Here is a 113,373-nt window from a genome sequence, read left to right as displayed (position 1 = left end):
CGACATCGACTTCCAGGTCAACCTGGAGTTCGAGAACATCAACTCGCCCGAGCTGGGCGTCTACGGCGTCGACCACGTCAAGGTCGCCGAGGGCCTGGGCTGCAAGGCGATCCGGGTGACCGACCCCGATGAGCTCGGAGCCGCCCTTGAGCAGGCCAAGAAGCTCGCCGCCGAGCACCGCGTGCCGGTCGTGGTCGAGGCGATCCTGGAGCGGGTCACCAACATCTCGATGTCGGGCACCAACGACATCGGCAACGTCGTCGAGTTCGAGGACCTCGCCACCGAGCCCGGCCACGCCCCGACCGCCGTCAGGGCCCTGAAGGTCTGACGCGCACACCGATCGAAGGGGGCGGCCCACCGGCAGGGGGCCGCCCTCTTCGCGCTGTTCCGGCGTACCTCGCCGGCGCCGTCACACGGAGGCGCAGCTGAAGCCGCCCGAGCCGCCGCCCCAGGACCGTGGCAGCTCCTGCTCGGTCGTCCCGCCCCGCCCGAGGAGCCCCGCCTCCCGCGCGAAGCGCGGCATGAGCCGGGTCAGCGCCCGGTCCCCGTACAGGGCCACGGCCAGCAGCCGGTCGTCGGCCGACAGGCCCCTTCCGGTCGTCGGCAGCGGATGCCGGTCCCGCAGGTCCCTCAGGGCCCGCCGGCCCGCCCGGGTGCGCCCGGGCGGGAAGACGCGCAGCAGCCCGGCGGCGGTGAGCTCGTGGCGCAGGTCGGTCAGCGCGCGGGCGACGGGCTCCCGGTCCAGCAGCTGCCGCATGCCCGCGGGGCGGTAGAGGGCGGCGTGCACGGTCTTCGTCAGGTGGGGCAGGGCGGGGAGGCCCGTTCCCGCGCCGCGGGCCGGTCCCGTGGTGTGCATCGTGCCGCCGCGTCCGGGTCCGACGGCGCCCCGCGTCCGCAGAGCGAGTACGGAGACGGTGACGGCGGCGCGGCGGCCGCCGCGCAGAAACGCGATCTCGTGCGGCGCGAGACGGTTCGTCGCGGCACTGTCCATGGCACCCCCAGCGGCCGGAGCACGGGGCCCGCCGCCCCCGTACCGGCGGGCCCCGTCGAGGGGAATGTGCCCGCTTTCGGGGGTGCCCGATGCCTGCCCGCCCCGCTTCAGAGCATGATTTGAGCATGCCGTAGCCGCGCTACGCCCGCTGCGGTAGACATCCCGGCCGCTCCGTTCCCCGACCGCGCCGTGGTCCCGCCGCTCAGGCGTCTTCGTGGTCCGGCACGTTCAGATGTCGTCGTGCTCCGGCAGGCCCGGCCAGTCGTCCGGGCCGCCGCCCTGCCACTCGATGAGGTCGCTCTCCTCCACCTCGACGCGGTCCAGGTCGGCCAGCCGGAGGATCTCGACCACGTCGTCCAGGTGGGAGGCGAGCCCGAGGGTCACGTCGCCCTCGGTCACCCGCCGGGAGCCGTCCAGGGCCGGCGCGTGCACCACGATGTGCGGATGCTGCGTGGGGTAGTCCATGTCCTCAAGCCTCCTGATCCTCAGCCTCCTGCCGCGGCTCCCGGTCCGCACGCCGAGAAGCGCCGGACCCGGGTGACGACCCGGGTCCGGCGCTCCTTGCGCCATCCGCTTGGTTGCCGTCCGACGGCGCGAGACTGGGCGCGACAGGACATTCGCGCCGCCGGACGGGATCAGGGGGCCTCGCGCCGGGACCGGCACGAGGCGGAGGGCCGGGACCGCGGCGGGTGCGACGGCTCCGGGACGGCCTCCCTCAGGTCGGGAGGACGGTCCCGTCGCTTTCACCACCGCACTGGCTCGCACGCCGCCGCGGTCCCTGGTCCCTGCCCGCCCGGCCGTCGGGCGGCTACCCCTCATCCGGGTCGCCCGACGGCCCGGGCGGGCCGTACGCGTACGGGGTCCGGGGCATGACCTCCCGGTGGACCCCGTACGCGGCTCTGTGTCAGTCCTCGCGCAGGGCGCGCACCGCCTCCTCCACGCGCCTGCCGTAGTCCGGGTCGGCGGCGTGGAAGCGCGCGAGGTTCTTCCTGACCACGTCGTCGCGGGAGACCTGCGCGAGGCCGCCGGCGATGTTCGCGACCAGACGCCGCTTCTCCTCCTCGGACATCAGCCGGTACAGCTCGCCGGCCTGGAAGAAGTCGTCGTCCTTGGTGTGGGCGGGCGCCGCGTGGGTGCCCGTGTGGCCGGTCACCGCGAGCGGGGCCGACAGCGGACGGCCGGTCTCGACGGGGCCGTCGTAGGAGTTCGGTTCGATGTTCTTGGCGTACCGGCCCTGGGAGTTGGACGCCATGAAGCCGTCGCGGCCGTAGTTGTCCGCGCCGCCGGGCACGGCCTTCGGGGCGTTCACCGGGAGCTGGGTGTGGTTGACGCCCAGGCGGTAGCGGTGGGCGTCGGCGTAGGCGAACAGCCGGCCCTGCAGCATCTTGTCCGGGGACGGGCCGATGCCCGGCACGAAGTTGTTCGGGGAGAACGCGGCCTGCTCGACCTCGGCGAACACGTTGTCCGGGTTGCGGTCCAGGACCAGCCGGCCCACCCGCCGCAGCGGGTAATCCCGGTGCGGCCAGACCTTGGTCAGGTCGAAGGGGTTGAAGCGGTAGCCGGCCGCCTCGGCCGTCGTCATGATCTGGACGTACAGCGTCCAGGACGGGCGCACCCCGCGCTCGATCGCCTGGAGCAGGTCCGTCTGGTGGGAGGCCGGGTCCGTGCCCGCGATCTCCTGGGCCTGCTCGGTGGACAGGACCCGTCAGCGCCGGAGCCGCGGGCGTGCACCACGCTCCCCCACTGCCTTAACGACGTGGGAGGTGCCCCCACCGGGATGCGCTCGCGGTTGAAGCGCGCCAGCTTCACCAGCAGGTGCTGGTCCTGGAGGAGGAGAGGGCCGCCGATGCCGGCGGAGGCGGAGTTCTGGTTGTCGGCGACCGGGGCGCCGGACTCGGTCGTGAGCACGCGCTTCGACATCGGGGACCTTCCGTGCAGAGTGTATGCGGAAACGTGTTTCCGCTTCGTGGAGTTTCCGCCGGCGTGGAGCCTAGGGGCGGCGCGATCGGCTCGTCAACAGTTTGTTGAACGAAGGGGGGTGGATATCCGGACGGCACCGCCGCCTGGGCGCGACATGACAGGTGTCGGCGGCGGCGCCGTCCGGAGGTCTGAGTGGTCCGGTCAGACCTGGGCGCCGGAGAGGCGCTCCACGGCCCGCAGCAGGGCCGAGTGGTCCAGGCCGCCGTCGCCCTGCGCGCGCAGGGAGGCCACCAGCTGGGCCACCACGGCGCCGACGGGCAGGGCCGCGCCCACGGTGCGGGCCGCGTCCGTCACGATGCCCATGTCCTTGTGGTGCAGGTCGATACGGAAGCCCGGCTTGAAGTCGCGCTGGAGGAAGTTGTCCTTCTTCCGCGTCAGCACGGTCGAGCCCGCCAGGCCGCCGTTCAGGACGTCCAGCGCCGCCTTCAGGTCCACGCCCGACTTCTCCAGGAAGACCACGGCCTCGGCGCACGCCTGGATGTTGACGGCGACGATGAGCTGGTTGGCGGCCTTCACGGTCTGGCCGGAGCCGTGCGGGCCGCACAGCACGATCGTCTTGCCCAGGGCGTCGAAGAGCGGCTTGGCCGTCTCGAAGTCGGCCTGCTCGCCGCCGACCATGATCGACAGCACCGCCTCGACGGCGCCCGCCTCACCGCCGGAGACGGGGGCGTCCAGGACCCGGATGCCCTTGTCCCCGGCGGCGGCGGCCAGGTCGATCGAGGTCTGCGGGGTGATCGAGGACATGTCGATCAGCAGCGCGCCGGAGCGCGCGTTCTCCAGGATGCCGTCCGGGCCGTACGCGATGGCCTCGACCTGCGGCGACGCGGGCACCATCGTGACGATCACGTCGGCGTCCCGGACCGCCTCGGCGATCGAGCCCGCCGTGGCGCCGCCCGCGGCGGCCAGCCGGTCCAGCTTCGCCTGCTCCAGCGTGTAGCCGGTGACGTCGTATCCCGCCTTGATCAGGTTCTCGGACATGGGGGAGCCCATGATGCCGAGGCCGATCCAGGCAACCTTGGGAAGGGTGGTGGTCATGTGCGGGTGCCTTTCTGACTTCTGTGCTGGTCTGGGAGCCGGGGCCCGGTGAAAGAGGTCCGGATGGGTCAGCGGGCCGCTCGGGCCCCGGCCGGCAGCCACCCGAAGGCCTCGGCGCTCGGCCGGTCGCCCGGCTTGTACTCCAGGCCGACCAAGCCGTCGTAACCGGCCTTCCCCAACTGGTCGAGGAGGTCCTCCAGCGGGAGCGAGCCCGTGCCGGGCGCGCCGCGGCCGGGGTTGTCCGCGATCTGGACGTGGCCGGTCCGTGCGGCGTACCGCTCGATCACCGACGGCAGGTCCTCGCCGTTCATGGACAGGTGGTACAGGTCCATCAGGAACCTGGCGTTGCCGAGGCCCGACGCCGCGTTCACCTTGTCCACCACCTCGACGGCGGCGGGCGCGCTCACCAGCGGGTACAGCGGCGACTCCGGCTTGTTGAGCGCCTCGACCAGCAGGATCGCGCCGATCCGGTCGGCGGCCCGGGCCGCGAGGACCAGGTTGTCCAGCGCGAGCGCGTCCTGCTCGGCCGGGTCCACGCCCTCGACCCGGTTGCCGTACAGGGCGTTGAGGGCCGTGCAGCCGAGGGACCGGGCGAGCTCCGCGGCCACGTCGATGTTGGCGCGGAACCGCTCCGACTCCTCACCGGGCACGGACAGCGCGCCGCGGTCGGGGCCCGGGAGCTTGCCGGCGTAGAAGTTCAGCCCGGTGAGCTGTACGCCCGCGTCCTCGATCGCCTTCTTCAGGGCGTCGGTCTCGGAACGCTCCGGGGTGGGGGAGTCGATCCACGGCCACCACAGCTCGACCGCGGTGAAGCCGGCCGCGGCGGCGGCCGCCGGCCGCTCCAGGAGCGGGAGTTCCGTGAAGAGGATCGACAGGTTGACGTTGAAGCGCTGGTCTGCGAATCCCATCAGGGCCGCGCTCCCTTCCGTTGTCGCCGTATTCCGTATTGCGGAAGTTCGTTTCTGCTTAATGGAAGACTGCCGGGGGGTGTCGCGGCTTGTCAAGGGGGTGCGGGCTCCGGTGTGGATCCCGGCCTGGGGGGCTGCCCGGAAACCGGCCCGCGCGTTAGGTTGTGCGCGTGCGATTGAGAGTGGAGTTCACGACCGAACCCTTCGATCTGGACGAGGCCCCCGAGCACGCGCTGGTGGCGCGGGAGGTCGTCGAGGCGGCCGAGCTGGACGCCGTGGACGTCGGCCCGTTCGGCAACACGGCCGAAGGGGGTGCCGACGTCGTCCTGGACGCCGTGGACGCCCTGCTGCGCAGGACCCTCGGGGCCGGCGCCACCCGCATCTCCCTTCAGGTCACCGTGCTCGGGGAGGGTGGGAGGTGATCGGGGAGGAGTCCTTCATCGCGGCGCTGAAGCCGCTGGTCGACGCGATCGGCGGCCGGATGCTCCCGCCCGACGAGGCCGGCCCCGACGACGTCGTGCTCTCCTGGGAGGGTGACGTGGCCGTCGCCGTACGCCTGCCGCAGCTCGCCGACTCGCTGGACCACATCCTGGCCGCGATGGAGCGCAGGAAGGGCATGCCGCTCGCGGAGCTGGACCGCAAGGCCAAGCAGGAGGTCGTGCGGGTACTGGAGGCGCGCGGCGCCTTCTCCGTCCGGCACGGGGTGGAGACCGTGGCGAGCGCCCTGGGCGTCAGCCGCTTCACCGTCTACAACTACCTCAACCGCGACAGGCAGAGCTGAGTCGCCGCCGGGCAGGGCGTCCCGGAATTTTCAACAAACTGTTGACGCGATGTTCGTCAGGGCGTTAGCTATCCGCAGCCCGTTCCACGCGAAGGCCGTCAACAGCCCACGGAGGCTCCCGTGACTTCGACCTCAACGCCACCGGGCCTCGCCCGATTCAACGTTCTCCCCGAAGACGCGGCCCGAGCCGCCCTTCTGGAGGCGTGCGCCAGCACGGCGTGGGCGGACCGGCTGCTGGCGGCCCGCCCCTGCGACACCCCCGACGACCTCGAAGCCGCGAGCGACGCCGCCATGGCGGAGCTGACCCCCGCGGACCTCGAGGAGGCGATGGCCGGCCACCCGCCGATCGGCCGTCCCAAGCCCGGCGACCCGGCCTCGGCCCGCGAACAGCGCGGAATGGCCGGCGCCTCCGAGGAACTCAAGGCCGAGATGCTCGACCTCAACCTGGCCTACCAGGACAAGTTCGGCCACGTCTTCCTCATCTGCGCCACCGGCCGGACCGGCGAGCAGATGCGCGACGCGCTCAAGGAGCGGATCGGCAACGCGCCGGAGCAGGAACGCGAGATCGTCCGCAGCGAACTGGGGAAGATCAACCGCATCCGGCTCGCCCGGCTGCTCGAAGACGCCTGAGAAGACGCCCGAAGAGGAAACCATGAGCACCGAGACCACCGCCTCAGTGTCCACGCACATCCTGGACACCTCCGCCGGCCGCCCCGCCCAGGGCGTCGCCGTCCGCCTTCTGGCCCGCTCGGGCCGGGAAGCCGGCTGGCAGGCGCTCGGCGGCTCCTCGACCGACGCCGACGGGCGGTGCAAGGACCTTCCGGCACCGCCGGAGGGCACCACCCACGTACGGCTCGAGTTCGACACCGAGACGTACTTCGCCAAGAAACAAGCCGCGGCCCAGCAGGACGCCCCCGCGCTCCGGGACAGCGAGAACGGCCGGCCCGTGTTCTTCCCCGAGGTCACCATCGCCTTCGCGGTGGTGCCCGGCGAGCACTACCACGTTCCGCTGCTGCTCAACCCGTTCGGCTACTCCGTTTACCGAGGGAGCTGACCGACACCATGACCCGTTTCGTCCTGGGACAGAACCAGTACGGCAAGGCCGAGAACCGAGTCGTCAAGATCACGCGTGACGGCGACACGCACCACATCAAGGACCTGAACGTCTCCGTCGCCCTCTCCGGCGACATGGAGGAGGTCCACCGCAGCGGCTCCAACGCGAACGTCCTGCCGACCGACACCACCAAGAACACGGTGTTCGCCTTCGCCAAGGAGCACGGGATCCAGAGCGCCGAGGACTTCGGCGTCAGGCTCGCCCGCCACTTCGTGGACAACAACGAGCCCATCCACCGGGCCCGCATCCGCGTCGAGGAGTACGCCTGGGAGCGCATCGAGACCTCGCAGTCCGGCGCGCGCTTCGTCGGCTCGGAAGAGATCGCCCACTCCTTCGTCCGCAAGGGCCAGGAGACCCGCGTCGCGCAGATCACCTACGACGGCCACGGAATCCAGGTGCTCTCCGGCTTCAAGGACCTCACCGTACTGAACTCGACCAACTCCGAGTTCTTCGGCTTCCTCAAGGACAAGTACACCTCCCTTCAGGAAGACCACGACCGCATCCTCGCCACCACCGTCTCCACCTGGTGGCGGCACAACTGGAACGGCATCGACTCGCACGCCCCCGACTGGGAGCGCTCGTACAACGGGGTACGCAAGCACGCGCTGCAGGCGTTCGCCGAGACCTACTCGTACTCGCTCCAGCAGACCCTCTTCGAGATGGGTGTGCGGGTGCTGAACTCCCGCGACGAGGTCGACGAGATCCGCTTCTCGATGCCCAACAAGCACCACTTCCGCTCGGACCTGTCGCCCTTCGGAATCGACAACGAGGCCAAGGACGGCGCCGTCTACTACGCCGCCGACCGCCCCTACGGCCTGATCGAGGCCACCATCCTGCGGGACGGCGCCGAGCAGCTCATCCCGGTCGACATGACAAACCTCTGACGCGGGACGCGCGCCACCGGACCCGCTTCGGCTCGATCGCCGTCAGCGGCATCCGCACCCTGTCCGAGGCCGGACTGGACGACAGCTCCAACATCATCCTGGTCGCCGTGGCCCTCGGCGCCGGCATCATCCCGCTGGCCGCCCCGACCTTCTACACCCGGTTCCCGGCCTGGGCCCAGACCGTCCTCGGCTCCGGGATCAGCGCCGGCGCCATCGTCGCCGTCCTGCTCAACCTGTTCTTCCACCACCTCGGCACCCGGAGCAGCACGGCTCCGGCACTCAAATCCTCCTAGGGTCCTGCCGTGCCCTCCCCGTGGACGCCCCCGCGTCCACGGGCCGCCACCAAAGACAAGGAAGCGCAATGGCCCCATCGGCAGCCCAGCGCATTGTCATCGAGAACTGCGCGATCGCGACCGTGGACGCGGACGACACCGAGTACGCCTCGGGACACCTCGTGCTCGCCGGCAACCGGATCGAGTCGGTCGGCGCGGGCAAGGCCCCCGAGGGGCTGAAGGACGTGGCGCGCCGGATCGACGCGAGCGGCCATCTGGCCACGCCCGGTCTGGTCAACACCCACCACCACTTCTACCAGTGGATCACCCGCGGCCTGGCCACCGACCACAACCTGTTCGACTGGCTCGTCGCGCTCTACCCGACCTGGGCGCGCATCGACGAGGAGATGGTCTCCGCGGCGGCCCGGGGCTCGCTGGCGATGATGGCCCGCGGCGGCGTCACCACCGCCATGGACCACCACTACGTCTTCCCCCGGGGCTCCGGAGACCTGTCCGGCGCGATCATCCGGGCAGCCCGTGAGATGGGCGTGCGGTTCACGCTGGCCCGCGGTTCGATGGACCGCGGCGAGAAGGACGGCGGACTGCCGCCGGACTTCGCCGTGGAGACGCTCCAGGACGCGCTCGCCGCCACCGAGGAGACCGTGGCACGCCACCACGACGCCTCCTTCGACGCCATGACGCAGGTCGCCGTCGCCCCCTGCTCCCCGTTCTCCGTCTCCACCGAGCTGCTGGGGCAGGCCGCGGAGCTGGCCCGCCGGCTCGGCGTGCGGCTGCACACCCACGGCTCGGAGACGGTCGAGGAGGAGAAGTTCTGCCACGAGCTGTTCGGCATGGGACCCACCGACTACTTCGAGTCCACGGGCTGGCTGGGCGAGGACGTGTGGATGGCGCACTGCGTCCACATGAACGACTCCGACATCGCCGCCTTCGCCCGCACGAGGACCGGCGTGGCGCACTGCCCCTCCTCCAACGCCCGCCTGGCGGCCGGGATCGCGCGCGTCCCCGACATGCTGGCGGCCGGCGTCCCGGTCGGCCTCGGCGTCGACGGCACCGCCTCCAACGAGTCCGGCGAACTCCACACCGAACTGCGCAACGCCCTGCTGATCAACCGCCTCGGCGCACACCGCGAGGCGGCCCTGAACGCCCGCCAGGTCCTGCGCCTGGGCACCTACGGCGGCGCCCGGGTGCTCGGCCGGGCCGGCCAGATCGGCTCACTGGAGCCGGGCAAGCTGGCCGACCTGGTGCTGTGGAGGATGGACACGCTCGCCCACGCCTCGATCGCCGACCCGGTGGCCGCCCTGGTCCTCGGCGCGGCGGCACCGGTCACCGCCTCCTTCGTGGACGGACGGCAGATCGTCGAGGACGGCCGGCTGCTGACCGCCGACGAGGACGCCATCGCCCGCGCCACGCGGGCCGAGGCACAGCGGCTGGCGCGGATCACCGCGCGAAGCTGACCGATTCAAGGAACTCCGGGCGGGAGGGACGGCTCCCGACCGGTAGCCGTGGACCCGAGCGGGGTCCGCGGCGGGCCGGCTCCGGGGCGCGCTTGGACACGCGCCCCGGAACGGTCCTCCGTCCCCCCGCGCGGGCCCCCGAGGGCCCGTCCCCGGTCCCGCACGACCACACATGCACCACCTCCTTGACACCCACGTCAAAACGACGTGTCAACCGACCGGAGGAGCAGCCGTGGCCGCTCACCCCACGTCCCGCGACGAGGCACGACAGTCAGCCGAGTCCACCACCCACCCCGTGGACGAGAAACTCCCCGTCCTGAAGATGGCGACCAGCGGCCTCCAGCATGTGGCCGCCATGTACGCGGGCGTCGTCGCCCCGCCCCTGATCGTCGGCGCGGCCGTCGGCCTGTCCGGCACCGAGCTGACCTTCCTCACCGGGGCCTGCCCTGGCCACCGCCGGTCTCGCCACGTTCCTCCAGACCCTCGGCATCTGGAAGATCGGCGCCCGGCTCCCCTTCGTCAACGGCGTCACCTTCGCCGGTGTCGCCCCCATGACGGCGATCGTCGCCTCCACCAAGGACAAGTCCGACGCCCTGCCGGTCATCTTCGGCGCGGTCATCGTGGCGGGTGTCCTCGGCTTCCTGGCCGCGCCGATCTTCTGCAAGGCGATCCGGTTCTTCCCGCCGGTGGTCACCGGCACCGTGATCACCCTCATCGGCGTCTCCCTGCTGCCCGTCTCCTTCGGCTGGGCCCAGGGCCCCAATCCGGCCGCGCACGATTACGGCTCGGCGACCAACCTCACCCTGGCCGGCATCACCCTGGTCATCGTGCTGCTGCTGCGCCGCTTCACCCGCGGCTTCGTCAAGCAGATCGCGGTCCTGCTCGGGCTGGTCGCCGGCACGATCACCGCGATCCCGTTCGGGGTCACGGACTTCGGCCCGGTGGCGGACGCGCGGGTGGTCGGCTTCCCGGCCCCGTTCCACTTCGGCGCACCGCAGTTCCAGGTCGCCGCGATCCTGTCGATGTGCGTGGTGATGGTGGTCTCGATGACCGAGTCCACCGCCGACATGCTGGCCCTCGGCGAGATCGTGGAACGCCCGGCCAACGAGAAGACGATCGCCGCCGGCCTGCGCGCGGACACCCTCGGCTCCGCCCTCAGTCCCCTGTTCAACGGCTTCATGTGCAGCGCCTTCGCGCAGAACATCGGCCTGGTGGCCATGACCCGGATCCGCAGCCGCTTCGTGGTGGCCTTCGGCGGCGGCTTCCTGGTCCTGATGGGCCTGTGCCCGATGGCCGCCTCGCTGATCGCCGTCGTACCGCGGCCGGTGCTCGGCGGCGCGGGCGTGGTCCTGTTCGGCTCGGTCGCCGCCAGCGGCATCCAGACCCTGGCCAGGGCCGGCCTCGACAAGGACAACAACGTCCTGATCGTCGCCGTCTCGATCGCCGTCGGCATCATCCCGATCACGGCGCCGAACTTCTACCACGCCTTCCCGGAGACCGCCCGGATCGTCCTCGACTCCGGCATCTCCACCGGTTGCGTGACGGCCGTCCTGCTCAACCTCGTCTTCAACCACCTGGGCAGGCCGAGGTCGGTGGGCGCCCAGGACGTCACTCATCCGATGGAGGCGGGGGAGGAGATAGCGGTGGCGCGCTGATCACCGGGAGGGGTACGGCGGTCCCGCCGTGCCCCTGCCTCCGCACCCGCGTCCCTCACACCCTGCGCGGCGAGGCCAGCAGGTAACGGGCCCTCGTGCGGGGCTCGGTGTACTCCCCGGCCTGCCAGCCCGCCCGCTCAAGGGCGGCCGCGCACGCCCGCAGCGCCGCGCCGTCGGGCCCGTACACCGCGACCGCCTCCGGCTGCGGGGTCGCCCGCACCCGGTAACCGTCGGCGTCCGGCCCCGCGGGCCGCTGCCCCGCCGCCTCCAGGGCGAGCGCGGCGGCCCGCACCAGATGCGCGCGCTCCCAGCCGCAGGGCCGCTCGACGGCACCGTCCGGATTGGTCATCCGGCGCAGCTCCAGCAGCCCCTGCCAGGCGCTGTGCACCTCGCGCACCCGCCCGGGAGCGTCGTACGGCTCCTCCTCCCCACCGACGCGGGCGGAGAAGACACCGGTACCGGCGGCAGCTTCCCCGGCAGGGGGCGACTTTTCCTCCTCTGCCTCTTCTTCCTCGCGTATTCGATGCCCGGCCGGAGTGAGGAAGTGGTCGTGCGGCGGGCGCGGGTGCCGGAACGCGAGCCCGCGCCTCACCAGCGCCGCGAGTTGCGCCTCCGTACCCCTGAGCCGACCGGTCACGGGGTCGGCGGCGTCGATGACGCGGCGCTGGGCGGCGGTGGGCGGTCGAGTCACGGCGCGGCCTCCCCGAGTCGTCGAACGGTCGTCGATCAGCTGCTACGAAGAGTAGGACCCGGGACTGACAATGCCCGCGGCCGCTACGCCGAAGGGGCCGCCTGGATGTTCCAGCCCGCGATCACCGGCCGCGCGTGTTCCGTGCCCAGCCGGCACACCGTGCCCGTGGCGAGCTGGAACAGCGCGCCCGCCGACGGCGCCAGCCCGAGCCGCCGGGCGGTGAGCACCCGCAGGAAGTGCCCGTGTGCCACCAGCACGACGGCCCCCTCGGTGCCGGCGAGCGCGGCGTCCACCTTGCCCAGCATCCGGTCGGCCCGCTCCCCGACCTGTGCCACGCTCTCCCCGGGATGCTCCGGCGGTCCCGGGGCGACTCCGTCCGTGAACAGGAACCAGCCGGGACGCGTCCGCTGGATCTCGTCGGTCGTGATGCCCTCGTAGCCGCCGTAGTCCCACTCCCGCAGATCGGCGTCGACCCGCGCGTCGTGGACCCCGATCAGCTCGGCCGTCTCCCGCGCCCGCCGCGAGGGGCTGACGAACGCCGCCCCGATCCGGTACGAGCGGATCAACGGCACCAGCCGCCGCGCCTCCTCCCGCCCGTGTTCGGTGAGCGGCACGTCCGTCCACCCGGTATGGCGCCCGGACCGCGACCACTCGGTCTCCCCGTGCCGTACGAGAAAGAGATCACCCATGCGTCCCAGGCTACGAGCCCGCGCCCCCGCACCCGCGGACGCACGCGCCCAGGGCGGGGCAGTGCGGCCCGGGCACTTTCGGATAGCGGGGCGAGCGTGCTGGGAACTGGCGCTCGTGGCGTAGACCGCCCTGGTGGCCGGATACGGCGACGGACGAGCCGATCCGCCCTTGCGCCTGGCTGCCGGGCCCGCGATCAGATCCCGACGGTCAGGTGCGGCGTCGGGTCTGGATGCGCTCCCTGGTACGGCGGACACCGGCGGCGTAAAGAGGCGCGGCGGGCGAAGGACATCAACCACAAGATCGCGAAGCATGCCGTGGCCGAGGCAGAACGCACCGCTCGCGGAATCGCCCTGGAGCATCTGACGGGCATCCGCGAGCGGGTACGGCTCCGCAAGCCCCAACGGGCCACCCTGCACTCCTGGGCGTTCCACCAGCTCGGGCAGTTCATCGCGTACAAGGCCCGGAAGGTCGGGGTACCGGTGGTGTACGTCGATCCGGCGTACACCACCCGCACCTGCGCCGAGTGCGGACACATCGACAGTTGACAGGCAGTTTCCGGAAGTCGCACCGAAGTCCCGCGGCCGGCCTCCGGACCGTAACACAGCGCAGGGCGCGGGCTCGAAGGAGATTCCGCACGGCGCCGGACCTTACTGCCGGTACCCGCCGAGGAACCGGCCGATCCTGCTGATCGCCGTGTCCAGGACGTCCGCGTGGGGGAGCGTGAGGATGCGGAAGTGGTCGGGGGCGGGCCAGTTGAAGCCGGTTCCCTGCACCACCTGGATCTTCTCGCGCAGCAGGAGGTCCAGGACGAACCTCTCGTCGTCGTGGATCGGATGGACCTTGGGGTCCAGGCGGGCGAACGCGTACAGCGCGCCCCTGGGCTTCACGCACGTCACGCCCGGGATCTCGTTCAGCTTCTGCCAGGCCACGTCGCGCTGTTCGCGCAGCCGGCCGCCCGGCGCGGTCAGCTCGCGGATGGACTGGCGGCCGCCGAGAGCGGCCTGGATGGCGTACTGGGCGGGGGCGTTGGCGCACAGGCGCATGGAGGCCAGCATGGTCAGGCCCTCCAGGTAGTCCTTCGCGTGCTGCCTGGGGCCGGAGACCACCAGCCAGCCGGAACGGAAGCCCGCCACGCGGTACGTCTTGGACAGGCCGCAGAAGGTGAGGACGACCAGGTCGGGGGCGAGCGCCGCGGTGGAGTGGTGGACGGCGTCGTCGTAGAGGATCTGGTCGTAGATCTCGTCGGCGAAGACCATCAGGCCGTGGCGGCGGGCGAGGTCGAGGATGCTTTCGAGGATCTCCTTCGGGTAGACCGCGCCCGTCGGGTTGTTGGGGTTGATGATCACGACGGCCTTCGTGCGGTCGGTGATCTTCGCGGCCATGTCGTCCAGGTCCGGGTACCAGTCGGCCTGTTCGTCGCACAGGTAGTGGACCGCCTTGCCGCCCGCCAGGGTCGTCACCGCCGTCCACAGGGGGAAGTCCGGTGCGGGGATGAGGATTTCGTCGCCGTCCTCGACCAGTGCCTGGACGGCCATCGAGACCAGTTCCGAGACGCCGTTGCCCAGGAGGACGTCGTCGACGTCCACCTCCAGGCCGAGGGTCTGATAGCGCTGGGCGACGGCCCTGCGGGCGGAGAGTACGCCACGTGAGTCGGTGTACCCGTGCGCCCGCGGCAGCATCCGGATCATGTCCTGGAGGATCTCCTCCGGCGCCTCGAAACCGAAGAGCGCCGGATTGCCGGTGTTCAGCCGCAGCACGCTGTGGCCGGCCTCCTCCAGTGCGTCCGCGTGCTCGATCACCGGGCCGCGGATCTCGTAACAGACCTCGCTGAGCTTGCTCGACTGCCGGAACTCCATGCGCCGCATCCCTCCGGTGACTGATCCTGCTTGGTTTTACCAAGTGGGAGCTTGGAAAGTCCAACAACGCGTCTACACTGCCTCGCATGTCGCCTCGCCGTAGCTACGACCAGTTCTGCTCCGCCGCCCGCGCGCTCGATGCCGTCGGGGACCGCTGGACCCTGCTGATCGTCCGGGAGCTGCTGGCCGGCCCGCGCCGCTACACCGATCTGCACGCCGACCTGCCGGGCGTGAGCACGGACATGCTCGCCTCACGGCTGAAGGACATGGAACGGGACGGGCTGACGACCCGGCGCCGGCTCCCGCCGCCCGGAGCCGTCCAGGTCTACGAACTCACCTCACGGGGGCGGGCGTTGCTGCCCGTACTGCAAGCACTCGGGGAGTGGGGGCAGGACGGGCTGGGGGAGCGGCGGCCCACCGACGCACTGCGCGCGCACTGGTTCGCACTGCCCCTGCTGCGGGCCCTGGAAGAGGCCGGGATCGAGGCGGGCGTCGTCGAAGTCGGGCTGGACGAGGGCGACTTCCATCTGTATGTGGGAGCGGAGGAGGGTCCGCTCTACGGGTACGGCCCCGCGCCGGAGGAGCCGGACGCCCGGCTGGCTCTGGACTCCGCCACGTGCACGGCCGTCAGCCGCGGGGAGCTGGGCCTGGCGGCCGCGGTACGGGACGGACGCGTCGAGGTGACCGGAGACGGCGCCCCCGCCAAGGCCCTGCGCGAGAACGGGACATGAGCGAGAACGGGACATGAGCGAAGGCCCGCCCCTGGGGGCGGGCCTTCACAGACGGTGTCGGGCGAAGGTGTACGTCAGACCCCCGGCGGCACCCGCGAGGGGCGCCCCGATCCGCGCGTCAGCGCGTACCCGCCGATGCCCGCGAGCGCGGCCAGCACGCCGCCGATACCGGTCCACACCCAGCGGTCGGACCACCAGCCGGAGGACCAGCCGCCGTCGGGCTCAATGCTCGACAGCACGGCCGGCTTCTTCTTGCCGCCGTCGTCATTCGAACCGCCGCCTTCCTGCTCGGACTTGACGGCGATGCCCGGGGTCAGCGGCTGCGCGAGCGAGCCGTCGACCGCCGCGGCGCCGCCGATGTCCTTGGAGTCGGCCCGCACTTCGGCGTTGACCGGCAGACCCAGGTCGGAGGCGGGCAGCCCGGTCACCGTGAGCCGGACGTAGTACGTGCCCGGCAGCGGGTCGTTGGCCCACGGCTCGGCCCAGGCCCGCACCGTGCGCAGCACACAGGCGAGTTCGACCGATCCGGTGCCCTGGGCGGCGGTGCGGGTCTGGGCGCCGTACTGGCAGGACTGGCGGCGCCGCAGACCGTCGTAGACGTCGATCTGCCACGTCTGCGAGGCGTGCGAGTCGGGCAGCTTCACCGTCGCCTTGACGGTGGGGCGCTGCCCGGCGTCCGCGGCGAACGACCAGTACATGTAGTCGCCCGTGGAGCCGCCGGCGGTCGCCTGCTGCCCCTGCTCGATCTCGGTCGCGGTACGGAACGAGGTGCCGGCCTGGGTGGGCGCCCCGCTGTCGCCGGACGGGTCCGCCGAGGGCGACGAGTCGGCGGCCGCGGGGCCCGCGGCCAGCCCGAGCGCCAGCAGTGCGGCGCTCAGCACACGGGTGATACGCATCAGTTCGTCCTCCAGATCGCGACGCGCCAACGCGACACCCAGCCCCACAGCAGGCCCGCGACGAAGCCGGTCAGCACCAGCGCGCCGAGCAGCCACCAGCCGCGGCCGAGACCGAAGGAGGCCACGTCGCTCGACTTGCCCGGACCGTCCACCACGTCCACGGTCAGCTCCAGCGGCATGCCCGGCGCGGTCTTCACCCCGGAGGCCGCCGAGAAGGCGTTGGTGATCTGCAGGCACACGGTCTCGGCCGGGGCGCTCTCGTCGTCGCTCTCCGGCTTCGGGTAGCGCAGACCCGTGGAGATCACGTCCGTACGGCCGTTGCCCGCCGCCTCACCGCGTACGATCTCCCGGCCGCGCTCCGTCACGGCGCGCACCAGCAGGCCGTAGTCCGGGTCGACGGCACGGTCGGCGGCGACGCTCACCGACGCCCGCAGCTCCTGCCCGGGGTTGACGTCCACCCGGTACCAGCGCTGCTGCCCGAACTCCTCACGGTCGGTGTAGAGGCCGGACTTGAGCGTCGGTGCCTTCGCGCACTCGGTGGCACCCTCCGCGGCCACCGGCGTCACCACCGGGTCGGCCGCCCGGTCGACCAACTGGCCGACCCGGTCGCTGAGTTCCTCCTTGTGCTGTACGGAGGTGTAGGTGCCGCCGGTCGCCTCCGCGATGCAGATGAGCTGGTCGCGGGTCTTGGCGTCGGGCACCAGGCCGAGGGTGTCGATGGTCAGACCGATGCCCTTGGCCGCGATCTCGCGGGCCACCTCGCACGGGTCCAGCGGCTGGCAGGTGTCCTCTCCGTCGGTGATCAGGACGATCCGGCGCATGCCGTTGCCGCCGTCGAGGTCCGTGGCCGCCTTCAGCAGCGCCGGACCGATCGGGGTCCAGCCGGTCGGCACCAGCGTCGCCACCGCCGTCTTGGCCTCGGTGCGGTTCAGCGGGCCCACCGGGTACAGCTGGGCGGTGTCCTTGCAGCCCGTCTGCCGGTCGTTGCCGGGGTAGTTGGCACCGAGGGTGCGGATTCCGAGCTGGACCTCCTCCGGGGTCGCGTCGAGCACCTCGTTGAACGCCTGCTTGGCCGCGGCCATCCGCGACCCGCCGTCCATGTCCCGGGTCCGCATGGACCCGCTGACGTCCAGGACGAGTTCGACCTTCGGGGCGTCCTGCCCCTCCGTCTCGTCGGCTACCGCACCGGCGGGAAAGGCCATCCCCACCGTCAGGGCGGCGAGCAGAGCACAGACTCCCGCCGCCAGCCGTTGTCTTGTGATCATCGGCGGATCTTATTGATCCGACGCGCCGGGGACCAAAACGAGCGGGTTGGGCAGCCTGGTCCACTGGTCGCCGGGCGTGCCGGGAGACAACCGCATCAGCGTCAACGCCTTTGCCGGAACGGGCTGTTCGCGCAGCGCAACGACGTCCGGGGTGCGCGGCAGGTCCCGTACGGCCGGCTCCAGCGCGGCCCGCAGCGCCGCCGCCGATCCGGCCGTTCCCGCCAGCGCGCCCGCCACCAGCGAGCCGAACAGCTTGCGGCGCAGGGCGGTCGGGTCGTCGGTGAGGTTCCGGGTCGGCAACTCCGGTACGGCGAAGCCGTGCTGGGAGAGACGGGCGGGACTGATCCGGATGTCGGCGAGGTCGCGGTAGACCAGCCGCAGCGGGGCGCCGGACCCGGACAGCACCACGAGCAGGTTCTGGCCGTGCGCCTCCAGGGCCACCCCCGACTCCAGCAGGCCCAAACCGACGGTCAGCGCCAGACGCGTGAACTCCTCCGTCCAGGCGGGCGACTCGGGCAGTCCCGTGGTGGGCAGCGCCGCCACCGGCACGACATGCTCCCCGGGCGCCGCGTACGTCCGCGGCGACTCCCGCAACAGGGCGGCCAGTCCGGGGGAGCCCGCGGTGGCCGCGCCCAGGGTGCGGGTGATGTGCAGCAGGCCGTCCGTGCGGGCCGCCAGGTCCACGGCGAATGCCGACAGGGCGGCGGAGGCGGTCACCGAGCCGACCGAGATGTCCCGGACCGAGGACGTCAGCCGGGCGCTGAGCGAGGTCTTTACATGCGGTCCGCCGGGCACGGCGAGCGTCCTCAGCGACATCAGCGGATGCGCCGCGAGGACACGCGCCCCACGGGGCTGCTCGAGCACGTGCGCCGCCTGCCAGGGGTGCACGGGGATCAGCAGCCGTCCGCCGTCCCGCAGGTCCTCCGGCCACGCCCCGCTCACCAGGCACTCCCGCTCCGGCACCGGCAGCAGCCCCAGCTCGACCACCGGCCGGTGCTCGGGCCCGTACGCGAGCTGCTCGGCGACCGAGAAACCCGGCCGGGAACGGCAGTTGGGATGGAAGGGGTGACCGTCGACCACCCGCTGCTCCCACTGCCAGTCCGTCACCGGCCACTCCCGCGGGGCAGCCTCGTCCTCGGGCGGCTGATCGGCCCGCGACAGCGCCAGCGAGGCGGCACTGTGCCCCAGTTCGGCGGCGAGAAAGTCGCCGTGCGGCACGGCGAGGTCGCGCATCAGACGCGCCGGATCCTCGTGGACCGTCCCGGCCAGACGTACGGCCGTGACGTACCCGGAGGTGGCGTACGGGTCCGACGGCGGACCCTCCAGCCGGCGGCCGTCGCGCAGCCGCAGGACGAGCGCGTCCCGTGTGCGCTCCCGGCCCGCGATCCACGGCAGCGGTTCATGGGCGAGCGCCCGCCACAGCCGGGTCAGCACAGCGGCCCGCGCGCCGCGCAGCTGCGCCGCGTACCGTGGGGCCAGGTCGGGCCGCACGGCGGCCAGCTCCTCGGCGACCTCGGTCTCGGTGGCTGGGGGACGGTGCACGGTCGGACTCCTCCGATACGGGCGGGCGTCAGGTCGGCGCGCGCCGGGCAGACATACTGATCACCTTCGCACCGTGTGGACTTATGGACCGAACGGACCGAGTAAAGCGCATGGAGCTCACGCCCCCCACCGGCGACGTCGCGCCCGCCACCACCGGCATCGCGGAGCGCGCCGACGCGTACGCGGCCGCGCCCCTGCTGAACTGCCTGCTCCGCGAGGTCGCGCGGCCGTGCCCGGACCCGGGCGGGTTCCGCACGTACCGGCTGCCGGGCGGGGGCCGGCTGCTGCGGGTGCGCGACGGGCGCCGGCCCACCGCGCCGGAGGTGTACGCGGCGGACGGCTGGCAGCGGATCGGCCACCCGGAACTGGTCAAACTCGTGACCGAGGAGCTGCGCCGGTACACGGGCCTGTCCAACGACGAGCTGCCCGCCGAGATGATCGACAGCCGGGAGGCGGTGGCGGCGCTGCTCGCCGCCCGCGACCGCGCGCCGGTGCCCGAGGACCCGTACGTCCGCTCCGAGCAGGCGCTCGTCACCGGCCACCCGTACCACCCGGCGCCCAAGGCGCGCGGGGGCGGCCCGGTCGCCTCCTGGCTGCCGTACGCGCCCGAGGCGCACGCCCGCTTCCCGCTGGTGCTGCTCGGGGTGCGCGAGGACGTGGCCGTCGAGGAGGGTGACACCTCGGCGCTCGACGCGCTGGGCCAGGCCCCGTCCGGCTACCGGCTGCTGCCCGCCCACCCCTGGCAGCTCGACCTGGTCGGCCGCGACCTGGCCGGGGCCTTCGCCGACGGGCGGCTGCTGCGGCTGGGCACGACGGCCCGCGCCGTGTGGCCCACGGCGGCGGTCCGCACCGTCCACGTTCCCGACGCGGACCTCTTCCTGAAGTTCAGCCTGGACGTGCGGATCACCAACGACGTACGGCGGCTGTGGCGGCACGACCTGCGTGAGCTGCGCCGCACCGACACGGCCGTCGCGACCGCGTTCGGCCGGCTGCCAGGCCCGGCGGCCTGGCTGTCCGACCGCGCCTACCGCACCGCCGCCTTCGCCTTCGAGGAACTCGCCGTCGTCGTCCGCGACGGACTCGGCGGACATCTGGTGCCCGGCGCGACCCCGCTGCTCGCCGCCGCCCTGGCCGAGGGCTTCGACGGCAACCCGCTGGACGGCCCCACGGACCCGGCGCTGTGGTGGGAGGCGTATCTGCGCCAGGTCGTACCCCCCGCCCTCGGGGCCTTCGCCCGGCACGGCGTCGTCCTGGAGGCCCACCTGCAGAACTCGCTGATCGCCGTGGACGCCGGCGGTATGCCCGTGCAGGCGCTCTTCCGGGACGCGGAGGGCGTCAAGCTGCTGCCGGACGTCTCCCGGGCCGCCGGATGGGAGCGGCTGGTGTACTGCCTGGTCGTCAACCATCTCGGTGAGATCGCCGCCGCCCTCGCCGAACGCCACCCGGGCCTCGATCCCTGGCCCGCCGCCCGTCGTGAACTCGCCCGCCACGACCTGCCGGAGGCCGCCGCCCTGCTCACCTCGCCCACCGTGCCCGGCAAGACGAACCTGCTGCTGCGCTGGACCGGCGCCGACGGCGCGGCGGCCCGTTACCAGCCGCTGCCGAACCCGCTGGTGACCACCCGGATCCCGCGCTGACCCCAAAGGGTGCGACGAACGCGTTCCGGTGGGTGCGTGACGGCCGCCAGTGGGTCAACGCGTGGTGCGCCGCGTAACCCTGACGCACTTTCATCCCGCCGTCCCGGTTTTGGAGAGATCGAGACAATCAGTTCACCCAACGTTCGGACAACGGCCCGGAGTCCCCGTTTTACTCGCTTCGCCTTGGTCGGTCGTACTCGGGTTCCAGTTGCCCGTGCCGCCGTTCTCCAATTTCAGGAGCGACTTCATGTCTCGTCCTCTCCCGAGGAACTCCCGGTCCCGCCGGACTCTGGTCCGGACCACCGGCATCGTGCTTGCCGTGACCGGTCTGAGCAGCTTCCTCGCCGGGCCTGCCGACGCCAACCCGGCCGGTACCGGACTGGTGATCAACGAGGTGTACGGCGGGGGCGGCAACTCCGGCTCCACCTACACCAATGACTACATAGAGCTCTTCAACCCGACCGACGCGGCCGTCAGCGTGAGCGGCTGGTCGGTGTCGTACTTCAGCGCCAAGGGCAACCTCGGCGGGACGACGGCGCTGTCGGGCAGCGTGCCGGCCCACGGCTACTACCTGGTCCAGGAGGCGAAGGGCACCGGCGGCACCACGCCGCTGCCCACCCCCGACGCGAGCGGTCAGCTGGCGATGTCGGCGACCGACGGCTCGGTGACGCTGAACGACGCGACCAGCGCCGTCATCGACACGGTCGGCTTCGGCACCGCGTCGATCGTCGAGGGCGCCGCCGCTCCCGCGCCGAGCAACACCACGGCCGCCACCCGCGTGACCCCCGGTGTGGACACGGACGACAACAGCGTCGACTTCACCACGCGTCAGCCCGCCCCCAAGAACTCGGGCAACGGACCCGGCAACGGCGACGGCGGCTCGGGCGGTGACGCCGGCAAGGTGACGATCGCCGAGATCCAGGGCACCGGCACGGACACCTCGCCGTTGGCGGGCAAGACGGTCACCACCGAGGGTGTCGTCACGGCCGTGTACGCGACCGGCGGATTCAACGGTTTCTACATCGAGACGGGAGGAGCCGGCGGTACCGTTGCCGACGACAGGACCCCCGGAGCCTCGGACGCCGTGTTCGTCTACGGGTCGCAGTCGGCCGGCACCGTGACCATCGGCGAGAGCGTCCAGGTGCGCGGCACGGTCCAGGAGTTCGCCGGCACCACCGAGATCACCTTCCCGACCGTCACGAAGCTGTCCACCCCGCTGCCGCCCGTCACCCCCCTCAGGATCGCGTGGAGCGACCTGGAGACCGACGCCCAGAAGAGAGCGCACGAGGGCGAACTCATCGCTCCTCAGGGCGACTTCACGGTGACGGACAACTACAACACCAACTTCTACGGCCAGATCGGGCTGGCCGCCGGCGACAGGATGCTGCGCCAGCCCACGGACGCGGGCCCCGCCGGCAGCGACGTCGCACAGCGGACCGCCGACTACAACGCCTCCCACGCCATCACGCTCGATGACGGGGCCGGTGTCAGCTACACCGCCACCGGCGCCGCCGCCAACGACCCGCTGCCCTGGCTCACCGCCGACAACCCGGTCAGCGTGGGTGCCAAGGTGACATTCCACAAGCCCGTTGTCCTGGAGTACCGCAACTCGCTGTGGAACTTCCAGCCCACCGGCCAGGTCAACGGTGCCGGAACGGACATCGTCTCGTTCTCCGACATGCGCGCCCAGAAGGCGAAGCCGGCGGCCGTGGGCGGCAAGGTCCGCCTCGCGACCTTCAACGTGCAGAACTACTTCCCCATGACCGGCGACCAGTACATCGCCAAGGGCCTGGGGAAGTGCTCGTTCTACAACGACCACCAGGGCAACCACATCGCGGTCAACGACTGCGGGGCCAACGGCCCGCGCGGCGCTGCCGACGAGGTCAGCTTCCAGCGCCAGCAGAGCAAGATCGTCACCGGCATCAACGGCCTCGGCGCCAGCGTGGTCTCGCTGGAGGAGGTCGAGAACTCGGCCAAGTTCGGGGAGGACCGCGACAAGGCGCTCGCGGGCCTGGTCGACGCGCTCAACGCCAAGGCGGGCGCCGGCACCTGGGCCTTCGCGCCGTCGCCGGCGGCTGCGGACCGGCCGGCGGTGGCCGCCGAGGACGTCATCCGGACCGCGTTCATCTACAAGCCGGCCGACGTCTCCCCGGTGGGGGCCTCGCACATCCTGAAGGACCTCTCCGGTCCCGGTCAGGACTTCTCCATCGCGCGCGAGCCGCTGGCCCAGGGCTTCAAGGCCGTCGGCACCAATGACTCGGACGCCTTCCTGGTCGTGGCCAATCACCTGAAGTCGAAGGGCGGAACCGGCGCCGGTCTCTACCCCGGCGACAAGGAGGACACCCGCCCCGCCTACAACCAGGGCGCCTACAACGAGACCCGCACGCACCAGGCCTCCGCCATGCTCGGTTTCGCGAAGGAGCAGGCGCTGGCGCTGAAGACGGACAAGGTGTTCCTCGTCGGCGACTTCAACGCCTACAACCACGAGGACCCGATGGAGTACCTGTACAGCCAGGGCTACAGCGACCTCGGGTCGACGTACGACCCGGACCACCACTCCTACTCCTTCCACGGCCTCCAGGGCACCCTTGACCACATCGTCGCCAGCCCGGCCGCGCAGTCGATGGTCACCGGCGCGACGGTCTGGCAGATCAACGCCCAGGAGTCGGTCGCCTACAACTACAGCCGCTACAACTACAACGCCACCCAGTTCTTCAACGCCGACGACCCCTTCTCGGCCTCCGACCACGACCCTGTCGTCGTCGGCCTCAACACAGGGTCGGAGTCCGGGAAGGTCGCTTCCAAGGTCGACCTCAAGGTCACCCCGAACAAGGTCGTGGTGAACAAGACCGAGGTCATGGCGCACGTGACGGTCACGGCCGCCGGTGCCAGGCCGACCGGCACCGTCACGGTGACCGTCGACGGCCGGACCTGCGGCGCCAAGCTCAGCGGCGGCGTGGCGAACGTCAAGCTGCCGGTGTTCCACAAGGCGGGCACGCACACCGTGACCGTGCACTACTCCGGGGACGCCAAGGTGCTCGCCGGGACGGCTGAAACCTCGGTGACGGTCACCACCAAGTAGGCCGAGAGGGCGCGCACGCACGGACGCGCGGCACGCACGACGGGAGCCCGCCCTTCGGGGCAGGCTCCCGTTTTCAGCACTCCCGGGCAGCGGCCCGCCCCGCCGCGAGGCCGTGTTGTCGTATTCGCGCCGCGTGCCCGCGCCGCGGCCCGACTTCTCGATTCCCGCTCGATCGGCGCCCGGCAGGTGGTTGTGCGTGCACCTGCGGGGCCGTGCGGATGGGTGTAGTCCGGAAGTGTGAGCTGGCGGCAGCGATATGCGCACTGGCATCGCCCACGGCAGGCCGGTGATGTCCTGCTGGCGCTTCCGCTCACCCTGATCGTGGCCATCGTGCTGGCCGATGTACTGACCCCGTCGCACCATCTGCCGACGGGGCCGTCGCTGTTGATCGTGGCACCCGCGCTCGCCGCGTCCTTCGCCTCGACCTTCGTCACCGGGGCGATCGCCGCTGTCGCGGTGGTGGGCATGCTGGTCATCGGGCTGGAAAACCACATGCTGGGCAAGATGGACTTCGAGTCGCAGATCATCGCCCTCGTGATGGTTTCGGTGCTCGTGACGGTCTTCCGCTTTCTGCGGGAGCGGCATGCCCGTGAGCTGGCGGCGGTGCGAACGGTGTCGGAGGCCACACAGCGGGTGGTGCTGCGGCCGCTGCCACGGCGGTTCGGCCCGCTGCGGGTGGCATCGATGTATCTGGCGGCGCAGGCACAGTCCCTGATCGGCGGCGACCTGTACGCGGCCATCCGCACGCCCACGGGCACCCGGCTGATCATCGGGGATGTGATGGGCAAGGGCCTGACCGCGATCAGTGACGCCGCCCTGCTGCTGGGCGCCTTCCGCGAGGCCGCACACCGCCAGGCCGGCCTGCCCGAGCTCGCGGCCTACCTGGACCACAGCGTGTGCTGGCACCTGGCCGAACCCACCGAGGTCGAGACAGCCGGGGAGTGCTTCATCACCGCCGCCGTCCTCGACATCCCCGACGAGCACCCCCTGGTCCAGATGGTCACCTGCGGGCACCCCCCACCCCTGCTGTTGCGCGACTGGCAGGCCATCACGCTGCGCGCCACCCATCCCGCGCCGCCGCTGGGTCTGGGTGAGCTGACCCGCCCCGACTACCGTGTCGACACCTTCGCCCTGGAGCCCGGGGATGTGCTGCTGCTGCACACCGACGGCGTGCTCGAGGCCCGTAACGCCCGGGGCGCCTTCTACCCACTGGCCGAACGGGCCGCCTCGTGGGCACACCACAGACCCTCGGCACTGCTCCGCCACCTGCGCGCCGACCTGCTCGCCCACGTCGGCGGACACCTGACCGACGACGTCGCCGTGGTCGCCGTCCAACGCACCCTCGAGCCGGCACCCACCGCCGCGGCTCCCGCCCACGACAGCGCCGGTCGGCCCGCGCCCCGCCCCGCCTCCCACGGCTGACGTGAGAGCCCAGGGCGGACGGAAAGGTCACCGACCGGCCGCTCCCCCGGTCCGACAGCGGGGGGCGGCACTTGCGGTGGCGGAGACATCCCCGGCCCCGCCCGGGAATGTCAGGCCTTGTGCTGCATGCCGCGCCGCGCGGGGCTTCCTTGCTCAGCGGCCTTCGGGTCCTTCTCGTCGGCCTTGGAGCGCACGCCGTCGGCAATGCGCTTGCCGATCGTCTCGTCGATGTTCGACCAGTACGTGAAGGCCCGCTCCAGGACCGGTTCGCTGACCCCGTTGAGGAGGTGTCCGACGACGTTGTCGACCAGACGGTCCCGGGCGGCGTCGTCCAGGACCTGGCGGACCAGTGTGCCGGGCTGCCCCCAGTCGTCGTCCTCGGCATGGGAGGTGTACGCGGCGCGGACGATCTCGCCGTCGGCCGTCCAGCTGGGCGGGGGGCCGAAGTGGGCGGGGTCGGCGGCAGGACCGCCCTTGGAGTTCGGGGCGTACACCGGATCAGTGGTCTTCCGGTACGCCATCGCCCCGTCCTTCGAGTAGGAGTGGACGTCGACGATGGGCGCGTTCACGGGAAGCTGCTGGTAGTTGGCGCCGATGCGGTGCCGGTGGGCGTCCGCGTAGGAGAACAGCCGGGCCAGCAGCATGCGGTCAGGGCTCGGCCCGATCCCGGGAATGAAGTTGTTGGGCTGGAACGCCGCCTGCTCGATCTCCGCGTGGTTGTCGGTCGGATTGCGGTCCAGGGTCATCCGGCCGACCGGAATGAGCGGGTAGTCGCCGTGCGGCCACACCTTGGTGAGGTCGAACGGGTTGAAGCGGTAGTGCGCGGCCTCCGCGTAGGGCATGACCTGCACGTACAGGGTCCAGCTGGGGAAGTCGCCGTCACGGATGTGCTCGAAGAGATCGCGCATGTGGTAGTCCGTGTCGGCGGCGGCCATCTGGTCGCCCTCGTGCTGGGTGAAGAACTCGATCCCCTGGTCGGTCTTGAAGTGGTATTTCACCCAGAACCGGTCACCCTTGGCGTTGATCCACATGTAGGTGTGGGAGGTGTAGCCGTTCATGTGGCGCCAGGTGCGGGGGATGCCGCGGTCTCCCATCAGCCAGGTCACCTGGTGCGCGGACTCCGGCGAGAGCGTCCAGAAGTCCCACTGCATGTCGTGGTCGCGCAGGTTGTTGTCCGCGCGGCGCTTCTGGGAACGGATGAAGTGCTGGAACTTCATCGGGTCCTTCACGAAGAACACCGGCGTGTTGTTGCCGACCATGTCGTAGTTGCCGTCGGTGGTGTAGAACTTCACCGCGAAGCCGCGAGGGTCGCGCCAGGTGTCGGGGCTGCCCCGCTCGCCGGCGACCGTCGAGAAGCGAATGACCAGGTCGGTGCGGGTGCCCGGCTGGAAAACGGTTGCCATGGTGTAGGCGCTGACGTCCTCGGTCACCTCGAAGTGGCCGAAGGCGCCGCTCCCCTTGGCGTGAGGCTGGCGTTCGGGAATCCGCTCCCGGTTGAACTGGGCCATCTGCTCGATCAGGTAGGCGTCCTGCAGCAGGACCGGCCCGCCCGGTCCGAGGGTGAGAGAGTGCTCATCACTCTCCACCGGAGCGCCGGAGTCCGTCGTGGTGGCGGGATGGAACTCCGTCATGAGTCTGACCTTTCGTCGTGCCGGTCCTCCATGAACCTCACACTCGCGTGACCGCTGGAACCGGCCCTAAACACGACGCCGTCGAATGTGGTGCCAGGTTGTTTTCGGTCCCGGCTGTCACGCTTGGTTACCATTGAGGTTTCCCGGCTTGCGCCGCATCGGAGCTGACCGTGGAATGTAGGGCAAGCGACGCCGGGGGCATTGGAAGATGATGAGAGAGGTCACTGCAACCCACTACATCGAGCCCCTGCGGTCCGGCGGCTCCGTGCCGGGAGTCGTCGAGGCCGACGACCTGGGGACGTACGTGGTCAAGTTCACCGGCTCCGCGCAGGGGCACAAGGCGCTGGTCGCCGAGGTCATCGTGGGTGAGCTGGCGCGCGCCCTCGGACTGCGCTTTCCCGAACTGGTCCTCGTGCACTTCGACCCCGCGCTCGCCGCGCACGAACCGCACCAGGAGGTGCGCGACCTGCTCGACGCGAGCCCGGGCGTGAACCTCGGCATGGACTATCTGCCGGGTGCCGCGGACTTCACCCCCGAGGTCGCCGAGCACTTCCCGGTGGACCCCGTGGAGGCGGGCCGGATCGTCTGGCTGGACGCGCTGACCGTGAACGTGGACCGCACCGTCCACAGCTCCAACCTGATGGTGTGGCCGACCCTCGGCACCGCGCCGCCGCGCCTGTGGCTCATCGACCACGGCGCGGCCCTGGTCTTCCACCACCGCTGGGACGCCTCGGATCCGGGGAAGGCGTCGGATCCGGCGAAGGCCTACGACTTCCGCCATCACGCCCTCGGCCGGTACGCGCCGGACGTGCGGGCCGCCGACGCCGAACTGGCCCCCAGGGTGACCCGCGAGCTGCTGCGGTCCGTCCTCGCCGAGGTGCCGGACGCCTGGCTCGCCGACGAGCCCGGCTTCGCCACCGCGGACGAGGCCCGGCAGGCCTACGTCGACTACCTGGCCGCCCGAGTCGGGGCGTCCCCGGCCTGGCTGCCCACCGACTTCCCCACCCGCGAGGAGCTGGCGGCGGAGGAGTCCCGGCGGGCGGCGCGGACCCGGGCGGGCCGCCCGGACTGGCTCAGGACCGTCCCCGACCTGCACGGCAGGCCGGCCGCCGCACAGGACTGGTCCGTGCACCTGGGATGAGCCGGAGCGCGGACCGGTCCTGTGCGGCGGCCCCGGAGAGTTCCGGGGCCACGTGGCGCGGTGCGGGGGTCAGCCCTTGAGCTGCTGGTACGCCGGCAGGGTCAGGAAGTCGGCGTAGTCCTCGTCGAGGGAGACCTGGAGCAGCAGGTCGTGGGCCTGCTGCCAGTGGCCGGCGGCGAAGGCCTCGTCGCCGATCTCCTCGCGGATGTTCCGCAGTTCCTCGTCGGCGACCTTGCGGGCCAGTTCCGGCGTGACCTTCTCGCCGTTCTCGAACTCGACACCGGCGTTGATCCACTGCCAGATCTGCGAGCGGGAGATCTCCGCGGTGGCCGCGTCCTCCATCAGGTTGAAGATCGCCACCGCGCCCAGACCGCGCAGCCAGGCCTCGATGTAGCGGATGCCGACCTGGACGGCGTTGACCAGGCCCGCGTACGTCGGCCTCGCGTCGAGGGAGTCGATCGCGATCAGGTCGGCCGCCTCGACGTGCACGTCCTCGCGCAGCCGGTCCTTCTGGTTCGGCTTGTCGCCGAGGACCTTGTCGAAGGACTCCGCGCAGATCGGCACCAGGTCGGGGTGGGCCACCCAGGAGCCGTCGAAGCCGTCGCCGGCCTCGCGGTCCTTGTCGGCGCGGACCTTCTCGAAGGCCACCTTGTTGACCTCGGCGTCCCGGCGGGAGGGGATGAAGGCCGCCATGCCGCCGATGGCGTGCGCGCCGCGCTTGTGGCAGGTGCGCACGAGGAGTTCGGTGTAGGCGCGCATGAACGGCGCCGTCATCGTGACCGCGTTGCGGTCCGGCAGGACGAACCTGGCCCCGCCGTCACGGAAGTTCTTGACGATGGAGAACAGGTAGTCCCAGCGGCCCGCGTTCAGCCCGGCCGCGTGGTCGCGCAGTTCGTAGAGGATCTCCTCCATCTCGTACGCGGCCGTGATCGTCTCGATCAGGACGGTGGCGCGGACGGTGCCCTGCGGGATGCCGACGTAGTCCTGGGCGAAGACGAACACGTCGTTCCACAGCCGCGCCTCCAGGTGCGACTCCGTCTTCGGCAGGTAGAAGTACGGGCCCTTGCCGAGGTCGAGCAGACGCTTGGCGTTGTGGAAGAAGTACAGGCCGAAGTCGACGAGGCCGCCGGGCACCTGGGTGCCGTCCGCGTCCACGAGGTGACGTTCGTTCAGGTGCCAGCCGCGCGGGCGCATGACGACCGTGGCGAGTTCCCCGTTCGGGCGCAGCGCGTAGGACTTGCCGGAGCCGGGGTCCGTGAAGTCGATGTTCCGGGTGTAGGCGTCGATCAGGTTGAGCTGGCCGAGGACGACGTTCTCCCAGGTGGGGGCGGAGGCGTCCTCGAAGTCGGCGAGCCAGACCTTCGCGCCCGAGTTGAGCGCGTTGATGGTCATCTTGCGGTCGGTGGGGCCGGTGATCTCGACCCGGCGGTCGTTGAGGGCCGCGGGGGCGGGGGCCACCCGCCAGGAGTCGTCCGCGCGGATCGCGGCCGTCTCCGGGAGGAAGTCGAGCGTGGAGGTGCGGGCGATCTCGGCGCGGCGCTCCGCACGGCGGGCGAGGAGTTCGTCGCGGCGCGGTGTGAATCGCCGGTGCAACTCGGCCACGAAGGCGAGCGCCGCGTCGGAGAGGACCTCATCCTGCCGGGGCAGGGGCTCGGCGTCGACGATGGCCAGCGGGGACGGCGCTGGTGCGGACATGAGCTGTCACTTCCTTCGGGGGAGCTTCTTCAGCGAACCACGTTCAGTGCCACCTTGCCGTGGCACCGGATGCCCATGGCCATGAAAGCGGCATACCGCACCCGGGGAGCGACGGGTGCTTCTGAAATGTGGATAGTAGTTTCCTCATGGTGGAAGTTCAAGATGTGTTGATGTCGAGAATCTTCGGGTCGAGCGAAGGTGGCGCTCGGTGCCGTACCGCTCACTCAAGGTGGCCCAGGTCGGCCTCGGTGTCGATGTCGTACGCCCGTGCCACGTCCCCGCACTCGACGAGGGTGATCGATCCCTCGTGCGCCCTCAGATAGGCGCGTGCCCCCCGGTCGCCGGTCGCACTCTCCGCCACGCCGCCCCAGTGGGCCGCCCCGAGCAGCACCGGATGGCCGCGCACGCCGTCGTACGCGGCCGAGACCAGCGAGCTCTCGTCCCGGTACGCGGCCCGCACCCGGGCCACCGCCTCCGCGCTCACGCCGGGCTGGTCCACGAGCAGGACCAGGGCGGCCCGCGCCCTCGTGCCGGCGAGGGAGTCCAGCCCGGCCCGCAGTGAGGAGCCCATGCCCCGCTCCCAGTGCGGGTTGTCCACGAGCACGCAGCCGGGCAGCTCCGCGCGCTGCCGGACCTCGGCCGACCGTGCGCCCAGGACCACGTGGACGCGCTCGCATCCGGCCGCCCGCAGGGCCGCGACCGCGTGCTCCACCAGCGGCCGGCCCCGGTGCGCGAGCAGGGCCTTGGGCCGCCCGCCGAGCCGGCGCCCGCCGCCGGCCGCCAGCACCAGTCCCGCGATCTCGCCCTCTGTGCGTGTCATGGGTCCTGCATACCGCGCACCGGCCGCTGTCGAGCCGGTGTGCGGGGGCTGAATTTCGGTCCCCGCGGTGGCGCCTCCCGGTCCGGGTGGCGTTTACTGATCTGCGTCCCCCGGCGCCCGACCCGCTCCACAGGGATGTCCGACGGGACCACGGAGGGGACGGCGCACGACGGCGTGCGAGGGGGAGGGGCTGTGTTGCGGAGCTTGGACCGGCGGCCGGCGACCGGCGGCAAAGAGGATCCCAGGGTGACGGAACTGCGCACCGCGGTGGCCCGGCTGCGCCGCGAACTCGCCTCATATCCGGCGGAGTTCACCGACCGGGTCATCGCCGAGGACGAACTGGCCGCACTCGCCGCGATGACCACCCACGGAACCCCCGAACTCCCGCGCCTGCGCCGCTCGCTGCTCCTGATCGCCGGCTCCATCGGCTCGGTCAGCGCCCTGGCGTCCGGACTGTCCCAGGTGCGCACGGCGGTGGACCTGTTCGGCGAGCAGCCGCGAGGCTGACGAGCCGACGGCGACCGGGCACCTGCTCACGCCGGTGCCCGTGCCCGGAGAGCCGGGTTCCGCGCCGGCGGTCCCGTCCGAGGCCGTGTCCCTCACGGTCTCCGGCGCCGGATGAGGCCCCGCTCGGTCGCCGCCGCCACCGCCGCGGTGCGCGACTCCACGCCCAGCTTGGCGTAGACGTGCACCAGATGGGATTTCACCGTGGCCTGGCTCAGGAACAGGTGCTTGCTGATCTGAAGGTTCGACAGGCCGTCGCGGACCAGTTCCAGCACCTCCAGCTCGCGGCGGCTGAGCGCGGCCGCGGGCGTGCGCATGCGGTCCATCAGCCGGTGGGCGACCAGGGGCGCGAGGGCCGAGCGGCCGGAGGCGGCGGTGCGTACCGCGGCGGCCAGCTCCTGCGGCGGCGCGTCTTTCAGGAGGTAGCCGGCCGCGCCGGCCTCGACCGCGGCGAGGATGTCCGCGTCGGTGTCGTACGTGGTGAGCACCAGGACGCGCGGGGCGCCGGGCCGTGCGGTGATCGCCGCCGTCGCCTCCGCGCCGTGCGCTCCGCCCGGACCGAACTGCAGATCCATCAGCACCACGTCCACCCCGCCCGCCGCGGCCAGCTCCACGGCGCGTTCCGCCGTCGGCGCCTCCCCGGCGATCTCGAAGTCGGGCTCGGCGGACAGCACCGCCTTCAGGCCCGCGCGGACCACGGGATGGTCGTCCGCGAGCAGCAGCCGGATCGTCATGCGCCGCCCCCGGAGTCCGGATACGGCAGGGTGACCGCCACCGCGGTGCCCTGGCCGGGCGACGACTCCACGGTGAACGTCCCGCCCAGCGCCTCCGCCCGCGCGCGCATCGCGGGCAGCCCGAAACCGCCGTCCGCCGCCCGGCCGGGCCGTGCGGAGGCGTGCTCGGCACCGGGGTCGAAACCGGCACCGTCGTCGACGACGTCCAGCGCCACCGCCGTGTCCATGAAGCTCAGGGTGATCTCCGCGCGCTGGGCGCGGGCATGCCGCAGGGTGTTGCCGAGCGCCGACTGGGCGATCCTGAGCAGTGCCACCTCGTAGGGGGTGGGCAGCCCGGCCGGGGCGCCGCTCACCGTGAAGCGGACCTCGGGCGGGGCGGCCGGGCCCGAGCACAGCCGTTCCAGCGCTCCGGCCAGCGAGCCGCGTTCCAGGTCCGGAGGGATCAGCGCGTGCACGAAGCGGCGTGCCTCGGCGAGGTGTCCTGTGCGGTCGCGCGGGCCTGCTCGATGTGCGCGGCGGCCGGGGAGCCGTCGGGCAGCGCGCGCTGGGCGGCGCGCAGCAGGAGCTGGATGCTGGACAGGCCCTGGGCCAGCGTGTCGTGGATCTCCCGGGCCAGCCGCTCCCGTTCGGCGAGCGTGCCGGCGGCGCGCTCGGCGTCGGCCAGTTCGGCGCGGGTGGCCACCAGTTCCTCGATCAGCTCACGGCGCCGCTCGCTCTCCCGGTACAGCGCCTCGTAGCCGAGGACCGTGGCGACGGCCACCCCGGCGCCGAGCAGCGGGCCGATGAAGGCGCCCGCGCTCAGCCGTTCCCCGTGCCCGGTGAAACCGGCGATGGCCGCGCCCGCGGTCGCGGTGACCGCGGGCAGGCTCCAGCGCACGGGCAGCAGATGGAGCTGGAGGAAGTACAACGGGAAGGCCGCCCACACCGCTTCGGGCGAGAACGAGAGCAGCACCAGCCAGGCCGCGCAGAGCGCCGCCAGCCACACCGCGGCCACGCGCTGGGAGCGGTGGGTGGCCGGGCTCAGCGCGCCCCAGGCGAACACCGCTCCGGTCCCCAGCGCTGCCGCCACGGTGGCCGGGTCGTGCGCGCGGGCGGCGGCGAGCACGAGCAGGCCGGCGAACAGTGCGTACAGGCACAGGCGCAGGGTGACGACGACGGGGGAGCGGGGGCGGATGTCCATGACGGGTCCAGGGTAGGCGGGCGGGGCGGTGCGCCGGTCAACCGAAAGTTCGAAAGAGGGGTGCTTCCTTCGATCCGCGACGGCCGTGCCCCGGCGCGATGCCTGGCGGGGGCGGTGCGGCGCAGGGTGGACGGCATGTTCGTCGCATGGAGAGACCTGCGGTTCGCCAAGGGGCGGTTCGCCCTGATGGGAGCCGTCGTCACACTGATCACCCTGCTCGTGGGGCTGCTGTCCGGGCTCACCGCCGGGCTCGCCGAGGAGAACGTCTCGGCGGTGAGGGGCCTGCCCGCCGACCACCTCGCCTTCGCCGCGCCGCCCGGCGGCCGGCCGGTGTCGTTCACCGGTTCCTCGCTGCCGCCCGAGGCCGTCCGGCGGTGGGCGGAGCGCGTTCCGTACGCGGAGCCGGTCGCGATCCGCACGCTCGACGCGGCCGCCGGGAGCCGCACGGCGGCGGTGTCCGAGTTCGCCGTGCGTCCGTCGGCCGGCATCGCACCGGAAGGGGTGGCGCCCGGGCGGGCCGTGCTCTCCGCGAAGGCGGCTTCCGAGCTCGGCGTCGCCACCGGGGACCGGATCCGGCTCGGCTCCGCCACCTGGACCGTGGCGGCCGTGGCGGGCGGTGCCTCCTACAGTCACACACCCGTGGTGTGGACGGCGTGGGACGGCGGCCGGGCGACCGTGATCGCGCTGCGCACACGGGGCGCCGACGTCCCCGCCGGGGACCGGACCGCCGGCACGAAGACCCTCGCCAGAAACGACGCGCTGACCGCGATCGGCTCCTACCAGGCCGAGAACGGCTCGCTGCGACTGATGCGCGGCTTCCTGTTCGCCATCTCCGCGCTGGTCGTCGGGGCGTTCTTCACGGTGTGGACGATCCAGCGGTCCCCCGACATCGCCGTGCTCAAGGCGCTCGGCGCCTCCACCCGCCACCTGCTGCGCGACGCGCTGGGACAGGCCGCGGTGCTGCTCGCCGCCGGGACGCTGCTCGGCACCGGGCTCGCGGCCCTGACCGGTGCCCTGGTGCGGGGCGGCGCGATTCCCTTCGTACTCGATCCGCCGACCGTCCTGGTGCCCGCCGCGGTGATGGCCGCACTGGGTGTGCTGGGGGCCGGCCTGTCCGTCCGGCGGATCACCGCCGTCGACCCGCTGACCGCGCTGGGAGGCGTGCGATGAGCCTGTTCCTCGACGACATCACCCTGACCTATCCCGACGGCGACGGCCGGCTCACCGCCCTGGACCGGGTACGCCTGGAGGTGCCCGCGGGCACGGTCACGGCGGTGGCCGGGCCGTCCGGCTCGGGCAAGTCCAGCCTGCTCGCGGTCGCGGCCACGCTGATCACGCCGGACAGCGGACGCGTGTGCGTGGACGGTACGCCGACGGGGGAGCTGAGCGCCGGGGAGCGGGCGGTGCTGCGACGCCGCAGCATCGGGATCGTCTTCCAGCAGCCGAACCTGCTGCCGTCCCTGACGGCGGCGGAGCAGCTGGAGGTGATGGCCCGCCTCGACGGCCGCCGGCCGGCGGCGGGCCGGATCCGCGAACTCCTGGCCGCGGTGGGCCTCGCCGACCATGCGCACCGGCGCCCGCACCAGCTCTCCGGCGGCCAGCGCCAGCGCGTCAACATCGCGCGAGCGCTGATGAACGATCCTTCCGTCCTCCTGGTGGACGAGCCCACCAGCGCCCTCGACCACGAACGCGGCGCCGCCGTCATCGACCTGCTGGCCCGCCTCGCCCGTGCCCGCGGCACGGCGACCGTCCTCGTCACCCACGACCGCGCCCACCTGAGTGCGGCGGACGCGGTACGGGAGATGAGAGACGGCCGTCTGGAGCCGGTCGGCCGGGCGACGTGAGCCGGTCGGCCCGGGCGGGAGCCGGCCGGGCCGGGCCCGTTCCCCCCGGCCGGTCGGCCGGGGGTCAGGCCGCCGGGCCCGAGCTGGCCAGGGCCTTGGAGAGGTCTTGTGCCACCTGCTGGAGGACCGGGACGATGCGCTCCGTCGCGATGTCCGTGACACGGCCCGCCGGGCCGGAGATGGAGATCGCCGCGGCCGTGGGGCTGTCGGGGACGGTGACCGCGAGGCAGCGGACGCCGATCTCCTGCTCGTTGTCGTCGACCGCGTAGCCGAGCCGGCGGACCTCCGCCAGTGCCGCCAGGAAGCCTTCCGGGGTGGTTATGGTCTTGTCCGTGGCGGCCGGCATCCCCGTGCGGGCCAGCAGCGCGCGCACCTCGCTGTCGGACGTGTTGGCGAGCAGCGCCTTGCCGACACCCGTGGAGTGCGGCAGCACCCGGCGCCCGACCTCGGTGAACATCCGCATGGAGTGCTTGGACGGCACCTGCGCCACGTAGACGATCTCGTCACCGTCCAGCAGCGCCATGTTCGCCGTCTCGCCCGTCTCGTCCACCAGCCGGGCCAGGTACGGCCGCGCCCAGGTGCCGAGCAGCCGCGCGGCGGACTCGCCGAGGCGGATGAGGCGGGGCCCGAGCGAGTACCGGCGGTTCGGCTGCTGCCGTACGTAACCGCAGGCGACCAGGGTCCGCATCAGCCGGTGGATGGTGGGCAGGGGCAGACCGCTCGCGGCGGAGAGCTCGCTCAGACCCACCTCGCCTCCGGCGTCCGCCATCCGCTCGAGCAGATCGAAGGCACGCTCGAGGGACTGGACCCCACCGGTGGCGGCGGGGCCGGCGGAGGCGGAGGACTTGCGCTCGTCTGAGGGCGGCACGTCGCATTCCTTTCTGCGGGTGTGGCCGCATGCTACCGGCCTGGTCGGATGCCCACCCAGGCCTGTCATGGACCGTTCCTACCGATCAGCAAGGGTTTGTCCATATCCTTGTCTGGAATGCGGGCTGACCCTTGACGCTGCTCTCGGTGAAAACTACGTTCTGGCCACCGGAAGTTTACTTCCGTTCTGTGGAAAACCTCGAACGTTCCCCCACCTTCCCCTCCCCGGGAGCCCGTATGCCTCCTGCTGTGGATGACCGATCATCCGTGGACACCGGCAACACCGCGAGTTCTGGCCTGTACACGTACGACCTCGCCCCCACGAAGAGAGAAGGGCGCCGCTGGGGCGCCTACAACGTCTTCACGCTCTGGGCCAACGATGTGCACAGCCTCGGCAACTACGCCTTCGCGATCGGACTGTTCGCGCTCGGCCTGAACGTGTGGGGCATCCTGGCCGCCTTCGCACTCGCCTCTCTCCTGCTCTTCCTGCTGCTCACCCTGTCCGGGTTCATGGGACACAAGACGGGCGTCCCGTTCCCCGTCATGAGCCGTATCGCGTTCGGCATCAAGGGCGCGAAGATACCCGCCGGCGTCCGCGGCGGCGTCGCCATCGCCTGGTTCGGCATCCAGACCTACCTCGCCGCCTCCGTGCTGAGCGCGCTGCTCGTGGCCATGTTCCCCGGCCTGGGCAGCCTCGAGAAGCACTCCGTGCTCGGTCAGTCCCTGCTCGGCTGGATCACCTTCATGGCCCTGTGGCTGCTCCAGGTCCTCATCGTGAGCTACGGCATGCAGATGATCCGGCGCTACATGGCCTTCGCCGCGCCCACCACCCTGATCACCATGAGCGCCCTGGCCGCGTGGATGTTCTTCCGGGCGGGCGGATCGATCTCCCTGTCCGACGGCCACCCGCTCCCGGGCGGCACGATGTGGCTGCACGTCCTGCAGGCCGCCGCGCTGTGGGTGGTCATCTACGGCACGTTCGTACTCAACTTCTGCGACTTCACCCGTTCGGCCAGGAGCCGCGCCTCGATCGTCCGCGGCAACGTGATCGGCATCCCGGTGAACATGCTCTTCTTCGCCGTCATCGTGGCGGTCCTGTGCGGCGCGCAGTTCAAGCTCGACGGGCAGATCATCACCAGCCCCACGGACATCGTCCGCACCATCCCGAACATGATCCTGCTGGCCGCGGCCTCGATCGCCCTCATCGCCCTGACCGTCGCGGTGAACCTGCTGGCCAACTTCGTGGCACCGATCTACGCGCTGGTCAACCTCTTCCCGCGCCGGCTGAACTTCCGCCGCGCCGGCCTGGTGAGCGCGTGCGTCGGCCTGGTGATCACGCCGTGGAACCTCTACAACAACCCGATCGCGGTGGAGTACTTCCTCGGCGGCCTCGGCGCCCTGCTCGGACCGCTCTTCGGCGTGATCATGGCCGACTACTGGCTGCTGCGCAGGGCCCGGGTCAACGTCCCCGACCTCTACACCGAGGACGCGCGGGGCGAGTACCACTACCGCCGCGGCTACAACCCGCGGGCCGTCTGGGCCTTCGTGCCCTCCGCGGCCATCGCCGTCGTCCTCGCCCTGATGCCCGCCTTCCACGTCGTGGCCGGCTTCTCCTGGTTCGTCGGCGCCATCCTCGGGGCCGTCCTCTACTCGGTCATCGCCGACCGCGACGTCCTGATCCAGGACGTGGACGGCGAGGCCATCGCGGTCGCCGCCGAATGAGCCGCGCACGCATCGCGCACTGAACCAGCCGTCCAGCAGAATCACCCAGAAAGCCGACCATGCGCATCCTCGTCGTGAACGTCAACACCACGCAGTCCATCACCGACTCGATCGGTGAGCAGGCGGCGGCCGCGGCGTCACCCGGCACCGAGATCGTCCCGCTGACCCCCTCCTTCGGAGCGGAGTCCGTGGAGGGCAACTACGAGAGCTACCTCGCCGCCATCGCCGTGATGGAGGCCGTACGCGCCCACCCCGGGCCCTTCGACGCCGTGATCCAGGCCGGCTACGGCGAGCACGGCCGCGAGGGCCTCCAGGAACTCCTCGACGTCCCCGTCGTCGACATCACCGAGGCCGCCGCGAGCACCGCCCAGTTCCTCGGCCGCACCTACTCCGTCGTCACCAGCCTGGACCGCACGGTCCCGCTGATCGAGGAGCGCCTCCACGTCGCCGGGCTGAGCGCCCGCTGCGCCTCCGTGCGCGCCAGCGGGCTCGCCGTGCTCGATCTGGAGCGGGACGAGAAGGCCGCCGTCGCGGCGATCGCCGACCAGGCCGCCCGCGCCGTGGAGGAGGACCGGGCGGAGGTGATCTGCCTCGGCTGCGGGGGCATGTCCGGGCTCACCGAGCGTGTCGCCGAACGCACCGGGGTCCCCGTCGTCGACGGCGTGACCGCCGCCGTGACGATCGCCGAGTCCCTCGTCCGGCTCGGTCTGTCGACCTCCAAGGTGCGCACATACGCCCGGCCGCGGCCCAAACGGATGGTCAACTGGCCCCCGAGCGCGCGTTGACGCGGATCATGCGTCGCCCGCGCAGGCCGCCGCGACGAGGTCCCGCTCCGCCAGGAAGGTCTTGACTCATGAGGCCCGGCCATGAAGACTCCGTCTACAGGAAACTTGTTTCCGCTCTCCGGAATATTGCTTGTTTCGCGGGTGAGCGACAGTGAACGAAGGAACCGCACCAGAGGAGGGGCGTCCGTTGCCCGACGTACAGCTCGTACTGCGCTCCACGCGCGTCGTGACCCCCGGCGGCGTGCGCCCCGCGTCCGTCACCGTCGCCGACGGCCGGATCGTGGCCGTACTGCCGCATGACGCCGAGGTGCCGGCGGGCGCGCGGCTGGAGGACGTCGGCGACGACGCTCTGCTGCCGGGACTCGTCGACACCCACGTCCACGTGAACGACCCCGGGCGCAGCGACTGGGAGGGCTTCTGGACCGCCACCCGGGCGGCGGCCGCCGGAGGCATCACCACCCTCGTCGACATGCCCCTCAACTCGCTGCCGCCGACGACGACCGTCGACAACCTCCGCGTCAAGCAGGAGGTGGCCCGCGGCAAGGCCCACATCGACGTCGGATTCTGGGGCGGCGCGCTCCCCGACAACGTCAAGGACCTGCGGCCCCTGCACGACGCGGGCGTCTTCGGCTTCAAGTGCTTCCTGTCCCCGTCCGGGGTCGACGAGTTCCCCGAGCTGAACCACGACCAGCTGACCGCCTCCATGGCGGAGATCGCGGGCTTCGGCGGGCTGCTCATCGTGCACGCGGAGGACCCGCACGAGCTCGGGCTCGCCCCCCGGCTGAGCGGTCCGAAGTACGCCGACTTCCTGCGGACCCGCCCGCAGGTCTCCGAGGACAGCGCGATCGAGGGCCTCATCGCGCTGGCCCGCCGGCTCGGCGCGCGGGTCCACATCCTGCACCTGTCCTCCTCCGGCGCGCTGCCGCTGATCGCCGCCGCCAAGCGCGAGGGCGTCCGTCTCAGCGTCGAGACCTGTCCGCACTACCTCACCCTCACCGCCGAGGAAGTGCCCGACGGGGCCAGCGAGTTCAAGTGCTGCCCGCCGATCCGCGAGGCCGCCAACCAGGACCTGCTCTGGGCCGCGCTCGCCGACGGCACCATCGACTGCGTCGTCACCGACCACTCGCCGTCCACCGTGGACCTCAAGACGTCCGACTTCGCCACCGCCTGGGGCGGCATATCCTCGCTCCAGCTCAGCCTGTCGGCCATCTGGACGGAGGCGGCCCGGCGCGGCCACGGCATCGAGGACGTGGTCCGCTGGATGTCCGAGCGCACCGCGAACCTCGCCGGTCTCGACCGCAAGGGCGCCGTCGCACCCGGCCGGGACGCGGACTTCGCGGTCCTGGCCACCGACGAGACCTTCACCGTCGACCCGGCCGCGCTCCAGCACCGCAACCGCATCACCGCGTACGCGGGCAAGACCCTGCGCGGCGTCGTGAAATCCACCTGGCTGCGCGGCGAGCGTATCTACGACCCCGCGCTCGACGACCGCTTCACCGAACCCACCGGCCAGCTTCTGGAAAGGACGAACTGATCACTGTGACGGCGACCCTGCACTTCACCGGCGACGCGAACCCCTACGGCGGCGGCGACCCCTACGCCGACTACCGTACGGCCGAACTCCCCTTCACCAGGCACGCCAACCTGGCCGACCGCCGGCTCGGCGCGGGCGTCGTCGCCGCCAACGACGAGTTCTTCGCCCAGCGCGAGAACCTGCTGGTGCCCGAGCGGGCCGACTTCGACCCCGAGGACTTCGGGCACAAGGGCAAGGTCATGGACGGCTGGGAGACCCGCCGCCGGCGCGGCGTCTCGGCCGAGCACCCCTGGCCCACGGAGGACGACCACGACTGGGCGCTGATCCGGCTCGGTGCGCCCGGCGTAGTCCGCGGCATCGTCGTGGACACCGCCCACTTCCGCGGCAACTACCCGCAGGCCGTCTCCGTCGAGGGCACCTCGGTCGACGGTGCCCCCACGCCCGAGGAACTCCTCGGTGACGACGTCAAGTGGACGACCCTCGTCCCGCGCACCGCGGTCGGCGGCCACGCGGCCAACGGTTTCGAGGTGAACGCCGAGCAGCGCTTCACGCACCTGCGTCTCAAGCAGCACCCCGACGGCGGCATCGCCCGCCTGCGGGTGTACGGCGAGGTCGTGCCCGACCCGGCGTGGCTGGCCGCGCTCGGCACCTTCGACGTGGTGGCGCTGGAGAACGGCGGCAGCGTCGAGGACGCCTCCGACCTCTTCTACTCGCCGGCCACCAACACCATCCAGCCGGGCCGTTCCCGCAAGATGGACGACGGCTGGGAGACCCGCCGCCGCCGCGACCAGGGCAACGACTGGATCAGCTACCGCCTGGCCGGGCACACCGAGATCCGCGCCCTGGAGATCGACACCGCCTACCTCAAGGGCAACAGCGCCGGCTGGGCGTCGGTCTCCGTCAAGGACGGCGAGACCGGCGAGTGGACGCAGATCCTGCCGCGCACCCGTCTCCAGCCCGACACCAACCACCGCTTCGTGCTGCCCGCGGCGGCCGTGGGCACGCACGCGCGCGTGGACATCTACCCGGACGGCGGCATCTCCCGGCTCCGCCTGTTCGGCGCGCTGACCGGGCAGGGCGCGGCCGCCCTGGCGGCCCGTCACCAGGAACTGGGTGGCTGACCCGTCCGTGCCCGCGGGGCGTTCCGTCCGCACGGACCGGCACGCCCCGCCCGCCGGGTCCGGCGGGGCCGATGAGTTTCGGGGGACGGTGGGGTCTGTACCGGTGACGGAGTACCGCACCGGAAGATCCACCGAAGAGAAGACCCACCGAAAGAGAGGCACCCGCGATGGGCAAGCTCGTCGTCACCGGTTTCGTGAGCATCGACGGCGTCCACCAGGCGCCCGGCGGTCCCCAGGAGGACGACCGCGACGGCTTCACGCAGGGCGGCTGGAGCGTTCCGTACGGCGACGAGGACTTCGGCCGGTTCATGACCGAGGTCTTCGACCGCGCCGGAGCCTTCCTCCTCGGCCGCCGCACCTACGACATCTTCGCCGCGTACTGGCCACAGGTGACCGACCCCGCGAACCCGGTGGCCGCCCGCCTCAACGGCCTGCCGAAGTACGTGGTCTCCACGACCTTGACGGACCCCGCCTGGCAGGGCACCACGGTGATCTCCAAGGACCTGGCCGCGCAGGTCGCCGCGGCCAAGGAGCGCACCGAGGGCGAACTCCAGGTCCACGGCAGCGGCGCCCTCGTGCGCTCCCTGCTGGCGCTGGACCTCGTCGACACGGTGCACCTGCTGACGTTCCCGGTCGTACTCGGCGCCGGACACCGCCTGTTCGAGGAGGGCACCGTCCCGACCGCCTTCGCGCACACCGGTGGCCGTGTCACCGGGGCGGGCGTGTCCATCCAGTCGTACGACGTCGTGGGACGCCCACGATACGGCTCCTATCAGGATTAACTTCCCGCGAATTCAACGAACTTGACGGTGAACTCCTGAGCTTGTCATTGACATGCCACTATCTACGCGCGTCATGATGAGCCCATGACATTCCCCCCGCGTACCACCCGGATCGGCGCCGCGGGCGCCCTCCTGTCCGCTCTCCTCGTCGGCGGCACCGTCGCCGCCGCCCCGGCCGACGCCGCCGCGACGGCGGTCGGCAGCATCTGCTACAGCGCGCTGCCCTCGCAGGCGTACGACACGCTGCGACTGATCGACAAGGGCGGTCCGTTCCCGTACTCCCAGGACGGCGCCGTCTTCCAGAACCGCGAAGGCGTCCTGCCCGCGCAGGCGAGCGGGTACTACCACGAGTACACGGTCGTCACCCCGGGCTCCTCCGACCGCGGCGCCCGGCGCATAGTCACCGGCAAGAAGACGCGGGAGGACTACTACACCGCGGACCACTACGTCACGTTCAAGCTCGTCAACTTCGGCTGCTGAACCACGAGTCGACCGCACGTCCCTCGCCCCGCGGACCCTCCACGCACACCGGCCGCGGGGCCGGGCAGCCGTACGCGGGCGCCGTGGGTGCTGCCCGGCGACGGGGCCGGTCAGGGCCGCGGAGCGCTCAGCGCCCACAGCGCGGTGAGCAGGGTGGCCCCGCACAGCGACATCCCCACGGCGGCCACCAGGCTCCCGCCGATGAGGAGCGCCCCCGCCACGGTGCCCAGGACGAGCCCGAACGCGGCCACCCGGGCGCCCGGCCACCACCAGGGCCGCGTGCGGCGCGCCGTGGCGTCGACCGGGGTGAAGGAGTCCGCCAGGGCCGTGCGGACCGCGGCGTGCTCGTCGAGAAGCACACCGCGTGGGGCGACCTGCCGCCGCCGCCCGAGGGGGACCAGACGGGTGCCGTCCGTCAGCCGTACCACCACCGCGTCGCGCGAGCCGGTGCTGTGATGGGCGCTCACCTCGACCGGGCCCCGGAGGCCGTCGACGACGGGATGCCACATGATCCGCTGCCAGACGGCCGGCCGGTCGCTCGCGCCCGTCTCGGTGAGCCTGAGCCACAGGCTCTCCGAGAGTGCATGCGGGGAGGCGGACCCGGTACCGCAGTGCACCGTCGCGGTCATCGGTCGGGACGGCTGCCGCGCCGCCCGCAGGAACCGCAGACCTCGCCGGACCCACACCAGGCACAGCCCGAGGGCCGTGACCCCGGCGAGCAGGACCGGGACGAACAGGTCGTCTTCGGTGGCCGTCTCCTCCGGGTCACCGGGGAAGCCCCGCGGGTCCGTCTCGTCCGGGTCGTAGGCGACGGGGAACCGACGGCCCTTGGTGTAGCGGTCGGTGTCGTAGATCTCGAAGCGCTGTACGTGCTCACGGCCCGTGCCGTCCTTCCAGCGCACCCGGATGTCCTCGGTGTCCCCGAGGTCGTCCTCGACGACCACGCCGGTGGCGCGGGCCGTGGCCCGGTCGCGGGCCTGTTCATGGGTGTACGCGTGGAAACCCAGCCAGCCCGCGAACAGCGCGAATCCGGTCAGGGTGGCCGTCACGCCCAGCAGGGCGACGCGCAGGGCGGGGCCGGGGCGTCTCATGCTCTCTCCGCCTTATCGGTCCCGGCCTTCTCCAGCAGGGCGTGGACGGGCGCCGGGTCGCCGCCGTCCACGGCCGTTATGAGCACCTCGTACAGGTCGACGACCGTGCCGTCCGGCGCCGTGAGTACGGTGCCGATCCAGCGGGAGGTGCACGACCAGCCGGCTTCCAGCAGCAGCGGCGTCAGGGCCGCGCCCATGGCACCGGCGAGTACCTGGCTGCCGACCGTCCGGCGCACGGCGGCCGGCAGCCAGCGCAGTTGAGGGCGCATCCGGCGGGCGAGGCCGTACCAGTCGCCGTCGGCGACGGCGTCCAGTGCCGCGCGCAGCGCCCCGGTGGGGGAGGGCTGCCCGGTCGCGGCCGCCAGCGCCTCCGCGCGGGGGCCGCCGTCGCCGGGGAGGCGGAACCTGTCGGGGTCGAGCTGGAGGAGGCGCACCGGCTTCAGGTCCTCGGGCCGGAGGGCACCGTCCCCGCCGCCCGCCTGGAGCGTCCCACCAAGTCCGTCCGCGCAGGCCAGACGCTGGACGCACCACTCGGCGGCCACCTCGGCGTCACGCAGCACCAGCGGAGCCGAGCCGTACGCCGCACGGGTGCCGGTGCCGGTGTCGCTGCCGGTGTCGGTGTCGGTGTCGCTGCCGGTGTGCGGCAGCGCGGCCGTCCGCACGGCCGTCGGCGGATGGGTGGCCGTCGCGTAGACGTCCAGAGCCTCCTCCTCGGCGTCCTCGCGGGCGGCCCGGTCCCGCACCAGCGGGTCCTGGAGGGCGAGGTCGAACGCCTCGTAGAGGTCGACCGGGTACATGCCGTCCTCGACCAGGTCCTCCACCCAGTCCCGCGCGAGCCCGTCGAAAGCCGACTCGATCACCGCGACCCGCTCGACGGCCTCGCGTACCGCGGCACCGCCAACTACCCGGGCGGCCTCCGCGTCGGCCGCCAACTCCTCCTGCCAGGACCACGGTTGGGTTGCGCGCAGCAGGGGAGCGGCCAGTGGGGCCAGTGGCCGCAGGCGCCCCTCGAGCCGTTCGGCGAGCGCCACGCGAGCCGCCAGCAGGGCACGTGTGCGACGGTCGTCGAAGTGACGCTCGTGGGCCAGCTCGTGCGCGATCACCGCGGCCAGTTGCGTGGCCGGGAGCGCCCGCACCAGCGGCAGCCCGAGCAGCAGCGCGTAGGCGCGTCCGCCCCCGATCCTCACCCGGTACGTGAGTACTGCCGGCTCCGGCACGATCCGCACCAGCAGCGGAGCGCCGAAACCGGTCCGCTCGGCCATGTCCCTCACCAGCGCCGCGAGTTCCGGTTCATCGTCCGGCCGCACCGCCCGGCCCGGCAGGGCCTCGGGGAGGACGCCCCTCGTGTACAGGGCCGGAAGCAGCCACAGCATCGGCAGCGCGGCCGCCTGCCAGACTCCCCAGATCAGCCCCACGGCCGCGATCAGCACAAAGAAGCCGATCAGTGGCAGCCAGGCGACGGCTGCCATGGCCGCGGTCGACGACCACGCACGGACCGCCGAGACCTGCGGTCCTCCGGATATGCGACCGTCCATCACACTCCTGTCGTGCCATGAGGTGTCGGCGGATTCTGTCATAACCAGGTCAAGCCTGCGGACGGTTGAGCGGCGCGTACGGTGCCGACCCGCGAGCGGCGGTCGGGCACCGACCACCGCCGGCCCGGTCGGGCGCGCCCGGCGCCGGCGGGTCGTCGGTCTTGTGGGCCTGTCGGTGGGGGCCGTCCGGTCAGCGTCCTGTGGCGGGTCAGTCAGTCGTCCGGGCCCTGCGGCTGGGGCTGTCTGGTCGGGTGTGCCGGGCGGTGGTGGGCCGTCGGTCTTGTGGGCCTGTCGGTGGGGGCCGTCCGGTCAGCGTCCTGTGGCGGGTCAGTCAGTCGTCCGGGCCCTGCGGCTGGGGCTGTCCGGCCGGGCGCGCCCGGCGCCGGCGGGCCGTCGGTCTTGTGCGCCGGGCGGTGGGGCCGTCCGGTCAGCCCCTGGCGGCGCGGGCCTCCCCGTCGTACGCGCCCGGCCGGGGGCCGTCCGGGCGAGCGTGCCGACGGGAACGGACGCCGAGGACGGGGAGGTTGTGGCCGGAGCCGGGCGGGAGGAGGTTCCAGCGGGAGCCCGGAGCCCGGAGCCCGGAGCCCGGAGCCCGGAGCCCGGAGCCCGGAGCCCGGAGCCCGGAGCCGGGGTGGGGCTGTGCCACACGCGGCTCGGCTCAGGGGCGCAGCACCACGCGTCGGCCGTGGAGTTCGCCGCGCTCCATGCGCCGGTGGACCTCCGCCGTGGCGCTGAGGGGCTGGTACTCGACCGAGCGGGGCCGCAGACCGCCCGAGGCCAGGAGGTCGTTGACGGTGGACGCCGCCTCGGCCAGTTCCGCGGCCGTGGCGTTGGAGATGGCGAAGCCGTGCAGGGAGCCGTCCTTCATGTAGAGCGGACCGACCGGCAGGGTCGGCTCGTCGCGGGCGCCGGACAGAACGACGATGCGTCCGCGGTGGGCGAGGAGGCCGACCGCGGTCGTCAGGTCGTTGCGTCCCGAGGTGTCGACGTGGACGTCGACACCTGACGGGGCGAGCCGCGCCAGCCGCGCCGCGAGATCGAGGGCGTGGTGGTCCACGACCTCCGCCGCGCCCAGGCAGCGGACGTGCTCGTGGTCGCGCGGGGCGGCCGTGGCGAGGACGCGTGCGTGCGCCCGGTACGCGAACTCCACCAGCGCGCTGCCCACGTTCCCGGCCGCGCCGCCGACCAGCACCGTCTCTCCGGGGCGCAGCCCGCCGTGGGTGAAGAGCGCGAGACAGGCGGTCGCGGCGGGATGGAACACGGCCACCGCCCTCCTCAGCGCGTACGCCCGCAGGCAGCCGGTAGAGGCGGTCGGCCGGCACCACGGCCCGTTCGGCGGCGGCGCCCTGCCGGCCGTCGTGGCCCAGGCTGTTGCACCACACCGTCTCACCGACGGCGAAACCGGACCCCGCGGACGCCACCGTGCCCACGAGGTCCCGCCCGACCACGAACGGAAACGGCAGCGGCGTCCGGAACAGTCCCGACCGGACGAAGGTGTCCACCGGATCGACCACGGTGGCCACCACATCCACCAGCACCTCACCCGGCCCCGGCACGGGATCGGGCAGCTCGCCGAAGCGAATGACGTCGGGCGACCCGAGCTGTTCGACATAGGCGGCACGCATGACCACCGATTCTCCCACCGCGAGACCCGCGCGGCGCGGATGACGCCCGCGGCCGGCCCGAAAGCCGATTCGGGAATCCGGGCGGCCCGACCGCGATGGCCGTGGGCGTCGGCCCCTCAGCGGAAGACGGCCCTGTCCGCGCCCGCGATCTCGGCCAGGCTCACCGGACGGTGTTCGCGGCGGGAGACCTCGCAGGCCTCGGCGACGCGCAGGGCCTGGAGGGCCTCGCGGCCGTCGCACGGGTTGGGGCGTTCACCATGCAACACCCCTACGAACGCCTCCAGTTCGGCCTCGTAGGCGGGGCCGAAGCGTTCCAGGAAGTCGGGATAGGGCTTGTCCGCGGCCGGCGGGCCGGTCGGCTCGGTGGACGCGATCGGCGTCCGGTCGTCGAGGCCGACCACGATCTGGTCCAGTTCACCGGCCAGTTCCATGCGCACGTCGTACCCGGCGCCGTTGAGGCGGGTCGCGGTGGCCGTGGCGAGCGTGCCGTCGTCAAGGGTGAGCAGCGCAGCGCCGGTGTCGACGTCGCCCGCCGCGCGGAACATCGCGGGACCGGCGTCGGACCCGGTCGCGTACACGCTGACGACCTCACGGCCCGTTATCCATCGCAGCATGTCGAAGTCGTGAATGAGTGCGTCCCGGAACAGCCCGCCGGACAGCGGAAGCCACTCGGGCGGCGGCGGTGCCTGGTCGGAGGTGAGCGCGCGCACCGTGTGCAGACGCCCGAGGCGACCCGAGCGCACGGCCTCGCGGGCGCCCGCGTAACCCGTGTCGAAGCGGCGCATGAACCCCATCTGAAGCACCGTGCCCGCGGCTTCGACCTCGGCGAGCGCCTGTAATGTCCCCGGCAGGTCCAGGGCGATGGGTTTCTCGCAGAACACCGGCAGTCCCGACCGTGCCGCCCGGCCGATCAGTTCGGCGTGGGCGGAGGTCGCGGTGGTGATCACCACCGCGTCCACCCCCCAGGTGAATATCTCGTCCACCCCCGGTGCCGCTGTCTCACCCAGCCGCAGGGCGAGGGCCTGTGCCCGCGCCGGATCGGCGTCCGTGAGGATCAAGGATCCGACCTCTCGATGGCGGCTGAGCGTGTTCGCGTGGATGGTGCCGATGCGGCCCGTACCGATGACCCCGATGCGCATGGAAACAAAGTGATGGCGGACCCCTGACCCTGTCAATCGGCATGTCCGGACAATCGGACTTCACTACTTCCCGTCATCCGGCCGCGGAGCTACGCTCGGCCCGTGCCGAAACCAGAAGTGGACCCCACCGTCTCACTCGAGCTCCGTGTGGACCGGAGTTCCCCGGTACCGCTGTACTTCCAGCTGTCCCAGCAACTGGAGGCCGCGATCGAGCACGGCAGGCTCACCCCCGGCAGCCTGCTCGGCAACGAGATCGAGCTGGCCGCCCGGCTCGGCCTGTCCCGGCCCACCGTCCGCCAGGCCATCCAGTCGCTGGTGGACAAGGGCCTCCTGGTGCGCCGCCGCGGTGTCGGCACCCAGGTCGTGCACAGCCGGGTCAAGCGCCCGCTGGAACTGAGCAGCCTCTACGACGATCTGGAGGCGGCCGGGCAGCGCCCGTCGACGACGGTCCTGGTCAACACGGTGGTCCCGGCCTCAGCCGAGGTCGCCGCCGCCCTGGCGGTCGCCGAGGGTGAGGAGGTCCACCGCATCGAACGGCTGCGCCTGGCCCACGGCGAGCCGATGGCGTACCTGACCAACTACCTGCCGTCCGGACTGCTCGACCTGGACACCGCCCAGCTGGAGGCCACCGGCCTGTACCGGCTGATGCGCGCCGCCGGGATCACCCTGCACAGCGCCCGCCAGTGCATCGGCGCCCGCGCCGCCGGTCCCGCCGAGGCCGAGCGGCTCGCCGAGGCCGAGGGCGCACCCCTGCTCACCATGCAGCGCACCACCTTCGACGACACCGGCCGCGCGGTGGAGTACGGCACGCACACCTACCGCCCCTCCCGCTACTCCTTCGAGTTCCAGCTCCTCGTACGGTCCTGACGGCCTCACGCGCCTCCGACCTCACCTCCTTATGTCCGGACAATATGACCGGTCATGGCTCCCCGGCCGCGGAACCGGGCATTCCGGTGTCCGATAATGGAACGTTCGGGGCCGGTGGGATCACTGTCGGCCCCTTGCGTACGTTCGGGCACAGCAAGAAGGGCACGGCCTCGTGGCACGCTTTCCAACCTGGGTAGTCATCGCGCTGACAGGGGCCCTGTCCCTGTCCCTCGCGGGGTGCAGCAGCACCGGCGGCAAGCGGGCGGAGGACGCCCGCAAGGCCGCGGCGGCCCAGGGCAGGGCCGCGGTGAACACCCCCCGCTGGACCTTCGCGATGATCACGCACTCCGGGGACGGCGACACGTTCTGGGACATCGTGCAGAGCGGCGCCAAGCAGGCCGCCGTCAAGGACAACATCAACTTCCTGTACTCGCACGACGCCCAGGCCCAGCAGCAGGCCCAGCTCGTGGACGCCGCGGTGGACAAGAAGGTCGACGGCATCATCGTCACCCTCGCCAAGCCCGAGGCGCTCAAGGCCGCCGTGGCCCGCGCCGGGAGAGCCGGCATCCCGGTGATCACGGTCAACTCCGGATCGGCGCAGTCCAAGGCGTACGGCGCCCTCGCGCACATCGGCCAGGACGAGTCCGTCGCCGGTGAGGCCGTCGGGCAGGAGCTGAACGGGCGCGGGAGGAAGAAGGTGCTCTGCGTCCTGCACGAACAGGGCAACGTCGGCCACGAGCAGCGCTGCGCCGGGGTGGCGAAGACCTTCTCCGGCACGGTCGAGAACCTCTACGTCAACGGCACCAACATGCCCGACGTGCAGGCCGCGATCGGCGCCCGGCTCCAGGCGGACAGGTCCGTCGACGCCGTCGTCACGCTCGGCGCCCCGTACGCGGACACCGCCGTCAAGGCGAAGGCCGACGCCGGCAGCCGCGCCGAGGTCGACACCTTCGACCTGAACGCCAAGGTCGCCGCCGAACTGAGGGACGGCACGCTCGGCTTCGCCGTCGACCAGCAGCCCTACCTCCAGGGCTACCAGGCCGTCGACCTGCTCTGGCTCCACAAGTACAACGGCGATGTCCTCGGCGGCGGCCGGCCGGTGCTCACCGGCCCGCAGATCGTCACCAAGGACCAGGCGGCCACGCTGGAGGAGTACACGAAGCGGGGCACCCGATGAGCGGCACCACCACCGGCCGGCCCGCGGCCCCCGCAGGAACCTCCGCCGCTGAAACGTTTCCGCGGACCTCCGCGCTGCGCGGGCTGCTCACCCGACCCGAGCTGGGCTCGGTCGTCGGCGCGATCGCCGTCTTCGTCTTCTTCGCCTGCGCCGCGGACGGCTTCCTGCGCGCCTCCAGCCTCAGCACCGTCCTGTACGCGTCCTCGGTGATCGGCATCATGGCGGTTCCGGTCGCGCTGCTGATGATCGGCGGCGAGTTCGACCTGTCGGCGGGCGTCATGGTGACGTCCTCCGCGCTGGTCTCCTCGATGTTCAGCTACCGGATGACCGCGAACGTCTGGGTCGGGGTCGGTGTATCACTGCTGGTCACCCTGGCGATCGGCGCATTCAACGGCTTCATGCTGACCCGTACGGGACTGCCCAGCTTCATCGTCACCCTGGGCACCTTCCTGATGCTGACCGGGATGAACCTTGGCTTCACCAAGCTGATCGGCGGCACGGTCTCCACCAAGACGATCGGCGACATGGAGGGCTTCCCCAGCGCCCGCGCGGTGTTCGCCTCGACGCTCACCCTCGGCGGCGTCGACGTCAAGGTCACCATCCTGTGGTGGCTCGGCCTGGTCGCCGTCGCCTCCTGGATCCTGCTGCGCACCCGCACCGGCAACTGGATCTTCGCGGCCGGCGGCAACAAGGACGCCGCCCGCGCGGTCGGCGTACCGGTCACCCGGACCAAGACCGGCCTCTACATGGGCGTGGCCCTCGGCGCCTGGATCTGCGGGCAGCACCTGCTGTTCTCCTTCGACGCGGTGCAGTCCGGCGAGGGCGTCGGCAACGAACTGATCTACATCATCGCCGCCGTCATCGGCGGCTGCCTGATCACCGGTGGACACGGCAGCGCCGTCGGCTCGGCGGTCGGTGCCCTCCTGTTCGGCATGACCAGCAAGGGCATCGTCTTCGCCGAGTGGAACCCCGACTGGTTCAAGTTCTTCCTCGGAGCGATGCTGCTCCTCGCGACCCTGCTCAACACCTGGGTCCGCAGGCGGGCGGAGGCCACCAAGTGACGCAGAGCGAAGGACGTACCAGCACGCGGGCCGAAGCCCGCACGGCACTCGTGGAGCTGTCCGGCGTCAGTAAGCACTACGGCGGTGTCCGCGCCCTGGAGGACGTCGGCCTGGAGGTCCACGCCGGGGAGATCACCTGCGTCCTGGGCGACAACGGCGCAGGCAAGTCGACCCTGATCAAGATCATCGCGGGGCTGCACCAGCACGACGGCGGCATCCTGCGCGTCGAGGGCGAGGAGACCCGGCTCACCTCCCCGCGCGACGCCCTGGACCGGGGCATCGCCACGGTGTACCAGGACCTGGCGGTCGTGGGCCTCATGCCGGTCTGGCGGAACTTCTTCCTCGGTTCCGAGCCCCGCAAGGGGTCCGGCCCCTTCAAGCGCCTGGACGTCGGCCTCATGCGCAGGACGGCACGGGCCGAACTGCTGCGGATGGGCATCGACCTGCGCGACGTCGACCAGCCCATCGGCACCCTGTCGGGCGGCGAACGCCAGTGCGTCGCCATCGCGCGCGCGGTGCACCTCGGCGCCAAGGTGCTCGTCCTGGACGAGCCGACCGCGGCGCTCGGCGTGAAGCAGTCGGGCGTGGTACTGAAGTATGTGGCGGCGGCCCGCGACCAGGGCCTGGGCGTTGTGTTGATCACCCATAACCCGCATCACGCGTACCTCGTAGGTGACCGGTTCGTCCTGCTGAGGCGGGGCGCCATGGCCGGCCACCACACCCGGGACGGGATCACCCTGGACGAGCTGACCCGGCAGATGGCCGGCGGCAGCGACCTGGACGATCTGCGCCATGAACTGCAAGGGTCCTGAGGGCCCGGGAGGTTGTGACATCATGCGGCTCCGCAGGGCGGGCGCGACGGCACCCGTGCCTCCGTACCCGGTACAAGTACCGGTACAAACCGGGCGCCGCCCCCTCGGTGCCCCGTACGGAACCCTTACCCGCCGTGCGGCAGAATCGGGCCCGATGAGCACCTACCGCGACCTCACCGCCCCCATCGGCTCCCGACGCGCCCCCGTGCTGCGCACGGTCGGTACCCGGGAGCGGCGCTCCCACCTGACCGCGCCCCGCGTCCCCACGGTGGGCATCGACATCGGCGGCACCAAGGTGATGGCGGGCGTCGTCGACGCCGACGGGAACATCCTGGAGCGGCTCCGCACGGAGACCCCGGACAAGTCCAAGAGCCCGCGGGTCGTCGAGGACACCATCGTCGAACTGGTCCTGGACCTGTCCGACCGGCACGACGTCCACGCGGTCGGCATCGGCGCGGCCGGCTGGGTCGACGCCGACCGCAACCGCGTGCTGTTCGCCCCCCACCTGTCCTGGCGCAACGAACCCCTGCGCGACCGCCTCTCCGAGCGCCTGTCCGTGCCGGTCCTGGTCGACAACGACGCCAACGCCGCCGCCTGGGCCGAGTGGCGCTTCGGCGCGGGCCGGGGCGAGGACCACCTCGTCATGATCACGCTCGGCACCGGTATCGGCGGCGCGATCCTGGAGGACGGCCAGGTCAAGCGGGGCAAGTTCGGGGTCGCCGGCGAGTTCGGGCACATGCAGGTCGTGCCCGGCGGTCACCGCTGCCCGTGCGGCAACCGCGGCTGCTGGGAGCAGTACAGCTCGGGCAACGCCCTGGTGCGGGAGGCGCGTGAGCTGGCCGCGGCCGACTCCCCGGTCGCCTACGGGATCATCGAGCACGTCAAGGGCAGCATCCCCGACATCACCGGGCCGATGATCACCGAGCTGGCCCGCGAGGGCGACGCCATGTGCATCGAGCTCCTCGAGGACATCGGCCAATGGCTCGGCGTCGGCATCGCCAACCTGGCCGCCGCCCTCGACCCGTCCTGCTTCGTCATCGGCGGCGGGGTCTCCGCGGCCGACGACCTGCTGATCGGCCCCGCGCGCGACGCGTTCCGGCGGCACCTCACCGGCCGCGGCTACCGCCCCGAGGCGCGTATCACCCGCGCCCAGCTCGGCCCCGAGGCCGGCATGGTCGGCGCCGCCGACCTCGCCCGGCTGGTCGCCCGCCGCTTCCGGCGCGCCAAGCGGCGCCGGGTCGAGCGGTACGAGCGCTACGAGCGGTACGCGCAGGCACGGCGCGAGGCCCGGGAGGCGCTGTGACGATGTCGCTGCCACGCCAGGCGGCGCCTCCGGACGGCCGGCCACCGCGCGTCGAGGACCGCCGGCGCCGCAACCGCCGCAGGGCCCTCACCCTGCTGATCATCGTGCTGCTCATCGGCGTCCCGGCCGGCTACCTGGTGATCTCCGCCAACCAGAGCCGTGACAGCGGCAAGGACAAGGAGGCCCGGTACGCGGTGAGGGGCCTCGCGCCCGGCTACCCGTCCAAGGTCCAGCGCCGCCTCTACCAGGTCCCGATACCGCACCCGGCCGACATGGTCTCCTACTACGAGACCAACAACTGGAAGACCAGCCGCCTCTACGTCCAGTTCCGGACCACCGAACCGGGCCTCACCTCCTTCCTCGAGGCCATGGGCGTCAACCGCGACGACCTGAAGGAGGGCGCCGTCACCGTCGGAGCCCGGGACAAGACGACCACCGGCTGGACCTTCACGAGCCCCGGCCCCTGGTGGGGCCTCAGCCACAGCCAGAAGAACCCCGCCCCCACGCAGGACGTGGTCGTGAACCTGTCCAACCCGGTCCTGCCGATGGTCTACGTCGTCTCCCGCACCGTCCCCTGACACCGGCCGGCACCGACCGGGGCCCGTCCCGGGCCGCCGGAGCCGATTGTCAGACCCCGCCCGTAGAGTCGAAGACGACTGGACCGGACGGCGAGCGGGAGGTGACAGAACGTATGAGCGACATGGTGGCCGGCGCGACGGCCCACGCGACGAACACGGCCTCCCTGTCCCCCCGCCTCGCCGCGCTCTTCCTCCCGGCCCCTCTTCCCCGCGACAGCCGTATCGCCTTCTGGGACCCGACCGGAGACGTATGGCCGGGGAACGGAGCGGCCGATCCCGCCGCCGACCCGGCGCACACGGAGCTCACGGTCGTGCGGCGGCATGGGCAGGGGGCCCGGCGCAGGAGCGCGCCCGCGTTGGCGCTGCCGATCGAGGACGCGCTGCCGCACCTCGTCCGGGCACGGCACGATCCGGCGGCGCACCCCGCCACGGCGTGCTGGGGCGCCGCCGCCCTGCACGCGCTGCGGCTCGTCGCCCGTGGACGGCTGCTGCCCGGCCTGACCGCCACCGGGCACGACGCCTGGCGCGCGGGTCCCCTCGACCCGGACGACATCGCCCACCTGCGCGCGATCGCCGCCGCCCTGCCCCACGAGGGCCACGCCGTCCCGCTGCCCGGTCCTGGCCCGCTGCGGCTGCCCGAACCGGAGGCGCTGCTGCGCGCCTTCCTCGACGCGGTGGCCGACACCCTGCCCCGTACCCCGGCCGCACCCCGCACCTGCGGGAAACCCTTCGCCGCCCGCGGCCCGCAGCGCCTGCCGCACGCCCACGACTGGGCGGCCGAGGTCGCCGCCGGCATGGACGCGGGCGTACGTGTGTCGCTCCGCCTGGACCTGTCCCCGCACGACCTGTTCGACGGCGCCGACGACGGCGCCGCACGGGGCGCCGGCGCGGCGATCGTCCAGGTGCACAGCCTCGCCGACCCCACCCTCGTCACCGACGCGGCGGCCCTGTGGGCGGGCGAGGCGGACCCGGCTTTCGGCCCACGCGCACGCGTGGACGCCGCCCTCGCCGTACGGCGCGCGGCCCGCGTCTGGACCCCGCTGGACCGGCTCTCCGAGCAGGAGGTGCCCGACGTCCTCGCCCTCTGCGAAGCCGAGGTGAGCGAGCTGCTCGGCGTGGCCGCGACGCGGCTCGCCGCGGCCGGCGTCGCCGTGCACTGGCCGCGCGACCTGGCCCAGGACCTCACGGCGACCGCGGTGGTACGCCCCGCGCCGGGCTCCGCCAAGGACGGCACCGGCTTCTTCGAGAGCGAGGAACTGCTCCAGTTCCGCTGGCAGCTGGCACTCGGCGGCGATCCGCTCAGCGACGCCGAGATGGACGCGCTCGCCGAGGCCCACCGCCCGGTGGTGCGGCTGCGGGACCGCTGGGTGCTCGTGGACCCGGCCCTCGTCCGCAAGGCCCGCAGGCGCGACCTCGGCCTGCTCGACCCGGTCGACGCGCTGTCCGTCGCCCTCACCGGCACCGCGGACGTGGACGGCGAGACGGTCGAGGCGGTGCCCGTCGGCGCGCTGGCGGCCCTGCGGGACCGGCTCATGGCCGGCGTACGGCCCGCCGAACCGCCGCCCGGCCTCGACGCCACCCTGCGCGACTACCAGCTGCGCGGCCTGGGCTGGCTCGATCTCATGACCTCTCTCGGCCTCGGAGGCTGCCTCGCCGACGACATGGGCCTCGGCAAGACGGTCACCGTCATCGCCCTGCACCTCAAGCGGGCGCACCATGAACCCACCCTGGTGGTGTGCCCGGCCTCCCTGCTGGGGAACTGGCAGCGGGAGATCACCCGGTTCGCGCCCGGCGTCCCCGTCCGCCGCTTCCACGGCCCGGACCGCTCCCTGGACGGCCTCGGCGGCGGCTTCGTGCTCACCACGTACGGCACGATGCGTTCAGCGGCGCCGCTGCTGGCCGGGCAGCCCTGGGGCATGGTCGTCGCCGACGAGGCCCAGCACGTCAAGAACCCCTACTCGGCGACCGCGAAGGCGCTGCGAACGATCCCGTCCCCCGCGCGCGTGGCCCTCACCGGCACGCCCGTGGAGAACAACCTCTCCGAACTGTGGGCCCTGCTCGACTGGACCACCCCGGGGCTCCTCGGCCCGCTGAAGTCCTTCCGTGCCCGGCACGCCCGCGCGGTGGAGAGCGGCGGGGCCGAGGACAACGGCGAGGCCGTGCGGCGACTGGGCCGCCTGGTACGCCCCTTCCTGCTGCGCCGCAGGAAGTCCGACCCCGGAATCGTCCCCGAGCTCCCGCCCAAGACGGAGACGGACCACCCCGTCCCGCTCACCCGCGAACAGGCCGCGCTGTACGAGGCCGTGGTGCGCGAGTCGATGCTCGCCATCGAGACCGCCGAGGGCATGGCCCGGCGCGGGCTGGTCCTGAAACTGCTGACCTCGCTCAAGCAGATCTGCGACCACCCGGCGCTCTACCTCAAGGACGAACACGCCCGCGGCGGCGACCGGCCGGCGGCGCGCTCCGGAAAACTGGCGCTCCTGGACGAGCTGCTGGACACCCTGCTCGCCGAGGACGGTTCGGCGCTGGTCTTCACCCAGTACGTCGGCATGGCCCGCCTGATCACCTCGCACCTCACCAGCCGCGCGGTCCCCGTGGACCTGCTTCACGGCGGTACGCCGGTCCCGGAGCGCGAGCGCATGGTGGACCGCTTCCAGAGCGGCGAGACCCCGGTCCTCGTACTGTCCCTGAAAGCGGCGGGCACGGGCCTGAACCTCACCCGCGCGGGCCACGTCGTCCACTTCGACCGCTGGTGGAACCCGGCGGTCGAGGAGCAGGCCACCGACCGCGCCTACCGCATCGGCCAGACCCAGCCGGTGCAGGTGCACCGCCTGATCACCGAAGGCACCGTGGAGGACCGCATCGCCGAGATGCTCGCCGCGAAGCGCGCCCTGGCCGACGCGATCCTCGGCGGGGGCGAGTCGGCGCTCACGGAGCTGACCGACCGCGAGCTGTCCGATCTGGTCTCGCTGCGCAGGGAGGGCTGATGGACGAGCGCCCCGCCGACGTGGCACGCCGGGCCCTGCGTGCCGCCCGGGAACAGCGGTCCCGGACCCCCGACAGACCCGCGGACCGGCGCACGCCCGCGCCGGACGAACCGGCCGGTTCGGTGAGCCGCCCCGGGGACGCCGCCCGGGACGCACTGCGGCGCGCGGTGTCGGCCCGGCACGGCGACGGCACCGCAGACGACGGCGCCGGGCACGGGCCGTCGACGGCCGTGGAGGTCGAGGAGGTCGAGGAGGTAGAGGAGGCCGAGGAGGCCGAGGAGGCCGCGGAAGCCGCGGAGGGCACGGAGGCCGCGAAGGCCGCGAAGGCTGAGGAGGCCGCGGAGGAGTCGGCATCCCGGCCGGCGGCGCCCTCCGGTGCCCCGGCGGATGACGCCCCCGCGGACGACGCCCCACCACCGCGGCCCGCGGGGGCGCGTCCCTCGGAGGCCGCGCGCGAGGCGCTGCGCGGCGCCCTGGCCCGGCGTGCGGCCTGTGCGGAGCGGTCCCGTGAGGACGCCGCGCAGGCGGGGACCAGGGCCGCTCGCGGTCCGACCCCGCCTGCGCGCCGGGCACCCCGGCCGGCGCCCGCCGACCCCACCCCGGCCGGAACCACCGTCGAATACGGCTGCGCGGACACCCACGCCCACGCGCCCACCGGCGCCTTCCGGATGCCCCCGGCAAAGCCCGACCACGACCCGGAGCCCGGCGACGACGGCCCTCTCGCCTCCCACGCGGACGCGTCGCCCAGCCCGTCCGCCGGCCCTCCGCACCACACGCCGCAGGAGGCCATCCCCGGCGTCCCCTCCGGGATGCCGCGCACCATGGCCTCCCCCCGCCGGGACGGCGAACTCCGGCGTACGTTCCCGGCCTTCCCGGCACGGGAGGTCGAAGGAGAGCGGTTCGCCGAGACCTGGTGGGGCGACGCGTGGATCGACGCGCTGGAGAAGGGCGCGCTGGACGCGGCGCGGCTGGCGCGCGGGCGCCGGTACGCGCGGACGGGGCACGTGGACGCCGTCACGGTCACCCCGGGACTGGTCCTCGCGTACGTGCAGGGGAGCCGGCCGCGCCCGTACCGGGTCCAGGTGCGGCTGCGGACGCTCGACGACGCCGACTGGGACCGGTTCCTGGACGCCGTCGCCGAACGCCCCGGGCACATCGCCGCACTCCTCGACAAGGAGATGCCCCAGTCCCTCGCCGACTGCGGCGTCCCGCTGCTCCCCGGCCCGGGCGACCTGGAGCCGCACTGCAGCTGCCCGGACCGCGGCCACCCCTGCAAGCACGCCGCCGCCCTCTGCTACCAGACCGCACGCCTGCTGGACGCGGACCCCTTCGTCCTGCTGCTGCTCCGCGGCCGGGGCGAGCGCGAACTGCTCGACGCCCTGTCCCGGCTGAACGCCACCCGCGCGGCCCGCGCCGCGCAGGAGCGGGAACCGGCGCCGTTCCCGGGCGTACGCGCGGCCGACGCGCTCGCCGAGAGCCACCGCCCGCCGCTGCCCGCGCCGTTGCCCGCACCCCCGCACCCGGAACAGCCCCCCGTGTACCCGGCGGCACCGGGCGGCCCCGACCCGTTCGCCCTTGACCAACTGGCCACCGACGCCGCCGCCCGCGCCCACGCCCTGCTCACCACCGGCCGCGACCCGGTCGGCGGCCTCACCCTGTGGCAGGACGCGGTACGCCTCGCCGCCGCCCGCCCCGGCTCCGGACTGACCGCGGCCACCCGCTCCCTGTACGCCTCGCTCGCCTCGGCCACCGGCCGCACCACGGCCGAGCTGGCGCGCGCGGTGGCGGCCTGGCGCCAGGGCGGCGAAGAGGGGCTCGCCGTCCTGGAGGAGCCCTGGGACCCGCCCGCCGGCCGATTCGACCGGGCCCGGCCGCTGCTGCTCGCCGCCGACCTGCCAGCCTTCCGGCCCTGGCGTAACCGGCTCACCCACCCCCGCGGCCATCTCCAGCTCCGCCTGGGCCGGGACGGCCTGTGGTACGCGTACGAATCGGAGCAGGACCGCGACGACTGGTGGCCCCGCGGCACCCCCGACCTCGACCCGGTCGGCGCCCTGACCGGCCTGGGCGCACCGGGCGCCCTCTGACAGATCCGTGTTTCGCGAACAAGGGGAGGCAACGGACCACTGGCGCTGAAGGCGCGGGCTCGACCAGGGGCTCCGGTGACGATCAGTAAGAGCCGGCGGTGCGTTGCAGGGCGACCACGGCGGCGTCGTCGGACAGGCGGCCGCCGACGTGGTTCAGCAGGTCGGCCCGCAGATGGTGCACCAGAGCCACGGGGCTGTCCTGCGCCCAGGAGACGGCCCGCGCGGCGAGCGGGTAGAAGAGGCCCCGGGGGTCGCGTGCTTCGACCACACCGTCGGTGTACAGCAGCAGCAGGTCCCCCGGCTCCAGCAGGAAGGTGTCCACCCGGTACTCCGGCGTGCTCAGCTCGCCCAGCCCCAGCGGCGGAGCGGGAGCGCTGGCGTGCAGCGTGACGACCTTCCGTTCGCGCAGCAGCAGGGGCGGAGGGTGCCCGCAGGACACCATCTGCGCCTGCGGCGCCGCGTCGGGGATGTCGATGATCGCGGCCGTGATGAAGCATTCCCCCTCGTCCGCCGACTCGGTGGGCTCGGCCAGGTTCCAGCACACACTGCGCTCGAGGTAGGTCATCAGCTCGGGCAGGGCCGCCTTCCGGCGCGCGGCCTCCCGGAACGCGCCCAGCAGCAGCGAGGCGTCGCCCATCGCTGTCAGGCCCTTGCCCATCACATCGCCGATGATGAGCCTCGTGCCGAAGGAGGTGCGGACGGCCGCGTACAGGTCGCCGCCGATCAGCGCCTCCTCCTGGGCCGCCATGTACACCGACGCCACCCGCAGCGGCCCGATGCGCCGGGGCAGGGGTCTGAGCACCACCCGCTGCGCGGCCTCCGAGACTCTTCGTACCTGCTCCAGCTCACGGTTGTGCCGCTCGCGCAGATATCGGAACACCGTCACGACCACCGAGACCACGATCAGGGAGATGATCTGCGCGCCGACGCTCTCCGTGGTCAGGAGGTGGGCCACCGCACCGACGCCGAGCAGGGCGGCCACGGCGATGACACCGACCAGGGCGGTGAGGAAGGGGCTGGCGAAGGAGGCGGTGATCGCGGGAGCCACGATCAGCAGTGGCCCCAGCGGCACGTGGGGCCCGGTCAGAACGTCGGCGACGATGATGGCGGCGATCAAAGCGAGCGGCACCGCGAGCAGGGCGTCGCTGGCCTGCCACGAGTGAATGCCCTGCGAGATCCGCCGCCGAAGACGCATGCTTCCTGCTTACACCCACCGCTGGGGCACGGCAGCCCGGAAGGCTCGTCTCAGCGGGGCGCGAGACGGGTGGCCAGGACAAGCGGCGGCTCATCTGTCCAGATGAAGCGCTGGGTTCGACTTCGTGCTCCTCGATCGGTCCGTCGGTGGAGCACATGATCCGGACTCCGCGGTCGAGGGCCGCTTCGGCGGTCGTGAGGCCGAGTCAGCGCAGCGGTCCGAAGCTGTTGCGGTTCCCGGTCCCCGGCCGTGAACCCCTTCAAACCTGGTTGGTGAGTCAGCCGGTTGGCGTGGAGGGGGGACTGGTGACAGCCGGCACCTCCTGACGGGCTGCTCAGGCACGTAAGTGACTTCGGGTCCGGGCAGGAGCGCTATACGTGGAACGGCACGGTGGTGATGACGAGGGGTGAGGCTCATGTGCAGGGCGAGCACGGGCTGGCGGAGGGAGGCCGCGTAGGCGAGGGCCCGCGAGGTCGAGCGTCGCGAGGGCGACGACGGTGAGGTGGCGGATCTCCCCGGGCAGTTCCTCGTTCTCGCCGTTCGTCTCCGGGTGTCGTCTTCCAGGCCGACTGTGCCGGACAGAGCCATGGCCGCCACTTTCAGGGCGGCCCGCCCGTTTTCCCGGCGGTGCCGAAAGGGGCCGGCCGTCCCAAGGGTGCCCGCGGTCGCCGGTAGTACGCTGGAAACACCGAGGGCATTCCGTACGTCAGCGGCCATGTTGGCGTCGTCGTCGGGAGCAGGAGAACGGGTGCCCGCACATCGCACCTGGATGAAGGTTTACGCCATGAACGACCTTTTCCATACGCCCGGACGGCGTGTGGCGTCATGCGGGATATCCGGTCCGTGAAACACGGCCGCTGACCGCCGTGCAGGACCGTACGAAATCCTGGGAGTGCGAGGGCAGTGCGGGCCCTGACCTGCAACGCGGGCGGCCGGGGCGCAGGAGGGACCGGATGACCGACCGAGAAGACGACGAAGACCAGAGCCCTGTGGGGGCGATCGGCCGTGTGACCGTGTCCATCCCTCCGGGCGGCCCGGGGGAAGTGCTCGTGGCGGTACGCGGCGGGACCGAGGCATTCGCCGCGTGGTCGCGGCATCCCATACCCAAGCACGAGCGCGTCATTGTCGTGGACCGCACCTCGGCCCGCTCCGTGGTCGTGGAGCACTTTCCCGACCCGTGAATCACGATTTCCGTGAATCACGACCCCGACAGGAGAATTCCATGCTGTTCTGGCATGTTCCCGCCCCCGACCAGGCAATGCTCATTTCCGGGTCGAAACGCCGGGCGGAGGACACACAATTCCGGATCGTCACCGGACACGGAAGCTTCGTCTTCCCCGTCAAACAAAAGGCCCGCTTGCTGTCCCTCGCGCTGCGCGAGGCCGAGATCACCGAGGACTGCGTGACGCAGCAGGGCATCCGCCTCAGGGCCCGAGCCGTCGCGGTGTTCAAAGTGGGTGACGACCCCGCTTCCATAGCCAACGCGGCCCGCCGCTTCCTGGCGGAACAGAACGCCATGGAGGAACTCGTGGGCCGGATCTTCGCCGGACACCTGCGCTCCATCATCGGCGGGCTGACGGTCGAACAGATCATCCGCGAACGTGATCGCGTCGCGCAGGAGGTCAAGGAAGCGAGCCACACAGAGATGGAGAAGCTGGGCATCGTCGTCGACGCCTTGCAGATACAGGAGATCGAGGACGTCTCCGGGTACATCGACAACCTGGCCGCCCCGCACGCCGCCGCCGTCGCCAGCCAGGCACGCATCGCGCAGGCCAAGGCCGACCAGGAAGCCGCCGAACGCGAACAGCAGGCCGCGGCGCTGAAAGCCGAGTACGAACGGGACACCGCCATCAAGCGTGCGGGGTTCCTCGCCGAGACCGAGCAGTCCAACGCCCGCGCCGCGCAAGCCGGTCCGCTCGCCCAGGCGAGGGCCACCCAGGAGGTCACGGAGGAGCAGACCGCCCTGGCCAGGCGCCAGGCAGGGCTGGCTGCGCAGCGGCTGGAAGCGGAGGTGCGGCGCCCCGCCGACGCGGAGGCCTACCGCCAGCGCACCCTTGCCGAAGCCCACCGCGATCAGGCCAAGTTCGAAGCGGACGGCGCCGCCTACACCGAGCGGACCATCGCGCAGGCACAGGCCGACGCCAACAACGCCCGTGCCGCCTCTCTCAGGGACGGCAACCAGGAACTGATCGCGGCCAACCGTGTCGTGGAAAATCTGCCCGCCCTCGCAGACGCCGCGGCCCGCGGTCTCGCGGGCGCCACCCTCACCGTCCTCAATGGCGCGACAGGGGTCAGCGAGGTGGCATCGGGGATCGTCGGCCAGGGCATGGCGATCCTCGACGCGCTCAAGAGGTCGACGACGATTCCACCTGGCGTGAACGGCGACCGGCCCCGGCCCGCCGAGAAGGCATGAACGGCAAGCGGGCGATCCGCGGCTCGCGCCGCTCCACCGCGGCGGCGCGCTGGGCGAGTCCCTCCTGGGGGCTTTGCGGTGCTTTCCGCCTGGTCGACGAGGCGAAGTGCCTGCTCCCGCCGGCGGTGGAGGTGGTCGCCGGGCGGGGAGGAACGGCGATACCGAGGACGAAGTCGCCTTCGTCCAGAGCGGGGCAGTCTGCTCCTCGGGAACCGGCGCCTCTTCGGCCTGCGGTGTGAGCGCGGCCAGTGACTCGTCCAGCAGGCCGAGCTTGAGCAGATCGTCCGCGGACTGCGCTCGCAGCGGGATCAAGCCGACGGCCCGGTCTACCTGACCGGGCCCTCGTTTTCTCCTGGCTGTTCGTCAGGCATGTCCAGGATGGCCTCCCGGGTGTACCGAGGGCTCCCTGGGGGTTTGGACAGAGCCAGGCCCAGGGTCTGCACGATGCGCAGAGCGCAGTCCCGGATGGACTGATCGTCCTTCTCGGGCGCCGCCGTGCTCCTGATCTCGTCACACACTCGGCTGAACTGCTCAGCGCTGATCGTTTGCCGACTTACCGGTTGCGCCATGGTGCGCTCCTCCTGGAAGGGCGGGCCGTTCCACCCGCTCTTCCAGAAAGCGCTTAGCACACGACAACGGCAACCGGAGAGAGCCAGACCGGGCGCGCAGGCAGTTGCGCCGCGCATCCCGTGTCGTCTCCGGGCGCCAGGGCCCCGACCGGCGGACCGGACAGCAGCCTTCCCGCCGATGGGAGAAGGCCAACGCCGCCCGCAACCGGGTGCGAGCCGAAGCCCTCACGGTTTGGTGATGTGACGGATCTTCCGGGCCGAAATACCCGGAATGCTGAGAGCCGCTGAGGCTCTGAGCAACGGTCACCAGTAGTGGCGTCGCCCTGCGACGGCGTGTCCCATCGCGCCGAGGACCCACAGGATGGCTCCGACGACCGCCAGGATGATCCCGATGGTCCACAGGATGGATATCCCGGTGACGAAGCCGACGACGAGCAGAATGACGCCCAGGATGATCATGATTTCTCCTTTGGGGAGTAGTTGCCGGTTCCCCTGTGAACTGCGATGGGCCACGAGGGCGTGGACACGGGAATGTCGTCCCCTCCTCACTCCGCGCGGTGTGGTTTGTGGCGGGCGACCTGCAGGCGGACCTCGGTGGGCATGTCAGGGAAGCCGGTGGACCGGCGGGCGGTTCGGAGCGGGCCTTCGCAGAGGGCAGCGAGGGCGGCGCCCGGTGCCCTCTGAGGGGTGAGGGTGAGCCTGACACGGGTGCGGGGGTGGGCGGGCCGGCCGGTGATGCGTACGGCCGCGTGCTCGACTCCCGGCAGGGCACCGGCTTCGGCGGCGATCGCGTCGCTGAGTGCTCGGTCGCGCAGTTCGACGCCTTCCTGCGGAGGTGTGCCGCCGACGGACAGTCCTCCGGGGCGGCGCCGGCGCAGTTGGGCGAGCAGCCACCACAGGGCGACCAGGGCGACGAGGGCGAGGGCGGCGATGACGGCGGGCCACCACCACCAGCCCTGGCTGCTCCAGCGAGCCCGGTCGGCGGAGCCGAGCAGGACGTCGTCCGGGGTGGTCAGGGGCCAGCCGGCGGGCGGGACCAGATCGTGTCGCCGGTACACGCCGAACCCGGCGAAGAGGATCAGCAGGCCGCCGCCGAGCAGGACCAGTCCGGCGAGGGCCAGCAAGCTGCGGTTGAGTACGGGTCGCGGCGTCATGGTGCGGACTCCGGGTCTGGGGTTCTCCGGTCAGTTGGTGCGCTGCCGCATCCGTACGACGATGCGGGGAGGGCGGGCGAGGGCGAGCCGGTCGCGTTCCTCGTCGAGGGCGGCGGTGAGGTCGTCCTTCACCTGTTGAGGGTCGCGGAAGCGGACGTCCGCGCGCGTTTTGACGCGGTGGCGGCGCACCCGGATGCGGGCTTTGCCGACCCCGGGTACCCGCATGGCGGCGTCGCGCAGTAGAGCGGCGGTGCCATTGCGGTCCAGGGAGACGCGCAGCCGGGGCGAGGGGGAGCGCAGGGGCAGCCAGTGACGTAGGCCGGGGGTGAGAGCCAGGACGATCAGCCAGACGCCGACGGCGGCGGCCACGGCGGCTCCCGTGAGCATCCACACGTCATCCACGGGGCGGGTGGCCAGTGCGTCGGTCAGGTGCCGTCGCCAGGCTGCCGCGGGGCGTCCCGCCCGCACGGCGACGACGTCGACCAGCGCGGCGACCGCCGCCACGAGGATCACCGAGGCGACCAGCGTGGCCGGAAGGCGACGCGCGGACCACGGGCGGTGGGTCCGGTGCCCTCTGTCGCCTTCGCCGGCCGTCGGGTTCGGCGGGGGCGCGTGGTCTTCGGGCGGACCGGGCTCTGCGGGCTCCCTCGGCTCCTCGGGCTCCTTCGTCAGCGGCACCGCGGCACGGCGCGGGGGTGGCGCGGAGTCGCGGGCGGGAGGGTCCGGGTCGGGTGTCATTCCGGTCCTCCTTCCTGCGTGGTGGGCCCGGCGGTGCGGGCCGGGTGGCTGGTCACAGGACCCGCCCGCGGTTCGCGCCGGAGGCGGTCACCAGCCGTCGGACGGTGAGGGTGACCTCTCCCACCCGCAAGCCGGTCAGCTGAGCCACCCGTTCGGCGACGTCCTGCTGGATCCGCTCGCAGACATGGGGGATGTCGGTGGGGTAGGGCAGTTCCATGGTCAGGTGCAGGCGCACCGATCCGCTCCGGACGGTGGCCGAGGCGCTGGGTGCAGCCGGTCCGCTCGGGTCGGGCGGGAGGGCGGCCCGCCGGGACTGGGCCGTGCGTGCGGCCTGGGTGGCGATACGGGCGACCACCCTGTCCGGGATGACGGTGGCACCCCGCTCGGCCGGCGGCGGCAGGCCGACGGCCCGCGCCGACGGGCCGGACCCTTGGCCCGGAGGCGGGGAGCCGGGCCGGGTCCTCACCGCCGCCTCCGTGCACGGAGGTCGAGGTCGCCCTGCAGGACGAGGCCGACGATCAGCCCCGCCGCCCCCAGGACAAGAACCAGAAGGAATGCCCAGAAGCCGCCGAAGTAACCGGCGAAGCCCAGGGCCATCCCGGCCGCGAGGCCTGTGGTCGCTGTGTTCATGATGCACTCACCCGTCTCGCGAGCGTCGTCCGCGTGATCAGCCGCTTACGCCGGGACGCGGCGGTGGCGGTGGTCGCGGCGGATCACCTCACGCGGCCCTCGTCCTGTTCGGACCCTTCCTCCTCGTCGGGAAGGTGGACGTCGTCGACGGCGATGTTCACCTCGACGACCTCCAGTCCCGTCATCCGCTCCACCGCGCTGATCACGTTGGAGCGCACGTCGCCGGCGACGTCGACGATGGAGACGCCGTACTCGACGACGACGTCCAGGTCCACGGCAGCCTGCCGCTCGCCGACCTCGACCTTCACCCCTTGTGCGACGCTGCCGCCTCCGCCGGGCACGCGCTCCCGCACAGCGCCGAAGGCACGGGCCATGCCCGCCCCGAGGTTGTGGATGCCCGGTACCTCGCGGGCGGCCATGCCGGCGATCTTGGCCACCACGCCGTCCGCGATGGTGGTCCTCCCCCGGGTCTCGGCCGGAGCTCCGGCTCCGGTACGGCCCTTCAGCGCGCTCACGCCCGCATCGGGTCGGCTGCCCCCGCCGACGCTGGTGATGTTGTCCGTCATGGCGGTCGCCTCGATCGGTCGGTCGGTCGGACACCGGCGTGGTGCCCCTCGAAACGTTGGACATGCGGGGCGGCGGATTCCTCACACACATGGTGTGTGATGTGCATCACATGCAAGGTGGTGGGTACCCGATCGTCCTGAACATGATGAGCAGGAGCGGCATGATCGAACGGACCGGCTCTTCCCTTCTGGGAGGCGACCTGCCGGATGGGCTGCTGGCTGTGTGGGCTGCCGAGGGGGACGAGGACGCCTTCGCTGTTCTCGTAAGGCGGCACAGCCGCCCTCTCCTCGGCCTGGCCCACTGCATGCTCGGTGACGCCCAGGACGCCGAGGAGGCCGTTCAGGACGCCTTCGTCAGCGCTTGGCGGCGACTGCCGGAATACCGCCACGATGCGGAGTTCCCCACCTGGATGTACCGCATCACCGTCAATCGCTGCCTGAACTCGCGACGCCACCGACCGCCACCCCTTCGACTGGACGCCGTCGCCGAACCCGCCACGGGCGACGCGTGGGGCCAGCCGGCCCGAGCCGCTGAGGAGGACGCGGAGACGGCCGCCCTGACGTGCGCGCTCGGCGAGCTGGACACCGGACAGCGTGTCTGCTGGATCCTGCGGGAACTGCAGGGCCTGCCCTACAAGGAGATCGCCGTCGTGACACAGACCAGTGAGCAAACGGTGCGCGGCAGACTGTTCAGGGCACGCCGGTCCCTGAAGGAGGCGATGGCCCCATGGCGCTAGACGACCCGCACGCGCAGCCTTCCGAACCGCCCGGAGGGGACGGGCCTCCCGACCGCTCGGCCATCGACGACGCGGCTCCGCTCGCAGGTGACGAGGTACTGACCTGCGGCCGCCTGCTCAGCCAGGTCTGGGAACAGGTACAGGACGCGACGCCGACCGCGGATCCGCACACCATGTCGTGTCCCCAGTGCCGCGAGGCCGTCGAGGGGCTGGCCAGGCTGAACGCGGCCACGCGGGCGCTGCGTGCCAAGGACCCTTCCGGCCTGCACGCACTGGTTGACCGCGTCATGAGCATCGTCAGGGCCGAGGTCCGGCTCGGACGGCTGCTGCCACTGGCCGACACGATGCTGGATCTGCTGATCGCCGAGAGCGCCGCGGTGAAAGTGCTGCGGCATGCCGCGGATACGGTCCCCGGGGCGAGGGCCGAAACCTGCCGGCTCGTGCCCGTGGGCGGCACCGGCGTGCAGGTGACCATGACCCTGGCCGCCGCCCTCGACCGCCCGCTGCCCGACAGGGTCGATCAGGTACGCGGGTCGATCACCAACGCCGCCGTACAAGCCCTGGGCATGGACGTGTCGGCTGTCGACATCATCGTGGTCGACGTACTGGAGCCACCCTCGTCCCTCGGCCCGGTGGGCTCGGGTCAGAACACGGGCGGTGGCCTCTGATGGCTGCCACCGGAACGCCGCCTCCCCTCAGCGTCGCGGCCTCGGCGGCCCTCGCGGTTCCCGGTGTGGCCGGCCTGCAACCCCGTCTCGCCCACCGCCTCACGGCAGCCGCCTCGCCCGCAGGACCGGAGACAACAGCTCAACGCGCCCCCGAGGCCGGCGTCCGCGTCGACCGGGTGCCCGACGGCCCGGGATGGCACGTCGAGGTGCGCTGCGTCCTGACCGAAGGCCACCGAGCGGTGGACACCGCCCGCAATGTCCATGACCAGGTACGGGCCGCTGTCCTCTCCTACCTCGCCGCACACGACGCCCCGGTGGCGGTCACCGTGACAGTCAGGGTCACGGTCACCCGCATCGCCGCCCGGGACCACACAGTCTGAGCGCCGCACACGACGGCCGGCGACGTCCTCGATGTACAGTGTTGGGTTTCAGCTGCCGTACCCTCTCTGCCGCCCCCCCCCGCACACCTTGTAGCGACGGGCCGGTGAGCCGAGTCCGTCCACGATGCTGAGCAGGGCCCGCCGGTCTTGAGCGATCTCATCGGCGATGTGCTCCAGACGGGAGCCGTGGACAGTGCGGCGATGTCGGTGGGCCACGTGCCGCGCGAGGCCGTCGCCGAGGGTGGCTCCGGCCAAGGGCTGCCCTGGGGCACCCCCTTCTCCAGCTCGCCCGCAGCGGTCGGGCGTCCGGTTGCTGCCGGCGGGCGGCCCATTCGTCGGCAGTGGACGTACTCGATCGGGGCCTGGGCGAGTGGTTCCCGGGAGCGGTGCACGAACGCCTGCCCGAGCAGCCGACCCGCCCCAGGAAGACACCCCACGGTGCGAAATACTCTCCCGATGAGTTCACGCACTTCCCCGATCAGCCGGCCGATCACGATACGGAGGGCCGTCGCGCGGGATGCCAAACGGCTCACGCGGCTCGTGCGTGGCTCAGGCGCCTACGAGGGCAAGTACGCAGCCGCAGTGGCGGGCTACCGGGTCGGTCCTGATTACATCGAAGCCCACCGCGCCTTCGTGGCCGTCGGCGCCGACGAGCACGGAGGACGGGTCCTCGGGTTCTACTCGCTCGTCCTCGCTCCGCCGGAGCTCGACCTGTTGTTCGTTGCCGACGACGTGCAGGGACGGGGTATTGGACGACTGCTCGTCGCGCACATGCAGTCCGAGGCCCGTGCCGCCGGGCTCGACCGTGTCAAGGTCGTCTCGCATCTTCCCGCCGGGGACTTCTACCACCGCGTCGGTGCGGTGCGGACCGGGACCGCGCTCGCGAACCCGCCCGCCGTGCCGTGGGACCGTCCCGAATTCGAGTTTCGCATTCCTTCGGAATGACGCGGTGTGCCGGTTGGCGGGGCACCGGCTTCGCCTGCATGGTGGCCGGCTTGCGGGAGCCGCTGGACGCCACGCACTCCGTGTGTGCCGTCGGAGCCGCTCTTCCTGAAACGTAGCACTCGGAGCGGATCAATATCTGTGCTCGCGAAGTGAGGCTTTGACGGACCGCGTAGTGAGAGTTTTTGCTGCACTGAGCAGAGTGGAATTGCGTAATGTGCACGGGCCGTTCCAGTGTGCTACTGTCGATCTCAGTTGCAGTTGTGGTTCCCGAAACTTCGAGTGCCCCACCCGGTTCTTTCGGTTGGGAGCGCTTGTGTATTTCCGGTCATTTCCGGGCGGGGTAATCATCGCGGCGACATGGCGTCCGCGCAGTGCGGATTCCGATGTACTGCCCCGAAGGAGATATGACATGGCTACTGGTACCGTGAAGTGGTTCAATGCGGAAAAGGGCTTCGGCTTCATCGAGCAGGACGGTGGCGGCGCTGACGTGTTCGCGCACTACTCGAACATTGCGGCGCAGGGCTTCCGTGAGCTGCTCGAAGGCCAGAAGGTAGCCTTCGACATCGCACAGGGCCAGAAGGGCCCGACGGCCGAGAACATCGTTCCGGCCTGACGCTGACGCACATTTTGTAGCTGGGGCCCGCGTCCTTCGGGGTGCGGGACCCAGCTGCACGCGTCCCCCGCGGCGGTTCCACCTGCGGGACGACTCGGCGGAATCCGCAGTCTCACCACGCGCGGCTCCTCCTTCAGTGATGCAGGAGCGTCCTGAAGAGCTGCGCCGCAGCCGACGCCCGGATCTTACGTCCCCATTGCGTCACCCATTTCGGCGCCTGTGCCCCGGATATTTCCGCCGGCCCGAGTCTGTTTTCTTTTGCCGCCGGTTCATACCTGTAATTCTCCATGCCGCTCATTGCTGCGGGAATTCCTTGATATGTGCCACATCGAGGAAGGTTCCGCATGAACCGCACACGCACGAACGACCGCTTCGACCGCTCCCGTCACGGCAGTGCCGACGCCGAAAAGGGCGGCAGTCGCATGGGCTCGCAGGCACCGCGCCGTTCCGGCGGCCCTGCCCGTTCCGGCGGCTACGGCCGTCGGCCGGCCGCAGTGCGAGGTGAGTTCGCGCTCCCCAGGACGATCACCCCCGCGCTGCCCCCCGTTGAGGGCTTCGCCGATCTCGGCATGCCCGAGCACCTGCTGACCGAACTCGGCAAGCAGGGTGTGACCGCACCGTTTCCGATCCAGGGAGCGACGCTGCCGAACTCCCTGGCGGGCCGTGACGTACTGGGCCGCGGGCGCACCGGTTCCGGCAAGACCCTCGCCTTCGGCCTCGCTCTGCTCGCCCGTACCGCTGGACAGCGTGCTGAGCCCCGTCAGCCGCTGGGGCTGATCCTCGTACCGACGCGTGAGTTGGCGCAGCAGGTGACCGACGCGCTCACACCGTACGCCCGTTCCGTCAGGCTGCGGCTGGCCACGGTGGTGGGCGGGATGTCGATCGGCCGGCAGGCCGGCGCGCTGCGCGGCGGGGCCGAGGTCGTCGTCGCGACGCCCGGACGGCTCAAGGACCTCATCGACCGTGGCGACTGCAGGCTGAACCAGGTGGCCATCACGGTGCTGGACGAGGCCGACCAGATGGCCGACATGGGGTTCATGCCGCAGGTCACCGCGTTGCTCGACCAGGTGCGTCCGGAGGGGCAGCGGATGCTGTTCTCCGCCACCTTGGACCGTAACGTCGACCTGCTGGTTCGCCGCTATCTGACCGACCCTGTCGTGCATTCGGTCGACCCGTCGGCCGGTGCGGTCACGACGATGGAGCACCACGTCCTGTACGTCCATGGCGCCGACAAGCACGCCGCCACGACCGAGATCGCCGCCCGCGACGGCCGCGTGATCATGTTCCTGGACACCAAGCACGCCGTCGACCGGCTGACCCAGGACCTGCTCAACAGCGGGGTACGCGCCGCCGCGCTGCACGGCGGCAAGTCGCAGCAGCAACGCACCCGCACGCTGGCGCAGTTCAAGACGGGGCACGTCACCGTGCTGGTGGCAACCAATGTCGCGGCGCGCGGCATCCACGTCGACAACCTCGACCTGGTCGTCAACGTCGATCCGCCGACCGACCACAAGGACTACCTCCACCGCGGCGGCCGTACCGCCCGCGCCGGCGAGTCCGGCAGCGTCGTCACGCTCGTCACACCGAACCAGCGCCGCGGCATGGTCCGCCTCATGTCGGACGCCGGAATCCGGCCGCAGACCACCCAGATCCGCTCGGGAGACGAGGCCCTGAGCCGGATCACCGGCGCCCAGGCCCCGTCCGGCATCCCGGTCGTCATCACCGCACCGGTGGTCGAACGCCCCAAGCGCAGCGCCTCCTACCGAGGCCGACGCCGCCCTTCTTCGGCGACCCGGCGCGCCCCCGTACGCCGGCCCGTCCTCGACGCGGCGGCCTAGAACCTTCGTGATCAGGAAGTTGACCCACCTCTGCAGGAGGCACCTTTTGACGCTGATTCAGATGCAGCCCCGATCGGCGGACGCCAACCCCGTGCACAGGACGGCGGTGGAGGTCATGGACGCGGCCGGACCGCAGGTCTGTGACGACATGAGCGTCGAGGTGGCGCTGGCCGTCATGACCGCCGCGCGCACGGGCCGACTGGTCGTCTGCGATCAGGACGACCAGCGCATCGGCCTGGTGACCCGAGCCGACCTCACCGCCGTCCGCGACAGCGGCGCTCACACGGACCGCGTCCGCCTGCGCGACATCCTCGGCGACCACGGCTCGTCCACCTCACCCGTGACCACGAGCACGCGATGCGCTCCCGTCGGCCCGGTGCTCTGCGAGTCGTAGACGAGCAAGGCAGCGCCCCGGGCATCCTCGCCCTCTCCTTCCGAAACGCCTCGCCCCTGGTCGGACCGTTCTTCCCTTCTCCCTGTGAGGCCACATGCGCTGCGTCATCGCCCGCTTCCCCTTCGAGCTCACCAAGGACGGAGTGCTGGAATCGATGAAGGGCATCAAGCCCGAACCGGTCACCGGAGAATCGGTGATCATCGGCCGCCGGCACTACCCCGTCAAGCAAGTCGGCCAAGTCCTCACCCGCCAGGACCGCCGTGACTTCAGCGCCGCCGAAGTCCTCCGGGCCATGACTCGACTCGGCTTCACCTGCCGCGCCCTCCCCAAGGCCGCGCCTTCGGACATCCCCGGCTCGCTAGAGCACGCCTCCGCGATGCTCGGCACCCCCGTGACGGTCTGACCGGGTAAACAGGCACGAGCCGACATCTGAACAGCAGTGTGGGCCCGACCGGTACGCCGGTCGGGCCCACACTGCGTGCAACGGGTTCCCGTCGCAGTCGCTGCCGTGAGCCCGTGCTTCCACCGCGGCACCCGCGTGCACACTTCCACGAGCTGCTCGACCACCCCGGGATCGTCGAGGGCGGCGCAGACCCTCGTGCCGCGCCCGTCAACGGCCGACCTGCTGGGCGTCACGGCTGGAGGCGTCCGGCCCGGTCGGTGGTGGTCTTCGCGAGACGCAGTGTTGGCCGGATGCCCGCCGACGGTAGCCGCGGCGCAGTCGGCGACGTCACCGCTCAGTCCGACGTGCTGCGCTTGAACCACCCATGGACCGGCCGAGGCGGATTACCTCATCTTCGAGCGCGCGGAAATCTATGTCGGCCAGAGTAGACATTGGGTGGCGGTGTGGTTATGGTTTCTCTCGTAGCCGAGATCAAGCGAGGCCCGGCAGAGATGAACTGCCGGGCAGCAACAGTTGGAGTTCGCAGAACGGTGCGGTGGTGGAGTTCCGAAGCCAGAGCGGTTGCAGGACGGTGACGGGACTGACGACCGGACCGGGTGGCCCGCAGTGATCAGGGGCCGCCATGAGCAGTACCGCAGTGGCAGTACCCGCAAGTGAAGGTTCGCAGTACCCAGCAGTGAGTAGTTGATCAAGAGGGAAGAACGGAGGAGCCGAACGCCATCAGGATCGCCCGGGTGGAAGTCTTGGGCCCGGGTACCGCAGGACATCGATAGTGAGGTGGTCTCCGGTCAAGCAACCGCGATCCCCGCGCCCCCGACAGCGACTCGGTCGGGTCCGCGGAAACAGAGGGCCGGTGCAGAATCAGGGCCGGCAGATGGTGTAGTAGTTCCTTCGGGGCCCTGGTGCCAGTACGGCACCAGGGCCCCTCCACGCGTTCCACAGAGAGGTGCAATGACAGCAGACGACGCGTTCGGCCGTATCGACGACGACGATTACCCCGCCTACACCATGGGCCGGGCCGCCGAGATGCTCGGCACCACACAGGGCTTCCTTCGCGCCATCGGCGAAGCCCGCCTCATCACCCCACTCCGCTCCGCAGGCGGCCACCGCCGCTACTCCCGCTACCAACTGCGTATCGCCGCCCGTGCCCGGGAACTCGTCGACCAGGGCACCCCCATCGAGGCCGCCTGCCGGATCGTCATTCTCGAAGACCAGCTCGAGGAAGCCCAGCGCCTCAACGCCGAATATCGCCGCGCCGCCGAAGCAGCGAACCCAACCACAGAAGCATGAGATGAGCGTGCCCGTCAGCGCCGGCGGGCACCGCGCGCGCCCGGTCTCGGTGTGCGGCGTGATGATTTCCTATGGTGACACGGTGTGTGGACGTGTAGCGTCTGCGTCAGCTGTCGTGGTTCGGAATTCCCTCCTGCCCGCGCCTTTGGTGTGGGCGTTTTGCTGTGCTGTGCCGCAGGGACCAGGGCGATCACCTCCGCCTGCCACAGGTAGTGGAAGGCTTCATCGGCTGGAAGGCATAAGACATGGCAACGGGAACTGTGAAGTGGTTCAACGCGGAGAAGGGCTTCGGCTTCATCGCCCAGGACGGCGGCGGCCCGGACGTCTTCGCGCACTACTCCGCGATCAACTCCACGGGCTTTCGTGAGCTCCAGGAGGGCCAGGCCGTGACGTTCGACGTCACCCAGGGCCAGAAGGGTCCGCAGGCCGAGAACATCAACCTGGCCTGACCTCGCGCCCTGCGCGAGGGATCGCGCGCACCGCGTCCGGTGGCCGCCGCCCGTGCGAGTCGGGCCGCCCACCCGGACGAAGGCGCCTGCTCTCGTGCCGGGGCTGCACAGGATCAGGGGCCGCACAGCAATGGCTGTGCGGCCCCTGATCTGTGGAGGGCCGTGCTGTCGGGCTGCGGCTCAGGCGTCGATGATGACGGGGATGATGAGGGGCTTGCGGCGGTGGGTGCGGAACGCCCAGTTCGCCACGGCGCGGGCGACGAGTTGCTCGAGTTGGCGCGCGTCCCCGACGCCTTCCTCGGCCGCGGTGGCCAGGGTCTTCTCGATGACGGGGATGACCGGCTCGAAGGTGGCGTCGTCGTGGACGAAGCCGCGGGCCAGGAAGTCGGGGGCCTCGGCGAGGGCGCCGGTGTCCGCGTCGACGATCGCCACCACCGTGACCACGCCTTCGGCGGCGAGGGTGAGGCGGTCCTTGAGGGACGCCTCGGTGGCGCCGCCGACTTCCATGCCGTCCACGTAGACGTTGCCGGCGGGGACCTTGCCGGTGATGGACGCGCGCCCGTCGACCAGGTCGACGACGACGCCGTCCTCGGCGATGACGACCCGGTCGGGGTCGACACCGGTACGGATGGCGAGGTCGCCGTTGGCCCGCAGGTGGCGCCATTCGCCGTGCACGGGCATGACGTTGCGGGGCTTGACGATGTTGTAGCAGTAGACGAGTTCGCCGGCGCTGGCATGCCCGGAGACGTGCACCTTGGCGTTGCCCTTGTGGACCACGTGGGCGCCCCACCGGGTGAGTCCGTTGATCACCCGGTAGATGGCGTTCTCGTTGCCGGGGATGAGGGAGCTGGCGAGCAGGACGGTGTCGTCCTTGCCGATGCGGATCATGTGGTCGCGGTTGGCCATCCGTGACAGCGCGGCCATCGGTTCGCCCTGAGAGCCGGTGCACACCAGAGTGATCTTGTGGTCCGGGAGCTTCTCCAGCTCCTTCGTGCTCACGAGCAGACCGGAGGGGACCTTCAGATAGCCCAGGTCACGGGCGATGCCCATGTTGCGGACCATCGACCGGCCGACGAAGGCGACCTTCCGGCCGTGCTGGTGGGCGGCGTCCAGAACCTGCTGGATGCGGTGCACGTGGCTGGCGAAGCTGGAGACGATGACCCGGCGCGGCGCGGTGCGCATCACCTGCTCGATCGCCGGGTTCAGCTCTCGCTCGGAGGTGGTGAAGCCGGGTACCTCGGCGTTGGTGGAGTCGGTGAGGAACAGGTCCACGCCCTCCTCGCCGAGGCGGGCGAAGGCGCGCAGATCGGTGATGCGGTCGTCGAGGGGGAACTGGTCCATCTTGAAGTCGCCGGTGTGCAGCACCATCCCGGCCCGGGTGCGGATCGCGACCGCGAGGCTGTCGGGGATGGAGTGGTTGACCGCCACGAACTCGCAGTCGAAGGGGCCGAAGCCGCGCCGGTCGCCCTCCCGCACCCGCACCGTGCGCGGCCGGATGCCGTGTTCCTTGAGCTTGGCCTCCAGGAACGCCAGCGTCAGCTTGGAGCCGACGACGGGAATGTCGGACCGCTCACGCAGCAGGTACGGCATGCCGCCGATGTGGTCCTCGTGGCCGTGGGTGAGGACCACGGCCACGACGTCGTCCAGCCGGTCCCGGATCGAGGTGAAGTCCGGCAGGATCACGTCCACGCCGGGCTGGGTCTCCTCGGGGAAGAGCACGCCGCAGTCGACGATGAGCAGCTTGCCCGCGTGCTCGAAGACGGTCATGTTGCGGCCGATCTCACCCAGGCCGCCAAGGGCGATGACCCGCAGCCCTCCTTCGGGAAGAGGCGGGGCGGCTTTCAGCTCGGGGTGCGGATGACTCATACCCTGACGGTACCTGGAGAGCGGGGCGGGGTGATCCATTGCCTGTGTGCTCCAACGAGCACAGGGTGCTGCGGGTGACCCGCGGCACCGCTCGCAGGTGCGGGCACTGACGAGGACGGTCTTGGCCTGCCGGCCCAGCGAATCGGACAGCTCACCGAGCAGATCCAGGACTTTGACAGCCGCCCCGCCCGGTTCGTGGAACGCCACGCCCCGCAGCTGCTCACGGTGGTGGGTATCGGTCCGGACACGGCCGTCATCGCCTCGAACGCTACGCTGCCCAGGGAGGTCTTCCACCTGGTCGGGACCACACAGTCATGACCCCGACACAGGGGAAGTCGTGAGAGATGAGAGGGTCTGACGGGTGAGCGAGACACCACCGAACACCCTGCAATACCGCTTCGACGGGCGAGAAGACGCCCCAGTCCTGATCCTGGGTCCCTCACTGGGCACGACCTGGCACATGTGGGACCGGCAGGTCCCCGAGTTGGTGAAGCAGTGGCGTGTGTTCCGGTTCGATCTGCCGGGACACGGGGGAGCGCCCGCGCACCCCGCCGACTCGGTCTCCGACCTGGTCACCCGGCTGCTGGCCACCCTGGACGGACTGGGGGTGCAGCGCTTCGGCTACGCCGGGTGCGCGCTCGGCGGCGCGATCGGCGTCGAACTGGCGCTGCGCCACCCGGAGCGCCTCGCCTCCCTCGCGCTGATCGCCACCTCGCCGCGGTTCGGCACCGCCGACGAGTTCCGGCAGCGCGGGGTGATCGTCCGGACGAACGGGCTCGACCCCATCGCGCGCACCTCCCCGGAACGGTGGTTCACCACCGGTTTCGCCGCCGCGCAGCCCGCGATCACCGAGTGGGCCGTGCAGATGGTGCGCACCACCGACCCCGGCTGCTACATCGCCGCCTGCGAGGCCCTGGCCGTGTTCGACGCCCGCGCCGACCTCGGCCGCATCGGCGTTCCCACGCTGGTCCTGGTCGGCTCCGACGACCAGGTCACCGGCCCCGCCGAGGCGCGCACCCTGGTCGCCGGCATACGCGACGCCCGCCTGGCCGTCGTGCCCGGCGCCTCCCACCTGGTACCGGTGGAGCAGCCCGTCGCCGTGACCGACCTGCTGGTGCGTCACTTCTCCAGCGCCTGGCACCCCGGTTTCGAATCGACGACCGGACACATGGCGGTCGTCGGCCCTCCGGTCAAGCCAGTGCTCGCCCCGCCTCCGCAGAACGCGCCCATCGCCGAGATCGCCCCGGCGCCGGTGCCGGCCCAGGCGACGGGCGGGGCGGACCGGTACGACTCCGGTCTGAAGATCCGCCGCGAGGTGCTGGGCGACGCGCACGTGGACGGGGAGCTCGCCGAGGCGGAGGACTTCTCCGGTGACTTCCAGGAGTTCCTGACCCGCTACGCCTGGGGCGAGATCTGGGACCGGCCCGGCCTCGACCGGCGCACCCGAAGCTGTGTCGCCCTCACCGCCCTGGTCGCGGGCGGCCAGCTCCAGGACGTCGCCGCCCACATCCGGGCCGCCCTGCGCACCGGCCTGACCCCGGACGAGATCAAGGAAGTGCTGCTGCAGACCGCGGTGTACTGCGGGATTCCGGCTGCGGGCGCCGCCTTCCGGGTCGCCCAGCAGGTCATACGCGAGGAGACCACGCTCACGGAGTGACCCGTCGCCCGGACCACCCGCGCGTCCGGCGCACGGGTGGTCCAGGCTGGGTGCATGAGACTCACGAAGATGTCGCACGCCTGCGTACGCCTGGAGAAGGACGGGCGGACGCTCGTCATCGACCCCGGCGGTTTCAGCGAGCAGGACGCCGCGTCCGGCGCGGACGCGATCCTGGTCACCCACGAGCACGCCGACCATTTCGACGAGGGCCGGCTGCGCACCGCCCTGGAGTCCCGTCCCGGAGCCGAGATCTGGACCCTGAAGTCCGTCGCGGGGCAGATCGCCGCCGCCTTCCCGGGCCGCGTCCACACCATCGGCCACGGCGACGCCTTCACCGCCGCGGGCTTCGACGTGCAGGTTCACGGCGAGCTGCACGCGGTGATCCACCCGGACATTCCCCGGATCACCAATGTCGGCTACCTCGTCGACGGCGGCCGCGTCTTCCACCCGGGCGACGCGCTCACCGTGCCCGAGGTCCCGGTCGAGACGCTGATGCTGCCGGTGATGGCGCCCTGGAACAAGATCTCCGAGGTGATCGACTACGTCCGCGAGGTCGGCCCGCAGCGCACCTACGACATCCACGACGCCCTCCTGACCGACCTGGCCCGCCCGATCTACGACCGCCAGATCGGCGCCCTGGGCGGCGCGGAGCACCTGCGGCTGACCCCGGGAGCAACAGCAGAGGTCTGAGCCGTCTCCCACCCCGGCTCCCTGGCCGCGGGCCCTGACCCCGGGCCCCGCCCGCCGGCCCCAGGCTCCTGGCCCCGGACCCCTGCCCTCGACCTCGGGACCCCCGCTCCCGGCTCCCGACCCCGGCCGCTGGCCCGGGTCCTGACCTGGCTCCTGGCCCCGGCCCCGGCCCGGGTCCCCGGCCCCCGGCCTCCGGCTCCTAGCCGCCGCCCCCGCCCCCGCTCCCGGCCCCGGGGGTGTTGTCAGTGGGGCCCGGTAGGTTGTGAGGCATGCGCATCGCGACCTGGAACGTGAACTCGATCACTGCCCGACTGCCCAGGCTGCTGGCCTGGCTGGAGAGCAGCGGCACGGACGTGCTGTGCCTCCAGGAGGCCAAGGTCGCCGAGGACCAGTTCCCGTTCGAGCAGCTCCGCGAACTGGGCTACGAGGCGGCGGTCCACGCCACCGGCCGGTGGAACGGCGTGGCGGTGCTCTCCCGCGTAGGCCTCGACGACGTGGTCCGGGGCCTGCCCGGCGACCCCGGCTACGAGGGCGTGGAGGAGCCCCGGGCCATCTCGGCGACCTGCGGCCCGATCCGCGTCTGGTCGGTGTACGTGCCCAACGGCCGTGAGGTGGAACACCCGCACTACGCCTACAAGATCCAGTGGTTCGAGGCCCTCAGGGCGGCCGTCGCCGGCGACGCGGGCGGCAGCCGCCCCTTCGCCGTCCTCGGCGACTACAACGTCGCGCCGACGGACGACGACGTCTACGACCGTGCCGCCTTCGAGGGCTCCACCCACGTCACCCCGGCCGAGCGCGCCGCCCTGACCGCCCTGCGCGAGGTCGGCCTCTCGGACGTCGTCCCCCGGCCGCTGAAGTACGACCAGCCGTTCACGTACTGGGACTACCGCCAGCTCTGCTTCCCCAAGAACCGCGGCATGCGCATCGACCTGGTGTACGGCAACGAGCCCTTCGCGAAGGCAGTCACCGACGCCTACGTCGACCGCGAGGAGCGCAAGGGCAAGGGCGCGTCCGACCACGCCCCCGTGGTGGTGGACCTCGACGTCTAGGGACTCTCAGGCCGCGACCGGCCGCGACCGGCCGCGACCGGCCCCGGCCGGTCCGCGCGCCTGTGGTGCGAACGGGGGTGCGGATGTCACCCTGGGGCCATGGACATCCCCTTCCTGGACAGGTGGCGCAAAAGGCGGGACTCGTCCTTCGGTGCCGTGGTGTTCTCCGAGGGATCCGAGGGATCCGAGGGATCCGAGAGCCGGGCGGGCCTCGCCCAACTCCTCTCCGAGTGCGAGCTGTTGCGTTCCCAGGTGTCCGGCACGGGCCTGCGGCTCGACGACTCGGCCGCCTCCCTGGAGGCGCTGGACCAGTTGCTGCCGCGCTGGCGCGACGACGAGGAGACCCTGACCTGGCTCGGCAACGACGTCGGTCTGTACCTGGGCACGGTCGTCGTACGGACCGTCCCCGGCGCCGGCTGGGAGATCGGCCCCGGCGGCCGTCCGGTCGTCCGGCTTGCCTCCGGACGCGAGATCGACGTGGTGACCGCCGGGCACGACTGGGCCAGCGCCGGTGCGCCCGAACTCTCCCAGCTCTACGCGGAGATCGCGGAGGTCTGAGCGCCCGGACGGCCGGGGCGGCGGGGCCGCCGAAGGGCGTTTCCGCACACCGCCGGGACCGGCGGGCCGGACCTCGACTACGATGTTCCGCTCGTCCTAGTGATGATGGCGCCTCGGCCCACCGTCACCGGGACGGGGACGCTGCTGCCGGGTGAGGCACCCCCACGGCGGCCCCTCGATCGTAGGGGGCAGCAGGTCACAGAGAGCCATACCCGGCCGGCGGCAGCCGGAGATCACTGCTCGCGCGGCAGGACGGATCGATATGACGGACCGTCCGCCGGCGAGGAGAAGGTCAGCTGCGCGCCGGACGGGTTGTGCTCGCCTTCTCCCTCGTCACGTGCTGGTGACGCTTGTTGACGGCTCGGCCTCCGGCTCCGGCAGAGGGGCCCGCGCCGCGCGGGTCACGTCCGCGACGAGTTCGACCACGTCCGGGCCGTAGGCGTCGGAGTTGACCACCTTCAGCAGCAGCACGAAGGAGCCGCTGCCGTACTTGCGGGCCAGCCGCTCGTGGTTGCGGGCCAGATAGCGGGTCCCGGCCTGGTTGTCGATCGCGCGCTGGCCGCAGAACAGGAACACCGGCCGGGTGCCGCTGCGTTCACCGGCGGTGAGACGGGCCAGCAGTACGTACTCCGTGACGCCCGGGTCCATGCGGTAGTGCTCGGTGCCGATCTGGAAGGCGCACCGGTCGCGGCCGGGCTTCCGGTCGGTGTTCACCCGCACGCCCGGCAGCATGGCCGTCATGTGCGCGATCATCCGCCGGTTCGACCCAGGGCCCCCCACGCAGAACTCCGTGCGCTCACCGAATCCCTGATGGACCGTGTCCTGGGTGACCATCTGGGCGTTCGCCCCGCAGCTCTTGATCAGGGCGGCGAGTTCGAGCAGGGCGAACACGTCGAACCGGTGCACCGCGAGTTCCGCCGTCGCCGGGTCGCGGTTGACCACCAGCAGCGACTCGGCGTGGTCGGGCAGCCCGAGGAAGGCCTGCTTGCGGCGCAGCTTGCGCCGCCACAGATAGGTGCGGGCCAGCCAGCCGAACGCGGCGCTGACCGCCGTCGCGGCCACGCCCAGGACGATGTTGCGCACGTCGTCGTTCATGGCCGCGCATGGTAGCCGGTCCGGCGCACCTTTGTTCGACACTCGACTGGCCCTGCCACCCTGACGAGAGCATGGCAATGAATTAGGCTGCGCGAACGGTCAGGCAACCGAACCACAACGAGCGTGGAGGTGTGGATGCGTCGCCCTGTCGCACGGAAACTGGCGGTCCTGGCGGTCTCGGCCGCCGTGGTGTCGGTGGGCGCCGCGGCCCCGCCCACCGCCCCGCAGAAGGCGAAGCCGAGACCGGTCCAGAAGGTCCCCGTGGCGGCCGGCTACGGCGGCGCCGTGGCCAGCGTCGACGCGGACGCCTCCGCCGCCGGTATCGAGGTGCTCAAGCAGGGCGGCAACGCCGTGGACGCGGCCGTCGCCACCGCCGCCGCCCTCGGCGTCACAGAGCCCTACTCCGCCGGCATCGGCGGAGGCGGCTACTTCGTCTACTACGACGCACGCTCCCGCACGGTGCACACCATCGACGGCCGCGAGACCGCCCCGATGACCGCCGGCTCGAACCTCTTCGTGGAGAACGGCAAGCCGCTCGCCTTCGAGGACGCCGTCAGCAGCGGTCTGAGTGTCGGCACCCCGGGCACGCCCGCCACCTGGCAGACGGCGCTGGACCAGTGGGGCACCAAGCGCCTGGGCACGGTCCTGAAGCCGGCCGAGAAGCTGGCCCGCGACGGATTCACCGTCGACGAGACCTTCCGCTCGCAGACCGCCGCCAACGAGACGCGCTTCCGCTACTTCCCCGACACCGCCCAGCTGTTCCTGCCCGGCGGGAAGCTGCCGGCGGCCGGCTCGACCCTGAAGAACCCCGATCTCGCGCGCACCTACCAGCAGTTGGGCGCCAAGGGTGTCGGCGCGATCTACCAGGGCGACCTCGGCAAGGACATCGTCAGGACCGTCAACCACCCGCCCGTGGACCCCAAGTCGGGCTGGAACGCCCGTCCGGGCAGGCTGTCCACCAAGGACCTCGCGGCCTACCGCGCCAAGCTCCAGGCGCCCACGCGGACTTCGTACCGCGGTCTGCGGGTGTTCTCCATCGCGCCCTCCTCCTCCGGCGGCACGACCGTCGGCGAGGCGCTCAACATCCTTCAGCGCACGGACCTCGCCACGGCGAGCGAGCTCCAGTACCTGCACCACTACATCGAGGCGAGCCGCATCGCCTTCGCCGACCGCGGGCGCTGGGTCGGCGACCCCGCCTTCGAGGACGTGCCCGCGAAGGAACTGCTGTCGCAGAAGTTCGCCGACTCCCGTGCCTGCCTGATCAAGGACGACGCGGTCCTCACCAGCCCGCTCGCGCCGGGCGACCCGCGCCACCCCGGGGCCTGCTCCCGCGGCGGCACGGCCGCGCCGACGACGTACGAGGGCGAGAACACCACCCACCTGACGGTCGCCGACCGGTGGGGCAACGTCGTCGCCTACACCCTCACCATCGAGCAGACCGGCGGCAGCGGCATCACCGTGCCCGGCCGGGGCTTCCTGCTCAACAACGAGCTGACGGACTTCTCCTTCACCCCGGCCAACCCGGCCGTGCACGACCCGAACCTGCCCGGTCCGGGCAAGCGGCCGCGCTCGTCCATCTCGCCGACGATCGTGCTGGACCGCCTCGACCGGCCGGTGGTGGCGCTCGGTTCACCGGGCGGGGCGACCATCATCACCACCGTGCTGCAGACCCTGACCGGGTTCCTCGACCGGCATCTGTCCCTGGCCGACGCGATCGCCGCACCGCGCGCCAGCCAGCGCAACGCCGCCCAGACCGAACTCGAACCCGCCCTCTACGACAGCGTGTTGAGGAAGCAGTTGGAGGCGATCGGACACTCCTTCAAACTCAACCCGGAGATCGGCGCCGCCACGGGCATCCAGAGCCTGCCCGACGGCAGGTGGCTTGCCGCCGCGGAGAAGGTGCGCCGGGGCGGCGGCTCGGCGATGGTGGTGAATCCGTCACCCTGAACGGTCACACGCCGGGGCCCGCCTCCCGAAAGGGACGGCGGGCCCCGGCGGTTCCCCGCGCTCACTCCGTCGACGAGGGCGATGAAGACGGTGAAGGCGGCGGCTCCTCCTTGTTCTGGGCATTCTGGGTGTTCTGGGCGTCGAACGTGAGCCGGTCGTCCTTCGCGTCCACCACGACGCGCCCGCCCTCGCGGACCCGGCCGGCCAGCAGCAGCCGGGAGAGCTGGTTCTCCACCTCGCGCTGGATGGTGCGGCGCAGCGGACGGGCGCCGTACTCGGGCTGGTGACCGTGCCGGGCCAGCCAGTCCACGGCCGCCTCGGTGAACTCCACCGTCACGCCCTGCGCGTGCAGCAGCCGGCGTGTCTTCTCCAGCAGCAGGTTGGTGATCTGCCGCAACTGCTCGGCGGTCAGCTGGCGGAAGACGACGATCTCGTCGATCCGGTTGAGGAACTCGGGCCGGAAGTGCTCCCGCAGCGGCCTGAGGATCTGCTCGCGCCGCGCCTCCTCGTCCGCCTCCGCGCCGCCCGCGCCGAACCCGATGCCGGCCCCGCGCCGCGTGATCGCCTCCGAACCGAGGTTGCTGGTCATCACGATGACGGTGTGCGTGAAGTCCACCGTACGGCCCTGGGAGTCGGTGAGCCGCCCGTCGTCGAGCACCTGGAGCAGGATGTTGAAGACGTCCGGATGCGCCTTCTCCACCTCGTCGAGCAGCAGCAGCGAGTACGGATGCCGGCGCACCACCTCGGTGAGCTGGCCGGCCTCCTCGTGGCCCACGTAGCCGGGCGGGGCGCCCACCAGCCGGCTGACGGTGTGCCGCTCCTGGTACTCGCTCATGTCCAGGCGGACCATGCGGTCCTCGCTGGAGAACAGGACCTCGGCCAGCGCGCGGGCCAGCTCGGTCTTGCCGACACCGGTCGGGCCGAGGAAGAGGAAGCTGCCGATCGGCCGGTCCGGGCTGGCCAGCCCGGCGCGCGAGCGCAGCACCGCCTCCGAGACCGCGCTCACGGCCTCCTCCTGGCCGACGACCCGCCGGTGCAGGTGCAGCTCCAGGCCGAGCAGGCGCTCCTTCTCCTCCTGGGTGAGACTGCTGACGGGGATGCCGGTCTGCCGTGACACCACCTCGGCGATGGCCTCCGCGGTGACCTCCAGATGCTGACCCTCGTCGGCCTCGCCGCCGCCGGTGGCCTGGCCGATCCGTTGCTTCAGCTCGGTGATCCGGTCGCGCAACTGCGTGGCCTGCTCGTACTGTTCGTCCGCGACCGCCTGGTCCTTGTCCAGGGTGAGCTGCTCGACCTCGCGCTCCATGGCCCGTACGTCGGTGCCCTTGGTGCGCGCCCGCAGCTTCACCCGGGCACCGGCCTGGTCGATCAGGTCGATCGCCTTGTCCGGCAGACGGCGCTCCGTCAGATGGCGGTCGGACAGGTCCACGGCGGCCGTCAGCGCCTCGTCGGTGTAGCGCACCTGGTGGTGGGCCTCGTAGCGGTCGCGCAGCCCGCGCAGGATCTCCAGCGCGTCCGCGGTGGACGGCTCGGGCACCAGGATCGGCTGGAACCGGCGGGCCAGCGCCGCGTCCTTCTCGATCCGCCGGAACTCCTCCAGCGTCGTCGCGCCGACGATGTGCAGCTCGCCGCGGGAGAGGGCGGGCTTGAGGATGTTGCCCGCGTCCATCGCGCCGCCCTCGCCGCCCGCACCGGCGCCGACGACGGTGTGCAGCTCGTCGATGAAGACGATCAGCCGCTCGGAGTTGGCGCGGATCTCGGTGACGATGTTGTTCAGGCGTTCCTCGAAGTCGCCCCGGTACCGGGTGCCCGCGACGACGCCCGTCAGGTCCAGGGACACCACCCGGCGGCCGATCAGGATGTCGGGCACGTCCCCGTCGGCGATCCGCTGCGCCAGACCCTCCACGATGGCGGTCTTGCCGACGCCGGCGTCGCCGATGAGCACCGGGTTGTTCTTGCCCCGCCGGGAGAGCACCTCGATGGTCTGCTCGATCTCCTGCTCCCGCCCGATCACCGGGTCGATGCGCCCCTGCCGGGCCAGCTCGGTCAGATCGCGCCCGTACTTGTCCAGGGTCGGCGTCGAGGTGGACCGCTGTCGCTCCGTCCCGGGCGGCGCGGCGGCCTCCGGGGCCTCGGGCGGCCGGCCGGAGGAGGCGAACCGGGCCGCGTTCAGGATGTGCCCGGCCGCCGAGTCGGGGTTCGCGGCGAGCGCGCTGAGCACGTGCTCCGGGCCGATGTAGCCGGCGCCGCTGGCCCGCGCCATGTCGTGCGCGTCGAGGAAGGCCCGTTTGACGGCCGGGGTGAGCGAGAGGGAGGTCGGCGGCGGGGTCTCGCCCGGCGGGTGCTGGACGGGGCCGGCCCGCTCGTCGATCTGGGTCGCGAGCGAGTCGGGGTCCGCACCGGACCGGCTGAGCAGGCTGCGGGTGGGCTCGGCGGAGAGCGCGGCCCGCAGCAGGTGCTCGGTGTCCAGGTCCCGGCTGCCGTGCTCCGCGGCGTACATCGCCGCGCCCCGCACCAGTTCCCGGGCGGGCTGGCTCAGCAGCCGGCCGATGTCTATGTGCCGGGGGCCGGGGTGCGGTCCGCCGAAGAAGCGGGCGAAGAGTTCACCGAAGGGGTCGCGGTCGCGGTCGCCCTCCGGGCCGTTGAAGCCGCTGGTCATCGCTGTCCGTTCCCTCGCTGACAGTGGCTCCCGCCGGGTAACCGGGTGGGGGGCGTTTCATGCCACGATGGCATGGTCCGGTTCCTGGGGCATGTTCAGAGCGCCTGTGAGCTCGGGATCGGCGGCTTGTTTCGCGGGCCCTTACCGCCTCCGCTCACCGTTCCGTGAGGATGCGGGGGCCCGAGTTCGTGATCGCCACCGTGTGTTCCGCGTGGGCGGCGCGGGTGCCGTCGTTCGTGCGCAGGGTCCAGCCGTCCGGGGCCTCGTGGTAGCCGTCCGTGCCGCCGGCGATCAGCATGGGCTCGATGGCGAGGACCATGCCGTGGCGCAGGGGCAGGCCCCGGCCCGGCCGGCCCTCGTTCGGGACGCCGGGGTCCTCGTGCATCTGGCGGCCGATGCCGTGGCCGCCGAACCCGTCCGGGATGCCGTAGCCCGCCGCGCGGCACACCGAGCCGATGGCGTGGGCGATGTCGCCGATGCGGTTGCCGACCACGGCCGCCTCGATGCCCGCGGCGAGCGCCCGCTCGGCGGTCTCGATCAGCCGCAGGTCCGCGGGGCGCGGCCGGCCGACGACGAGGCTGAACGCCGAGTCACCGACCCAGCCGCCGAGCTTCGCGCCGAAGTCCAGGGAGAGGAGGTCGCCGTCGCGCAGCCGGTATTTCGTGGGGATCCCGTGCACGATCGCGTCGTTCACCGAGGCGCAGAGCACCGCGGGGAACGGGGTCGGGGCGAAGGACGGCCGGTAGCCGAGGAAAGGCGAGGTCGCGCCCGCCTCCCGCAGGACGTCGCGGGCCACCTCGTCCAGTTCCAGCAGGGACACTCCCACGCCGGCGGCCTTGCCCGCGGCGGTCAGGGCCCGCGCCACGACCTGGCCGGCCTCGTACATCGCGTCGATCGACGTGTCGGTCTTCAGTTCCACCATGCCAATTACTATACCGGTATTTGAATCGCGGTAGGATGCCCGTATGGTGCGCACACCCCTGACCCCCGAGGAGCGCGAGCGCGGCGAGCGGCTGGGCCGTCTGCTGCGCGCCGCGCGCGGCGACCGCAGCATGGCGCAGGTCGCGGCGAGCGCGGGCATCTCGGCCGAGACGCTGCGCAAGATCGAGACGGGCCGCGCCCCGACCCCGGCCTTCTTCACCGTCGCCGCGCTGGCCCGTGTGCTGGGACTCTCCATGGAGGCCCTGGTCGAACAAAGCACGCCGGCCGCAGCTTGAGGCGTCCGCACCGCCCGTGCCGACCGGGAGCGTGAGACGTCCCGTGGCGTGAGCCGTCCGCATCGCCCGCGCCGGGCGGGAACGTGCAGCCGTCCGCATCGCCCGCGCCGGGGGAACGCGCAGGCGTCCGCACCGCCCGCGGTGCCTGTCGGCGTGGGTGTGGAGCACCGCGGGCGGTACGGGTCTCAGGGGGCGGACGGCGTGTCGGTCCTGGAGGGGCCGCCCGGGGGCGGAACCGATGGGCGGGCCGGTGCCGTGCCGGGGATGCCGGTCGTGCGCCGGACGGTCCTGGGACGGCTGGCCGCCCACCCCATCAGACCCGCGTTGTCCAGTGCGCCCACCCACAGGTCGGCGAGGGCGGCGGCCTCGGGGCCCGGTCGCGGGCCCACCCCGACCACCTTCAGGCCGGCGCCCACCGCGGCCCTCAGCCCGTTGACCGAGTCCTCCACGGCCAGGGCGTTGCCGTCGCCCACGCCCAGGCGGCGCACGGCCTCCGTGTAGGTGCCGGGGTGCGGCTTGGGCCGTACCTCCCCGTCGGGCACGACGATGTGCCGGAAGTGGTGCCGTAAGCCCACCGCCTCCAGGGAGAACTCCACCACGTCCGCGGGGCAGTTGCTGGCCACGGCCAGCGGTGCGACCCGGCTCAGGATCGTCACCAGCCCCTTGGCTCCGCGCGCGGCCACGGGCTCGCGCGCGACGAGGGTGCGGAAGGTCGTCAGCAGCCGCTCGGTCATCTCCCCGGCGGCGTCCGGCCTCCCGGCGACGCCCGCCATGAGGGCGCCGCACTCGGTGTAGTGCAGCCCCTTCGCGCGCTCCGTGAAGTCCGGGCCGGGTTCGCAGCCGAAGTCCCGCAGGACGCTGATCCGGGCCTGCTGCCAGTGCTGTTCGGAGTCCACCAGTGTGCCGTCGCAGTCGAAGACGACGGCTTCGGGGGTCCAGTCGAGGTCGAACATGTGATGTGTGGCCATGTGCTCTTGCCGTTCTGGCGCGGGACGGACCTGCCGGAGAGCGGCACGGTCCGCCGGTCGTGGACGTCGGCGCCTGCTGTGGGTCACGCGTTTCAGGACAGCGTGAAGTCGCAGGCGGACAGGGATGGTTGAGGAGTGAGGTGGGCACACGCACCGCACTGCGTGGTTTCCGGGAATTCATCCGGAACCGGAAACATAATGAACGTTACGCTCCACTTGGCCGGTCGCGGATATTCATCGCCGCAATACGCACGTGTGGGTGACACCTCACGGGTATCGAAATACGCCTTCGGCCGTGGTGGTGCCGCCCTGCCGGAAAAGGAATGCGCCGGTGCGGCCCTGGGTGGAACAGTGAATGACGGCGGGCGGAGTGTGTTCGGTGAACCGCAGCGCCGACATCCGGCAGGCGACGGGCCGCACCAGCCGCCCTCCGCTGCGCAGGGCGATCGCCTGCCGCGCCGCCTCCAGCAGGGCCGTCCCGGGCACATGGTCCGTTCCGTGGTCGAACAGGAACGGGTGGCGCGGATCGGCTGGGCACACCAGCAGCTCCTCGCCGGCCAGGGCGACGACGGCGTCCGCCTCCGACGCCAGGCCCAGCAGGGCGGGTTCGGGCCGGGGCCCGGCCGCGGACGGCACTGCCGCTCCCGCGCCGGTCCGGAGCCGGGCGTAGCGCTCGGCGTCGAGGAACCGGGCTCCGCCCGCCGCGCGGGCGAACGGCCGTCGTCCGGCCAGGAAGTCGACCCGCATGCGCAGCCCGGTCAGCGCGCCGCCGTCGCGTTCGGTGCGCAGGCCGCCCACCTGCGCCAGGCAGGTGACCTCGCTGGCCCCGTGGGGTGCCGTGGGTTCCGCGTCCACGTCCAGGGCGTAGGAGAGGTCGTCGATCAGGAAGCGGGCGGTGGGGGGCACGTCGAGGTGGCGCAGCGGGATGTAGATGCCGAGCTGGCGCAGGGTTTCGACGATCATCCATGGGCTGTGCCGGTCGTCGCGTCCGCGGGGGAACGTGGGGTGCGAGCGCGGCCACGCGGCGGCGGCGGAGTAGGCGAGCGCACCGTGGGGGAGGACGTCGGTCAGCAACACCTCGGCCACGGAGGTCCGGTGGACCAGTTCGCGCTCGACCGTCCGGGACCGGCCGAGGGAGCGGAGGGGGGAAAGGCCGGTGGGGCCGACGGATCCGGTCGACGGTGTGCGGGAATACCGTGTGCGCGATCCGGAGTCCATGGAAAAATGCTAATAAGACTATTGAGAGTTTCGCATGTTGGGCTCTCCCGGCCGTACGGCAAAGGCCGATAGATTCCTCCCCGCGACGCACCTACGGACGAGGGAGACGCGTGCAGGAACGGGCGGAGGAAACCCGCAGAGCCGTATTGCAGGCAGCAGCTCACCTGTTCTTCGAACGGGGTTACGCGGGGACCAGCATCGCCGACATCAGCGCACGGTCCGGCCGTACCAGCGGGGCCATCTACTTCCACTACGCCGGCAAGGAGCAGCTCGCCCTCGCCGTCGTCGAGGCGCATTTCGCCGCCTGGCCGGCCCTGGTCGCCCGGCACGAGTCGGTGGCCGAGCCCGCGCTGGAGAGGCTGGTGCGGCTGAGCTTCTCGGTGGCGCGGGCGTTCCGTGACGACGTCGTCGTGCGCGCCGGAGCGCGGCTGTGGGCGGAGCGGCGGTCCATCGACGTGGAGATGCCCCCGCCGTTCGTGGACTGGATGGCCACCGTCGAACGCATGCTCGCCGCCGCCCGCGACGAGGGCGGTCTGGCCCCCGGGGCGGAACCCGGGCGGGACGCTCCCACCCTGGTCGCCGCCTTCTTCGGCGTCCACACGCTCTCCGACGTCCTCGACGGCCGTCTGCTGATCGAGGACCGCCTGACCGCCCTGTGGCTGCTGCTGCTTCCCGGGCTCCAGGCCGCGCTCGCGCCCCGCGAGCTGCTGGCCAGGGTGAGCGCCCCGGTCCCGGCCTCGCCGTGACGCCCCTCGCACCGGCCTCCACGCGCTCACCCACCGGAGTGCGAAACACGATCGACTTCGCGGGTTGACGACAATGGTCTTGGCAAGCCAGGAGAAGAGGCTTACGTTCGTGCCTCTAGGCCTGTTCTACGGGCGTAGAGGCTCTGACGTACGTCGAAGGAGCAGCTCATGGCCAACGTCGTCCGTGCGGCCCTGGTCCAGGCCACCTGGACCGGCGACACCGAGTCCATGGTCGCCAAACACGAGGAGCACGCCCGCGAGGCGGCCCGTCAGGGGGCCCGGATCATCGGGTTCCAGGAAGTCTTCAACGCGCCGTACTTCTGCCAGGTCCAGGAGCCGGAGCACTACCGCTGGGCCGAGCCGGTGCCCGACGGCCCCACGGTCCGGCGCATGCGGGAACTAGCGCGCGAGACCGGCATGGTGATCGTCGTCCCGGTGTTCGAGGTCGAGCAGTCCGGCTTCTACTACAACACCGCCGCCGTGATCGACGCCGACGGCAGCTACCTCGGCAAGTACCGCAAGCACCACATCCCGCAGGTCAAGGGCTTCTGGGAGAAGTACTACTTCAAACCCGGCAATCTCGGCTGGCCCGTCTTCGACACCGCCGTCGGCCGGGTCGGCGTCTACATCTGCTACGACCGCCACTTCCCGGAGGGCTGGCGGCAGCTCGGCCTGAACGGCGCCCAGCTCGTCTACAACCCCTCCGCCACCCACCGCGGCCTGTCCGCCTACCTGTGGCAGCTGGAACAGCCGGCCGCCGCCGTCGCCAACGAGTACTTCGTCGCCGCGATCAACCGCGTCGGCCGGGAGGAGTACGGCGACAACGACTTCTACGGAACGAGCTACTTCGTCGACCCGCGCGGACGGTTCGTCGGAGACGTCGCCGACGGCTCCAAGGAGGAACTCCTCGTCCGCGACCTCGACTTCGACCTCATCGAAGAGGTGCGGCAGCAGTGGGCCTTCTACCGCGACCGCCGCCCCGACGCCTACGAAGGGCTGGTGCAGCCGTGAGCGACCTGTACGACCGTCACCGGGCCGTCGCGCCCGACTGGCTGGCGCTCTACTACGAGGACCCGATCGAGATCACCCACGGCGAGGGCCGCCACGTCTGGGACGCCCACGGCAGGCGCTACCTCGACTTCTTCGGCGGAATCCTCACCACCATGACCGCCCACGCGCTGCCCGAGGTCACCAAGGCGGTGACCGAGCAGGCCGGCCGGATCATCCACTCCTCCACGCTCTACCTCAACCGGCCGATGGTCGAACTCGCGGAGCGAGTAGCCCAGTTGAGCGGCGTCCCGGACGCCCGGGTGTTCTTCACCACCTCCGGCACCGAGGCCAACGACACCGCCCTGCTGCTCGCCACCACCCACCGGCGCAGCAACACCATCCTGGCCATGCGCAACAGCTACCACGGCCGCTCCTTCAGCGCCGTGGGCATCACCGGCAACCGCGGCTGGTCCCCGACCTCCCTGTCCCCGCTCCAGACGCTCTACGTCCACGGCGGCGTACGCACCCGCGGCCCCTTCGCCCACCTGAGCGACGCCGAGTTCACCGCCGCCTGCGTCGAGGACCTCAGGGACCTCCTCGGCCACACCCGCCCGCCCGCCGCGCTGATCGCCGAACCCGTCCAGGGCGTCGGCGGCTTCACCTCCCCGCCCGACGGCCTGTACGCCGCCTTCCGTGAAGTTCTCCAGGAGCACGGCATCCTGTGGATCTCCGACGAGGTGCAGACCGGCTGGGGCCGCACCGGCGACCACTTCTGGGGCTGGCAGGCACACGCGCGCAGCGGACCGCCCGACATCGTCACCTTCGCCAAGGGCATCGGAAACGGCGCCTCCATCGGCGGGGTCGTCGCCCGCGCCGAGATCATGAACTGCCTGGACGCCAACAGCATCTCCACCTTCGGCGGCACCCAGCTCACCATGGCCGCCGGCCTCGCCAACCTCAACTACCTCCTGGAACACGACCTCCAGGGCAACGCCCGACGCGTCGGCGGACTCCTCATCGAACGGCTGCGGGCCGTCGCCGCCCAACTGCCCGGCGTACGGGAGGTCCGCGGACGCGGCCTGATGATCGGCATCGAGCTGACCCGGCCGGGCACCGACGAGGCCGACCCGCGGGCGGCCACCGCCGTGCTGGAGGCGGCCCGGCAGGGCGGCCTGCTCATCGGCAAGGGCGGCGGACACAGCACCAGCGCCCTGCGCATCGCCCCGCCGCTGTCCCTGACCGTCGCGGAGGCCGAGGAGGGCGCCGCGATCCTGGAGAGCGCACTGCGCGCCGCGTACTAGTGCCCCGGAGGCGAACCGCACGCAGAGGGGAACGTCGCCATGACCACCGCCTCGGACACACCCCCGACCACCTGGAACCCACAGGAACCCGCCCTGTCGGTGCGCCAGGTCCTCACCATGGAGCGGGTGCTCGCGGGGGAGCCCGAGGTGGTGGCCGGCGCCGGCCACCTCGACCGGCCCGTGCGCTGGGTGCACGTCGCCGAGGCCGCCGACGTCGGCGTGATGCTCAGCGGCGGCGAGATGGTCCTCACCACCGGCGTGCTGCTCGCCGGCGACGAGGAGAAACAGGCCGAGTACATCCGCTCCCTGCACCGCGCGGAGGCCGCGGCCGTCGTCCTGGGCCTGGGCCGGGCCTTCCCCGCTCCGCCGGACGTGATGCGCCGGGCCGCCGAGCGGTGCCGGCTCCCCCTGGTCGTCCTGCACCGCCCCTTCCCCTTCGCCGAACTGACCGAGGAGGTCCAGTCCCGGCTGGTACGGCGCAAGTTCGCCTCCGTCAGCCTGTCGGAGGCCGTACGCACCGCCCTCACCGCGCTGATCACGGCGGGCGCCCCCCTCCAGGCACTGCTCGACGAGATCGCCCAGCACAGCGCCTGCCCCGTCGTCGTCACCAACCTCGCCCACCGCGTCCTGGCCACGGCGGGGGAGCGGTCGGCGGTCGACGACGTACTGCGGGACTGGGAGCGCATCTCCCGGCAGGCCGGCGCCGGCCAGGGCGACGGCTGGATCCGCGCCGAACTGGGCGGGCGCGGCGAGCGGTGGGGACGGATCGTGCTGTGCGGCCACCGCGGCGACAGCGCCACCGGACGGCTGCTGGCCGACCGCGCCGCCGAGGCCCTCGTCCTGCACCGCATGCTCGGCGGCAACGCCGGCTGCTCCTGGGAGGAGCAGTCCGCGCGGGGCCTGCTCACCGACCTCGTCGGCGGAGCCGTACCGGCCCGGCAACTGTTGCCCCGGGCGCGGGCCGCCGGACTGCCGGTCAACCGGCGTACCTTCGTCCCCCTGGTCGTACCGGACGGCGAGGTGGCCGCGCTCGACCGGCTGCTGCGCCTGCTCGGCCTTCCCGGGCTGGTCGCCGAGCTCGCCGAGGGCGTCACCGCCGTGCTGCTGAGCCTCGCCCGCGACCAGGACGCCGACGCCCTCACCGGGCACTTCGCGGCCCGGCTGCGCGACGCGTCCGGCGCGGACCGCGCGGTCGTCGCCGCCGCGGACGCCCGTACCGTCTGGGACGACGTGCCCGCCGGGCTGCGCGAGGCCCGGCACGTCGCCCGGGCCGTCGCCGACTCCGCCGACGCCCTGGACCTGCCCGCCGTCGTACGCCTGAAGGACGTGCACCTGCGGGGACTGGTCCGGCTGCTGCGCGACGACCCGCACGTGCAGTCCTTCGCCGAGCGCGAGCTGGACGGACTGCTGTGCCGGGCCGACGACGACCTGCTGCCCGTGCTGCGCACCTACCTCGCCACCGGCCGCAACAAGTCCCGCACCGCCCAGCTCCACCACGTCTCCCGGCCCGCGCTCTACCGCCGCCTGGAGTCCATACAGACGTGCCTCGGGGTGGACCTCGACGACTTCGAACAGGCCGCCTCGGTGCACATCGCGCTCCTCGCGCACGACGCGCAGCAGAGGTGAGCCGGAAGGACGGCCGGGAGAACGGCGGTGAGACATGGGACGGACCCGGAGTGACACGGTGGCACGCCCCGCCCCCGCAGACGTGACACGGTGCACCTCAAAGCCGAGCCGCAGGCTTTCTACGCTCCCGGCACATCCAGCGAGTGGAGGTCCCGATGAGCAAGGTGATCCGCGCCGCCCTCTTCCAGACCGCGTGGACCGGCGACAAGGAATCCATGATCCAGGTCCACGAGCAGGCCGCCCGCGACGCGGCCGCGCAGGGCGCCCAAGTGCTCTGCTTCCAGGAACTGTTCTACGGACCGTACTTCTGCCAGGTCCAGGACCCCGCCTTCTACGAGTACGCCGAGCGGATCCCCGAGGGCCCGATCGTCCGGCGCTTCCAGGCGCTCGCGAAGGAACTCGGCCTCGTCCTGGTGCTGCCGATGTACGAGGAGGAGCAGCCCGGCGTCCTCTACAACACCGCCGCCGTGATCGATGCGGACGGCTCCTACCTCGGCAAGTACCGCAAGACCCACATCCCGCAGGTCAAGGGCTTCTGGGAGAAGTTCTACTTCCGGCCCGGCAACAGCGGCTGGCCGATCTTCGACACCAAGGCGGGCCGGATCGGCGTCTACATCTGCTACGACCGGCACTTCCCGGAGGGCTGGCGGGCCCTCGGACTGGCCGGCGCCGAGATCGTCTTCAACCCGTCGGCCACCTCGCGCGGACTGTCCGGCTACCTGTGGCAGCTGGAGCAGCCGGCGGCGGCCGTCGCCAACGAGTACTTCGTCGGAGCGATCAACCGGGTCGGTGTCGAGGAGTACGGCGACAACGACTTCTACGGGACCTCCTACTTCGTGGACCCCGAGGCCCAGTTCGTCGGCGAACCGGCGAGCGACAAGGACACCGAACTGGTCGTGCGGGACCTGGACCTGGCCAAGCTGCGCGAGGTCCGCGACCGCTGGCAGTTCTACCGCGACCGCGCGCCGGGCACGTACACGCCGCTGACCGCGCCCTGACCGCCGGGCCCGCGACCCACCGTGCACGTCCGACCGGAAGGAGAGGGAGCTTGACGTCCTCCTCCGCCTAGAGGCGGGGGATTCCAGCGGTCGCCCGCTGGGTTTCCTGCTTCACCGACGACCGCCCCGTCCGGGAGGACTCCCGTTGAGGTCTTACACCGTCTCCACAGGCAGACGCCGCCAGCCCGGCGGCCAGGGTGTTGCGTGCCGCGTTCACATCGCGGTCATGCACGGTGCCGCAGACGCACGTCCACTCGCGGACGTTCAGCGGCAGCTTCTCGCGGACCGTGCCGCAGGCCCCGCACAGCTTCGAGCTGGGGAACCAGCGGTCGATCACGACGAGTTCGCGCCCGTACCAGGCGCACTTGTACTCCAGCATCGACCGCAACTCGGTCCAGGACGCGTCGGAGATGGCGCGTGCCAGCTTGCCGTTCTTCAGCAGGTTGCGGACGGTGAGGTCTTCGATCACGACCGTTTGGTTCTCACGGACGAGTCGAGTCGACAGCTTGTGGAGGAAGTCCCGGCGCCGGTCGGCGATCCGGGCGTGGATACAGGCGACCTTCCGGCGTGCCTTCTCCCGGTTCGCCGACCCCTTCCCCTTCCGGGACAGCTCCCGCTGCGCCTTGGCGAGCCTCGCGCGGTCGCGGCGTTCGTGGCTCGGGTTGGTCACCTTCTCGCCGGTCGACAGGGTCACCAGCGAGGTGATGCCCGCGTCGATGCCGACAGCGTCCGCGGTGGCCGGTGCCGGGGTGATGGTGTCCTCGCACAGCAGGGACACGAACCAGCGGCCGGCCGCGTCGCGGGATATGGTCACCGTGCTCGGTTCCGTGCCCTCGGGAAGCGGACGGGACCAGCGGATGTCCAGCGGTGCCGACATCTTCGCCAGCGTCAGCCTGCCTTCACGCCACGTGAAGGCCGAGCGTGTGTACTCGGCCGACGCCCGGGAATTCTTCCGGCTCTTGAAGCGGGGGTACTTGGCGCGCTTGGCGAAGAAGTTCGCGAAAGCGGTCTGCAGATGCCTGAGCGCCTGTTGGAGAGGGACGGAGGAAACGTCCGCGAGGAACGCCAGTTCCTCCGTCTTCTTCCATTCCGTCAGTCGCGCGGAGGACTGGACGTAGGAGATTCGGCGCTGCTCGCCGTACCACGCCTCAGTGCGCTCCTGAAGTGCCTTGTTGTACACGAGTCGGACGCAGCCGAACGTGCGGGACAGCTCTGCCGCCTGCTCATCCGTGGGATAGAAGCGGTACTTGAATGCCCGCTTGAGCTGTTGCGTCACTACTCACATTCTATCAGGTCTCCTGTGAGCAAAGGTCGTTGCTTGGACGGTGGAGCGATCTCCGCCGCTGTGCGGCTCTGCTCGGGGAATGCGATTTCTCCCCGCTCTGAAGGACGGGGTTCTCACGCAAGGAGTTTCCGATGAGTCGCACCGTCATCCGCGGCGGCCTCGTCGTCACCGCCGCCGACGAGATCCACGCCGACGTCCTGATCGAGGACGGCCGCATCGCCGCCCTCGCCGCCTCCGGCACCCCGGCCGCCGAGGCGTTCACCGCCGAGCGGACCATCGACGCCACCGGCAAGTACGTGATCCCGGGCGGCGTCGACGGCCACACCCACATGGAGATGCCGTTCGGCGGCACCTACGCCGCGGACACCTTCGAGACCGGCACCCGGGCCGCCGCCTGGGGCGGCACGACCACGATCGTGGACTTCGCCATCCAGACCGTCGGCGGAGCCCTGCGCGAGGGCCTGGACGCCTGGCACGCCAAGGCCGAGGGCAACTGCGCGATCGACTACGGCTTCCACATGATCGTCTCCGATGTGAACCAGGAGACGCTGAAGGAGATGGACCTGCTGGTGGAGGAGGGCGTGACCTCCTTCAAGCAGTTCATGGCCTACCCGGGCGTCTTCTACAGCGACGACGGGCAGATCCTGCGCGCCATGCAGCGTGCCGCCGACAACGGCGGGCTGATCATGATGCACGCCGAGAACGGCATCGCCATCGACGTACTGGTCGAGCAGGCACTGGCCCGCGGGGAGACCGACCCGCGCTACCACGGAGAGGTCCGCAAGGCCCTGCTGGAGGCCGAGGCCACCCATCGCGCCATCCGGCTCGCCCAGGTCGCGGGCGCCCCCCTCTACGTCGTGCACGTCTCGGCGCGGGAGGCGGTCGCCGAACTGACCAGGGCACGCGACGACGGACTGCCCGTCTTCGGCGAGACCTGCCCGCAGTACCTGTTCCTGTCCACCGACAACCTCGCCGAGCCCGGCTTCGAGGGCGCCAAGTACGTGTGCTCGACGCCCCTTCGCCCCAAGGAGCACCAGGCGGCCCTGTGGAAGGGCCTGCGCACCAACGACCTCCAGGTGGTCTCCACCGACCACTGCCCCTTCTGCTTCACCGGCCAGAAGGAACTCGGGCGCGGCGACTTCTCCAAGATCCCCAACGGAATGCCGGGCGTCGAGAACCGGATGGACCTGCTCCACCAGGCCGTCGTCGACGGGCACATCTCCCGCCGCCGCTGGATCGAGATCGCCTGCGCCACCCCGGCCCGCATGTTCGGCATGTACCCGAAGAAGGGCACCATCGCGCCGGGCGCCGACGCCGACGTGGTCGTCTACGACCCGCACGCCGAGCAGATCATGTCCGCCGAGACCCACCACATGAACGTCGACTACTCGGCGTACGAGGGCAGGCGGATCACCGGCCGGGTGGAGACCGTGCTCTCCCGCGGCGAACTCGTCGTCACCGAGCGGGAGTACACCGGGCGCGCCGGGCACGGCGTCTACACCCCGCGCTCCACCTGCCAGTACCTCGACTAGGAGTGCCGCCCATGGACTTCGGACTCGTCCTCCAGACCGACCCGCCGGCCTCGCGTGTGGTCGACCTGATGCAGCGCGCCGAGCGCAACGGCTTCCGCTACGGCTGGACCTTCGACTCCGCCGTGCTCTGGCAGGAGCCGTTCGTGATCTACAGCCAGATCCTCGCGAACACCGAGAAGCTGACCGTCGGTCCCATGGTCACCAACCCCGGCACCCGCACCTGGGAGGTCACCGCCTCCACCTTCGCCACCCTCAACGACATGTTCGGCAACCGTACGGTCTGCGGCATCGGCCGCGGCGACTCCGCGATGCGGGTGGCCGGCCGCAAGCCCAACACCCTGGCCCGGATCAGCGAGGCGATGAAGGTCATCCGGGCACTGGGCAGGGGAGAGGAGGCCGACCTCGGCGGCACGGTGATCAAGTTCCCGTGGGTCAGGCCCGGTGCCCGACTGCCCGTCTGGATGGCCGCGTACGGGCCCAAGGCACTGAAGATGACGGGAGAGGAGGCCGACGGCTTCATCCTCCAGCTCGCCGACCTGTATCTGACCGAGTACATGGTGAAGGCCGTGAGGGACGCGGCGGCCGCGGCCGGGCGGGACCCGTCCGCGGTGAGGATCTGCGTCGCCGCCCCCGCGTACGTCACCGCCGACGACTCGCCCCAGGCGCTCGCCCACGCCCGCGACCAGTGCCGGTGGTTCGGCGGCATGGTCGGCAACCACGTGGCCGAGCTGGTCGCCCGCTACGGCGAGCACTCCGCCGCCGTGCCCGACGAGCTCACCGAGTACATCAAGGCCCGCCAGGGCTACGACTACGCCCACCACGGGCGCAGCGGCAACCCGGACACGCAGTTCGTGCCCGACGAGATCGTCGACCGGTTCTGCGTGGTCGGACCGGTCGAGAAGCACATCGAGAAGCTGAACGCGCTGCGCGAGCTGGGCGTGGACCAGTTCGCCGTGTACGACATGCACGACGCGCAGGAAGCCGTGATCGACGCGTACGGGCAGCAGATCATCCCGGCCGTCAACTCCTGAGTCCCCGAGCGCTGTTCCCATCCCCCCTCTGTCCCCCCTCCCCACCTCCCCGGGGAGGGGCCGGGCGCCCGCACCGCCCCGTTTCGACCCGTCTCATCGATTGGGCTGCCCATGACCGAAACCGCTCCCCCGGCCATACCGCCGTCCGCGCAGGTCACCCTCCCCGACGGGCGCGTGGAGATCGCCCCCGGCACCCCGCCGCCCAGCGGTCCCTACGCCAACGCCGACCTGCTGCCCGTCCCGGTCGCCCAGCGCACCTGGACCACGTACAACTTCTCCGCGCTGTGGGTCGGCATGGCCCACAACACGGCCTCCTGGACCCTGGCCTCCGGCCTGATCGCCGTCGGCATGGACTGGAAGCAGGCGGTGTTCACCATCGCCCTGGCCAACCTGATCGTGCTCGTCCCCATGCTGCTCACCGGGCACGCGGGACCCAAGTACGGCATCCCCTTCCCGGTCTTCGCCCGCGCCTCCTTCGGCGTGCGCGGCGCCAACCTGCCCGCCGTCGTAAGGGCGTTGGTGGCGTGCGGCTGGTTCGGCATTCAGACCTGGATCGGCGGTGAGGCGATCTACTTCCTCGCCGGGAAGCTGATCGGGAGCGGCTGGACGGACGCCGCGAAGGTGGGCGGCCACGCCTGGACGATGTGGGCGTCGTTCGCCATCTTCTGGGCGATCCAGGTCGCCGTCATCTACCGCGGCATGGAGACCATCCGCCGGTTCGAGAACTGGGCGGCGCCCTTCGTTCTCGTCGGCGCCTTCGTGATGCTGTGGTGGATGAGCAGCAAGGCCGGCGGACTCGGCCCGCTCTTCGACCAGCCGTCGAAACTGGGCTGGGGAGCGGACTTCTGGAAACTGTTCGCGCCCTCCCTGATGGGCATGATCGGCTTCTGGTCCACCCTGTCGCTGAACATCCCGGACTTCACCCGGTACGGCAGGAGCCAGAAGGCGCAGACCCGGGGCCAGGCGCTCGGGCTGCCCACGACCATGACCCTGTTCGCGTTCCTGTCCGTGCTGGTCACCTCCGGCTCCCAGGCAGTGTACGGCGAGCCGGTGTGGGACCCGGTGCAGTTGGCGGCGAAGACCGACAACGTGGTGGGCCTGGTCTACGCGCTGGTGACCGTGCTGGTGGCGACCCTGTCGGTCAACATCGCGGCCAACATGGTCTCCCCGGCCTTCGACTTCTCCAACATCGCGCCGCGCAAGGTCAGTTTCCGCACCGGCGCGCTGGTCACCGCGGTGCTCGCGGTGGTGATGTGCCCGTGGAAGCTGTACGCCGACCCGCAGGGCTACATCTTCACCTGGCTCGGACTGGTCGGCGGTCTGCTCGGCACGGTCGCCGGCATCCTCATCGCCGACTACTGGGTCCTCAGGCGCTCCCGACTGGACCTGGCTGACCTGTACCGCCCGGGCGGCGGACGCTACTGGTACGAGGGCGGCTGGAACTGGCGGGCGGTCGTGGCCTTCGTGGTGGGCGGCGTGCTGGCCATCGGCGGCGCGGACTTCCACCCGCTCATCGACGGCCGCCCCATCCCGGCCCTGAAGTCCCTCGCCGACTACGGCTGGGCGGTGGGCCTGGGCACCTCGCTGGTGCTGTACCTGCTGCTGATGGCGGCGCGCACACGGCAGCGGGCCTCCGCCTGACGCGCGGCACCGCCTGACGCGCGGCAGCCGCTCTGGAGGACGGTCAGCCCGTACGGCCCTTCTCCAGGGCGGCCATCGCCTCCTTGGCGGCCTTGATGGCGCCCTTGTTGATCTCGTCCGTGCTCGGCGCCTTCTTCGACTCGAAGTCGCTGCCGTTGTACGTGACGACCACGATCGCGTTGGCGGAGCGGGCCAGCACCACGCCCTCCCGGGTCTCCTGCTTGTCCTCGGTGGACAGGTTCACCACCGAGTAGCCACTGTCCCCGAGACCGGGCACGGCCCCGCCGCCGCTCTTGTCGGTGGTCCGCTGCTGGTACGACTTCAGCGCCGCCTCGTCCGTCGCCATGATCTCGAAGGAGACGTCGAGCCAGCGGTAGTCGTAGCCCTTGAGCGCGTTCCACGAGCAGGTCCGGCGCACATTGGTGTCCGTCGAGGGAATCTCCTTGCCCGTCGTCTTGGCCCCCGGCACCAGGGACGTGATCGTCTTCTCGGCGATGCTGGTGCACGGCACCGGCGCGGACGCGTACGTCTTGGTCACCGCGGTCGACGACGGCGCGGACGGCTCGGAGGACGACCGGTCGCCGGTGCCGCGCTCCTCCTGCTGCGCGGCCTTGGGGTCGGCGGCGGCCGGCGACGCGGCGAACGGGCCGGACGTCAACGCCCAGCCCGCGCAGGCGAGCACGACGACCGGACTCAGACGCGCGGTGAGCGCGAGAGGGAGGGGAAGTTCACGCACGGCGCACTTCTCGTGTGGGGGACGGACGCGGAGCGATTCCACACCGCGGACGGGACCTCAGTGTCACACGAGTCCCCGCGTGGCGAAAGCGATACTGCGCTCCGTAGCCGGACGCTCACGCTCGCTTGCTCCTGACGTGCCGTTTGCCGCTTGTGTCACGGTGTCGCTGCCGCCCGTGCGCCGGTCAACTCCCCACCCTCGCCGCGGAGTCGGAGTCGGAGTCGGAGTCGGAGTCGGAGTCGGAGTCGGAGCCGGTGAAGGTGCGCGCGCAGGGGGCTACGGCACCCGCGCCGTCCACCGCTCCGAACCGAACTTCGTCCGCGCCAGCTCCCGCGCGCGGGCCAGTTCCTCGTCGGTCGCCTTGCCGGCGGTCAGCCCGTACCGGGCGCGGAAGGACTCCACCATCCGCGCGATGACCGCCTCGCGGGGAAGCCCGGTCTGCCGGCGCAGCGGGTCCACCCGCTTCTTCGCGCTCCTGATGCCCTTGTCGGACAGTTTCTCCCGCCCGATCCGCAGCACCTCGACCATCTTGTCGGCGTCGATGTCGTACGACATGGTCACGTGGTGCAGCACAGCACCGGGTCCTCCGCCCGGTCCCACCATCCGCTTCTGCGCGGCGCCCGCGATCTTGCCCTGGTCGGTGGCGATGTCGTTCAGCGGCTGGTACCAGGCCCGGATGCCCATGTCGCCGAGCGCGCCGAGCACCCAGTCGTCCAGGTAGGCGTAGCTGTCCTGGAAGGACAGCCCCTGCACCAGCGCCTCCGGCACCGACAGGGAGTACGTGATCGTGTTGCCCGGCTCGACGAACATCGCGCCGCCGCCGGAGATCCGGCGCACCACCTCGACGCCGTGCCGCGCCGCCCCCTCGGGGTCCACCTCGTTGCGCAGCGACTGGAAACTGCCGATGATCACCGCGGGCGCCGCCCACTCCCACACGCGCAGGGTCGGCGGACGCCGGCCCGCCGCGACCTCCGCGGTCAGCACCTCGTCCAGGGCCATGTGCAGGGCGGGGGACTGCGGGCCGTCGTGGACGAGCTGCCAGTCGTAGTCCGTCCAGTCCGTGGCGTGCGCCAGCGCGCGGCGCACCGCGATCCCGACGCCCTCGGACGTCAGCCCGTACATCACGGTGCCCTCGGGCAGCCCCGCGTCGATCCGGGCGGCCAGGCCCGCCGCGTCGGTTTGGGAGGGGGCGCCCTCCAGCGCGCGGTTCACCGCGTCCAGCGCCTCGTCCGGCTCCAGGAAGAAGTCACCCGCCACGCGTACGTGCCGCAGCGCGCCGTCCTCCACCTCGACGTCCACGACGACGAGCTTCCCGCCGGGCACCTTGTACTCACCGTGCACCGTCCGACCTCCGATCTGCCGCAGCAGACCAACACCACGGGCCCCCGCGGTGTTCCCGGGGCCCGCGGGGGAGCGGGGAAGGTCACACGGGTCCCGGAGCGGAGGTTTCGTGGCGTGCCTGCGTCGGCGTCGTGCTGGGCAGGGGGAGATCGAGCAGTTCACGTATCCGGCGGACGTGGGTCTGCCCGTTGTGCTGGTCCACCGACCGCAGATGCCCGAGGTAGGTGTCCGCGTCGGACGCCTTGGCGGCCTGCTGCCAGAACGGCAGCCCTGCTTCGAGCTCCGCCACGAGTTGTTCGGCCGGCCGCTGCGCACCGGGCAGGTCGGCCTCCTTGAGCAGGCGGATGCTCTCGGCCTGCGCCTCGGCCATCTGGCCGGCCCAGGCCTTGGCTCCGTCGAGGTCCTCCTTGGGGCCCCGCACCGGACGGAGCATGCCCGTGGCGTTCAGCGGCTTCTCGGCGGAGAGGAAGGCCAGTTGACCCGAGTCCAGGTTGGACGCGTCGCGCCTGACCGAGGTGTCGATTCTCGCGTCGCCCTTCGGGCCCACCCAGCACCGCACGGTGCGGTTTCCGGCGGCCCAGTTCCGTTCGCTCGGATAGTAGAAGTAGGTCTGCAGCGGTCCGAAGGTCGCCGGGTCGAGTGAGTAGTCGAGAAAGAGCTTCCCGCACCGAGGCGTCGCGATCGCCGTGATCGTGTCGGGGCCCGGGAAGTCCCGCTGCCCGGAGAGCTTGAAGGAGGCGTACGCCTCCCCTCGGTGCGACGTGTCGCACGGCACCAGCTCCACACTCGCGTCATTCAGTGTCGACTGGTCCCGCTTGATCTCGGATCCCGGGTTGAAGCAGTCACCGGTCCGGAGCGAGTAGATCGTGGTCCACCCGCTGGTTGTGACGTCGCCGTCGCTGTCCCTGCCGGGAAGTGTCCACACCTTGAAGTCGGCCGTCCCCGCGACGAGGGCGGCCAGCAGCAGAACCACGCCGGAGACGGAGATACCGGCGATCGCGAGCCCCTTGCCCCGCTGCCCGTTCCTGGATATCTGCACCAGCGCGACGATGCCGAATATCAGCCCCAGGGGAGCGAGGCACACCAGCGAGGTCACCAGCGCCGTGACCGCGAAGCCGTTCAGCGTCGGCTGGACCGGCTGTCCCGCCGGGTTCCACTGTGGCCCCCAGGGCTGTCCCGGGCCGGGCGCGGACGCGGGCGGCTGAGGAGGATGGGACGGCGGGGGGAACGACATGGATTCCGAGCCTTTCTCGATACAACGGAGACCCGGCACCGGTCCATGCGCGTAGAAGGACGACGTGGTGAAGGCAGACCACGTCCAAGTGGATGGCGACGGGCTGTTCGTGTCGAAGCGCCGGTCGGCGCCTACGAAGTCCGTGCGGCGGGGGCGTTCTTCAGAGCGGTGACGAACGACGTCCAGGCGGGAGCCGTGACCGTGAGAACCGGGCCGTGGGAGAGCTTGGAGTCGCGGACGGGAATGATCCCCGTGAGCCCGTCGGCGACCTCGACGCAGTTCCCGCCGCTGCCGTTGCTGTAGCTGCTCTTGCGCCAGCGCGCCGCGCCGGGAAACGCGTCGGCGACCTCGACACAGTCCCCGCCGCTGCCGTTGCTGTAGCTGCTCTTGCGCCAGACGGCCGTGCTCAAGTCAATCCCGTTGCTTGCCATTTCGGTCATCAGCCGCTTCCTCGATCAGGGCGAGGGACGCCTCCGGTGGCAGTGCGGCGGCCCTCAGCAGATCGTACGACCTGCGGTACTCCTTCACGAGGCCTGGATCGTCGATGGTGTCCCCACTGTGCAGCGCCTCCGTGTAGACCAGGGGCGGGGCGTCCGGGAAGGTCATGATCTTCGCCGTGCCCAGCATGAACGGATGTGCCCCGCAGTTCCACGGAAGGATCTGTGGAACGATCCGGTGGCGCCGAGCCAGCGTCGCGATGTGCTCCAACTGTTCGGCCGTCTCCTGAGGCGACAGGATCGGCTGGCGCAGCAACGACTCGGAGAGGATCGCCCAATACACGGGCGTCCTGTGGTTGTCCTCGAAGAGGCGGCCCCGTGCCATGCGGGCCGCGACCTTCTCCTCCACCTCGTCGTCCGGTGCCAGCGGGTGCGTCGCCCGCACGACCGCCCGCGCGTAAGAGTCCGTCTGGAGCAGTCCCGGAATCAGGGTCGGGCACCACTCCTCAATGGCCTCCGCGTGCCTTTCCGCCTCCAGCACGCGCTCGAAGTAACGAGCGTGGCCCCGCCGCTTGGCGTTGCGCACGTCCTCGCAGCGGCGCTTGAAGAAGCCGTCCGTGCCCAGCACCCGGTCCACGTGCCCGGCCAGTTCCGCCGGCATCCGCCGCTCGCCCCGTTCGATCTCGCTGAGATGGCTCGGACCGTAGAAGCTGCCGTCGACCAGTTGCTGGAGCGTCAGCCCGGCCTCCTCCCTCTTCCAGCGCAACTCCTTGCCGTAGAAGGTGGGGACGCTTGCCGAGCCGTCGATGCCCTTGCGCTGTCCCATTGTTCACCGTCCTGGTGGCCGTTACCGTCCGTCTCCCGGCGTGTCCGCCCGAGTCCCGGCGGTTCCCCCTGGTGATGCCAACCGCGTCTGTCATACGCGCAGTTCAGGACGGGATCCCGAACCTCTGTCACGGTACGCGGCACGCCACCAGACTGTGAGCAGTTCGTCACAGAGCGCACTGGAAGGTGTGAACGCCCGATGCACGACCACTCCGACGTGATGCGGCCGCCCCTGACGCTGGAACTGCTTGCCACGCCGGGGGAGGTGCGGGAGGTGCGCAGGGAGATCCGCGCCTACGCGGCCGAGCCGTGCGCCGACCTCCAGCTCTGCGTGAGTGAACTCCTCACCAACGTGATCCGCCACCTCGGCGAGAGCGTCCCCGTGACCGTCCGCGTGTCCTGCACCCGCGACCGCACGCGACTGGAGGTCACCGACCCGGACCCGCGCGCCCTGCCCGTCCTGTGCCGGACGGCCGATGAGGACGACGAGTCCGGCCGCGGCCTCGCCCTGCTCGACGCGCTGAGCCTGCGGTGGGGGGTGGACCAGCGGCCCGGCAGCAAGACCGTGTGGTGCGAACTGCCGGCCCCGACGCCAGTCGTCGAGTGCGGTCGACACGGCGGCACGGCCATCACTTTCGTGTAATGAAGCCGTCAGCGGATTCCTCGTCTGCTGGCGGCAGAGGGTCTGCCGAAGGGGCCGGTGACCCTGTACGGCCCGTTCCACCGGAAAGGCAATGCAGACACCCGGACGACCGAGGGTCGCTCAGATGATGGTCGAGTCCGGCGAGTTGTGGGGCCGGGCCCCGAGGCAGGGAGGCAGGGAGGCAACGTCACCGCTCAGGCATGGCGTGGTCCGATTCCGAGGGACGCCAAGCCGGGAAGCCCGGAGTTCTACACCACCGTGAAGCCCAAGGCCTACCACCGCAGTATTACAGGACAGGCCGCGTGGGAGGCTGAGAGGAGGCTGGCGTCAGGTTCTTCGAAAAGGACGGCGACGAATGGGCCGCCGTCCCGATCATCATCACGGAGGTGAGGTAGGCATGGATCTGAGGAAGCTGGAGCCAGCAGGTCTGAAGCGGATCCGCGAACAGGATGTCAGCCCGCGTGACATCAGATGGCTCGTCCAGGTCGACGTCGAGCGTGCGGCACTCGAGGAGCGTTGGGGCGCGCCAGAGATCGCCCACGACGACTTCGCGAAGTGGTTCTGCTTCGCCTTCTCCCCGGCGGAGGGGGAGGCGTTCATCCTGCTGCTGCAGGTGGACCATCCCGTGGCCGGATTCGTCCTCAGCGTGACCAAGGGGCTCTTCTCCCCGGAGGCCGCCGAGCGGATTGTCCAGGCCCTGGACATTCCTGGTGCGCGGATCACTCGCACGAACGCCGAAGCCACCCCGTAGCATCCGACGCGCCCGGCGCCGGCCTCCCCTTCCCGGGGAATGGCCGCGCCGGTCGCGCGGGTGGTAGAGACGGATCGCAGTTGACTCACAGTTGCGGGATTCTCCCCCGGACCTATCCTGAGCGCCGATCAGTCCGGCTGATGCGCGGAAACAGTGAGGTAGGACGCCGCATGTTCACCACCCGCCCCACCCTCCAGGGCACCTTCGGCATGGTGTCGTCCACCCACTGGCTCGCCTCGCAGTCGGCGATGGCCGTGCTGGAGGACGGCGGCAACGCATACGACGCCGCCGTGGCCGGCGCCTTCGTGCTGCATGTGGTGGAGCCGCACCTGAACGGGCCCGCCGGTGAGGTGCCGATCCTGCTCGCCCCGGCGGGCGGCGAGGTGCGGGTGCTGTGCGGGCAGGGTGTCGCCCCGGCCGGGGCGACGGTCGCGCGCTACCGGGCGCTGGGCCTGGACCTCGTACCCGGCACCGGCCCGCTGGCCGCCGCCGTGCCGGGCGCGTTCGACGCGTGGATGGTGCTGCTGCGCGACCACGGAACCAAATCCCTCGACGACGTCCTGAAGTACGCCGTCGGATACGCCGAGCACGGGCACGCACCCGTGGAGCGCGTCGGCGAGACCGTCGAGACCGTGCGGAGGCTGTTCGAGACCGAGTGGACCTCGTCCGCCGAGGTCTACCTGCCCGGCGGACGCGCACCGCGCCCCGGCACGCTGCTGCGCAACCCCGCGCTCGCCGCCACCTGGAAGCGGCTGCTCGCCGAGACGGCGGGCGCGGGGGACCGGGAGGCACGGATCGAGGCCGCGCGGGAGGTGTGGCGGGCGGGTTTCGTCGCCGAGGCGCTGGTGCGGCAGGCCGGGCGGCCGACGCTGGACACCAGCGGCGAACGCCACAGCGGCACCCTGACGGCCGCCGACCTCGCCGCCTGGTCCGCGACGTACGAGACCCCGGCGTCGTACGACTGGAACGGCTGGACCGTGTGCAAGGCCGGCCCCTGGAGTCAGGGCCCGGTCCTTCTCCAGCAACTCGCGCTGCTCCCAGGCGAGTTGCCGCCGTACGGCTCCGCCGACTACGTCCACCTGCTCATCGAGGGCTGCAAGCTCGCCATGGCCGACCGGGAGGCCTGGTACGGGGACGCCGCCGAGGTGCCGCTGGCCGAGCTGCTGTCGGCGCCGTACAACGCCGAGCGGCGCAGGCTGATCGGTGCGAGCGCCTCGTACGAGCTGCGGCCCGGCAGCCCCGGCGGGCGCGTGCCGCGGCTGAGCACGCACGCGCACGTGGCGGGAGCAGAGGAGGGCGAGTTCGACGCGATGGGGGTCGGGGAGCCGACGTTCGCCAAGAGCCCCGCGTCACCCGTGCCGGGCGAGCCCGAGGTGGCCGCGGACGGCGGCACCCGCGGTGACACCTGCCACATCGACGTCGTCGACGGCTGGGGCAACATGGTCGCCGCAACCCCCAGCGGCGGCTGGCTCCAGTCCAACCCCGTCGTACCCGAGCTGGGTTTCCCGCTCGGCACCCGCCTCCAGATGGCCTGGCTGGAGGAGGGCCTGCCCAACTCGCTGACGCCGGGCCGCCGTCCACGCACCACCCTCAGCCCCTCGATCGCGCTGCGCGACGGGGAGCCCGTCATGGCGTTCGGCACGCCCGGCGGGGACCAGCAGGACCAGTGGCAGACGCACTTCTTCCTCGCGGTCGCGCTGCGCGCAGCCGTCCGCGGCGGCCTCGACCTCCAGGGCGCCGTCGACGCCCCGAACTGGCACAACGACAGCTTCCCCGGCTCCTTCTACCCGCGCGGGACGCGGCCCGGCAGCGTCACCGTCGAGTCCCGCACGGACGCGGAGGTCGTCAGCGAGCTGCGGCGCCGCGGTCATGACCTGACCGTGGGCGGGCCGTGGTCCGAGGGGCGCCTGTGCGCCGTCGCGCGCTGCCCCGAGACCGGCATCCTGTCCGCGGCCGCCAACCCGCGGGGGATGCAGGGGTACGCGGTCGGCCGGTGAGGCGGCCGGGCGGCGTCCGGCACGCGCCGGCCGCGGGCGCCCACCGACCGTCCCCGATGTCCGATGACGGGTGTTCACGCCGATTCCACCCGGAGTGCACCGGCCCGGCGGGGAATGTCAGTGGGGCATGTTCTCATGGAGGCATGATCGAAGAGACGGAAACCATCGAAGAGTTTCTCGCACGTCACTCGGCCGACGTGGAGGAGGCGGTCCGCAAGGCGGCCGCGGCCGAGATCATGCCCCGCTTCCGCCGGCTGGCGGAGCACGAGGTGGACCAGAAGGCGGGACCGCACGACCTGGTGACGGACGCCGACCGACTGGCCGAGCGGTACCTCACGGACACGCTCGGCGCCCTGCTGCCGGGTTCGGTCGTGGTCGGCGAGGAGGCGGTGCACGCCGATCCGGCGGTGTACGAGGCGATACAGGGCGACGCCCCGGTCTGGATCGTCGACCCGGTCGACGGCACACGGCAGTTCGTGCACGGCGACCCCGGCTTCTGCACCCTGGTCGCCCTCGCCCGGCACGGAGTCCTGCTCGCCTCCTGGACGTACGCGCCGGCGCGCGACCAGCTCGCCACGGCCGTACGCGGTCGGGGCGCCTTCCTCGACGGTGTGCGCCTGCGCAGCGGTGCGCCCGAGCCGGGGCGGCCCCTCGAAGTCGCCACGTCCCACCCCGACTACACGACGGACGCGGAGAAGCAGGCCCTGCGCGGCCTGTGGGCGGACGGGGTCGCACCGCGTCCCTGCGGCTCGGCCGGGCTGGAGTATCTCGCCATCGCCCGGGGCGAGTTGGACGCCACTGCCTTCTGCTGGGAGGCAGCATGGGACCACGCGGCGGGCCTGCTCCTGGTCGAGGAGGCCGGCGGCGCCCATCAGACCCTGACCGGCGCCCCCTTCCGCATCACGGGCGGCAACACCCTGCCCTTCACAGCGGCCCGGGACACGGCGACGGCCCGCCGGATCACGGACCTGCTCTCGGCCCCGGAGACGGAAGGCGCGCCCCTGGCCCTGTGACCCCGGCAGAGGGCGGAGCCGCCCTCGCCTCCGGCCGAGGTCGCCCAGGCAGCCGGGGCGCCCCCTCCCACACGGTCGCCCAGGCATCCGGGCCGCCTCCTCCCGCACCGCCCTGCCCCTGCCGGCGCCGCCCGAGGTGCCCGGGGGATCCCGGGCCCGCCGACCCGCCCCCCCCGTGTCGGTGGTGCGGCATATCCTGGGGCTGAGTGGCCATCGGCTGACTAGGGGGTCCGAAGGTGCCGTCGATGCTCGATGCGGTCGTGGTGGGTGCGGGGCCGAACGGACTGACCGCTGCCGTGGAGCTGGCCCGCCGCGGCTTCGACGTGGCGGTGTTCGAGGCGCGGGACACCGTGGGCGGCGGTGCCCGCACCGAGGAGCTCACCCTGCCCGGCTTCCGGCACGACCCGTGCTCCGCCGCGCACCCCCTCGGCATCAACTCGCCCGCGTTCCGCGCCCTGCCCCTGGAGCGCTACGGTCTCGAATGGCTGCACGCCGAGCTGCCCATGGCGCACCCCTTCCCGGACGGCACCGCGGCCGTGCTGTCCCGTTCCGTCGCGGAGACGGCCGCCTCCTTCGGACCGCGCGACGCGGGCACGTACCGCAGACTGGTCCAGCCGTTCCTGCCCAGGTGGGACACCCTCGCCCGCGACTTCATGTCGCTGCCCCTGACCGCGCTGCCGCGCGACCCGGTCACCCTGGCCCGCTTCGGCCTGGTCGGCCTGCCCCCGTCCACCTGGCTGATGCGCCGGTTCCGGGACGAGCGGGCCAGGACCCTCTTCGCCGGACTCGTCGCCCACGTCATGGCACCCCTCGGCGGCTTCGCCACCGGCGCCGTCGGCCTGGTCTTCGCGCTCGCCGCGCACGCCCGCGGCTGGCCGGTGGCCCGCGGCGGCTCGCAGGCGATCTCCGACGCCCTCGCCGCGTACCTCAAGGACCTCGGCGGCACCGTGCACACCGACTACGAGGTCAAGCGGCTCGACGACCTGCCGCCCGCGCGGGCGTACGTCTTCGACACCTCGCCCACCGCGCTGGCCCGCATCGCCGGACTCGGCCGCTACTACGACGGCTACCGCTACGGCCCCGGCGTCTTCAAGATCGACTACGCCCTGGACGGCCCCGTGCCGTGGACCGCGCGGGAGCCCCGCGGCGCCGGCACCGTGCAGATCGGTGCCGACAGCGCCGAGATCAACAGCGCACTGCGCGCCGCGTCCCGCGAGGGCCACGCACCCGACCGGCCCTTCCTCATCACCGTCCAGCCCAGCGTCGCCGACCCCACCCGCGCCCCCGAGGGCAAGCAGGTCTTCTGGGCGTACGGCCATGTCCCCAACGGCTGGACCGGCGACCTCACCGACGTCGTGGAACGCCAGCTCGAACGCTTCGCCCCCGGCTTCCGCGACCGCGTACTCGCCCGCGCCACCGCGGGACCGCCCGAGATCGCCGCCCGCAACGCCAACTACGTCGGCGGCGACATCGGCTCCGGCGCGGCCTCCGGGCTCCAGCTCCTGCTGCGCCCGAAACCGTCGCTCTTCCCGTACGGCACCCCGCACCCGGCCGTCTTCATCTGCTCGTCGGCCACCCCGCCGGGCCCCGGCGTGCACGGCATGTCGGGGCACAACGCCGCGAAGGCCGTCTGGAGGAGGCTGCGTCAGACATGACCACCGCCATCACGCTCGTCCAGGGCGACATCACCAGGCAGCGGGCCGACGCGATCGTCAACGCCGCCAACTCCTCCCTCCTCGGCGGCGGTGGCGTCGACGGCGCCATCCACCGCCGCGGCGGCCCGGCGATCCTCGAGGAGTGCCGCGCCCTGCGCGCCTCCCGGTACGGCAGGGGTTTGCCCACGGGCCAGGCGGTCGCCACCACGGCCGGCGAACTGGACGCCCTCTGGGTGATCCACACCGTCGGCCCCGTCCACAGCGGCGCCGAGGACCGCTCGCACCTGCTGGCCTCCTGCTACCGCACGTCCCTCCACGTCGCCGACGAGCTGGGCGCGCGTACGGTGGCGTTCCCGGCGATCTCCACAGGTGTCTACCGCTGGCCGATGGACGGCGCGGCCCGGATCGCGGTGGAGACCGTGCGAGAGACCGTGCGGGAGACAGGCACCTCGGTCGAGGAGGTCCGCTTCGTCCTCTTCGACGACCGGGCCTACGAGGCGTTCGCGGCGCAGGTCGGCTGACCTGGCCGATTCCCGTCCGGGACGGAACTCCGGCAAATTGCCCTATAAAATGATGAATTATGGCGGGTAGGAGCCGAGGCGGACTCGGTCACGCCGGCGTCGGCCGTCATCGGGCGGTGGCGCCGCCGTGATCTGGGAGATGCTGGGCCTGGGTTTCGTGCTCAGCCTGGACAACTTCCGGGTGGCGATCGCGCTCGGCACCGTCCCCTTCGGCCTGAAACGCGCGGTGCAGGTCGCGCTGACCTTCGGGCTGTGGGACGCGGTCATGCCCCTGGTCGGGCTGCTGATCGGCCGCGAGATCGGGGAGGCCGTCGGGGGCGTCGCGGATGTGGTGGGCGCGGTCGCGCTCGGCGCCTACGGCCTCTACCTCGTCATCTCGGCCCTCCGCAACCCCGAGCCGGACGAGCTGGACCACCCGTGGGCGCTGTTCGGCATCCCGCTGACGCTGAGCCTGGACAACCTGGTGGCCGGGGCGAGCCTCGGGATCCTCGGACTCTCGCCCTGGGTCGCGGCCCCCGTCTTCGGCCTCATCACGGCCGTGATGTCGCTGATCGGGCTCCAGCTCGGGCGGGCCGCCGCGCGCCTCGTCCGGATCCGCGCGGACCTGGTGAGCGGGGTCAGCCTGATCATCGCCGCCGCGGTGCTGCCGCTGGTGTTCGGCGGCTAGCCCGGTGCGCACGGGGGACCAGCGCGGGCGCTTCGGACCGCGAGCCGGCGTTGGCGGCCTCGACCGCCCGGGCGACCAGATCGTGGTCGGGCGACAGATGGCAGACCGGGTCGGTGCGGGCCGCGTCGCCGGTGAGCAGGAACGCCTGGCAGCGGCACCCGCCGAAGTCGACCTCCCGCCGGGGGCAGCTCCGGCAGGGTTCCGGCATCCAGTCGGTCCCCCGGAACGCGTTCATCACCGGGGAGTCGGCCCAGATCCGCTCCAGCGAATCCTCCCGCACACTGGCCCGCGGCAACGGCAGGGACTGGGCGGCCGGACAGGGCAGCACGTCACCGTTGGGCGTCACCGTCAGCAGCCGGGAGGCCCAGCCGTCCATGCAGGGCTTCGGGTAGCGGCTGTAGTAGTCGGGGAGGACGTAGATGATGTCCATGCGGTCCCGCAGCCGCTCGCGGGCGGCCCGTGCGACGGCCTCGGCCGCCTCCAGCTGGGCCCGGCTCGGCAGCAGCGCGGCACGGTTGCGCCAGGCCCAGCCGTAGTACTGGGTGTTGGCCAGCTCCACCCGGTCCGCGCCCGCCTCCTCGGCCAGCCCCAGCACCTCGGCGACGTGGTCGATGTTGTACCGGTGCAGCACCACGTTCACGGTGAGCGGCCAGCCCAGCTCCTTGACCACTCCCATCGCCTCGATCTTGTGCCGGAAGGACGGGATCCCGGCGATCCGGTCGGACACGGACGGCTCGTCGGCCTGGATGCTGATCTGCACATGGTCAAGGCCCGCGGCCCGCAACCGCTCGGCCCTCGGACGCGAGAACCCGACGGCGCTGGTGATGAGGTTGGTGTAGAGACCCAGGTCGTTGGCGACCGCCACGATCTCCACCAGGTCGCGCCGCAGCAGCGGCTCCCCGCCGGAAAGATGGCACTGGAGCACCCCCAGGTCGGCGGCCTCGGCCAGCACCCACCGCCACTCCTCGGTGGCCAGCTCGTCCCGGTAGTCGCCCAGGTTCAGCGGGTTCGAGCAGTACGGGCAGGCCAGCGGGCACCGGTAGGTCAGCTCGGCGAGCAGTCCGTACGGGCTATCCATCGGCGAGCTCCACCCAGCGCCGGGCGACGAGCCGGGCCAGGAACCGCCGCACCTCGTCGCCGGGAACGGAGTCGTAGCGCGCGCCCAGCTCCGCCACGATCTCGGCCACGGTGTGCCGCCCGTCGCACAGCCTCAGGATGTCCGCGCCGCTGCCGTTCAGCACCACCACCGTCTCGGGGTGCAGCAGGACCGGACGCTGCCTGGTCCGGGAGAAGGCCAGCCGGACATGGCGCGCGAGCCGGGGCCGGTCCGAGCCGGACACCTCGACGCCGGGGCGGGTTCCGGCGGTCGTCTGCTTCGTTCCGGTGGGATTCGGGTCCATGATGGTCACTCCGGATAGGCCTGGTCGACGGCGTCCATCAGGCTCCACAGGACGTCGCACTTGAACGACAGCGCGTCGAGGGCGCGCGCCTGGGACTCGGCGGAGAGGCAGTGCGCGGTGACCACCTCCAGGGCGTGCTCGCAGTCGCGGGGCGCCTGCTCCAGGCGGGCCCGGAAATACGCGAGACCCTCGGGGTCGATCCACGGGTACCACCGCTCGAACGCGGCCAGCCGTGCCGCCATCAGGTCCGGCGCGAACAGCTCGGTGAGCGAGGACGCCACCGCTTCCACCCACGGGCGGGTCCGCGTGAAGGTGACGTAGGCGTCGACGGCGAACCGCACCCCGGGTACCAGGTGCCGGTGGTCCCGGACCTCCTCGCGGGTCAGCCCGGCGGCCTCGCCGAGACGCAGCCATGCCTCGATGCCGCCCTCGCCGGCGGCGGTGCCGTCGTGGTCGAGGATCCGCCGGACCCACCGGCGCCGTACCTCCACGTCCGGGCAGTTGGAGAGGATCGCGGCGTCCTTGCGGGGGATGTTCTCCTGGTAGTAGAAGCGGTTGGCCACCCAGCCCCGGATCTGCCCGCGACTGAGCCGGCCGGCGTTCATCCGGACGTGGAACGGGTGCTGGTCGTGGTACCGCCGCGAGTGGTCCCGCAGCGCCTCGACGAAGCCGTCGGCGCCGGTCCTCGTGGTCGTCGTTGTCGTCACGGCTCTACACCCGGACTTCCAGACCGTCCATGGCCACTTCCATGCCGCTCTCCTCCACCGTACGCCGCTCGGGTGTGTCCTCCAGAAGGACCGGATTGGTGTTGTTCATGTGCACGAAGATCGTCCGGCCCACGCCGAGCGACGGGAGCTGGGCCAGGCTGCCGTCCGGGCCGCCGATGGGCAGATGGCCCATCTCCCGGGACGTCTTGGCGGCCAGGCCGAGTCGTACGAGCTCGTCGTCGCTCCAGCAGGTTCCGTCGATCAGCAGGCAGGCGCAGCCCTCGATCTCCGCGCGCAGCTCCGGCGTCAGCGACTGCACCCCCGGCAGGTACACCAGCGTTGCCCCGCCGCGCTCGTCGGTCAGCCGGTAGCCGACGACGCGGC

102 protein-coding genes and 7 pseudogenes (2 of these 109 cut by a window edge) are annotated in these 113,373 nt (G+C 71.7%); 65 read left to right on the top strand and 44 right to left on the bottom strand.

Annotation, left to right across the window (positions count from 1 at the left end; genetic code table 11):
- Positions 1-328, top strand: the 3' end of a protein-coding gene (gcl, locus tag ACIOWN_RS14550; RefSeq protein ID WP_362357674.1) for a glyoxylate carboligase. It extends 1,457 nt beyond the left edge of the window; 328 of the gene's 1,785 nt are visible here — the last part of the coding sequence; the start codon falls outside the window, past its left edge; it ends in the stop codon at positions 326-328.
- Between the two features lie 81 nt (positions 329-409).
- On the opposite strand, the gene ACIOWN_RS14545 is transcribed toward gcl, so the two are convergent.
- From ACIOWN_RS14545 to ACIOWN_RS14525, 5 genes and pseudogenes are all read right to left on the bottom strand, one after another.
- Entirely contained in the window at positions 410-991 is a 582-nt protein-coding gene (locus ACIOWN_RS14545) for a TIGR04222 domain-containing membrane protein (RefSeq protein ID WP_401982365.1), read from the bottom strand.
- Positions 992-1,219: 228 nt separating this feature from the next.
- Positions 1,220-1,456 carry a hypothetical protein gene (locus tag ACIOWN_RS14540; RefSeq protein ID WP_362357670.1) on the bottom strand — a complete coding sequence of 79 codons (237 nt, stop codon included), beginning with the start codon at positions 1,454-1,456 and terminating at the stop codon, positions 1,220-1,222.
- 439 nt (positions 1,457-1,895) lie between these two features.
- Positions 1,896-2,911: pseudogene (locus tag ACIOWN_RS14535) on the bottom strand (catalase).
- Positions 2,912-3,112: 201 nt separating this feature from the next.
- Positions 3,113-4,006, bottom strand: a complete 894-nt coding sequence (locus tag ACIOWN_RS14530) for a 2-hydroxy-3-oxopropionate reductase (protein ID WP_401982364.1) — start codon at positions 4,004-4,006, stop codon at positions 3,113-3,115.
- 68 nt (positions 4,007-4,074) lie between these two features.
- A complete protein-coding gene (locus ACIOWN_RS14525) occupies positions 4,075-4,914 on the bottom strand; it encodes a TIM barrel protein (protein WP_401982363.1) in 840 nt (279 codons plus the stop codon).
- A 170-nt stretch (positions 4,915-5,084) separates the two neighbouring features.
- On the opposite strand from ACIOWN_RS14525, the gene ACIOWN_RS14520 reads away from it, so the two are divergent.
- From ACIOWN_RS14520 to ACIOWN_RS14485, 8 genes and pseudogenes are all read left to right on the top strand, one after another.
- Positions 5,085-5,336: a hypothetical protein gene (locus tag ACIOWN_RS14520; protein WP_362357664.1), complete on the top strand. Its 252-nt coding sequence runs from the start codon at positions 5,085-5,087 to the stop codon at positions 5,334-5,336.
- On the top strand, positions 5,333-5,695 hold the full coding sequence (locus ACIOWN_RS14515) for a helix-turn-helix domain-containing protein (RefSeq protein WP_362357662.1): 363 nt from the start codon (positions 5,333-5,335) through the stop codon (positions 5,693-5,695). Before ACIOWN_RS14520 ends, ACIOWN_RS14515 begins: the two co-directional genes overlap by 4 nt.
- A gap of 120 nt (positions 5,696-5,815) precedes the next feature.
- On the top strand, positions 5,816-6,325 hold the full coding sequence (gene uraD, locus ACIOWN_RS14510) for a 2-oxo-4-hydroxy-4-carboxy-5-ureidoimidazoline decarboxylase (RefSeq protein ID WP_100566484.1): 510 nt from the start codon (positions 5,816-5,818) through the stop codon (positions 6,323-6,325).
- A 22-nt stretch (positions 6,326-6,347) separates the two neighbouring features.
- Entirely contained in the window at positions 6,348-6,749 is a 402-nt protein-coding gene (gene uraH, locus ACIOWN_RS14505; protein ID WP_362357658.1) for a hydroxyisourate hydrolase, read from the top strand.
- Between the two features lie 8 nt (positions 6,750-6,757).
- Complete coding sequence (gene pucL, locus ACIOWN_RS14500) at positions 6,758-7,693, top strand: factor-independent urate hydroxylase (RefSeq protein WP_362357656.1); 936 nt, start codon at positions 6,758-6,760, stop codon at positions 7,691-7,693.
- Between the two features lie 26 nt (positions 7,694-7,719).
- Positions 7,720-7,986, top strand: a pseudogene (locus tag ACIOWN_RS14495) (purine permease); the annotation flags it as partial.
- A gap of 68 nt (positions 7,987-8,054) precedes the next feature.
- The gene (locus tag ACIOWN_RS14490; protein ID WP_401982361.1) at positions 8,055-9,440 is read left to right on the top strand and encodes an 8-oxoguanine deaminase; all 1,386 of its coding nucleotides are present in this window, start codon (positions 8,055-8,057) and stop codon (positions 9,438-9,440) included.
- 322 nt (positions 9,441-9,762) lie between these two features.
- Positions 9,763-11,095: pseudogene (locus ACIOWN_RS14485) on the top strand (nucleobase:cation symporter-2 family protein).
- 55 nt (positions 11,096-11,150) lie between these two features.
- Here the strand turns inward: ACIOWN_RS14485 and ACIOWN_RS14480 are convergent.
- On the bottom strand, positions 11,151-11,786 hold the full coding sequence (locus ACIOWN_RS14480) for a hypothetical protein (RefSeq protein ID WP_401982360.1): 636 nt from the start codon (positions 11,784-11,786) through the stop codon (positions 11,151-11,153).
- A gap of 83 nt (positions 11,787-11,869) precedes the next feature.
- Positions 11,870-12,475: a histidine phosphatase family protein gene (locus tag ACIOWN_RS14475; RefSeq protein WP_398144490.1), complete on the bottom strand. Its 606-nt coding sequence runs from the start codon at positions 12,473-12,475 to the stop codon at positions 11,870-11,872.
- Between the two features lie 255 nt (positions 12,476-12,730).
- Between ACIOWN_RS14475 and ACIOWN_RS14470 the strand changes: the two are divergent.
- Positions 12,731-13,015, top strand: a pseudogene (locus ACIOWN_RS14470) (IS200/IS605 family accessory protein TnpB-related protein); the annotation flags it as partial.
- A gap of 108 nt (positions 13,016-13,123) precedes the next feature.
- Here ACIOWN_RS14470 and ACIOWN_RS14465 read toward each other — a convergent pair.
- Positions 13,124-14,332 (bottom strand): pyridoxal phosphate-dependent aminotransferase, encoded by a 1,209-nt coding sequence (locus ACIOWN_RS14465; protein ID WP_362354161.1) that lies wholly within the window; start codon positions 14,330-14,332, stop codon positions 13,124-13,126.
- An 86-nt stretch (positions 14,333-14,418) separates the two neighbouring features.
- Here ACIOWN_RS14465 and ACIOWN_RS14460 point away from each other — a divergent pair, with 86 nt between their 5' ends.
- Entirely contained in the window at positions 14,419-15,063 is a 645-nt protein-coding gene (locus tag ACIOWN_RS14460; RefSeq protein ID WP_362354159.1) for a winged helix-turn-helix transcriptional regulator, read from the top strand.
- 74 nt (positions 15,064-15,137) lie between these two features.
- Here ACIOWN_RS14460 and ACIOWN_RS14455 read toward each other — a convergent pair whose 3' ends face one another.
- From ACIOWN_RS14455 to ACIOWN_RS14445, 3 genes are read right to left on the bottom strand one after another with little or no spacing between them, the layout of a single operon-like run.
- Positions 15,138-15,959 carry a hypothetical protein gene (locus ACIOWN_RS14455; protein WP_362354157.1) on the bottom strand — a complete coding sequence of 274 codons (822 nt, stop codon included), beginning with the start codon at positions 15,957-15,959 and terminating at the stop codon, positions 15,138-15,140.
- A complete protein-coding gene (locus ACIOWN_RS14450) occupies positions 15,959-17,224 on the bottom strand; it encodes a VWA domain-containing protein (RefSeq protein WP_362354155.1) in 1,266 nt (421 codons plus the stop codon). The genes ACIOWN_RS14455 and ACIOWN_RS14450 overlap by 1 nt, the downstream gene beginning before the upstream one ends.
- A gap of 9 nt (positions 17,225-17,233) precedes the next feature.
- On the bottom strand, positions 17,234-18,766 hold the full coding sequence (locus ACIOWN_RS14445) for an IucA/IucC family protein (protein ID WP_401982358.1): 1,533 nt from the start codon (positions 18,764-18,766) through the stop codon (positions 17,234-17,236).
- A 110-nt stretch (positions 18,767-18,876) separates the two neighbouring features.
- On the opposite strand from ACIOWN_RS14445, the gene ACIOWN_RS14440 reads away from it, so the two are divergent.
- The 3 genes from ACIOWN_RS14440 (at position 18,877) to ACIOWN_RS14430 (ending at position 24,907) form a co-directional block, all read left to right on the top strand.
- On the top strand, positions 18,877-20,403 hold the full coding sequence (locus tag ACIOWN_RS14440) for an IucA/IucC family protein (RefSeq protein WP_362354151.1): 1,527 nt from the start codon (positions 18,877-18,879) through the stop codon (positions 20,401-20,403).
- Between the two features lie 247 nt (positions 20,404-20,650).
- Positions 20,651-23,485 carry an ExeM/NucH family extracellular endonuclease gene (locus tag ACIOWN_RS14435; protein ID WP_401982356.1) on the top strand — a complete coding sequence of 945 codons (2,835 nt, stop codon included), beginning with the start codon at positions 20,651-20,653 and terminating at the stop codon, positions 23,483-23,485.
- Between the two features lie 237 nt (positions 23,486-23,722).
- A complete protein-coding gene (locus ACIOWN_RS14430) occupies positions 23,723-24,907 on the top strand; it encodes a PP2C family protein-serine/threonine phosphatase (RefSeq protein ID WP_362354147.1) in 1,185 nt (394 codons plus the stop codon).
- A gap of 110 nt (positions 24,908-25,017) precedes the next feature.
- Here the strand turns inward: ACIOWN_RS14430 and ACIOWN_RS14425 are convergent, their stop codons facing one another.
- Positions 25,018-26,538, bottom strand: a complete 1,521-nt coding sequence (locus ACIOWN_RS14425) for a catalase (RefSeq protein ID WP_362354145.1) — start codon at positions 26,536-26,538, stop codon at positions 25,018-25,020.
- A 208-nt stretch (positions 26,539-26,746) separates the two neighbouring features.
- Between ACIOWN_RS14425 and ACIOWN_RS14420 the strand changes: the two genes are divergently transcribed.
- A complete protein-coding gene (locus ACIOWN_RS14420) occupies positions 26,747-27,679 on the top strand; it encodes a HipA family kinase (RefSeq protein WP_362354143.1) in 933 nt (310 codons plus the stop codon).
- Positions 27,680-27,748: 69 nt separating this feature from the next.
- Here the strand turns inward: ACIOWN_RS14420 and aceB are convergent, their stop codons facing one another.
- Entirely contained in the window at positions 27,749-29,374 is a 1,626-nt protein-coding gene (aceB, locus tag ACIOWN_RS14415) for a malate synthase A (protein WP_362354141.1), read from the bottom strand.
- 220 nt (positions 29,375-29,594) lie between these two features.
- Entirely contained in the window at positions 29,595-30,194 is a 600-nt protein-coding gene (locus ACIOWN_RS14410; protein ID WP_362354139.1) for a nucleotidyltransferase family protein, read from the bottom strand.
- A gap of 192 nt (positions 30,195-30,386) precedes the next feature.
- Between ACIOWN_RS14410 and ACIOWN_RS14405 the strand changes: the two genes are divergently transcribed.
- Entirely contained in the window at positions 30,387-30,701 is a 315-nt protein-coding gene (locus tag ACIOWN_RS14405; protein WP_100566504.1) for a DUF5955 family protein, read from the top strand.
- Between the two features lie 92 nt (positions 30,702-30,793).
- Here the strand turns inward: ACIOWN_RS14405 and ACIOWN_RS14400 are convergent, their stop codons facing one another.
- Both ACIOWN_RS14400 and ACIOWN_RS14395 read right to left on the bottom strand, forming a co-directional pair.
- Positions 30,794-31,432, bottom strand: a complete 639-nt coding sequence (locus ACIOWN_RS14400; RefSeq protein ID WP_100566505.1) for a response regulator transcription factor — start codon at positions 31,430-31,432, stop codon at positions 30,794-30,796.
- Positions 31,429-32,612, bottom strand: a pseudogene (locus tag ACIOWN_RS14395) (sensor histidine kinase). The gene ACIOWN_RS14400 and the pseudogene ACIOWN_RS14395 overlap by 4 nt, the downstream one beginning before the upstream one ends.
- 135 nt (positions 32,613-32,747) lie before the next feature.
- Between ACIOWN_RS14395 and ACIOWN_RS14390 the strand changes: the two are divergent.
- Both ACIOWN_RS14390 and ACIOWN_RS14385 read left to right on the top strand, forming a co-directional pair.
- A complete protein-coding gene (locus tag ACIOWN_RS14390) occupies positions 32,748-33,782 on the top strand; it encodes an ABC transporter permease (RefSeq protein WP_401982355.1) in 1,035 nt (344 codons plus the stop codon).
- A complete protein-coding gene (locus tag ACIOWN_RS14385) occupies positions 33,779-34,456 on the top strand; it encodes an ABC transporter ATP-binding protein (protein ID WP_362354133.1) in 678 nt (225 codons plus the stop codon). Before ACIOWN_RS14390 ends, ACIOWN_RS14385 begins: the two co-directional genes overlap by 4 nt.
- Positions 34,457-34,520: 64 nt before the next feature.
- Here ACIOWN_RS14385 and ACIOWN_RS14380 read toward each other — a convergent pair whose 3' ends face one another.
- Positions 34,521-35,324: an IclR family transcriptional regulator gene (locus ACIOWN_RS14380; protein WP_362354131.1), complete on the bottom strand. Its 804-nt coding sequence runs from the start codon at positions 35,322-35,324 to the stop codon at positions 34,521-34,523.
- A gap of 236 nt (positions 35,325-35,560) precedes the next feature.
- Here ACIOWN_RS14380 and ACIOWN_RS14375 point away from each other — a divergent pair, with 236 nt between their 5' ends.
- From ACIOWN_RS14375 to ACIOWN_RS14350, 6 genes are all read left to right on the top strand, one after another.
- Positions 35,561-37,045: an NCS1 family nucleobase:cation symporter-1 gene (locus ACIOWN_RS14375; RefSeq protein WP_401982354.1), complete on the top strand. Its 1,485-nt coding sequence runs from the start codon at positions 35,561-35,563 to the stop codon at positions 37,043-37,045.
- A 59-nt stretch (positions 37,046-37,104) separates the two neighbouring features.
- The gene (locus tag ACIOWN_RS14370) at positions 37,105-37,830 is read left to right on the top strand and encodes an aspartate/glutamate racemase family protein (protein ID WP_362354127.1); all 726 of its coding nucleotides are present in this window, start codon (positions 37,105-37,107) and stop codon (positions 37,828-37,830) included.
- Positions 37,831-38,017: 187 nt separating this feature from the next.
- A complete protein-coding gene (allB, locus tag ACIOWN_RS14365) occupies positions 38,018-39,364 on the top strand; it encodes an allantoinase AllB (RefSeq protein WP_401982353.1) in 1,347 nt (448 codons plus the stop codon).
- A gap of 5 nt (positions 39,365-39,369) precedes the next feature.
- A complete protein-coding gene (alc, locus tag ACIOWN_RS14360; protein ID WP_362354121.1) occupies positions 39,370-40,485 on the top strand; it encodes an allantoicase in 1,116 nt (371 codons plus the stop codon).
- Between the two features lie 167 nt (positions 40,486-40,652).
- The gene (locus ACIOWN_RS14355; RefSeq protein WP_362354119.1) at positions 40,653-41,267 is read left to right on the top strand and encodes a dihydrofolate reductase family protein; all 615 of its coding nucleotides are present in this window, start codon (positions 40,653-40,655) and stop codon (positions 41,265-41,267) included.
- An 84-nt stretch (positions 41,268-41,351) separates the two neighbouring features.
- Positions 41,352-41,747 (top strand): ribonuclease domain-containing protein, encoded by a 396-nt coding sequence (locus ACIOWN_RS14350; RefSeq protein WP_362354117.1) that lies wholly within the window; start codon positions 41,352-41,354, stop codon positions 41,745-41,747.
- A 110-nt stretch (positions 41,748-41,857) separates the two neighbouring features.
- Here ACIOWN_RS14350 and ACIOWN_RS14345 read toward each other — a convergent pair whose 3' ends face one another.
- The 4 genes and pseudogenes from ACIOWN_RS14345 to ACIOWN_RS14330 all read right to left on the bottom strand — a co-directional run bounded on the left by ACIOWN_RS14345 (position 41,858) and on the right by ACIOWN_RS14330 (position 47,137).
- Positions 41,858-42,838 carry a hypothetical protein gene (locus ACIOWN_RS14345; protein ID WP_362354115.1) on the bottom strand — a complete coding sequence of 327 codons (981 nt, stop codon included), beginning with the start codon at positions 42,836-42,838 and terminating at the stop codon, positions 41,858-41,860.
- Positions 42,835-44,373, bottom strand: a complete 1,539-nt coding sequence (locus ACIOWN_RS14340; protein ID WP_401982351.1) for a M48 family metalloprotease — start codon at positions 44,371-44,373, stop codon at positions 42,835-42,837. Before ACIOWN_RS14340 ends, ACIOWN_RS14345 begins: the two co-directional genes overlap by 4 nt.
- Before the next feature lie 658 nt (positions 44,374-45,031).
- Positions 45,032-45,998, bottom strand: a pseudogene (locus ACIOWN_RS14335) (NADPH:quinone reductase).
- 116 nt (positions 45,999-46,114) lie between these two features.
- Complete coding sequence (locus ACIOWN_RS14330; protein ID WP_362354109.1) at positions 46,115-47,137, bottom strand: Gfo/Idh/MocA family oxidoreductase; 1,023 nt, start codon at positions 47,135-47,137, stop codon at positions 46,115-46,117.
- A gap of 117 nt (positions 47,138-47,254) precedes the next feature.
- Here ACIOWN_RS14330 and ACIOWN_RS14325 point away from each other — a divergent pair, with 117 nt between their 5' ends.
- The 8 genes from ACIOWN_RS14325 (at position 47,255) to ACIOWN_RS14290 (ending at position 58,006) form a co-directional block, all read left to right on the top strand.
- Positions 47,255-48,004, top strand: a complete 750-nt coding sequence (locus ACIOWN_RS14325) for a GntR family transcriptional regulator (protein ID WP_362354170.1) — start codon at positions 47,255-47,257, stop codon at positions 48,002-48,004.
- A gap of 172 nt (positions 48,005-48,176) precedes the next feature.
- Positions 48,177-49,181 (top strand): substrate-binding domain-containing protein, encoded by a 1,005-nt coding sequence (locus tag ACIOWN_RS14320; RefSeq protein WP_401982349.1) that lies wholly within the window; start codon positions 48,177-48,179, stop codon positions 49,179-49,181.
- Positions 49,178-50,242 (top strand): ABC transporter permease, encoded by a 1,065-nt coding sequence (locus ACIOWN_RS14315; RefSeq protein WP_362354105.1) that lies wholly within the window; start codon positions 49,178-49,180, stop codon positions 50,240-50,242. Before ACIOWN_RS14320 ends, ACIOWN_RS14315 begins: the two co-directional genes overlap by 4 nt.
- The gene (locus tag ACIOWN_RS14310; protein WP_362354103.1) at positions 50,239-51,054 is read left to right on the top strand and encodes an ATP-binding cassette domain-containing protein; all 816 of its coding nucleotides are present in this window, start codon (positions 50,239-50,241) and stop codon (positions 51,052-51,054) included. The genes ACIOWN_RS14315 and ACIOWN_RS14310 overlap by 4 nt, the downstream gene beginning before the upstream one ends.
- A gap of 154 nt (positions 51,055-51,208) precedes the next feature.
- On the top strand, positions 51,209-52,357 hold the full coding sequence (locus ACIOWN_RS14305; protein ID WP_100566523.1) for an ROK family glucokinase: 1,149 nt from the start codon (positions 51,209-51,211) through the stop codon (positions 52,355-52,357).
- A complete protein-coding gene (locus ACIOWN_RS14300; RefSeq protein WP_362354101.1) occupies positions 52,354-52,935 on the top strand; it encodes a sugar kinase in 582 nt (193 codons plus the stop codon). The genes ACIOWN_RS14305 and ACIOWN_RS14300 overlap by 4 nt, the downstream gene beginning before the upstream one ends.
- A 122-nt stretch (positions 52,936-53,057) precedes the next feature.
- Entirely contained in the window at positions 53,058-55,922 is a 2,865-nt protein-coding gene (locus ACIOWN_RS14295; RefSeq protein WP_401982377.1) for a DEAD/DEAH box helicase, read from the top strand.
- Positions 55,922-58,006, top strand: a complete 2,085-nt coding sequence (locus tag ACIOWN_RS14290) for an SWIM zinc finger family protein (RefSeq protein WP_401982348.1) — start codon at positions 55,922-55,924, stop codon at positions 58,004-58,006. The genes ACIOWN_RS14295 and ACIOWN_RS14290 overlap by 1 nt, the downstream gene beginning before the upstream one ends.
- A gap of 82 nt (positions 58,007-58,088) precedes the next feature.
- On the opposite strand, the gene ACIOWN_RS14285 is transcribed toward ACIOWN_RS14290, so the two are convergent.
- Positions 58,089-59,201 (bottom strand): PP2C family protein-serine/threonine phosphatase, encoded by a 1,113-nt coding sequence (locus ACIOWN_RS14285; RefSeq protein ID WP_362354095.1) that lies wholly within the window; start codon positions 59,199-59,201, stop codon positions 58,089-58,091.
- 953 nt (positions 59,202-60,154) lie between these two features.
- On the opposite strand from ACIOWN_RS14285, the gene ACIOWN_RS14280 reads away from it, so the two are divergent.
- Positions 60,155-60,382, top strand: a complete 228-nt coding sequence (locus ACIOWN_RS14280; RefSeq protein WP_326804798.1) for a hypothetical protein — start codon at positions 60,155-60,157, stop codon at positions 60,380-60,382.
- Between the two features lie 41 nt (positions 60,383-60,423).
- Positions 60,424-61,614: an SPFH domain-containing protein gene (locus ACIOWN_RS14275; protein WP_362354093.1), complete on the top strand. Its 1,191-nt coding sequence runs from the start codon at positions 60,424-60,426 to the stop codon at positions 61,612-61,614.
- A gap of 872 nt (positions 61,615-62,486) precedes the next feature.
- On the opposite strand, the gene ACIOWN_RS14270 is transcribed toward ACIOWN_RS14275, so the two are convergent.
- From ACIOWN_RS14270 to ACIOWN_RS14245, 6 genes are all read right to left on the bottom strand, one after another.
- Positions 62,487-62,642 (bottom strand): DUF6131 family protein, encoded by a 156-nt coding sequence (locus ACIOWN_RS14270; RefSeq protein ID WP_326804801.1) that lies wholly within the window; start codon positions 62,640-62,642, stop codon positions 62,487-62,489.
- An 86-nt stretch (positions 62,643-62,728) separates the two neighbouring features.
- Complete coding sequence (locus tag ACIOWN_RS14265; protein ID WP_362354091.1) at positions 62,729-63,337, bottom strand: alkaline shock response membrane anchor protein AmaP; 609 nt, start codon at positions 63,335-63,337, stop codon at positions 62,729-62,731.
- 30 nt (positions 63,338-63,367) lie between these two features.
- Positions 63,368-64,075: a DUF6286 domain-containing protein gene (locus ACIOWN_RS14260; protein WP_401982347.1), complete on the bottom strand. Its 708-nt coding sequence runs from the start codon at positions 64,073-64,075 to the stop codon at positions 63,368-63,370.
- 52 nt (positions 64,076-64,127) lie between these two features.
- Positions 64,128-64,541, bottom strand: coding sequence for an Asp23/Gls24 family envelope stress response protein (locus ACIOWN_RS14255; protein WP_401982345.1), 414 nt, complete (start codon positions 64,539-64,541; stop codon positions 64,128-64,130).
- Complete coding sequence (locus ACIOWN_RS14250) at positions 64,538-64,705, bottom strand: hypothetical protein (protein WP_326804805.1); 168 nt, start codon at positions 64,703-64,705, stop codon at positions 64,538-64,540. Before ACIOWN_RS14250 ends, ACIOWN_RS14255 begins: the two co-directional genes overlap by 4 nt.
- Before the next feature lie 83 nt (positions 64,706-64,788).
- A complete protein-coding gene (locus ACIOWN_RS14245) occupies positions 64,789-65,271 on the bottom strand; it encodes an Asp23/Gls24 family envelope stress response protein (RefSeq protein WP_362354085.1) in 483 nt (160 codons plus the stop codon).
- Positions 65,272-65,432: 161 nt separating this feature from the next.
- On the opposite strand from ACIOWN_RS14245, the gene ACIOWN_RS14240 reads away from it, so the two are divergent.
- The 10 genes and pseudogenes from ACIOWN_RS14240 to ACIOWN_RS14195 all read left to right on the top strand — a co-directional run bounded on the left by ACIOWN_RS14240 (position 65,433) and on the right by ACIOWN_RS14195 (position 72,988).
- Positions 65,433-66,008 (top strand): sigma-70 family RNA polymerase sigma factor, encoded by a 576-nt coding sequence (locus ACIOWN_RS14240; protein ID WP_362354083.1) that lies wholly within the window; start codon positions 65,433-65,435, stop codon positions 66,006-66,008.
- A complete protein-coding gene (locus tag ACIOWN_RS14235; RefSeq protein WP_401982343.1) occupies positions 65,999-66,676 on the top strand; it encodes a hypothetical protein in 678 nt (225 codons plus the stop codon). Before ACIOWN_RS14240 ends, ACIOWN_RS14235 begins: the two co-directional genes overlap by 10 nt.
- A complete protein-coding gene (locus tag ACIOWN_RS14230; RefSeq protein ID WP_362354079.1) occupies positions 66,676-67,056 on the top strand; it encodes a hypothetical protein in 381 nt (126 codons plus the stop codon). Before ACIOWN_RS14235 ends, ACIOWN_RS14230 begins: the two co-directional genes overlap by 1 nt.
- Before the next feature lie 456 nt (positions 67,057-67,512).
- Positions 67,513-68,001, top strand: a complete 489-nt coding sequence (locus ACIOWN_RS14225) for a GNAT family N-acetyltransferase (RefSeq protein ID WP_362354077.1) — start codon at positions 67,513-67,515, stop codon at positions 67,999-68,001.
- A 409-nt stretch (positions 68,002-68,410) separates the two neighbouring features.
- Positions 68,411-68,614, top strand: a complete 204-nt coding sequence (locus ACIOWN_RS14220; RefSeq protein ID WP_362354075.1) for a cold-shock protein — start codon at positions 68,411-68,413, stop codon at positions 68,612-68,614.
- A gap of 344 nt (positions 68,615-68,958) precedes the next feature.
- Entirely contained in the window at positions 68,959-70,452 is a 1,494-nt protein-coding gene (locus tag ACIOWN_RS14215; RefSeq protein ID WP_401982340.1) for a DEAD/DEAH box helicase, read from the top strand.
- A 46-nt stretch (positions 70,453-70,498) separates the two neighbouring features.
- Positions 70,499-70,884, top strand: a pseudogene (locus ACIOWN_RS14210) (CBS domain-containing protein); the annotation flags it as partial.
- A gap of 56 nt (positions 70,885-70,940) precedes the next feature.
- Complete coding sequence (locus tag ACIOWN_RS14205) at positions 70,941-71,249, top strand: SCO5918 family protein (RefSeq protein ID WP_362354071.1); 309 nt, start codon at positions 70,941-70,943, stop codon at positions 71,247-71,249.
- Positions 71,250-72,200: 951 nt separating this feature from the next.
- Entirely contained in the window at positions 72,201-72,539 is a 339-nt protein-coding gene (locus ACIOWN_RS14200) for a MerR family transcriptional regulator (protein WP_362354069.1), read from the top strand.
- 245 nt (positions 72,540-72,784) lie between these two features.
- The gene (locus tag ACIOWN_RS14195) at positions 72,785-72,988 is read left to right on the top strand and encodes a cold-shock protein (protein WP_030052720.1); all 204 of its coding nucleotides are present in this window, start codon (positions 72,785-72,787) and stop codon (positions 72,986-72,988) included.
- A gap of 180 nt (positions 72,989-73,168) precedes the next feature.
- On the opposite strand, the gene ACIOWN_RS14190 is transcribed toward ACIOWN_RS14195, so the two are convergent.
- Entirely contained in the window at positions 73,169-74,854 is a 1,686-nt protein-coding gene (locus ACIOWN_RS14190) for a ribonuclease J (RefSeq protein ID WP_362354067.1), read from the bottom strand.
- Positions 74,855-75,215: 361 nt separating this feature from the next.
- On the opposite strand from ACIOWN_RS14190, the gene ACIOWN_RS14185 reads away from it, so the two are divergent.
- From ACIOWN_RS14185 to ACIOWN_RS14170, 4 genes are all read left to right on the top strand, one after another.
- The gene (locus ACIOWN_RS14185; protein ID WP_362354065.1) at positions 75,216-76,511 is read left to right on the top strand and encodes an alpha/beta fold hydrolase; all 1,296 of its coding nucleotides are present in this window, start codon (positions 75,216-75,218) and stop codon (positions 76,509-76,511) included.
- Positions 76,512-76,565: 54 nt separating this feature from the next.
- Positions 76,566-77,201 carry an MBL fold metallo-hydrolase gene (locus ACIOWN_RS14180; RefSeq protein WP_362354063.1) on the top strand — a complete coding sequence of 212 codons (636 nt, stop codon included), beginning with the start codon at positions 76,566-76,568 and terminating at the stop codon, positions 77,199-77,201.
- A 269-nt stretch (positions 77,202-77,470) separates the two neighbouring features.
- Positions 77,471-78,250 carry an exodeoxyribonuclease III gene (locus tag ACIOWN_RS14175; protein WP_362354061.1) on the top strand — a complete coding sequence of 260 codons (780 nt, stop codon included), beginning with the start codon at positions 77,471-77,473 and terminating at the stop codon, positions 78,248-78,250.
- A 99-nt stretch (positions 78,251-78,349) separates the two neighbouring features.
- Positions 78,350-78,808 carry a DUF6278 family protein gene (locus ACIOWN_RS14170; RefSeq protein ID WP_401982336.1) on the top strand — a complete coding sequence of 153 codons (459 nt, stop codon included), beginning with the start codon at positions 78,350-78,352 and terminating at the stop codon, positions 78,806-78,808.
- Positions 78,809-79,141: 333 nt separating this feature from the next.
- Here the strand turns inward: ACIOWN_RS14170 and ACIOWN_RS14165 are convergent, their stop codons facing one another.
- Positions 79,142-79,903, bottom strand: coding sequence for a hypothetical protein (locus tag ACIOWN_RS14165; RefSeq protein WP_401982335.1), 762 nt, complete (start codon positions 79,901-79,903; stop codon positions 79,142-79,144).
- A 135-nt stretch (positions 79,904-80,038) separates the two neighbouring features.
- On the opposite strand from ACIOWN_RS14165, the gene ggt reads away from it, so the two are divergent.
- Positions 80,039-81,850 carry a gamma-glutamyltransferase gene (gene ggt, locus ACIOWN_RS14160; RefSeq protein ID WP_401982333.1) on the top strand — a complete coding sequence of 604 codons (1,812 nt, stop codon included), beginning with the start codon at positions 80,039-80,041 and terminating at the stop codon, positions 81,848-81,850.
- 61 nt (positions 81,851-81,911) lie between these two features.
- Here ggt and ACIOWN_RS14155 read toward each other — a convergent pair whose 3' ends face one another.
- Positions 81,912-84,509: an ATP-dependent Clp protease ATP-binding subunit gene (locus ACIOWN_RS14155; RefSeq protein ID WP_362354054.1), complete on the bottom strand. Its 2,598-nt coding sequence runs from the start codon at positions 84,507-84,509 to the stop codon at positions 81,912-81,914.
- A 154-nt stretch (positions 84,510-84,663) separates the two neighbouring features.
- Positions 84,664-85,431 carry a type I methionyl aminopeptidase gene (map, locus tag ACIOWN_RS14150; RefSeq protein WP_362354052.1) on the bottom strand — a complete coding sequence of 256 codons (768 nt, stop codon included), beginning with the start codon at positions 85,429-85,431 and terminating at the stop codon, positions 84,664-84,666.
- A 43-nt stretch (positions 85,432-85,474) separates the two neighbouring features.
- Here map and ACIOWN_RS14145 point away from each other — a divergent pair, with 43 nt between their 5' ends.
- On the top strand, positions 85,475-85,726 hold the full coding sequence (locus tag ACIOWN_RS14145; RefSeq protein WP_362354050.1) for a helix-turn-helix transcriptional regulator: 252 nt from the start codon (positions 85,475-85,477) through the stop codon (positions 85,724-85,726).
- Between the two features lie 185 nt (positions 85,727-85,911).
- Here ACIOWN_RS14145 and ACIOWN_RS14140 read toward each other — a convergent pair whose 3' ends face one another.
- Together ACIOWN_RS14140 and ACIOWN_RS14135 are read right to left on the bottom strand one after the other, a co-directional pair.
- A complete protein-coding gene (locus tag ACIOWN_RS14140; RefSeq protein WP_401982331.1) occupies positions 85,912-86,694 on the bottom strand; it encodes an HAD family hydrolase in 783 nt (260 codons plus the stop codon).
- A 267-nt stretch (positions 86,695-86,961) separates the two neighbouring features.
- Entirely contained in the window at positions 86,962-87,912 is a 951-nt protein-coding gene (locus ACIOWN_RS14135; RefSeq protein ID WP_362354046.1) for a ScbA/BarX family gamma-butyrolactone biosynthesis protein, read from the bottom strand.
- A gap of 110 nt (positions 87,913-88,022) precedes the next feature.
- On the opposite strand from ACIOWN_RS14135, the gene ACIOWN_RS14130 reads away from it, so the two are divergent.
- The 5 genes from ACIOWN_RS14130 (at position 88,023) to ACIOWN_RS14110 (ending at position 93,573) form a co-directional block, all read left to right on the top strand.
- Positions 88,023-88,658 carry a ScbR family autoregulator-binding transcription factor gene (locus ACIOWN_RS14130; RefSeq protein ID WP_401982329.1) on the top strand — a complete coding sequence of 212 codons (636 nt, stop codon included), beginning with the start codon at positions 88,023-88,025 and terminating at the stop codon, positions 88,656-88,658.
- Positions 88,659-88,826: 168 nt separating this feature from the next.
- Positions 88,827-89,669 (top strand): nitrilase-related carbon-nitrogen hydrolase, encoded by an 843-nt coding sequence (locus ACIOWN_RS14125; protein WP_100566545.1) that lies wholly within the window; start codon positions 88,827-88,829, stop codon positions 89,667-89,669.
- Positions 89,666-90,949 carry an aspartate aminotransferase family protein gene (locus ACIOWN_RS14120; RefSeq protein WP_362354040.1) on the top strand — a complete coding sequence of 428 codons (1,284 nt, stop codon included), beginning with the start codon at positions 89,666-89,668 and terminating at the stop codon, positions 90,947-90,949. Before ACIOWN_RS14125 ends, ACIOWN_RS14120 begins: the two co-directional genes overlap by 4 nt.
- Before the next feature lie 39 nt (positions 90,950-90,988).
- Entirely contained in the window at positions 90,989-92,575 is a 1,587-nt protein-coding gene (locus ACIOWN_RS14115) for a PucR family transcriptional regulator (protein WP_362354038.1), read from the top strand.
- A gap of 155 nt (positions 92,576-92,730) precedes the next feature.
- Positions 92,731-93,573, top strand: coding sequence for a nitrilase-related carbon-nitrogen hydrolase (locus ACIOWN_RS14110; RefSeq protein ID WP_362354037.1), 843 nt, complete (start codon positions 92,731-92,733; stop codon positions 93,571-93,573).
- A gap of 67 nt (positions 93,574-93,640) precedes the next feature.
- On the opposite strand, the gene ACIOWN_RS14105 is transcribed toward ACIOWN_RS14110, so the two are convergent.
- Positions 93,641-94,849 (bottom strand): RNA-guided endonuclease InsQ/TnpB family protein, encoded by a 1,209-nt coding sequence (locus ACIOWN_RS14105; RefSeq protein ID WP_401982327.1) that lies wholly within the window; start codon positions 94,847-94,849, stop codon positions 93,641-93,643.
- A 140-nt stretch (positions 94,850-94,989) separates the two neighbouring features.
- On the opposite strand from ACIOWN_RS14105, the gene hydA reads away from it, so the two are divergent.
- The 3 genes from hydA (at position 94,990) to ACIOWN_RS14090 (ending at position 99,062) form a co-directional block, all read left to right on the top strand.
- Positions 94,990-96,390: a dihydropyrimidinase gene (gene hydA / locus ACIOWN_RS14100; protein ID WP_401982326.1), complete on the top strand. Its 1,401-nt coding sequence runs from the start codon at positions 94,990-94,992 to the stop codon at positions 96,388-96,390.
- An 11-nt stretch (positions 96,391-96,401) separates the two neighbouring features.
- Positions 96,402-97,421, top strand: a complete 1,020-nt coding sequence (locus ACIOWN_RS14095) for a TIGR03842 family LLM class F420-dependent oxidoreductase (protein ID WP_401982324.1) — start codon at positions 96,402-96,404, stop codon at positions 97,419-97,421.
- A 111-nt stretch (positions 97,422-97,532) separates the two neighbouring features.
- Positions 97,533-99,062 carry an NCS1 family nucleobase:cation symporter-1 gene (locus ACIOWN_RS14090; protein WP_401982323.1) on the top strand — a complete coding sequence of 510 codons (1,530 nt, stop codon included), beginning with the start codon at positions 97,533-97,535 and terminating at the stop codon, positions 99,060-99,062.
- Between the two features lie 43 nt (positions 99,063-99,105).
- Here the strand turns inward: ACIOWN_RS14090 and ACIOWN_RS14085 are convergent, their stop codons facing one another.
- From ACIOWN_RS14085 to ACIOWN_RS14065, 5 genes are all read right to left on the bottom strand, one after another.
- The gene (locus ACIOWN_RS14085; protein ID WP_362354027.1) at positions 99,106-99,798 is read right to left on the bottom strand and encodes a hypothetical protein; all 693 of its coding nucleotides are present in this window, start codon (positions 99,796-99,798) and stop codon (positions 99,106-99,108) included.
- Between the two features lie 276 nt (positions 99,799-100,074).
- Entirely contained in the window at positions 100,075-101,139 is a 1,065-nt protein-coding gene (locus ACIOWN_RS14080; protein WP_401982322.1) for a biotin/lipoate A/B protein ligase family protein, read from the bottom strand.
- Positions 101,140-101,221: 82 nt separating this feature from the next.
- Positions 101,222-102,373 carry a DUF4190 domain-containing protein gene (locus tag ACIOWN_RS14075; protein ID WP_401982321.1) on the bottom strand — a complete coding sequence of 384 codons (1,152 nt, stop codon included), beginning with the start codon at positions 102,371-102,373 and terminating at the stop codon, positions 101,222-101,224.
- Positions 102,374-102,504: 131 nt separating this feature from the next.
- Positions 102,505-102,783 (bottom strand): DUF397 domain-containing protein, encoded by a 279-nt coding sequence (locus ACIOWN_RS14070; RefSeq protein WP_362354019.1) that lies wholly within the window; start codon positions 102,781-102,783, stop codon positions 102,505-102,507.
- Position 102,784: 1 nt separating this feature from the next.
- On the bottom strand, positions 102,785-103,636 hold the full coding sequence (locus ACIOWN_RS14065; RefSeq protein ID WP_401982319.1) for a helix-turn-helix transcriptional regulator: 852 nt from the start codon (positions 103,634-103,636) through the stop codon (positions 102,785-102,787).
- A gap of 198 nt (positions 103,637-103,834) precedes the next feature.
- On the opposite strand from ACIOWN_RS14065, the gene ACIOWN_RS14060 reads away from it, so the two are divergent.
- From ACIOWN_RS14060 to ACIOWN_RS14030, 7 genes are all read left to right on the top strand, one after another.
- On the top strand, positions 103,835-104,278 hold the full coding sequence (locus ACIOWN_RS14060; RefSeq protein ID WP_401982318.1) for an ATP-binding protein: 444 nt from the start codon (positions 103,835-103,837) through the stop codon (positions 104,276-104,278).
- Between the two features lie 397 nt (positions 104,279-104,675).
- Positions 104,676-105,029, top strand: a complete 354-nt coding sequence (locus ACIOWN_RS14055) for a hypothetical protein (RefSeq protein ID WP_401982317.1) — start codon at positions 104,676-104,678, stop codon at positions 105,027-105,029.
- A gap of 170 nt (positions 105,030-105,199) precedes the next feature.
- Positions 105,200-107,026 (top strand): gamma-glutamyltransferase family protein, encoded by a 1,827-nt coding sequence (locus ACIOWN_RS14050; protein WP_401982315.1) that lies wholly within the window; start codon positions 105,200-105,202, stop codon positions 107,024-107,026.
- A gap of 143 nt (positions 107,027-107,169) precedes the next feature.
- Positions 107,170-108,039 (top strand): inositol monophosphatase family protein, encoded by an 870-nt coding sequence (locus tag ACIOWN_RS14045; RefSeq protein ID WP_401982314.1) that lies wholly within the window; start codon positions 107,170-107,172, stop codon positions 108,037-108,039.
- 245 nt (positions 108,040-108,284) lie between these two features.
- Positions 108,285-109,694 carry a phytoene desaturase family protein gene (locus ACIOWN_RS14040; RefSeq protein ID WP_401982313.1) on the top strand — a complete coding sequence of 470 codons (1,410 nt, stop codon included), beginning with the start codon at positions 108,285-108,287 and terminating at the stop codon, positions 109,692-109,694.
- The gene (locus ACIOWN_RS14035; protein ID WP_362354007.1) at positions 109,691-110,215 is read left to right on the top strand and encodes an O-acetyl-ADP-ribose deacetylase; all 525 of its coding nucleotides are present in this window, start codon (positions 109,691-109,693) and stop codon (positions 110,213-110,215) included. Before ACIOWN_RS14040 ends, ACIOWN_RS14035 begins: the two co-directional genes overlap by 4 nt.
- A 127-nt stretch (positions 110,216-110,342) precedes the next feature.
- Positions 110,343-110,882 carry a manganese efflux pump gene (locus ACIOWN_RS14030; protein ID WP_362354004.1) on the top strand — a complete coding sequence of 180 codons (540 nt, stop codon included), beginning with the start codon at positions 110,343-110,345 and terminating at the stop codon, positions 110,880-110,882.
- Here ACIOWN_RS14030 and pqqE read toward each other — a convergent pair.
- The 4 genes in view from pqqE to pqqB are tightly spaced (at most 5 nt apart) and all read right to left on the bottom strand, a layout consistent with a single transcriptional unit that may run on beyond the window.
- A complete protein-coding gene (pqqE, locus tag ACIOWN_RS14025) occupies positions 110,842-111,960 on the bottom strand; it encodes a pyrroloquinoline quinone biosynthesis protein PqqE (RefSeq protein WP_401982312.1) in 1,119 nt (372 codons plus the stop codon). The genes ACIOWN_RS14030 and pqqE overlap by 41 nt on opposite strands.
- Positions 111,953-112,282 carry a pyrroloquinoline quinone biosynthesis peptide chaperone PqqD gene (gene pqqD, locus ACIOWN_RS14020; protein WP_362354000.1) on the bottom strand — a complete coding sequence of 110 codons (330 nt, stop codon included), beginning with the start codon at positions 112,280-112,282 and terminating at the stop codon, positions 111,953-111,955. The genes pqqE and pqqD overlap by 8 nt, the downstream gene beginning before the upstream one ends.
- Before the next feature lie 5 nt (positions 112,283-112,287).
- Positions 112,288-112,989 carry a pyrroloquinoline-quinone synthase PqqC gene (pqqC, locus tag ACIOWN_RS14015; protein ID WP_362353998.1) on the bottom strand — a complete coding sequence of 234 codons (702 nt, stop codon included), beginning with the start codon at positions 112,987-112,989 and terminating at the stop codon, positions 112,288-112,290.
- A gap of 4 nt (positions 112,990-112,993) precedes the next feature.
- Positions 112,994-113,373 carry the end of a pyrroloquinoline quinone biosynthesis protein PqqB gene (gene pqqB, locus ACIOWN_RS14010; protein ID WP_401982310.1) on the bottom strand. It continues 508 nt past the right edge of the window, so 380 of the gene's 888 nt are visible here — the last part of the coding sequence; the start codon falls outside the window, past its right edge; its stop codon occupies positions 112,994-112,996.

Source organism: Streptomyces sp. NPDC087787 (genome assembly GCF_044743035.1).
Lineage (GTDB): Bacteria > Actinomycetota > Actinomycetes > Streptomycetales > Streptomycetaceae > Streptomyces.
This window is presented reverse-complemented; position numbering and strand designations above follow the sequence as displayed.

Coding starts and splice junctions, on each gene's coding strand:
- ACIOWN_RS14190 (WP_362354067.1), bottom strand. CDS start 74,854: ATGAGTCATCCGCACCCCGAGCTGAAAGCCGCCCCGCCTCTTCCCGAA.
- ACIOWN_RS14165 (WP_401982335.1), bottom strand. CDS start 79,903: ATGAACGACGACGTGCGCAACATCGTCCTGGGCGTGGCCGCGACGGCG.
- ACIOWN_RS14540 (WP_362357670.1), bottom strand. CDS start 1,456: ATGGACTACCCCACGCAGCATCCGCACATCGTGGTGCACGCGCCGGCC.
- ACIOWN_RS14275 (WP_362354093.1), top strand. CDS start 60,424: ATGCTGTTCTGGCATGTTCCCGCCCCCGACCAGGCAATGCTCATTTCC.
- ACIOWN_RS14225 (WP_362354077.1), top strand. CDS start 67,513: ATGAGTTCACGCACTTCCCCGATCAGCCGGCCGATCACGATACGGAGG.
- ACIOWN_RS14230 (WP_362354079.1), top strand. CDS start 66,676: ATGGCTGCCACCGGAACGCCGCCTCCCCTCAGCGTCGCGGCCTCGGCG.
- ACIOWN_RS14040 (WP_401982313.1), top strand. CDS start 108,285: ATGCTCGATGCGGTCGTGGTGGGTGCGGGGCCGAACGGACTGACCGCT.
- ACIOWN_RS14280 (WP_326804798.1), top strand. CDS start 60,155: ATGACCGACCGAGAAGACGACGAAGACCAGAGCCCTGTGGGGGCGATC.
- ACIOWN_RS14265 (WP_362354091.1), bottom strand. CDS start 63,337: ATGACGCCGCGACCCGTACTCAACCGCAGCTTGCTGGCCCTCGCCGGA.
- ACIOWN_RS14170 (WP_401982336.1), top strand. CDS start 78,350: ATGGACATCCCCTTCCTGGACAGGTGGCGCAAAAGGCGGGACTCGTCC.
- ACIOWN_RS14245 (WP_362354085.1), bottom strand. CDS start 65,271: ATGACGGACAACATCACCAGCGTCGGCGGGGGCAGCCGACCCGATGCG.
- ACIOWN_RS14370 (WP_362354127.1), top strand. CDS start 37,105: ATGCGCATCCTCGTCGTGAACGTCAACACCACGCAGTCCATCACCGAC.
- ACIOWN_RS14175 (WP_362354061.1), top strand. CDS start 77,471: ATGCGCATCGCGACCTGGAACGTGAACTCGATCACTGCCCGACTGCCC.
- map (WP_362354052.1), bottom strand. CDS start 85,431: ATGGTGGAACTGAAGACCGACACGTCGATCGACGCGATGTACGAGGCC.
- ggt (WP_401982333.1), top strand. CDS start 80,039: ATGCGTCGCCCTGTCGCACGGAAACTGGCGGTCCTGGCGGTCTCGGCC.
- ACIOWN_RS14140 (WP_401982331.1), bottom strand. CDS start 86,694: ATGGCCACACATCACATGTTCGACCTCGACTGGACCCCCGAAGCCGTC.
- ACIOWN_RS14450 (WP_362354155.1), bottom strand. CDS start 17,224: ATGATCACAAGACAACGGCTGGCGGCGGGAGTCTGTGCTCTGCTCGCC.
- ACIOWN_RS14075 (WP_401982321.1), bottom strand. CDS start 102,373: ATGTCGTTCCCCCCGCCGTCCCATCCTCCTCAGCCGCCCGCGTCCGCG.
- aceB (WP_362354141.1), bottom strand. CDS start 29,374: ATGTCCGCACCAGCGCCGTCCCCGCTGGCCATCGTCGACGCCGAGCCC.
- ACIOWN_RS14385 (WP_362354133.1), top strand. CDS start 33,779: ATGAGCCTGTTCCTCGACGACATCACCCTGACCTATCCCGACGGCGAC.
- ACIOWN_RS14340 (WP_401982351.1), bottom strand. CDS start 44,373: ATGGACGGTCGCATATCCGGAGGACCGCAGGTCTCGGCGGTCCGTGCG.
- ACIOWN_RS14220 (WP_362354075.1), top strand. CDS start 68,411: ATGGCTACTGGTACCGTGAAGTGGTTCAATGCGGAAAAGGGCTTCGGC.
- ACIOWN_RS14350 (WP_362354117.1), top strand. CDS start 41,352: ATGACATTCCCCCCGCGTACCACCCGGATCGGCGCCGCGGGCGCCCTC.
- ACIOWN_RS14200 (WP_362354069.1), top strand. CDS start 72,201: ATGACAGCAGACGACGCGTTCGGCCGTATCGACGACGACGATTACCCC.
- ACIOWN_RS14330 (WP_362354109.1), bottom strand. CDS start 47,137: ATGCGCATCGGGGTCATCGGTACGGGCCGCATCGGCACCATCCACGCG.
- ACIOWN_RS14060 (WP_401982318.1), top strand. CDS start 103,835: ATGCACGACCACTCCGACGTGATGCGGCCGCCCCTGACGCTGGAACTG.
- ACIOWN_RS14345 (WP_362354115.1), bottom strand. CDS start 42,838: ATGAGACGCCCCGGCCCCGCCCTGCGCGTCGCCCTGCTGGGCGTGACG.
- uraH (WP_362357658.1), top strand. CDS start 6,348: ATGAGCACCGAGACCACCGCCTCAGTGTCCACGCACATCCTGGACACC.
- ACIOWN_RS14250 (WP_326804805.1), bottom strand. CDS start 64,705: ATGAACACAGCGACCACAGGCCTCGCGGCCGGGATGGCCCTGGGCTTC.
- ACIOWN_RS14435 (WP_401982356.1), top strand. CDS start 20,651: ATGTCTCGTCCTCTCCCGAGGAACTCCCGGTCCCGCCGGACTCTGGTC.
- pqqE (WP_401982312.1), bottom strand. CDS start 111,960: ATGGATAGCCCGTACGGACTGCTCGCCGAGCTGACCTACCGGTGCCCG.
- ACIOWN_RS14305 (WP_100566523.1), top strand. CDS start 51,209: ATGAGCACCTACCGCGACCTCACCGCCCCCATCGGCTCCCGACGCGCC.
- pqqD (WP_362354000.1), bottom strand. CDS start 112,282: ATGGACCCGAATCCCACCGGAACGAAGCAGACGACCGCCGGAACCCGC.
- ACIOWN_RS14525 (WP_401982363.1), bottom strand. CDS start 4,914: ATGGGATTCGCAGACCAGCGCTTCAACGTCAACCTGTCGATCCTCTTC.
- ACIOWN_RS14375 (WP_401982354.1), top strand. CDS start 35,561: ATGCCTCCTGCTGTGGATGACCGATCATCCGTGGACACCGGCAACACC.
- ACIOWN_RS14270 (WP_326804801.1), bottom strand. CDS start 62,642: ATGATCATCCTGGGCGTCATTCTGCTCGTCGTCGGCTTCGTCACCGGG.
- ACIOWN_RS14490 (WP_401982361.1), top strand. CDS start 8,055: ATGGCCCCATCGGCAGCCCAGCGCATTGTCATCGAGAACTGCGCGATC.
- ACIOWN_RS14285 (WP_362354095.1), bottom strand. CDS start 59,201: ATGCGTCTTCGGCGGCGGATCTCGCAGGGCATTCACTCGTGGCAGGCC.
- ACIOWN_RS14235 (WP_401982343.1), top strand. CDS start 65,999: ATGGCGCTAGACGACCCGCACGCGCAGCCTTCCGAACCGCCCGGAGGG.
- ACIOWN_RS14065 (WP_401982319.1), bottom strand. CDS start 103,636: ATGGGACAGCGCAAGGGCATCGACGGCTCGGCAAGCGTCCCCACCTTC.
- ACIOWN_RS14215 (WP_401982340.1), top strand. CDS start 68,959: ATGAACCGCACACGCACGAACGACCGCTTCGACCGCTCCCGTCACGGC.
- ACIOWN_RS14095 (WP_401982324.1), top strand. CDS start 96,402: ATGGACTTCGGACTCGTCCTCCAGACCGACCCGCCGGCCTCGCGTGTG.
- ACIOWN_RS14440 (WP_362354151.1), top strand. CDS start 18,877: ATGGAGCTCACGCCCCCCACCGGCGACGTCGCGCCCGCCACCACCGGC.
- ACIOWN_RS14155 (WP_362354054.1), bottom strand. CDS start 84,509: ATGACCAGCGGCTTCAACGGCCCGGAGGGCGACCGCGACCGCGACCCC.
- ACIOWN_RS14390 (WP_401982355.1), top strand. CDS start 32,748: ATGTTCGTCGCATGGAGAGACCTGCGGTTCGCCAAGGGGCGGTTCGCC.
- ACIOWN_RS14355 (WP_362354119.1), top strand. CDS start 40,653: ATGGGCAAGCTCGTCGTCACCGGTTTCGTGAGCATCGACGGCGTCCAC.
- ACIOWN_RS14145 (WP_362354050.1), top strand. CDS start 85,475: ATGGTGCGCACACCCCTGACCCCCGAGGAGCGCGAGCGCGGCGAGCGG.
- ACIOWN_RS14180 (WP_362354063.1), top strand. CDS start 76,566: ATGAGACTCACGAAGATGTCGCACGCCTGCGTACGCCTGGAGAAGGAC.
- ACIOWN_RS14465 (WP_362354161.1), bottom strand. CDS start 14,332: ATGGAGTTCCGGCAGTCGAGCAAGCTCAGCGAGGTCTGTTACGAGATC.
- ACIOWN_RS14295 (WP_401982377.1), top strand. CDS start 53,058: ATGGTGGCCGGCGCGACGGCCCACGCGACGAACACGGCCTCCCTGTCC.
- ACIOWN_RS14035 (WP_362354007.1), top strand. CDS start 109,691: ATGACCACCGCCATCACGCTCGTCCAGGGCGACATCACCAGGCAGCGG.
- hydA (WP_401982326.1), top strand. CDS start 94,990: ATGAGTCGCACCGTCATCCGCGGCGGCCTCGTCGTCACCGCCGCCGAC.
- ACIOWN_RS14260 (WP_401982347.1), bottom strand. CDS start 64,075: ATGACACCCGACCCGGACCCTCCCGCCCGCGACTCCGCGCCACCCCCG.
- ACIOWN_RS14420 (WP_362354143.1), top strand. CDS start 26,747: ATGATGAGAGAGGTCACTGCAACCCACTACATCGAGCCCCTGCGGTCC.
- ACIOWN_RS14545 (WP_401982365.1), bottom strand. CDS start 991: ATGGACAGTGCCGCGACGAACCGTCTCGCGCCGCACGAGATCGCGTTT.
- ACIOWN_RS14205 (WP_362354071.1), top strand. CDS start 70,941: ATGCGCTGCGTCATCGCCCGCTTCCCCTTCGAGCTCACCAAGGACGGA.
- ACIOWN_RS14400 (WP_100566505.1), bottom strand. CDS start 31,432: ATGACGATCCGGCTGCTGCTCGCGGACGACCATCCCGTGGTCCGCGCG.
- ACIOWN_RS14050 (WP_401982315.1), top strand. CDS start 105,200: ATGTTCACCACCCGCCCCACCCTCCAGGGCACCTTCGGCATGGTGTCG.
- ACIOWN_RS14110 (WP_362354037.1), top strand. CDS start 92,731: ATGAGCAAGGTGATCCGCGCCGCCCTCTTCCAGACCGCGTGGACCGGC.
- ACIOWN_RS14460 (WP_362354159.1), top strand. CDS start 14,419: ATGTCGCCTCGCCGTAGCTACGACCAGTTCTGCTCCGCCGCCCGCGCG.
- ACIOWN_RS14135 (WP_362354046.1), bottom strand. CDS start 87,912: ATGGACTCCGGATCGCGCACACGGTATTCCCGCACACCGTCGACCGGA.
- ACIOWN_RS14195 (WP_030052720.1), top strand. CDS start 72,785: ATGGCAACGGGAACTGTGAAGTGGTTCAACGCGGAGAAGGGCTTCGGC.
- ACIOWN_RS14530 (WP_401982364.1), bottom strand. CDS start 4,006: ATGACCACCACCCTTCCCAAGGTTGCCTGGATCGGCCTCGGCATCATG.
- ACIOWN_RS14290 (WP_401982348.1), top strand. CDS start 55,922: ATGGACGAGCGCCCCGCCGACGTGGCACGCCGGGCCCTGCGTGCCGCC.
- ACIOWN_RS14315 (WP_362354105.1), top strand. CDS start 49,178: ATGAGCGGCACCACCACCGGCCGGCCCGCGGCCCCCGCAGGAACCTCC.
- ACIOWN_RS14425 (WP_362354145.1), bottom strand. CDS start 26,538: ATGACGGAGTTCCATCCCGCCACCACGACGGACTCCGGCGCTCCGGTG.
- ACIOWN_RS14055 (WP_401982317.1), top strand. CDS start 104,676: ATGGATCTGAGGAAGCTGGAGCCAGCAGGTCTGAAGCGGATCCGCGAA.
- ACIOWN_RS14090 (WP_401982323.1), top strand. CDS start 97,533: ATGACCGAAACCGCTCCCCCGGCCATACCGCCGTCCGCGCAGGTCACC.
- ACIOWN_RS14045 (WP_401982314.1), top strand. CDS start 107,170: ATGATCGAAGAGACGGAAACCATCGAAGAGTTTCTCGCACGTCACTCG.
- ACIOWN_RS14455 (WP_362354157.1), bottom strand. CDS start 15,959: ATGCGTATCACCCGTGTGCTGAGCGCCGCACTGCTGGCGCTCGGGCTG.
- ACIOWN_RS14115 (WP_362354038.1), top strand. CDS start 90,989: ATGACCACCGCCTCGGACACACCCCCGACCACCTGGAACCCACAGGAA.
- pucL (WP_362357656.1), top strand. CDS start 6,758: ATGACCCGTTTCGTCCTGGGACAGAACCAGTACGGCAAGGCCGAGAAC.
- ACIOWN_RS14410 (WP_362354139.1), bottom strand. CDS start 30,194: ATGACACGCACAGAGGGCGAGATCGCGGGACTGGTGCTGGCGGCCGGC.
- ACIOWN_RS14240 (WP_362354083.1), top strand. CDS start 65,433: ATGATCGAACGGACCGGCTCTTCCCTTCTGGGAGGCGACCTGCCGGAT.
- ACIOWN_RS14125 (WP_100566545.1), top strand. CDS start 88,827: ATGGCCAACGTCGTCCGTGCGGCCCTGGTCCAGGCCACCTGGACCGGC.
- ACIOWN_RS14475 (WP_398144490.1), bottom strand. CDS start 12,475: ATGGGTGATCTCTTTCTCGTACGGCACGGGGAGACCGAGTGGTCGCGG.